This is a genomic window from Brevibacterium atlanticum (assembly GCF_011617245.1).
GTDB classification, from domain to species: Bacteria; Actinomycetota; Actinomycetes; order Actinomycetales; family Brevibacteriaceae; genus Brevibacterium; species Brevibacterium atlanticum.
This window is the reverse complement of the sequence record NZ_CP050152.1, coordinates 228,355-342,219: the sequence shown is the minus strand read 5'-3', so window position 1 is coordinate 342,219 and position 113,865 is coordinate 228,355. Positions and strand designations below refer to the sequence as shown.

The 113,865-nt window shown below is 64.8% G+C and carries 102 protein-coding genes (2 of these 102 cut by a window edge); 40 read left to right on the top strand and 62 right to left on the bottom strand.

Annotated features, from left to right (window positions below):
• The 3 genes from GUY23_RS01535 to GUY23_RS01530 form a co-directional block, all read left to right on the top strand.
• On the top strand, positions 1–361 hold the end of the coding sequence (locus GUY23_RS01535; protein ID WP_166969098.1) for a TRAP transporter large permease. The gene continues 926 nt to the left of window position 1, outside the view; only the last 361 of its 1,287 coding nucleotides appear in the window; its start codon lies off the left edge, out of view; it ends in the stop codon at positions 359–361.
• A 216-nt stretch (positions 362–577) separates the two neighbouring features.
• Positions 578–1,015 (top strand): MerR family transcriptional regulator, encoded by a 438-nt coding sequence (locus GUY23_RS18525; protein ID WP_228282652.1) that lies wholly within the window; start codon positions 578–580, stop codon positions 1,013–1,015.
• Complete coding sequence (locus tag GUY23_RS01530) at positions 993–2,015, top strand: aldo/keto reductase (protein ID WP_228282650.1); 1,023 nt, start codon at positions 993–995, stop codon at positions 2,013–2,015. The genes GUY23_RS18525 and GUY23_RS01530 overlap by 23 nt, the downstream gene beginning before the upstream one ends.
• On the opposite strand, the gene GUY23_RS01525 is transcribed toward GUY23_RS01530, so the two are convergent.
• Genes GUY23_RS01525 through GUY23_RS01515 form a run of 3 tightly spaced genes read right to left on the bottom strand, consistent with a single transcriptional unit; the run spans position 1,996 to position 6,573 of the window.
• The gene (locus tag GUY23_RS01525) at positions 1,996–3,756 is read right to left on the bottom strand and encodes an ABC transporter ATP-binding protein (protein ID WP_166969094.1); all 1,761 of its coding nucleotides are present in this window, start codon (positions 3,754–3,756) and stop codon (positions 1,996–1,998) included. The two genes, GUY23_RS01530 and GUY23_RS01525, sit on opposite strands and share 20 nt — an antisense overlap.
• Positions 3,753–5,573, bottom strand: a complete 1,821-nt coding sequence (locus GUY23_RS01520; RefSeq protein ID WP_208085433.1) for an ABC transporter transmembrane domain-containing protein — start codon at positions 5,571–5,573, stop codon at positions 3,753–3,755. The genes GUY23_RS01525 and GUY23_RS01520 overlap by 4 nt, the downstream gene beginning before the upstream one ends.
• A gap of 4 nt (positions 5,574–5,577) precedes the next feature.
• Positions 5,578–6,573, bottom strand: coding sequence for an ABC transporter substrate-binding protein (locus tag GUY23_RS01515; protein WP_166969092.1), 996 nt, complete (start codon positions 6,571–6,573; stop codon positions 5,578–5,580).
• A gap of 135 nt (positions 6,574–6,708) precedes the next feature.
• On the opposite strand from GUY23_RS01515, the gene GUY23_RS18800 reads away from it, so the two are divergent.
• Together GUY23_RS18800 and GUY23_RS01505 are read left to right on the top strand one after the other, a co-directional pair.
• On the top strand, positions 6,709–8,289 hold the full coding sequence (locus GUY23_RS18800; RefSeq protein WP_166969090.1) for a helix-turn-helix transcriptional regulator: 1,581 nt from the start codon (positions 6,709–6,711) through the stop codon (positions 8,287–8,289).
• 76 nt (positions 8,290–8,365) lie between these two features.
• Positions 8,366–8,863, top strand: a complete 498-nt coding sequence (locus GUY23_RS01505; RefSeq protein WP_228282648.1) for a GNAT family N-acetyltransferase — start codon at positions 8,366–8,368, stop codon at positions 8,861–8,863.
• Between the two features lie 29 nt (positions 8,864–8,892).
• Here GUY23_RS01505 and GUY23_RS01500 read toward each other — a convergent pair whose 3' ends face one another.
• Entirely contained in the window at positions 8,893–10,203 is a 1,311-nt protein-coding gene (locus GUY23_RS01500; protein WP_166969088.1) for an Nramp family divalent metal transporter, read from the bottom strand.
• A 529-nt stretch (positions 10,204–10,732) separates the two neighbouring features.
• Here GUY23_RS01500 and arr point away from each other — a divergent pair.
• Positions 10,733–11,164, top strand: a complete 432-nt coding sequence (gene arr / locus GUY23_RS01495; protein WP_166969086.1) for an NAD(+)--rifampin ADP-ribosyltransferase — start codon at positions 10,733–10,735, stop codon at positions 11,162–11,164.
• Positions 11,165–11,354: 190 nt separating this feature from the next.
• Here arr and GUY23_RS01490 read toward each other — a convergent pair whose 3' ends face one another.
• From GUY23_RS01490 to GUY23_RS01445, 10 genes are all read right to left on the bottom strand, one after another.
• A complete protein-coding gene (locus tag GUY23_RS01490) occupies positions 11,355–12,398 on the bottom strand; it encodes a pirin family protein (RefSeq protein ID WP_166969084.1) in 1,044 nt (347 codons plus the stop codon).
• Positions 12,399–12,459: 61 nt separating this feature from the next.
• Complete coding sequence (locus tag GUY23_RS01485) at positions 12,460–12,921, bottom strand: MarR family winged helix-turn-helix transcriptional regulator (RefSeq protein ID WP_166969082.1); 462 nt, start codon at positions 12,919–12,921, stop codon at positions 12,460–12,462.
• A gap of 311 nt (positions 12,922–13,232) precedes the next feature.
• Positions 13,233–13,838: a TetR/AcrR family transcriptional regulator gene (locus tag GUY23_RS01480; protein WP_166969079.1), complete on the bottom strand. Its 606-nt coding sequence runs from the start codon at positions 13,836–13,838 to the stop codon at positions 13,233–13,235.
• Positions 13,835–15,433, bottom strand: a complete 1,599-nt coding sequence (locus GUY23_RS01475; protein WP_208085432.1) for an AMP-binding protein — start codon at positions 15,431–15,433, stop codon at positions 13,835–13,837. The genes GUY23_RS01480 and GUY23_RS01475 overlap by 4 nt, the downstream gene beginning before the upstream one ends.
• Positions 15,434–15,458: 25 nt before the next feature.
• Positions 15,459–16,613 (bottom strand): acyl-CoA dehydrogenase family protein, encoded by a 1,155-nt coding sequence (locus GUY23_RS01470; RefSeq protein ID WP_166969075.1) that lies wholly within the window; start codon positions 16,611–16,613, stop codon positions 15,459–15,461.
• Between the two features lie 4 nt (positions 16,614–16,617).
• A complete protein-coding gene (locus GUY23_RS01465) occupies positions 16,618–18,396 on the bottom strand; it encodes an acyclic terpene utilization AtuA family protein (protein ID WP_166969073.1) in 1,779 nt (592 codons plus the stop codon).
• Positions 18,393–19,235 carry a TIGR03084 family metal-binding protein gene (locus GUY23_RS01460; RefSeq protein ID WP_166969071.1) on the bottom strand — a complete coding sequence of 281 codons (843 nt, stop codon included), beginning with the start codon at positions 19,233–19,235 and terminating at the stop codon, positions 18,393–18,395. The genes GUY23_RS01465 and GUY23_RS01460 overlap by 4 nt, the downstream gene beginning before the upstream one ends.
• The gene (locus GUY23_RS01455) at positions 19,232–20,026 is read right to left on the bottom strand and encodes an enoyl-CoA hydratase/isomerase family protein (protein ID WP_228282646.1); all 795 of its coding nucleotides are present in this window, start codon (positions 20,024–20,026) and stop codon (positions 19,232–19,234) included. Before GUY23_RS01455 ends, GUY23_RS01460 begins: the two co-directional genes overlap by 4 nt.
• Complete coding sequence (locus tag GUY23_RS01450; RefSeq protein ID WP_166969069.1) at positions 20,023–22,029, bottom strand: acetyl/propionyl/methylcrotonyl-CoA carboxylase subunit alpha; 2,007 nt, start codon at positions 22,027–22,029, stop codon at positions 20,023–20,025. The genes GUY23_RS01455 and GUY23_RS01450 overlap by 4 nt, the downstream gene beginning before the upstream one ends.
• An 8-nt stretch (positions 22,030–22,037) precedes the next feature.
• Positions 22,038–23,636 (bottom strand): acyl-CoA carboxylase subunit beta, encoded by a 1,599-nt coding sequence (locus tag GUY23_RS01445; RefSeq protein WP_166969067.1) that lies wholly within the window; start codon positions 23,634–23,636, stop codon positions 22,038–22,040.
• A gap of 173 nt (positions 23,637–23,809) precedes the next feature.
• Between GUY23_RS01445 and GUY23_RS01440 the strand changes: the two genes are divergently transcribed.
• On the top strand, positions 23,810–25,471 hold the full coding sequence (locus GUY23_RS01440) for an AMP-binding protein (protein WP_166969065.1): 1,662 nt from the start codon (positions 23,810–23,812) through the stop codon (positions 25,469–25,471).
• Positions 25,472–25,586: 115 nt separating this feature from the next.
• Here the strand turns inward: GUY23_RS01440 and GUY23_RS01435 are convergent, their stop codons facing one another.
• The gene (locus GUY23_RS01435) at positions 25,587–26,354 is read right to left on the bottom strand and encodes an enoyl-CoA hydratase-related protein (RefSeq protein ID WP_166969063.1); all 768 of its coding nucleotides are present in this window, start codon (positions 26,352–26,354) and stop codon (positions 25,587–25,589) included.
• A gap of 228 nt (positions 26,355–26,582) precedes the next feature.
• On the opposite strand from GUY23_RS01435, the gene GUY23_RS01430 reads away from it, so the two are divergent.
• Entirely contained in the window at positions 26,583–27,173 is a 591-nt protein-coding gene (locus GUY23_RS01430) for a sodium:solute symporter family transporter (RefSeq protein WP_166969061.1), read from the top strand.
• Positions 27,154–28,779 carry an AMP-binding protein gene (locus GUY23_RS01425; RefSeq protein WP_166969059.1) on the top strand — a complete coding sequence of 542 codons (1,626 nt, stop codon included), beginning with the start codon at positions 27,154–27,156 and terminating at the stop codon, positions 28,777–28,779. Before GUY23_RS01430 ends, GUY23_RS01425 begins: the two co-directional genes overlap by 20 nt.
• Positions 28,780–28,858: 79 nt before the next feature.
• Here GUY23_RS01425 and GUY23_RS01420 read toward each other — a convergent pair whose 3' ends face one another.
• A complete protein-coding gene (locus tag GUY23_RS01420) occupies positions 28,859–31,168 on the bottom strand; it encodes an MMPL family transporter (RefSeq protein WP_166969057.1) in 2,310 nt (769 codons plus the stop codon).
• Positions 31,169–31,228: 60 nt separating this feature from the next.
• Here GUY23_RS01420 and GUY23_RS01415 point away from each other — a divergent pair, with 60 nt between their 5' ends.
• Positions 31,229–32,302 (top strand): VanZ family protein, encoded by a 1,074-nt coding sequence (locus tag GUY23_RS01415; protein WP_166969055.1) that lies wholly within the window; start codon positions 31,229–31,231, stop codon positions 32,300–32,302.
• A gap of 112 nt (positions 32,303–32,414) precedes the next feature.
• Here the strand turns inward: GUY23_RS01415 and GUY23_RS01410 are convergent, their stop codons facing one another.
• On the bottom strand, positions 32,415–32,882 hold the full coding sequence (locus tag GUY23_RS01410; RefSeq protein ID WP_166969053.1) for an Lrp/AsnC family transcriptional regulator: 468 nt from the start codon (positions 32,880–32,882) through the stop codon (positions 32,415–32,417).
• Positions 32,883–33,001: 119 nt separating this feature from the next.
• Here GUY23_RS01410 and GUY23_RS01405 point away from each other — a divergent pair, with 119 nt between their 5' ends.
• Both GUY23_RS01405 and GUY23_RS01400 read left to right on the top strand, forming a co-directional pair.
• Positions 33,002–34,186 carry an amidohydrolase gene (locus GUY23_RS01405; protein ID WP_166969051.1) on the top strand — a complete coding sequence of 395 codons (1,185 nt, stop codon included), beginning with the start codon at positions 33,002–33,004 and terminating at the stop codon, positions 34,184–34,186.
• The gene (locus GUY23_RS01400) at positions 34,183–35,328 is read left to right on the top strand and encodes a pyridoxal-phosphate dependent enzyme (protein ID WP_166969049.1); all 1,146 of its coding nucleotides are present in this window, start codon (positions 34,183–34,185) and stop codon (positions 35,326–35,328) included. The genes GUY23_RS01405 and GUY23_RS01400 overlap by 4 nt, the downstream gene beginning before the upstream one ends.
• Before the next feature lie 47 nt (positions 35,329–35,375).
• On the opposite strand, the gene GUY23_RS01395 is transcribed toward GUY23_RS01400, so the two are convergent.
• The gene (locus GUY23_RS01395; RefSeq protein WP_166969047.1) at positions 35,376–36,341 is read right to left on the bottom strand and encodes a helix-turn-helix transcriptional regulator; all 966 of its coding nucleotides are present in this window, start codon (positions 36,339–36,341) and stop codon (positions 35,376–35,378) included.
• A 123-nt stretch (positions 36,342–36,464) separates the two neighbouring features.
• On the opposite strand from GUY23_RS01395, the gene GUY23_RS01390 reads away from it, so the two are divergent.
• Positions 36,465–36,860, top strand: coding sequence for a RidA family protein (locus GUY23_RS01390; RefSeq protein ID WP_166969045.1), 396 nt, complete (start codon positions 36,465–36,467; stop codon positions 36,858–36,860).
• 90 nt (positions 36,861–36,950) lie between these two features.
• On the opposite strand, the gene GUY23_RS01385 is transcribed toward GUY23_RS01390, so the two are convergent.
• The 4 genes from GUY23_RS01385 to GUY23_RS01370 all read right to left on the bottom strand — a co-directional run bounded on the left by GUY23_RS01385 (position 36,951) and on the right by GUY23_RS01370 (position 43,918).
• The gene (locus tag GUY23_RS01385) at positions 36,951–38,426 is read right to left on the bottom strand and encodes a PepSY-associated TM helix domain-containing protein (RefSeq protein ID WP_166969043.1); all 1,476 of its coding nucleotides are present in this window, start codon (positions 38,424–38,426) and stop codon (positions 36,951–36,953) included.
• Positions 38,427–38,562: 136 nt separating this feature from the next.
• A complete protein-coding gene (locus GUY23_RS01380; protein WP_208085535.1) occupies positions 38,563–39,249 on the bottom strand; it encodes a hypothetical protein in 687 nt (228 codons plus the stop codon).
• Between the two features lie 91 nt (positions 39,250–39,340).
• Complete coding sequence (locus GUY23_RS01375; protein ID WP_166969039.1) at positions 39,341–42,970, bottom strand: DEAD/DEAH box helicase; 3,630 nt, start codon at positions 42,968–42,970, stop codon at positions 39,341–39,343.
• An 84-nt stretch (positions 42,971–43,054) separates the two neighbouring features.
• The gene (locus GUY23_RS01370; RefSeq protein ID WP_166969037.1) at positions 43,055–43,918 is read right to left on the bottom strand and encodes an aldo/keto reductase; all 864 of its coding nucleotides are present in this window, start codon (positions 43,916–43,918) and stop codon (positions 43,055–43,057) included.
• Positions 43,919–44,081: 163 nt separating this feature from the next.
• On the opposite strand from GUY23_RS01370, the gene GUY23_RS01365 reads away from it, so the two are divergent.
• Entirely contained in the window at positions 44,082–44,885 is an 804-nt protein-coding gene (locus GUY23_RS01365; protein ID WP_166969035.1) for a hypothetical protein, read from the top strand.
• On the opposite strand, the gene GUY23_RS01360 is transcribed toward GUY23_RS01365, so the two are convergent.
• Positions 44,848–45,792: a phosphoglycerate dehydrogenase gene (locus tag GUY23_RS01360; RefSeq protein WP_166969033.1), complete on the bottom strand. Its 945-nt coding sequence runs from the start codon at positions 45,790–45,792 to the stop codon at positions 44,848–44,850. The genes GUY23_RS01365 and GUY23_RS01360 overlap by 38 nt on opposite strands.
• A gap of 100 nt (positions 45,793–45,892) precedes the next feature.
• Positions 45,893–46,288: an MmcQ/YjbR family DNA-binding protein gene (locus tag GUY23_RS01355; protein ID WP_228282643.1), complete on the bottom strand. Its 396-nt coding sequence runs from the start codon at positions 46,286–46,288 to the stop codon at positions 45,893–45,895.
• Positions 46,289–46,495: 207 nt separating this feature from the next.
• On the opposite strand from GUY23_RS01355, the gene GUY23_RS01350 reads away from it, so the two are divergent.
• Positions 46,496–46,903, top strand: coding sequence for an EVE domain-containing protein (locus GUY23_RS01350; protein ID WP_166969031.1), 408 nt, complete (start codon positions 46,496–46,498; stop codon positions 46,901–46,903).
• 74 nt (positions 46,904–46,977) lie between these two features.
• Here the strand turns inward: GUY23_RS01350 and GUY23_RS01345 are convergent, their stop codons facing one another.
• Complete coding sequence (locus GUY23_RS01345; RefSeq protein WP_166969029.1) at positions 46,978–47,742, bottom strand: GntR family transcriptional regulator; 765 nt, start codon at positions 47,740–47,742, stop codon at positions 46,978–46,980.
• 171 nt (positions 47,743–47,913) lie between these two features.
• On the opposite strand from GUY23_RS01345, the gene GUY23_RS01340 reads away from it, so the two are divergent.
• The 6 genes from GUY23_RS01340 to GUY23_RS01315 all read left to right on the top strand — a co-directional run bounded on the left by GUY23_RS01340 (position 47,914) and on the right by GUY23_RS01315 (position 54,672).
• Positions 47,914–49,029 carry a TIGR03364 family FAD-dependent oxidoreductase gene (locus tag GUY23_RS01340; protein ID WP_166969027.1) on the top strand — a complete coding sequence of 372 codons (1,116 nt, stop codon included), beginning with the start codon at positions 47,914–47,916 and terminating at the stop codon, positions 49,027–49,029.
• 189 nt (positions 49,030–49,218) lie between these two features.
• Entirely contained in the window at positions 49,219–50,166 is a 948-nt protein-coding gene (locus tag GUY23_RS01335) for a phosphate/phosphite/phosphonate ABC transporter substrate-binding protein (protein ID WP_166969025.1), read from the top strand.
• 11 nt (positions 50,167–50,177) lie between these two features.
• A complete protein-coding gene (gene phnC / locus GUY23_RS01330; RefSeq protein ID WP_166969023.1) occupies positions 50,178–51,065 on the top strand; it encodes a phosphonate ABC transporter ATP-binding protein in 888 nt (295 codons plus the stop codon).
• Positions 51,062–52,741 carry a phosphonate ABC transporter, permease protein PhnE gene (phnE, locus tag GUY23_RS01325; RefSeq protein ID WP_166969021.1) on the top strand — a complete coding sequence of 560 codons (1,680 nt, stop codon included), beginning with the start codon at positions 51,062–51,064 and terminating at the stop codon, positions 52,739–52,741. Before phnC ends, phnE begins: the two co-directional genes overlap by 4 nt.
• 171 nt (positions 52,742–52,912) lie before the next feature.
• Entirely contained in the window at positions 52,913–53,605 is a 693-nt protein-coding gene (locus GUY23_RS01320; RefSeq protein WP_166969019.1) for a phosphonatase-like hydrolase, read from the top strand.
• A gap of 11 nt (positions 53,606–53,616) precedes the next feature.
• Positions 53,617–54,672 carry a zinc-binding dehydrogenase gene (locus GUY23_RS01315; protein ID WP_166969017.1) on the top strand — a complete coding sequence of 352 codons (1,056 nt, stop codon included), beginning with the start codon at positions 53,617–53,619 and terminating at the stop codon, positions 54,670–54,672.
• Between the two features lie 72 nt (positions 54,673–54,744).
• Here GUY23_RS01315 and GUY23_RS01310 read toward each other — a convergent pair whose 3' ends face one another.
• From GUY23_RS01310 to GUY23_RS01300, 3 genes are read right to left on the bottom strand one after another with little or no spacing between them, the layout of a single operon-like run.
• On the bottom strand, positions 54,745–56,082 hold the full coding sequence (locus tag GUY23_RS01310) for an enolase C-terminal domain-like protein (protein ID WP_166969015.1): 1,338 nt from the start codon (positions 56,080–56,082) through the stop codon (positions 54,745–54,747).
• An 11-nt stretch (positions 56,083–56,093) separates the two neighbouring features.
• Positions 56,094–57,722 (bottom strand): aldehyde dehydrogenase (NADP(+)), encoded by a 1,629-nt coding sequence (locus GUY23_RS01305; RefSeq protein ID WP_166969013.1) that lies wholly within the window; start codon positions 57,720–57,722, stop codon positions 56,094–56,096.
• Between the two features lie 6 nt (positions 57,723–57,728).
• Positions 57,729–58,676 (bottom strand): 5-dehydro-4-deoxyglucarate dehydratase, encoded by a 948-nt coding sequence (locus GUY23_RS01300; protein WP_166969011.1) that lies wholly within the window; start codon positions 58,674–58,676, stop codon positions 57,729–57,731.
• Between the two features lie 217 nt (positions 58,677–58,893).
• Here GUY23_RS01300 and GUY23_RS01295 point away from each other — a divergent pair, with 217 nt between their 5' ends.
• The 3 genes from GUY23_RS01295 to GUY23_RS01285 are packed head-to-tail and all read left to right on the top strand — an operon-like array spanning position 58,894 to position 62,662.
• A complete protein-coding gene (locus GUY23_RS01295; RefSeq protein ID WP_166969009.1) occupies positions 58,894–60,018 on the top strand; it encodes an L-talarate/galactarate dehydratase in 1,125 nt (374 codons plus the stop codon).
• A gap of 12 nt (positions 60,019–60,030) precedes the next feature.
• The gene (locus GUY23_RS01290) at positions 60,031–61,311 is read left to right on the top strand and encodes a glucarate dehydratase family protein (protein WP_166969007.1); all 1,281 of its coding nucleotides are present in this window, start codon (positions 60,031–60,033) and stop codon (positions 61,309–61,311) included.
• A 31-nt stretch (positions 61,312–61,342) separates the two neighbouring features.
• Positions 61,343–62,662, top strand: a complete 1,320-nt coding sequence (locus GUY23_RS01285; protein ID WP_166969005.1) for an Nramp family divalent metal transporter — start codon at positions 61,343–61,345, stop codon at positions 62,660–62,662.
• Positions 62,663–63,136: 474 nt separating this feature from the next.
• On the opposite strand, the gene GUY23_RS01280 is transcribed toward GUY23_RS01285, so the two are convergent.
• The 4 genes from GUY23_RS01280 to GUY23_RS01265 are packed head-to-tail and all read right to left on the bottom strand — an operon-like array spanning position 63,137 to position 66,614.
• Entirely contained in the window at positions 63,137–63,532 is a 396-nt protein-coding gene (locus GUY23_RS01280; protein WP_166969003.1) for a universal stress protein, read from the bottom strand.
• A complete protein-coding gene (locus GUY23_RS01275) occupies positions 63,529–65,043 on the bottom strand; it encodes a tripartite tricarboxylate transporter permease (RefSeq protein WP_166969001.1) in 1,515 nt (504 codons plus the stop codon). The genes GUY23_RS01280 and GUY23_RS01275 overlap by 4 nt, the downstream gene beginning before the upstream one ends.
• Positions 65,044–65,056: 13 nt before the next feature.
• Positions 65,057–65,602 carry a tripartite tricarboxylate transporter TctB family protein gene (locus GUY23_RS01270; RefSeq protein ID WP_228282641.1) on the bottom strand — a complete coding sequence of 182 codons (546 nt, stop codon included), beginning with the start codon at positions 65,600–65,602 and terminating at the stop codon, positions 65,057–65,059.
• A gap of 10 nt (positions 65,603–65,612) precedes the next feature.
• Positions 65,613–66,614 (bottom strand): Bug family tripartite tricarboxylate transporter substrate binding protein, encoded by a 1,002-nt coding sequence (locus GUY23_RS01265; protein WP_166968999.1) that lies wholly within the window; start codon positions 66,612–66,614, stop codon positions 65,613–65,615.
• A gap of 117 nt (positions 66,615–66,731) precedes the next feature.
• Here GUY23_RS01265 and GUY23_RS01260 point away from each other — a divergent pair, with 117 nt between their 5' ends.
• Complete coding sequence (locus GUY23_RS01260) at positions 66,732–67,631, top strand: LysR family transcriptional regulator (RefSeq protein ID WP_323127144.1); 900 nt, start codon at positions 66,732–66,734, stop codon at positions 67,629–67,631.
• A 71-nt stretch (positions 67,632–67,702) separates the two neighbouring features.
• Here GUY23_RS01260 and GUY23_RS01255 read toward each other — a convergent pair whose 3' ends face one another.
• The 4 genes from GUY23_RS01255 to GUY23_RS01240 form a co-directional block, all read right to left on the bottom strand.
• Complete coding sequence (locus GUY23_RS01255) at positions 67,703–68,461, bottom strand: HpcH/HpaI aldolase family protein (protein ID WP_166968995.1); 759 nt, start codon at positions 68,459–68,461, stop codon at positions 67,703–67,705.
• A gap of 196 nt (positions 68,462–68,657) precedes the next feature.
• Positions 68,658–69,209 carry a dihydrofolate reductase family protein gene (locus GUY23_RS01250; protein ID WP_166968993.1) on the bottom strand — a complete coding sequence of 184 codons (552 nt, stop codon included), beginning with the start codon at positions 69,207–69,209 and terminating at the stop codon, positions 68,658–68,660.
• Positions 69,210–69,412: 203 nt separating this feature from the next.
• Positions 69,413–71,050 carry a GMC family oxidoreductase gene (locus GUY23_RS01245; protein WP_228282639.1) on the bottom strand — a complete coding sequence of 546 codons (1,638 nt, stop codon included), beginning with the start codon at positions 71,048–71,050 and terminating at the stop codon, positions 69,413–69,415.
• Positions 71,050–71,628, bottom strand: coding sequence for a hypothetical protein (locus tag GUY23_RS01240; protein WP_166968991.1), 579 nt, complete (start codon positions 71,626–71,628; stop codon positions 71,050–71,052). Before GUY23_RS01240 ends, GUY23_RS01245 begins: the two co-directional genes overlap by 1 nt.
• Before the next feature lie 157 nt (positions 71,629–71,785).
• On the opposite strand from GUY23_RS01240, the gene GUY23_RS01235 reads away from it, so the two are divergent.
• From GUY23_RS01235 to GUY23_RS01225, 3 genes are all read left to right on the top strand, one after another.
• The gene (locus tag GUY23_RS01235; RefSeq protein WP_166968989.1) at positions 71,786–72,571 is read left to right on the top strand and encodes an IclR family transcriptional regulator; all 786 of its coding nucleotides are present in this window, start codon (positions 71,786–71,788) and stop codon (positions 72,569–72,571) included.
• Between the two features lie 188 nt (positions 72,572–72,759).
• Positions 72,760–73,545 carry an SDR family NAD(P)-dependent oxidoreductase gene (locus GUY23_RS01230; protein WP_166968987.1) on the top strand — a complete coding sequence of 262 codons (786 nt, stop codon included), beginning with the start codon at positions 72,760–72,762 and terminating at the stop codon, positions 73,543–73,545.
• A gap of 105 nt (positions 73,546–73,650) precedes the next feature.
• Positions 73,651–73,980, top strand: coding sequence for a putative quinol monooxygenase (locus GUY23_RS01225; RefSeq protein WP_166968985.1), 330 nt, complete (start codon positions 73,651–73,653; stop codon positions 73,978–73,980).
• Positions 73,981–74,136: 156 nt separating this feature from the next.
• On the opposite strand, the gene GUY23_RS01220 is transcribed toward GUY23_RS01225, so the two are convergent.
• Both GUY23_RS01220 and GUY23_RS01215 read right to left on the bottom strand, forming a co-directional pair.
• Positions 74,137–74,640, bottom strand: coding sequence for an NADPH-dependent FMN reductase (locus GUY23_RS01220; protein WP_166968983.1), 504 nt, complete (start codon positions 74,638–74,640; stop codon positions 74,137–74,139).
• A gap of 132 nt (positions 74,641–74,772) precedes the next feature.
• Positions 74,773–75,390: a TetR/AcrR family transcriptional regulator gene (locus tag GUY23_RS01215; RefSeq protein ID WP_166968981.1), complete on the bottom strand. Its 618-nt coding sequence runs from the start codon at positions 75,388–75,390 to the stop codon at positions 74,773–74,775.
• 192 nt (positions 75,391–75,582) lie between these two features.
• Between GUY23_RS01215 and GUY23_RS01210 the strand changes: the two genes are divergently transcribed.
• Entirely contained in the window at positions 75,583–75,957 is a 375-nt protein-coding gene (locus tag GUY23_RS01210) for a DoxX family protein (protein ID WP_166968979.1), read from the top strand.
• Between the two features lie 42 nt (positions 75,958–75,999).
• Here the strand turns inward: GUY23_RS01210 and GUY23_RS01205 are convergent, their stop codons facing one another.
• The 3 genes from GUY23_RS01205 to GUY23_RS01195 all read right to left on the bottom strand — a co-directional run bounded on the left by GUY23_RS01205 (position 76,000) and on the right by GUY23_RS01195 (position 78,999).
• The gene (locus tag GUY23_RS01205; protein ID WP_166968977.1) at positions 76,000–76,944 is read right to left on the bottom strand and encodes a hydroxymethylglutaryl-CoA lyase; all 945 of its coding nucleotides are present in this window, start codon (positions 76,942–76,944) and stop codon (positions 76,000–76,002) included.
• 183 nt (positions 76,945–77,127) lie between these two features.
• The gene (locus GUY23_RS01200) at positions 77,128–77,676 is read right to left on the bottom strand and encodes a dihydrofolate reductase family protein (RefSeq protein WP_166968975.1); all 549 of its coding nucleotides are present in this window, start codon (positions 77,674–77,676) and stop codon (positions 77,128–77,130) included.
• Positions 77,677–77,715: 39 nt separating this feature from the next.
• A complete protein-coding gene (locus tag GUY23_RS01195) occupies positions 77,716–78,999 on the bottom strand; it encodes a CaiB/BaiF CoA transferase family protein (protein WP_166968973.1) in 1,284 nt (427 codons plus the stop codon).
• A gap of 212 nt (positions 79,000–79,211) precedes the next feature.
• Between GUY23_RS01195 and GUY23_RS01190 the strand changes: the two genes are divergently transcribed.
• Positions 79,212–80,987 (top strand): hypothetical protein, encoded by a 1,776-nt coding sequence (locus GUY23_RS01190; protein WP_166968971.1) that lies wholly within the window; start codon positions 79,212–79,214, stop codon positions 80,985–80,987.
• Positions 80,988–81,058: 71 nt separating this feature from the next.
• Here the strand turns inward: GUY23_RS01190 and GUY23_RS01185 are convergent, their stop codons facing one another.
• Positions 81,059–82,501, bottom strand: a complete 1,443-nt coding sequence (locus GUY23_RS01185) for a sodium:solute symporter family protein (protein WP_166968969.1) — start codon at positions 82,499–82,501, stop codon at positions 81,059–81,061.
• Position 82,502: 1 nt separating this feature from the next.
• Positions 82,503–82,850 carry a hypothetical protein gene (locus GUY23_RS01180; RefSeq protein ID WP_166968967.1) on the bottom strand — a complete coding sequence of 116 codons (348 nt, stop codon included), beginning with the start codon at positions 82,848–82,850 and terminating at the stop codon, positions 82,503–82,505.
• 307 nt (positions 82,851–83,157) lie between these two features.
• Here GUY23_RS01180 and GUY23_RS01175 point away from each other — a divergent pair, with 307 nt between their 5' ends.
• Positions 83,158–83,730, top strand: coding sequence for a hypothetical protein (locus GUY23_RS01175; RefSeq protein ID WP_166968965.1), 573 nt, complete (start codon positions 83,158–83,160; stop codon positions 83,728–83,730).
• 121 nt (positions 83,731–83,851) lie between these two features.
• Here the strand turns inward: GUY23_RS01175 and GUY23_RS01170 are convergent, their stop codons facing one another.
• The 4 genes from GUY23_RS01170 to GUY23_RS18460 all read right to left on the bottom strand — a co-directional run bounded on the left by GUY23_RS01170 (position 83,852) and on the right by GUY23_RS18460 (position 88,236).
• The gene (locus GUY23_RS01170) at positions 83,852–84,703 is read right to left on the bottom strand and encodes a fumarylacetoacetate hydrolase family protein (RefSeq protein WP_166968963.1); all 852 of its coding nucleotides are present in this window, start codon (positions 84,701–84,703) and stop codon (positions 83,852–83,854) included.
• Positions 84,704–85,060: 357 nt separating this feature from the next.
• Positions 85,061–85,978 (bottom strand): universal stress protein, encoded by a 918-nt coding sequence (locus GUY23_RS01165; RefSeq protein ID WP_166968961.1) that lies wholly within the window; start codon positions 85,976–85,978, stop codon positions 85,061–85,063.
• Entirely contained in the window at positions 85,975–87,468 is a 1,494-nt protein-coding gene (locus GUY23_RS01160; RefSeq protein WP_228282863.1) for an APC family permease, read from the bottom strand. Before GUY23_RS01160 ends, GUY23_RS01165 begins: the two co-directional genes overlap by 4 nt.
• Positions 87,469–87,687: 219 nt before the next feature.
• Entirely contained in the window at positions 87,688–88,236 is a 549-nt protein-coding gene (locus GUY23_RS18460) for a CGNR zinc finger domain-containing protein (RefSeq protein WP_208085430.1), read from the bottom strand.
• A gap of 85 nt (positions 88,237–88,321) precedes the next feature.
• Between GUY23_RS18460 and GUY23_RS01150 the strand changes: the two genes are divergently transcribed.
• The 3 genes from GUY23_RS01150 (at position 88,322) to GUY23_RS01140 (ending at position 90,602) form a co-directional block, all read left to right on the top strand.
• Positions 88,322–89,581, top strand: coding sequence for an MFS transporter (locus tag GUY23_RS01150; protein WP_166968959.1), 1,260 nt, complete (start codon positions 88,322–88,324; stop codon positions 89,579–89,581).
• A gap of 81 nt (positions 89,582–89,662) precedes the next feature.
• Positions 89,663–90,103, top strand: coding sequence for an ArsR/SmtB family transcription factor (locus GUY23_RS01145; protein ID WP_166968957.1), 441 nt, complete (start codon positions 89,663–89,665; stop codon positions 90,101–90,103).
• A 1-nt stretch (position 90,104) separates the two neighbouring features.
• Positions 90,105–90,602 (top strand): SRPBCC family protein, encoded by a 498-nt coding sequence (locus GUY23_RS01140; protein WP_166968955.1) that lies wholly within the window; start codon positions 90,105–90,107, stop codon positions 90,600–90,602.
• A gap of 51 nt (positions 90,603–90,653) precedes the next feature.
• On the opposite strand, the gene GUY23_RS01135 is transcribed toward GUY23_RS01140, so the two are convergent.
• The 6 genes from GUY23_RS01135 to GUY23_RS01110 are packed head-to-tail and all read right to left on the bottom strand — an operon-like array spanning position 90,654 to position 98,272.
• Positions 90,654–91,361: a GntR family transcriptional regulator gene (locus GUY23_RS01135; protein WP_166968953.1), complete on the bottom strand. Its 708-nt coding sequence runs from the start codon at positions 91,359–91,361 to the stop codon at positions 90,654–90,656.
• Positions 91,354–92,994 carry a dipeptide ABC transporter ATP-binding protein gene (locus GUY23_RS01130; protein ID WP_166968951.1) on the bottom strand — a complete coding sequence of 547 codons (1,641 nt, stop codon included), beginning with the start codon at positions 92,992–92,994 and terminating at the stop codon, positions 91,354–91,356. Before GUY23_RS01130 ends, GUY23_RS01135 begins: the two co-directional genes overlap by 8 nt.
• A gap of 5 nt (positions 92,995–92,999) precedes the next feature.
• A complete protein-coding gene (locus tag GUY23_RS01125; RefSeq protein WP_166968949.1) occupies positions 93,000–94,805 on the bottom strand; it encodes a gamma-glutamyltransferase family protein in 1,806 nt (601 codons plus the stop codon).
• A gap of 1 nt (position 94,806) precedes the next feature.
• A complete protein-coding gene (locus GUY23_RS01120) occupies positions 94,807–95,721 on the bottom strand; it encodes an ABC transporter permease (protein ID WP_166968947.1) in 915 nt (304 codons plus the stop codon).
• The gene (locus GUY23_RS01115; protein WP_166968945.1) at positions 95,718–96,674 is read right to left on the bottom strand and encodes an ABC transporter permease; all 957 of its coding nucleotides are present in this window, start codon (positions 96,672–96,674) and stop codon (positions 95,718–95,720) included. Before GUY23_RS01115 ends, GUY23_RS01120 begins: the two co-directional genes overlap by 4 nt.
• Positions 96,671–98,272, bottom strand: a complete 1,602-nt coding sequence (locus tag GUY23_RS01110) for an ABC transporter substrate-binding protein (RefSeq protein WP_166968943.1) — start codon at positions 98,270–98,272, stop codon at positions 96,671–96,673. The genes GUY23_RS01115 and GUY23_RS01110 overlap by 4 nt, the downstream gene beginning before the upstream one ends.
• A gap of 124 nt (positions 98,273–98,396) precedes the next feature.
• Here GUY23_RS01110 and GUY23_RS01105 point away from each other — a divergent pair, with 124 nt between their 5' ends.
• Complete coding sequence (locus tag GUY23_RS01105; RefSeq protein WP_166968941.1) at positions 98,397–99,095, top strand: YoaK family protein; 699 nt, start codon at positions 98,397–98,399, stop codon at positions 99,093–99,095.
• 2 nt (positions 99,096–99,097) lie between these two features.
• On the opposite strand, the gene GUY23_RS01100 is transcribed toward GUY23_RS01105, so the two are convergent.
• Positions 99,098–100,393, bottom strand: a complete 1,296-nt coding sequence (locus GUY23_RS01100) for an MFS transporter (RefSeq protein WP_166968939.1) — start codon at positions 100,391–100,393, stop codon at positions 99,098–99,100.
• Between the two features lie 85 nt (positions 100,394–100,478).
• The gene (locus GUY23_RS01095) at positions 100,479–101,942 is read right to left on the bottom strand and encodes a M20/M25/M40 family metallo-hydrolase (protein ID WP_166968937.1); all 1,464 of its coding nucleotides are present in this window, start codon (positions 101,940–101,942) and stop codon (positions 100,479–100,481) included.
• A 148-nt stretch (positions 101,943–102,090) separates the two neighbouring features.
• Here GUY23_RS01095 and GUY23_RS01090 point away from each other — a divergent pair, with 148 nt between their 5' ends.
• From GUY23_RS01090 to GUY23_RS01080, 3 genes are all read left to right on the top strand, one after another.
• Positions 102,091–102,990, top strand: coding sequence for a LysR family transcriptional regulator (locus GUY23_RS01090; protein WP_166968935.1), 900 nt, complete (start codon positions 102,091–102,093; stop codon positions 102,988–102,990).
• Between the two features lie 83 nt (positions 102,991–103,073).
• Entirely contained in the window at positions 103,074–104,024 is a 951-nt protein-coding gene (locus GUY23_RS01085) for a PCC domain-containing protein (RefSeq protein ID WP_166968933.1), read from the top strand.
• A gap of 99 nt (positions 104,025–104,123) precedes the next feature.
• Complete coding sequence (locus GUY23_RS01080) at positions 104,124–105,032, top strand: DUF2268 domain-containing protein (RefSeq protein ID WP_166968931.1); 909 nt, start codon at positions 104,124–104,126, stop codon at positions 105,030–105,032.
• 34 nt (positions 105,033–105,066) lie between these two features.
• Here GUY23_RS01080 and GUY23_RS01075 read toward each other — a convergent pair whose 3' ends face one another.
• From GUY23_RS01075 to GUY23_RS01045, 7 genes are all read right to left on the bottom strand, one after another.
• Positions 105,067–105,834, bottom strand: coding sequence for an SDR family NAD(P)-dependent oxidoreductase (locus GUY23_RS01075; RefSeq protein WP_166968929.1), 768 nt, complete (start codon positions 105,832–105,834; stop codon positions 105,067–105,069).
• Between the two features lie 104 nt (positions 105,835–105,938).
• Positions 105,939–107,372: a TRAP transporter large permease gene (locus tag GUY23_RS01070; protein WP_166968927.1), complete on the bottom strand. Its 1,434-nt coding sequence runs from the start codon at positions 107,370–107,372 to the stop codon at positions 105,939–105,941.
• The gene (locus tag GUY23_RS01065; protein ID WP_166968925.1) at positions 107,369–107,944 is read right to left on the bottom strand and encodes a TRAP transporter small permease; all 576 of its coding nucleotides are present in this window, start codon (positions 107,942–107,944) and stop codon (positions 107,369–107,371) included. Before GUY23_RS01065 ends, GUY23_RS01070 begins: the two co-directional genes overlap by 4 nt.
• Before the next feature lies 1 nt (position 107,945).
• Positions 107,946–108,986, bottom strand: a complete 1,041-nt coding sequence (locus tag GUY23_RS01060) for a DctP family TRAP transporter solute-binding subunit (RefSeq protein WP_228282637.1) — start codon at positions 108,984–108,986, stop codon at positions 107,946–107,948.
• A 155-nt stretch (positions 108,987–109,141) separates the two neighbouring features.
• Entirely contained in the window at positions 109,142–110,002 is an 861-nt protein-coding gene (locus GUY23_RS01055) for an SDR family NAD(P)-dependent oxidoreductase (protein ID WP_166968923.1), read from the bottom strand.
• 59 nt (positions 110,003–110,061) lie between these two features.
• Complete coding sequence (locus GUY23_RS01050; protein ID WP_166968921.1) at positions 110,062–111,774, bottom strand: AMP-binding protein; 1,713 nt, start codon at positions 111,772–111,774, stop codon at positions 110,062–110,064.
• Positions 111,774–112,937, bottom strand: a complete 1,164-nt coding sequence (locus tag GUY23_RS01045) for a thiolase domain-containing protein (protein ID WP_166968919.1) — start codon at positions 112,935–112,937, stop codon at positions 111,774–111,776. The genes GUY23_RS01050 and GUY23_RS01045 overlap by 1 nt, the downstream gene beginning before the upstream one ends.
• A 303-nt stretch (positions 112,938–113,240) precedes the next feature.
• Here GUY23_RS01045 and GUY23_RS01040 point away from each other — a divergent pair, with 303 nt between their 5' ends.
• Positions 113,241–113,624 (top strand): hypothetical protein, encoded by a 384-nt coding sequence (locus GUY23_RS01040; protein ID WP_166968917.1) that lies wholly within the window; start codon positions 113,241–113,243, stop codon positions 113,622–113,624.
• 8 nt (positions 113,625–113,632) lie between these two features.
• Positions 113,633–113,865, top strand: partial view of an NADP-dependent oxidoreductase gene (locus GUY23_RS01035; protein ID WP_166968915.1) — the 5' end (the start) only. The gene runs 802 nt beyond the window's last position; the window shows 233 of its 1,035 coding nt (coding positions 1–233); the start codon lies at positions 113,633–113,635; its stop codon lies beyond the right edge, outside the window.

The following is a 113,865-nucleotide window of genomic DNA, read 5'->3' as shown; positions in this document are numbered from 1 at the left end:
GATCACCGAATGGGACCTGCAGCCGTGGCAGTTCCTCATCCTCGTCAACATCCTGCTGTTGTTCGTCGGCTGTGTGATGGAAACGTCCTCGGCGATCCTCATCCTCGCCCCGATCCTGTTGCCGATCGCGGTGGAGCTGGGAATCGATCCGATCCACTTCGGCATCATCGTCGTGATGAACCTCGAGATCGGCATGATCACACCGCCGTTGGGACTCAACCTGTTCGTCGCGTCCGGCATGTCGGGCATGAGCGTCGTCGGTGTCGCGAAGGCCGCGATCCCGAGCGCGCTGGTGCTATTGGCGGCGCTCGCGTTGGTTACGTTCGTGCCGTTCTTCGCGACGGCGTTCATAGGTTCGTAGGGTCAAGATCGCTCAAGTTCGCTGACGGGGCCTTGGCTCCCCACATGGGTGCGCCAAGGCCCCGTAACGTTCTTCCCCTACATGCTCGTCTGTCAGCGGCCGACTGGCCGTCCAACTGGTGCAGTGCAGCACGTCAATTCTCAGACTGATTAATCGCCTGCGGATAGTCACCCGCCTCTTGACTTCGAGTGCACTCACAGTCGTAGGTTGTCTTCCATGGCACACGAAACCGCCGAGGCGTCACCGACGACCGGCCGAGACCTCACCATCGCCGAGGTCAGCGAACACCTCGGCATCACCGCCCACACCGCCCGCTACTACGAACGCGCGGGCCTCATCGACGTGCCCCGGTCGCAATCGGGACACCGAACCTTTGACCCGAAGAGCGTCGAACGACTCGACTTCCTCGTCCGCATGCGCTCATCGGGAATGGGCATCAGCCAACTCAGCCGCTATGTCGAACTGGTCCGCGCTGGTGAGACGACCACGTCCCAACGCCTGCAGATCATGGTCGACCAGCGCGAACGCATCCTCGCTCAGATCCAGCAACTCGAACTGGCTCTGGCCGCAAGTACAAGATCACCACATACGGCGGCTCACCGTCCGCCCACCAACCTCAAGGAGACCACTCTTGACCACGACCACGCTCGGTGACCTCGCCGTCTCCCCCATCGGCTTCGGCTGCATGGCACTGTCCCACGTCTACGGCGGCACGACCGACGAGTCAGCTCGCGCCACTCTCAACACAGTCGTCGACGCCGGCATCACCTTCCTCGACACGGCCGACGTCTACGGCGAACCCCGAGACGGCGCCACAGGCCCGGCCGGGACGAACGAGGAGATGCTCGCCCCGTTCCTCGCCGCCCGCCGCGACGAGATCCAGCTCGCCACGAAATTCGGCATCACCGCCGTTCGCACGGGAGCCGACGGAGCAGGAAAACGCACCGATGGGCGACCGGAGTACGCGCGCTCAGCGTGCGACGCATCGCTGGGCCGCCTCGGCGTGGAGTCGATCGATCTCTACTATCTCCACCGACCCGACCCCGACGTTCCCGTCGAGGAGACCGTCGGCGCGATGGCCGAACTCGTCGAGGCCGGCAAGGTCCGCTACATCGGGCTCTCCGAGGTCACCGCGAACGAACTCCGGCGAGCTCACGCTGTGCACCCGATCACCGCGGTCCAGTCCGAGTGGAGCCTGTGGTCGCGCGACGTCGAAGACCACGTCGTGCCCACCTGCGCCGAACTCGGCATCGGGTTCGTCCCCTACAGCCCGCTGGGCCGCGGATTCCTCACCGGAACGCTGACCAGGGACCAGGTCGCCGGCGATTTCCGCGGCGGCACCGAACGCATGGGTGAGGCCTGGGGGACGAACCAAAGAATCGTCGACATCATCGCCGAGGTGGCCCTGCGTCACGATGCCACCAACGCTCAGGTCGCACTGGCGTGGCTCCTCCATCGGGCGTCGCAGCTCGGTGTCACCGCCGTCCCGATCCCCGGGTCGCGCAAGCCTGAGCGCAGCCTCGAGAACCTCGGCGCCCTGGACCTCACCCTCGATGCCGAGGACATGGGCCGCCTCGATGCGATCCGCACCCTCGTCGAGGGGACCCGGAACATCGTGGACAACCCGCAGTGGATCAGCTCCGGTCGGGAGTGAGGCCTAGGCTCCACGCATTCCACAAGCGCTCGTAGACCCCACCCGCGATGGCGAGATCCTCATGCCGTCCGGACTCGACGACCTGTCCGTGCTCGAGGACGATTATCCGATCGCAGGAAGCTGCCTGTGAGAGCCGGTGGGCGATGACGAGCCCGGTTCTCCCATCGAGAGCCGCCGCGGCCGCACGGTCGAGCGTTTCGGCCTGGGCCGAACCAGCCTCGGCGGTCGCCTCGTCGAGGATCACAAGGTCCGGGTCGATGAGAATGACGCGAGCAAGAGCCACCTGCTGAGCCTGAGCGAAGGTCAGCTCCCGGCCCGCCTGGCCGACGGCGGACCCCAACCCGTCAGGCAGCAGTTCGAGCAGCCCACCGGCCCCGACGGCTCCGAGCGCAGCCCGGATCTGCGCATCCGTCGCAGTGGGCGCAGCCAGCGTGAGGTTCTGCCGCAGGGTTCCGGCGAAGATGTGCCCCTCCTGAGTGACCAGCGCCGTGTTCGCAGGTGCCCTCACCGTGCCGGATCCGGGCTCATGGATGCCCGCGATGAGGGCCGCCACAGTCGTCTTCCCCGCTCCCGAAGAACCGACGATCGCGACTCGCTCACCAGCACCGATCTGCAGATCGAGATCCTTGATGACCGCCTCGGCGCCGTCATAGCTGAAGCTCACCCCACCGAGGCGGACCTCCGCGGACTGCGACCGGTGCACATGCCCTCCGGCCGGCTCAGCTGTGATGACACCGACCATGCGGGCCAGGGAGGCGAATACGGACTGGAGGGTGTCGATGACGAGGAGAAGCTGATTGATCGGCCCGAGCAGCCGGAGGAACAGCAGCATCGCCGCAGTCGCCGCACCTACACTGGACAGTCCGGCACGATTGAGCAGAAAGCCGATCACGAGGATCGCCGCGAGCCCGAGAAACTCGGCGATGTTGAGCCGACCGAAGAACATGTTCTGCACCGTCCTCGCCCGCAGAGAGTGCTCAACGACAGCCCACGACGCACCCAGCACTGAAGCATGCCGACTCTCGCCGAGGCGCAGCCCCACAACCGTGGAATGCCCCCGCTGGGACTCATTGATCTGCTGAGCACGACCGCTCATCGCCGTCCGCTCCGCCCGGTACACCCGTGGTCCCGTACGCAGATACCAACGCATCGTGCACAGGTAGACCGGTACCACCGCGACGACGGTGAGCCCGTACCAAGGATCGAGCGCAGTCATCCCGGCAAAGGTGACGATGATCGTGAAGACCACGGTCGTGAATGCCGGAATGATCTGCGGTGCGGCATCGGCGATCTGGGAGACGTCGTCGCTCGACCGTGAGATCAGGTCACCCGTCCCGGCCCTTTCGACCATCCCCTGCGGCAGGGCGAGCGCCTGCTGGACGAGGTTCTCGCGCAGTTCGGCGAGCATCGCATGATAGGCCCGGGCCGCCAGCACGACGGTGATCGCGGCACCCAGGGCACCGAGGAAAGCAGCGAGGACCATGATCGCCAAGGCCCACGCCACCGAGGACAGATCCGCACTTCCGTCCTGCACACGATCGACGAGGCTGCCGATCACCGCCGGAGGGACGAGTCCTGCCGCCGCCGAGACGGTGCCGAGGAGTGCGACCGCGAGCAGTGTGAGACGCCGACCCCGGCTGAGGGCGATCACCGTCCGCCAGGTCGTGCGTCCGTCGGCGACTGGTAGTCCGTCAGTGACGGGCAGTCTGTCAGCGACGGGCGCTCCGTCGGATCCGCTCATACTGACACCGTCCGTTCATGCTGCGGGATTTCGAGGTCGACCACGCGATCGCAGACTCCGAGGAGAACCGGCGACGACGCGATGAGGATCGTCGTGCGACCACGCCGGATCTCTCGCAGACGAGCTGAGATCGCCTGCTCGGTCACGGAGTCGACCGCCGCCGTCGGATCGTGGAGGACGAGCACGGGCGCGTCCGTGGCATAGGCTCGGGCGAGGGCGAGTCTTTGGCGCTGTCCTCCCGAGAGCTGGTTGGCCATCTCACCGATCTGATGTGTCTCCGTTTCCTCTGCGGAGATGAAGTCATCGCAGGCCGCTGCGAGCAGGGCCGCTGTGCCGAGGTCGCGTCTGCCCGGTCCCTCGTCAACATCGGCATCGGGCGGTCTGATCGTCTCGGCCACGGATCCGCTGAACAGCGTGGCGTGGTGCGGGGAGACGATCACCATCTCGTGCCACCGGTGCTCGAAGTCAGGACTCGTGTGGTCGAGGCCGTCGATGGACAGGGACACGTCGTTACGCGCCCCGGGACGGAGGAACGCCTCGGCAATCTTCGCCGCGCACACCTCGTCGGCGCTGATCCCCACGGTCTCCCCTGCCTCGATGGCCACCGTCTCTCGCCGCCCGACCCTCAGGTCGATCCGGCCCGCGGCCCCATCAGCGGCCGGGATCCGACCGTCATCCCGGACCACCATCTCACCAGCAACTGAGTCCCGATCGTCCAGGATTGGTTCCTCGACATTTCCACGGCCCCCTGCCTCGGTGCTGGTGAGAGCATCGAGGATACGGGCGCCCGAGCCGTGCGCGGCCGCCCAGCCGGGCACGGCATTCATCGCGAGCATCCGCATCGGCGGCAGCAGTGCCTGGGAGAGGCCGACGGCGGCGATGAGGCCGCCCACGCTGATCTGCCCTTTGATGGCGAACCAGGCTGCCAACGCGGCGACTCCGGCGACGAACGCGCCGCTGACTGTCGTGCTGCCGACGAGGAACCGTCCCAGGTGGGCGACGTTGCGGAAGGCGCCGTCGAGGGTCTCCCGGCTGGTCTCACGGTAGCGTTCGGTTGCCTCGGCCTCGGCGCGGATGCCCTTGATCACGCGGTAGCCGGTGACCATGTCGGTTGCCCGTCCCACGGTCGTGGCCAGCAGCGTCTGGTAGACGCGGGAGTCGCGAGCCAGGCGGCCGCTGAGCACACCCATGAGCCAGACCGTCAGCGGTGCACCGACGAGCACGATCAGTCCCAGCAGCCAATGGATGAGCAGGAGCGCAACCGCAATGAAGACGACTCCAGAGAACTCGGCGACCGGGTAGACAGCCAGCCGCATGCCTGCGACGCGCATGATGTCGTTCGTCATCAGCGAGACCACGCCGGCATCAGGCGCCGACCCAGTTGAGCCGGACGTGTGGAGCAGCCTGCGCGACAGGGTGATCCGGAACCGGTGGGAGACGATCTCCGTGGCGAAGTCGGAGAGCTGAGCTGTGAACCGAAACGACAAGGAGATGACGATGAATACCACGGCGAGCACCCCGATCCACAGGAGGAGACGGGAGACGTCCCCCTCGGCGAGCGCCTCATCGATCGCCGCCCCCATCACCACGGGAACGACGGCCTCACCGGCCTGCCACAGCATCCCGAGCACCACTGCCGGCAGCGTGTATCGCTTGGCCGAGAACAGCACTCCGACAAGGAAGCGAGTCGGTCCCGTCCCCGGTCGTACCGTGATGGGTTCGACTGCCGGCGGTCGGTTCGGGGCCTGACCGAGGACAGGCATCCACCGAGTCAGCCAGTAGCGGCCCAGGCCCGCCGGGTCTTCGGTCCCGCTCACGGTGTCAGCTTCCCTGGTTGAGCGTGGAATCCTCGAGCTGAGGGACGAGTTTGCCCAGGATATAGGGAACGCTCGAGGGCCCGATCTGTGTGGGCATCGACAGATACGTCTCCGTGCCGCCGACGAGGACCATCGCGTCGTTCTCGACAGCAGGCAGGCGGTCGAATCGGGAGTCGTCCTCAACCTCCTTGCGAGCGTCGTCTTCTCCGCCGATGACGGCGACATCGGCATCGATGTCATCGAGCCGCTCGAGCGACAGGGTCTGCGTCTTGTCCTCGGTCGGCTGGGCCTTCGAGGGCTCGAGGCCGAGTTCACTGAAGAAATGGTTCGCACCCGATACCGAGTAGATCCCATCGGGGGATGTCACGCCTTGGAAGAAGGTCTTTCCCTCCAAACCGGAGAGCGTCTCACGTGCCTCGGCAAAGTCATCGTCGATGCCCTGGACGACCTTCTCGACCTGATCAGTCGTACCCGTGAGCGTGCCGAGTGCGTCGAGTTCGTCTTCGTGGGTCGGCAGCTGTGTATAGGCGTAGGTGGGTGCGATCTCGGTCAGTTGATCGAAGCCTGATTGGTCGAGAGGCGATCCGGCGCCGAAGTAGATGATGAGGTCCGGGTCCTGCTCGGCAACTGCTTCCGCCGACGGCTTGCTGTCAGCGATGAGGTCGGCGGCGTATTCATCGTAGAGTCCCTCGATCCACGGAGCTGTCTGCAGAGCCAAGTCTTCCGGTCCCCAACCTCCGTAGACGTCGGCAGGTTCACCGAGGGCATCGAGCATGTCGACGTCCAGTGGGGAACCGATCACGACGATCGTCTCTGGCTTCTCTTCGACAGTGACCTTGCCGAATTCGGTGTCGACGGAGGCGGGGAATCCGCCTGCAGCTTCGGTCGACTCTCCTTCGGCGGCCCCATCCGATCCGGAACCGCAGGCGCTCAAAGCGAGCACTGCGCCCAGGGCAGTGGCTGCGACGGCGCGGCGTCTCACGTGCGTGTCGATAGTCATGAGTGTCTCCTCATTGCTCTGGTCTCTCGCCTCTCCTTGTCCGGGGGCCGGGCGCCGCACCCAGGCGACACCGATCCCCAATATTAGGTATTGCTAACCTACGCAAGGGTGCGCAGAGTCTCATAGACTTCACTTATGAGGACAATCACCGAGGCGGCCGCGGCCTCGGGTGCCGATGCGTCGACCGTCCCGCGGATCCCGGCCAGCCGGATGAACTGTGCGTGGCTGCGCGACTTCGATCTCCTCCTGTGGGTGCGGACAGGCAGCGCGTTCGTCCATACGGCCGACGGCCCCGTGCATCATGTGTCAGCCGGAGGCGGCCTCTGGATGCCGAGCGGCGAATGGGAGATGATCACCACCGAGGCCGGCACCGTCGCCTTCCCTTACCTCGTCCCGCCGTCGGCCGCTGTCGAGAAGCCACAGGCACCGCTGACCTTCGCTGTACCTGCGCAGTGGCAGGACTGGCTCATCCTCCACTTCGTCCACGGATCCACCGGGCATGGGATCTTCGGCTACCGGCCAGAAGGACTTGCCGACCTCATCGGCACCGGCAGGGAAGGCTCGTTAGAACGCCCTACGGCACTACACCCGGGTGAGGAACCGCCTCTGCCACGGGCCTCGGCCGCGCGACGGGTGGCGCATGAGCTGCGGGAGAATCCGGCGTTCGATCACGGCATCGATCGGTGGGCGAAGGCGACCGCATCGAGTGTGTCGACGATCCGGCGCGGGTTCCTCGAGATCGGGTGGACATTCGACCGGTGGCGGACCGCGACCCGGCTTGCAACGGCCTGCGGTCTGCTCGCCTCGGGGTTCGCGGTTGAGACCGCGGCGATGCGGGTGGGTTTCTCCTCGCGTCACGGCTTCACTCGCGCCTTCGGCAAGCACTACGGGCTGAGCCCGAGCGATTACTCCGCTCGTATGTCCGTCCACTCCCCCGGCTCTCAATTGCGCACCGAGGCGGCGACAGGGACCGCGGTTCTGGCAGCCACGATCGCACGGCTGACGGAAACCGCGGTGGCCACCTCGGCGCCGGGACCGGTCCCGGCCACCCGCACCGCCTGGCATCACAACGATGTGCATGTCCTCGCCTGGCTCTTCAAGGGAACGGGTGATCTCAGCCTGGGGCCCGACCTTCGCTTTCGCAGGCAGGGCGATGCGATGTGGATCCCTGCCGGCGTCGACCATCAAGCAGGCAACGGCGAGGGGGCAGTCACTCTGCCCGTCTGCTACCTCTGGCCCGAGGAGGTTCATATCAGCGAACCGCTGCAGGTTCGCTTCTCCGACGAGTGGACGGACTTCCTGCTCCACCGGGCCGTCGCGACCCGAACCATGCTGCGCCCGGATGACTTCAACGCACGCGACATGCTCGACCTGTTCACAGCTCAGCTCACCGAGTATCGGGCACGCCGCGTCCCTATGCCCGTCGATGTGCGTGCGCGGGCTGTGGCGGACAGCTACCTCGCTCGAATGCAGCTCCCGCCCGACACGATCATCCCCACCGAGGTCCATCGGGTCTTTCGAGCAGAGACCGGCATGAGCCTTGCAAGCTGGCAGCTGCATGCTCGGATGGGGGTGGCCCGCGAGCTGCTCGACTCCGGGGCTCACCCCACCGATGTCGCTCGCCGGGTCGGCTACCTGAGAGCCAGGAGCTTCAGCCGTGCCTTCCGCAACCGGTACGGCCTGTCCCCGCGGGAGTACCGCGACCAGCGTCAATGAGGGTGAAGTTCGTGAGAGCGGAGTCCGCCTATGCGGCGGTGTGTTCGACCGACGTTCTGTCTGAGACACTGGCACGATGGAAACTGAGCTGCAGATCGTCGCCTACCAGACATCTCATCGCGAGGCACTGCTCGACCTGTCCATCCGAGCGTGGGAGCCGATCTTCCCTCTGCTCGAGACCGACGTTCCAAACTTCGTCTACGAATCCTTCTACCCTCAGGGTTGGCGGGAACGTCAGTTCCACGACCTCGCCAAGACGCTTGACGAGGAACCGCATCAGATCGACGTTGCCCTGGTTGCCGAAGCACCTGCGGGATGGGTGTGCACTCGGCTGCATTCGGAGGATCGCATGGGCGAGGTCTATGTGCTCGCAGTCGATCCGCGTTACCAACGGCAGGGCATCGGCAACGCGCTCCTCCGGCGCTCGTTCGACCGCATCCGCCGCGCAGGCATGAACATGGTCATGGTCGAGACCGGTGACGATCGCGGTCATGCTCCGGCTCGGTCGGCTTATGAGTCAATTGGTTTCGAACGTTGGCCTGTAGCCAGGTATTTCAAGAACCTGGATGAGTGACAAGCACTGGCCATTCGCGCCGGGGAATGTCACCCGATGAACCCCATCGCTGACTCTTTGACCTGAAGTGCGGCGAGGAATCCGAAGAGCACGAGGCACACGGTCAGCAGCGTGTTCGACCACCACGTGTTGCGCAGTCCGGTCGGCACGGAGCTGCGGTTGAGAATGACGAGCAGGGCCAGCGCGAGCACCGGCAGGATGAAGGCACTGATCGCTGCATAGACGAGGACGAGGGTGACGGGCTGGCCGAACCCCATGATCACCAGCGTCGCCACGGATAGGTAGACCAGCGCCCCACGGAACTCGATCGACTTCGCCGACATGTCGAAGCGCGCCTCGTCCTGGTGCGGGTACCGCCTGAGCACTCGCAGGCAGTCCGCGGTGACGTAGGCGATGCCGGAGAATCCGCCGAGCACGCTTGTGTACACCACGGCGAGGAAGCTGATGAGGAAGACCAGCCGCCCGACGTCACCGATGCGGCTGACCAGGCTGTCGGCGATCGCGAACAGCGAGTCGTTGTCTGCGATCGTGAAGCCCTGCCCGTAGAGGATGAAGGCACCGACGGCGCTCATCGCCACGGCGAAGACGAAGACGAGCCCGTAGCTGATGACGAGGTCCAGGCGGACGACGGGCTTCCAGTCCGGCGTGCGCCAGGCTTTTTCCCGGATCCAGAACGAGTACGCGAGGATGCCGGTCGCCCCGCCGACCCCGCCGATGAGCGACATCACCGTGATGATCGAGGCGTTCGGGAAGGTCGGGACTACGGTCTCGGTGGCGACTGCCTGGGCGCCGTCACCTTGGAAGACGGAGATCGCGAGGGCGATGATGCCGAAGAACATGATGATCCCGAAGCCCATCATCGCCTTTTCGACGATGCCGTAGCGGCCGATGCCCACCAGCACCGAGGCAGAGAGCAGGACGACGACGGCCGTCGGCCAGAACGGTAGCACCGGGAAGATCGCTTGGAGGATGTTCGTCGTCACCGCGATGACGCCGGCGCCGAAGAAGAGCCCGACGAGCAGTTCGGCGATGAGGAAGAGTACCGGGAACGTCCGCCCGCCGAAGCCGGTGAGGTGGGACAGCAGCGACCGGTCCCCGCTCATCTGCAGCCGAGAGACCGCCTCGGAGAGCACGAATTTGAGCACGATGCCCACTGTGAAGACCCAGATGAGCGCGAGTCCGTACTCGGCGCCGGAGTTCATCGTCGTGATCATGTCCGAAGCACCGACGCTGGCGAGCGCGAGCACGATGCCGGGTCCGATGAGCCGCAGGCGGCCGGTCAGGGATGACGGCGCCGAGGTGATGCCTGGGCTGGACTGCGGTGTCGTTTCGGCGGACATGAGTGGGGTGCGGCTCCTTCGCAGGTGTTCGTCGACGACAGCACCGGCGTCGTCCGCACACAAGTCTGCCCGAGACCCTCAGCTGTCACGCAGGGAGTCTCATCAGCTGAACCGTTCGGTGCCGTCGAGAAGGTCCGAGACCATCAGATCAGCCGCCCGGTTCAGGACGAATCCGCCGCCCGGTGATACGGCGAAGGCTCCTTCTCTCACGAGAAGAAGCCTTCGATGCGACGATCGCCGTCGCGTGGATCCGCAATCGGATCAGGCGAGGCCCAGAGCTCCGAGGATAGCGTTGAGGAGCTCGGTGAGGTCAAGGTTGATCATGATCTGCCTTTCGTTGGGTTCCTTCACATTTTTGTGAAGACACCTTGATTTAATCAGGGATGTTTCCCGAGGTCAAAGGCGGCGCGTTCTCGATCTGCCCAAGTCTCATCACACCGTTACCGCAGGATCTCATCATCCTCTCAAGACCCATTCCATTCGCCGATTCTGAAGCCGTTCCCCAGTCTTCGAGCGTATATTCGACGCCATGACCGAAGCACTCGATGAGGGCCCCTTCTTCCACGGCACCCGCGCAGCGCTCGAACCCGGGCAGCTGCTCACCGCTGGGTATGTCTCGAACTACCGACCCGAGGTGACGATGAATCACATCTACTTCACCTCCATCGTCGACGGCGCCGGGCTCGCCGCCGAGGTCGCCGCGCTCGGCCCCGACGCCGACAGTCCCCGGGGAGAACCGCACGTCTACGAGGTCGAACCGCTCGGTGAGTTCGTGGACGACCCGAACGTCACCGACAAGAAGTTCCCGGGCAACCCCACCCGCTCGTACCGGAGCGCCGAACCGCTGCGCATCATCCGCGAGGTCGAGGACTGGAAACGGCTGAGCCCGCAGGACCTGCAGATGTGGAGGGAGCGGCTCGCCGCGATCCGTGAGGACGACGACAAGCAGATCCTCAACTAGTCCTGCTGGACTCCGAACACCGGGTGGATCTTGTCGATGAAGGGACGACTCGCGTTGCTCATCGTCCCGCTCACGCCTGGCTTTTCACGATGTCGATGTCGGCGCCGGTGGCGTTGCGGTACTTGCCGCCCTGCGCGGCATAGTCATCACCGGTCTTGTCCTCGAATGCCTTCACCATGTCTGAATCTCCTTATTTCTGAACCCGAGGCGGCGGATTCTTCCGCGGTCTGATCGTGACGTCGGGCAGCCTCGGCGCGGGAAGCCTTCCCATGCCATCGGCATTGCGACCGGGCCCGCCCTTGCCGATGTAGCCGTCGACGACTCCGAAGCGGTCGCCTTCGGCCTGCCATTCCTCGCGGTAGGCCGCGATCTCCTCATGGGTGCGGCCCACGAAGTTCCACCACATGACGATCTCTTCGGGGAACGGTTCCCCGCCGAGGAGGATGAGCCGGGCGGGTTCGTCGCTGCGATTGGCGATGCGCAGCTCCTCGATGCCGGTGCCTGTGTAGCCGACCGCGGCGACGGGCAGGTCCACGTTCTCGAGCGCGATATCGCCGGAGTCGACGAGGAGGCCGTGCTCGAATCCCGGGTTCACGGGCAGATCGATGCTCGCCCCGGGTGCCAGGCGGATCTCGGCGCCGAGCAGAGGCGTATGCGTGTGCACAGGAGATTCCGTTCCCCAGAGCTTGCCAAGGAAGACGAGCATCTCGCCGCCGTCGAAGCGCACCGGGGTGGGTTCGAAGTGCTCGAATTCGCGTTCGGGCTGGTGGCGGGTGGCCTCGGGCAGGGCCAGCCAGAGCTGGACGCCGTGGAGGGTCGTGGTCTCCTCGGTCGAGACTTCGGAGTGGCAGATGCCCGCCCCGGCAGTCATGAGGTTGACCTCGCCGGGCAGGACGAGGCCGGCGTTGCCGCCGGAATCGATGTGCTGGATGGCGCCTTCGAACAGCCAACTCACGGTCTGCAGCCCGGTGTGCGGGTGCGGGGCGACGTCCATGCCGCCGGTGACCGAGACGTCGGCGGGACCGTAGTGGTCGACGAAGCACCAGGGCCCGATGAGCGAGCGCTGCCGCTGCGGCAGGGTGCGGCGCACGATCATCGCCCGCGGCCCGCCCAGCGGAACCTCACGGGAAGTGATGATCTCGACCGGAGAGCGTCCCTGCTGGTCACACGCCGAACCGGGCAGGCCCCCGGCCTTGCAGACGACTTGATCGGGGCGGGTGTCGACGTTGCTCATGGCCACATCGTAGCCCTCTTCGCAGTGGGCGGGGAGGGTCAGTGCCCCGGGGAGTACCCCCTTATTCGACCGGGCAGATCTTCGACACGAGTTCGAAGATCTCGTCGGCCTCGGGGTCGGTGAGCCCCGCGAATCCGGCGAGGATGATCTCCGCATTCGTTCCGGCCGCCTCGTCGCACAGCCGCCGCCCTTCTTCGGTCAGCGCCACGAGCACTCCGCGCTGATCCTCCGGGTCGGGCTCCTGGGTCACCAACCCCCGCTCCTCGAGCTTGCCGAGCAGCCGACTGAGCGCACTGCGGCTGATCACCAGGCTGCGCAGCAGGTCGCGGTGTCGCACCTGGGACTCGGGCCGGGCATTGATGAGAACATCGAACTCATTGACGGTCAGTCCGTGCCGGGTCCGGAACTCGTGTTCGAACCTCGTCAGGAAATCCTGGTACTTCTCCATCATCAGACGCCACGCCGCGATCTTGATCGGCCCATTCTGCCTGATCATGCTGCTCACCGGAGTCGTCTTATCCATCGGTCCGCCTTCGCTCGTCGATGTGTCCTGCCACACTTTTGTTGCATAGTCAACAAAACGGTAGTTCAATGGTATACCCGGCCTCTTTGCAGGGGCCCGTCGACCACCCCTCGACGTCAGTACCTGGTATATCCCCAACGTACCCCCGGCTGCGGAGATCAAGCAGAGTCGCCCACGACTCCGATCTCACTCCGGGGGTATCGTATTGCCGCTTCGGGCTCCCCCTGCCGTCGTTTCGACCTCGCCAGCAGGACCCTTTGTCACGACTGCCTACCCGACGTCGCATCCGATGACAGGGACGATGGGCGAATTCATGAGTTGAGAACGGCAATGGCAGCACGCCGCAGGACGTCTCGAAGCTGCTCCTCCGCTAAACCGACATTGTGGAAGAGCGTCGACTGGATCGCACCGATCGAGCAGTGCACCAAGGTTCGCGCGCTGGAGTCGTCCAGAGTCCGCCGCTGCTCCTGCAGAAGTTGGACCCACCCTTCCAGATAGATCCGCTGCTTGCGGCGCAGACGTCGGCGGTCAGAGTCGGGCAGATTATGGACCTCGTGGTGGTACACCAGGGCCACGGCACGATCACCCACGACGAAATCGATCTGCCCGTCGATGAGTCCTGCGAACGCGTCTGCTGGCTCCTGCCCGGAGTCCAGGATCTCCTTCTGATCGACCAGCAGCGAATCGATCACACGTTCAAAGACCTCGACGAGGATCGCGGACTTGCTTTCGAAGTGTCGGTAGACCCCGGAGCCGACGATCCCCGCCTCCGCACCGATCTCTGCCATCGAGACGTCGTGAAAGCCGTTCTCCGCGATGAGTGAGACCGAGGCGCGGATGATCTTCTCCTTTCGCCCCGGGTCTCGGGTGCGACCCGACCGAGTCACACGCAGATCATCGGTCTCGGTCGCCATCATTCTCCCGCATAGTGCCCTTCGAATTCGTGCCTGACAAGATGCTTCTGAATCTTACCCGTCGAAGTCTTCGGAAGGTGTTCGACGATGATCACAGACTTCGGTGCCTTGTACGGATCGATGACCGTCTTGACGGAAGCGATGAGAGCATCAGGATCGATCCGCTCACCTTCCATCGGGACCACGAAAGCAGTGATCGCCTCAGTCCAGTGTGCGTGAGGCAAGCCGACGACGACCACTTCGGCAACGGACGAATCGACTTCGAGGATCGCCTTCTCCACCTCGATCGACGCGACATTCTCTCCACCGGTCTTGATGACGTCCTTCTTCCGATCCGTGAACCACAGAAGTCCGTCGTCATCGAAGTGTCCGATGTCCCCGGAGTGGAACCATCCGTGTGCGAATGCCGCCTTCGTCGCTTCGGGATGGTCGAGGTACCCGGACATCGTATGGGGTCCCCGATAGACGATCTCGCCGCTCTGACCCGGCTGCAGGAGCGTTCCGCTCTCATCCATGATGGCCACCTGGACGTTGGCCACGGGCGTGCCCGCCGCACCGTTGTGAGACAGTTGGTGCTCCGGCCTGAACAGGGTGGCGGTAGGGCTCATCTCCGTCTGACCGAAGAGCAGGTAGAAATCGCAGTCGAAGATCTCGATGCAGCGTTCCAACTGATTCTGCGGCATGGGCGCCATAGCGTACAGTGCCCGCCGCAGGCTCGAGAGATCGGTGCCGGTGATGCGCGGATGCTCCAGGAGCTGTCGGAACATCATCGGCAGGGCGAACAGCTGAGTGATCCCCCGATGCTCGATGATCGAGAGCAGCTCGTCGGCGTCGAATCCGCGCATGATGTGGATCGCTGCTCCGACCATCAGTGCCGGAGTGCAGTGGCAGTTGAGCTGCGCGGTGTGGAACATCGGCATGATGGCAAGGAACTCATCGGTGTCGTCGAAACGGCCCTCGAGCGCCATCGACAGCGATTCCAGATAGATCGACGTGTGGCTGCCCATCACGCCCTTCGGCGCCGAGGTGGTCCCGCTTGTGTAGAGATAGGACAGGGAATCTCGATCGTCGACGAAGACCATCGGTTCGTCCTCGCAGTCAGACACGAAGTCCGCGAACGAGACGACCGCCCTCCCCTCGATACCCTGCCCGAGCCCGACCTCCGGCTGGGTACCGGGAGCGATGACGACATCGGAGACAGACTCGGCGCCCTCCACCGCGTCGCGCATGGCATCGATGAGTTGGGATTCGATGACGATGCCACGGGCAGAGGAATGGGTGAGCACGTGTTCGATCTCCGGCGAACGCCACCCCAGATTGATCGGTACGCACACGACCCCGATCTTCCCGCAGGCGTAGTAGGTTGCGAGGAACTCCGCGCTGTTGCCGGCCGCCAAGGCCAAGGAGTCGCCTCGGGCGTATCCGCGCGACAGCAGACCGTTGGCGACACGGTTCACCCAGAGGTTGAACTCCGTATAGGTGAACGTGCGGTCGCCATCGACCACGGCGGTCCTGGCCGGGTAGCGCGCGGCCGAGCGTGTGAGGCTGTCGCCCACATTCACCCGGTGGATGAGGTTGTTCTCGAGCTCTGACATCATCGTCATCCTTCGTCGTCGTGTTCGGTCAATACGAGCGGGGCAGGCCCAGCGAGTGCTGAGCGACATGGTTGAGAATCATATCGCGATTGATCGGAGCGATCCGCAGCAGTCGTGCCAGCGCCCAATAGGGAAGGAGCCCGTATTCGGTCGCGAGCCCATTGCCGCCGTGGATCTGGATCGCGGCATCCGTCGCGGCCAGGCCGGCTTCCGCCGCAGCGTACTTCGCCATGTTCGAGGCTTCCCCGGCCGGCAGATCGTGGTCGTGCAGCCACGCTGCCTTCGAAGTCATCAGGCTGGCCAGCTCGACCTCGATCTTCGCCTGTGCAAGAGCGTGGGAGACGCCCTGATGCGCGCCGATCGGCACATCCCAGACACGACGCTCACGGGCATAGTCCGACGCACGCTCGAGCGCGAGCCGACCGACTCCGACACAGATCGCTGCTCCGGTGATCCGTTCGGGGTTGAGCCCGTGGAACACCTGCTTGAGACCTTTTCCGATCTCGCCCACCAGGCTGCCCTGCCCGACCGACACCTCGTCGAAGAACAGGGTGAACTGCTTCTCGGGCAGTGCCACCGACACCGGGAGACGGTGGCGGACGAGACCAGGAGCGTCGGTCTCGACGATGAAGAGCGAGAGCTCGCCGCTGCCGGTCGCGTCGTCAGTATCAGTGCGCGCGACGACGAGCACCGCGTCGGCCTCATCGACACCGGAGATGAAGTGCTTCGTCCCCGACAGCGTCCATCCGCCCTCGACCTCACGAGCCGTCGTCGCGATGCGATGGGAGTTCGTTCCCGCATCGGGCTCGGTGATGGCGAAGACGACCTTCTTCGAGCCGTCGGCCATCCCGGGAAGCCACTTCTCCTTCTGTTCCTGCGTCCCGAAATTCGCAATCACCTCTCCCGAGATCGCGCTCGAGACGAGCAGCAGAAGCTGCGGAACTCCGGCCGCAGCGGATTCCTCACACACGATCGCCAGTTCGGTCAGTCCGGCCCCGCCGCCACCGTATTCCTCCGGCATGTTGATGCCGATGAACCCATGGTCGCCCAGGGCCTTCCACGCCTCGGTCGTCGGCTCGCCGGCTTCCGCCCGCTGGACGTAGTAGCTCTTGTCGAAGTCTCTGCAGACGGCGCGAATCGCCTCCCGCAGTGCCTCATGATCGTCGTTGGGAGCAAAATCCATGGGCTCATTCTCCTCTGTTCAGAAGTGATTTCGGGATGTCGGCAAAACGCGAACGGACGTATTCTCCGAGGGCTTTGGCCTGGGGGTCAGGACGTGTCGACGACGCAACGCCGTCGCCCAGCAGTCCTGTGACGACGAAGTTGACGGCGTACAGGTTCGGCAGCTCGTACCAGGCCACCGGAAGGTCGCCGATCTCGGGGACAACCGACCGGAAACGTTCGATCGTCATCCACTCGCGCAGCCACGAGTAGGCATGCGCGTCCCGCGTCCAGAGTCCGACGTTGACGTTTCCGCCCTTGTCGCCCGATCGGGCTCCGCAGATGAGCCCGAGTGCCGCGCGTTCGGTCGGGCCCTCGGGAACTGGAGGCAGCTGAACGTCAGGGACCTGGGTGTCACGCTGCTCGTCGGAGGATGCCCTGATCGGTGCAATCGTGCGGACCTGCCCGTCAGGCAGTGTGACGGTGTGTTCGACCTCCGCTGCCGGCACCAGGGTGGGCCAATACACTCCGAATGACGAGGCGTCCGATGGAGGAGTGAGCGTGTGGAAGCCCGCATAGCCACCCAGGTAGAGGCCCGTGGCCGCATTGGAGAACCGGCGTCCCACCTTCTCTTTGTCAGTGCTCTTGACCGTGACAGTCAGATGGGCGCCTGCGAGCTGTTCGGTCTCGGCATCGGTACGATCGAATCGGGCCAAATGCACGTCGACGTCGTCGAACTGATCGCGTCCGCCCAGATCCGCGAAAAGCTGCTCCTGAGCCCAGGCCGCCTTCTCCTCGATCGACTGCCCGGTCACCACCATGGTCACCGAGTTCCGGTATCCTCCTCGGCGATTGAGCGCCACCTTGAGCGAATCGGTCGGCGCCTCCCCGCGGACTCCTTCGATACGGACCCGGTCGGGGGCTTCCTGAGACAGTCGGGCGGTGTCGAAGCGCGCGATGACATCGGGATTGAGGTAGCCGGGTGGACCGATCTCGTACAGCAGTTGGGCGGTGACCGTGCCGACCGTCACCGTTCCGCCCGTGCCCTCGTGTTTCGTGATCACCGACGAACCGTCACCGGCTACCTCGGCGATGGGATATCCCGGCTGACGCCGGTCCTCGAGTTCGTCGAGCCAGGGATAGTTTCCGCCGCAGGCCTGCGGTCCGCATTCGATGACATGACCTGCCGCCACGGCTCCGGCGAGAGCATCGAAATCCGTGCGTTCCCATCCGTGCCACCAGGCGGCGGCACCGACCACCAGGGAAGCATCGGTGACGCGCGGACACACGACGATGTCGGCTCCCGCTCCCAGTGCCTCGGTGATGCCCCACCCGCCCAGGTACGCATTGGCCGTGACGGGGTCCCCGGTGGAATCGGCCAGCGGCGTCCCCGTGTCGAGGTGCGCAAGATCGATGCCCCGTGCCTGCAGCTCAGGGATGCGATCGAGGATGTCGTCGCCGTCGACGTAGGCGAGTCGGGGTGAGAGGCCGAGGCGCTCCGAGAGCTGCGAGAGCTTGGTGACGAGACCTTCGGGATTGAGCCCACCCGCATTGGCGACCACTTTGATGCCACGATCGAGGCAGGTGCCGAGGATCTCCTCCATCTGCAGGAGAAACGTCTTGGCAAAGCCGGCGTCCGGATCCTTCTGCTTGGCCTTCCACAGGATGAGCATGGTGAGTTCGGCGAGATAGTCGCCGGTGAGCACGTCGATGGGACCCTGTGTGACCATGTCCTGGGCTGCTGAGAGACGGTCACCGTAGAATCCGGCGTAGTTGCCGATGCGCAAGGGTCGCTGTGCGGTCATGATTGGCCTCCGTTTTCGTGGTCGGGAGTTGAGTGCGTAGGGGCGGCGAACTGGCCCGGCGCGCGTCCTGGCCCAGGAGGACCGGCGAATGCCTGCGCGATCTCCATCCATGTGGAAGCCGTCGAACCGTCGGTTTGCAGGGCAGTGTCGGCGACGTGCCGTCGTTGGGTGACGACGAGGCAGAAATCCTCAAGCGGCCCGGTCACCTTCTCCGCCGCGTGCTCGGGTCCCGCGCTCCACACCGTTCCGTCATCGGCATCGAGCTCGACTCGGACGGCGGCTGTCGGCACGTCCATGCCGCGGACCGCGAAGCTGTTGGGAAGGGCGAGTGCGCCTATCCTGGCGACGTGGACGAGATTGGGCGAGGACGAGGAGGTCACTCCCAGCGCGTCCCTGATGTCCTGACCGTGCGCCCAGGTCTCCATGATGCGTGCCGTGATCTTCGACGGCAGGCTCATCTGAGGACCGAACCAGGGAACTCGCCTCTCCGGGTCGGCCGTCGCGATCGCGTCGATGAGCTTCGACGACTCCTCGCTCCACCATCGCTGCATGTCCTCACCTGTCCGAGACAGGTTCGCCGGTCCGATGAGGTCGACATAGGTCTGCAGGTCGACCATCGTCTCGCGAACGGCGACGAAGCGGTCAGGCCGTGAGATCGCCAGGCGAGTGATGAAGTCGAAATGGGCGAGATGCGCGATCTGGTCGTGAATCGTCCAGTTCACTGCCGGCGTGGGCAATGTCCAGTCGGCTTCAGCGAGACCGACGAGTACTTCGCGCAGGCGATCTTGCTCCAGTACGAGGTCGCTGCACAGTTCTTCGACGATCTCCGTCTTGGTCATCGAGCCTGCCACATCGGTTTCCTCTTCTCCACGAACGCCTGCAGCCCCTCCTGGGCGTCCTCACTGAGATAGACATCGCGCCAAATGTCCTCGGCGGCATCGAAGGCCTCATCTCTCGTGTGATGAGCCGTCGCATAGACGGTCGCCTTGCCTGCTCGCACCGAGAGCGGAGCGTTCGCAGCGATCGTGGCCGCGAGTTCGGCGACCCGTTCCTGGAGTCGCTCGGCGGGCACCACATCATTGACGAGGCCGACCTCGTAGGCCCGGTCCGCTGCAAGGGGATCTCCGGTGACGAGCATCTCCATAGCGATCCGCGGCGGTATCAGCCATGCCAGTGGTGCCGCCCAGGGAGCCCCGCGACCGATCTTGATCTCGGTGACGCCGAACTTGGCGTTCTCCGCCGCCACGATGAGGTCAGCGGACTGTGCGAGCAGGAATCCGCCCGCCAGAGCGAGGCCGTTGACGGCCGCAATGATCGGTTTGCTGATGTCGAGGGTGCGATTCGGCTGAGGCACGTAATCGGGCGGGGGGATGGTCAATGACGCATCGGCCATCTCCTTGAGATCTCCGCCCGCGCAGAACGCCTTCTGACCGGCGCCCGTGAGCACGATGACGGCCACCTCGTCGTCGCCCTCGGCTGCGAGGAAGCATTCCCTGAGGCCTTCCCGAACCGCGGCATTGAGAGCATTGCGGGCCTGGGGACGGTTGATGGTGATCCACGCTGTCCGATCGATGACCTCGTAGAGAACCTGTTCTCCAGCGGTGTTCGTCTCCTCCGTCACTGTGTTCACTCTTTTCCTTCGGCTGCGTCGTCGGCGCTCGTCTCTTCGGTGTCCCCGGCGAGGACGACGAGCGTCTGACCGTTGTCGACCGGTGATCCGGCCGCGACCGGAACTTCGGTGACGGTGCCGCCTGTCGCGGCTTTCACCGAATGCTCCATCTTCATCGCCTCGAGGACGACGAGCGTATCGCCTTCGGCCACCACATCGCCCACGGACACGTTGAGGCGGACGACCGTTCCCGGCATCGGAGCGACGAGGGAACCGGGATCGATCTGATCGCTGGCATCGGGGAAGCGCGGTGCGCGGACGAAGGTCACGCTCCCGCGCGGCTCCGACACGATCACTGTCTCGTTCACGGAACTGATCGTGAAGCTGCGACGGACACCGTCGACGATGAGGACCACTGCCTCAGCCGTCGCGTTCTCCACGGTCACGTCGAGCTCTTCTCCGTCGACGCGGAAGAGGGGGGCGCGATTCAGACGGTATTCGACCCGGTGCTCTGTCTCTCCTCGGAGAAGAGTACGTTCCTGCAGTCCGACAGGACTGTTGCGGAACCCGGTGGGCACAGACGTCAGTGAGCGGGCACGTGAGCGGTTGAGGGCTTGATCCGCCAGTGCTGCTGCAAGCGCAAAGCAGCTCGCGTCACCGATGTCGCCGACCGCCTGGAGGTCCGAGATCGACACTCGGTCCAAGAAGTGCGTGTCCATGCGGCCGGATGCGAAGTCCTGGTCCTCGAGGACGCCGACGAGCAGCGTGCGGTTGGTCGTCACGCCCGCGACCTTCGTCTGTCTCAGCGTCTTGGCCAATCGGGCCAGCGCCTCCGTACGAGTGGCACCGTGGGCGATGACTTTGGCCAGCATCGGGTCGTAGTTCGTCGATACGACGCTGCCGGCGACCACTCCGCTGTCGAGCCGGACCCCCGGCAGCATCGGAATGTCGAACTCGTCGAGGGTTCCGGCAGCGGGCAGGAACCCCTGGTCGACGTCCTCGGCATACAGGCGGGCTTCGATCGCCCAGCCGCTGATACTCGGATTCGACAGATCGCTCGGCAGCGGACGTCCGTCGGCGACATCGATCTGCAGTCGGACCAGATCGAGCCCGGTGACGAGCTCCGTCACGGGGTGCTCGACCTGCAGACGAGTGTTGACCTCGAGGAAGTAGAAGCTGCCATCGGGTGCGAGGAGGAATTCGACGGTACCGGCGCCCACATAGCTCAGTGCTTTTCCTGCCTTTACTGCCGCATCGCCCATCGCAGCGCGCAGCTCTTGGTCGACCGCCGGCGACGGCGACTCTTCGAGGATCTTCTGGTGGCGACGTTGGATGGAGCACTCGCGCTCGTTCAGATGCACGACCGTGCCCGCCTCGTCACCGAAGATCTGCATCTCGACATGTCGCGGCTCGTCGACATAGTGCTCGAGGAAGACGGTGTCATTGCCGAAGGCCGAGCCCGCCTCCCGACGGGCCGATTCGATCGCCTCGGCGAGTTCTCCGCGGTCGCGGACGACTCGCATGCCGCGCCCGCCTCCACCGAACGACGCCTTCACGAGCACCGGCCAGCCGATCTCGTCGGCGTAGGAGGCGGCCGTATCCGCGTCGGTGCCTGTGAGGTCCTTTCCTGGAAGGACCGGGACTCCCGATCGTTCCATCAGCTCACGAGCGGCGAGCTTGGATCCCATCTTCGTGATCGCATCGGGGCTGGGCCCGATGAAGCGGATTCCCGCATCGGCGCATGACTGTGCGAACTCGGCGTTCTCCGAGAGGAAGCCGTAGCCGGGGTGGATAGCGTCGGCTCCGGTGAGCTTGGCAGCCGCGATGATCGCGTCGGCGCGCAGGTAGGATTCGGCAGGCGTCGACCCGCCCAACGGCACCGCTTCGTCAGCATCGCTGACGAAGGGTGCTTCCCGGTCGGGATCCGAATACACAGCGACGGTGGACAGCCCCATGCCAGCAGCAGTGCGGAAGACACGAGAGGCGATCTCCGCCCGGTTGGCGACAAGAATCTTTCTGATCATTCTCTTCCTCACATCCTGAATACGCCGAAGCCGCGGGTGCCGCTGATCTTCTGCGTGTGACACATGGACAGACCGATGCCGAGCACTGTGCGGGTGTCACGGGGGTCGATGATTCCGTCGTCGTAGCACTGACCACTCATATACAGGGCGAGCGACTCGCTTTCGACCTTCTCTTCCGTCTCGGCCCGACGGCGGGCGTCGGCCTCCTCGTCGAATTCTCGTCCTGACGCGGCGGCAGCCTGGCGCCCGACGATCGACATCACGCCGCCGAGCTGCTCTGGGCCCATGATCGCGGTCTTCGAATTCGGCCAGGTGAAGAGGAGACGAGGGTCGTAGGACCGGCCCGACATGCCGTAGTTGCCTGCTCCGTAGGAAGCAGCGAGGTTGATCGTCAGATGAGGCACACGGCTGTTCGTGACCGCATTGATGAGCTTCGATCCGTCCTTGATGATGCCGTTCTGCTCGTATTCGGTGCCGACCATGAAACCCGTGGTGTTCTGCAGGAAGATCAGCGGCGTGTCGGTCTGATTGCAGAGCATGATGAACTCAGCGCCCTTCTTCGCCTCCTGGTTGAACAGGATCCCGCGAGCGTTGGCGAGGATGCCGACCGGATAGCCGTGGATCGAAGCCCACCCGGTCACGAGCGCGGACCCGTAGAGCGGCTTGTACTCCTCGAAGCGGGAACCGTCGACGACGCGTGCCAGAACCTCTCGGGGGTCGAACGGCACCTTGAGATCGACCGATGCGATGTCGAGCAGCTCTTCGGGGTCGTAGATCGGTTCGTCTGCCGCCTCCGTGGGCCCTGGACCGAGCTTCCGCCACGCGAGGTGCTCGACGATCTGACGACCGATGGCGATGCATTCGCGTTCGTCCTGAGCGAGATAGTCGGCGAGACCGGACACTCGCGCATGCATGTCGCCGCCGCCCAAGCTCTCGTCGTCCGTGTCCTCCCCGGTCGCCATCTTCACCAGCGGAGGTCCGCCGAGGAACACCTTCGCCTGCTCGGCGACCATCACCGTGTAATCGCACATGCCAGGAACATAGGCGCCGCCGGCCGTCGAGTTGCCGAAGACGAGAGCAAGCGTGGGGACCCCGGAGGCCGACAGGGCAGTGAGGTCGTGGAACAGGCGTCCGGCAGGGACGAACAGCTCCGACTGCCGTTCGAGGTCTCCGCCTCCGGATTCGACGAGGTTGATGACGGGCAGGCGGTTCTCCTGCGCGATCGCCGTCGCCCGCAGCACCTTCTTCCACGTGTACGGGTTCGATGCCCCTCCCCTGACCGTGGGGTCATGGGCGATGATCATGCATTCGACATCGCTGACCACGCCGATGCCGGTGACTGCGCTGGCACCGACCTGGTAGTCAGTGCCCCAGGCGGCAACAGTCGAAAGCTCAAGGAACGGGGCGTCCTCGTCAAGCAGCAGTTCGACACGGTCGTGCACAGGCAGCTTCCCGCGGTCACGGTGGCGAAGAACGTACTTCTCCCCACCTCCGGCGGCAGCTTTGCGCTGCTCCTCCTCCAAAGCCGCGATGAGAGCGAGATTACCCTTGCGATTCTCCGCCGCGATATCGCTGTCGAAGTCGAATGTGCTTTTCAGAACCTGCATGGTGTCCTCCTCGCCACAGTGCGCCCAGGACTGATTCCCAAATCTTTTAAGTGACTCATGATTCACATCCTAAACCGAATTTTGTGGCAGTCAATGTCTTGAATAGTGAATTACAAGTCACTTATGCTTGAGTCGGCGACACAGTTGTCGACTACCACACGAGGAGCACCCACATGTCTCTAGATGTCACCTCTCTCTACAACCGGCGCGCGGACCAGCGGTGGAACCGCGTCTGCACAGCGGACCTCATCGAGCGGGTCACGTGGAGCACGCCGGAGCACGACGCCATCATCGGACTCGACGGCGCAACTTCGTCCGACCGCTATGCACGACTGACGTACCGAGAAGCAGACGAGCTCGCCAACCGCGTCGCCCACGCCCTCCTCGGCGCAGGGCTCGATCGGGGCGGTCGGATCGCGATGTTCGTGGAGAATTCCGTCGAAGCCTATGTCTTCCGCCTCGGCGCCGCGAAGATCGGAACAGTGGTCGCACCGATCAACCCTGCGCTGCGCTCGGATGTCATCGCGCATACGCTCGGAGTGCTCGACCCCGGATTCATCGCCGTCGACGCAGAACTCTTCGAGCGGGTCTCGCCCGGCCTCGACGAAGCCGGGCTGAAGGCGCACATGACGTTCGAGATCGGCGGATCGGCAGTTGCCGGCACTGTGTCGTTCGACGACTTCGTCGAGGGACAGCCCGATCGCGAGCCCTCAGGCACCGTCCACGGCGACGATATCGCCGAGATCCTGTTCACCTCTGGGACCACAGCCATGCCCAAGGGCGTCATGCTCTCTCACACGAGCGCGACATTGGCCGCGCATGGATTCGCCCTCAGCCTCACTCGAGGACTGAAGTTCGAAAGCGACCTCGTCCTGGTCACCTGCCTGCCGATGATGTACCACATCGGACACCACATCTTCGCACTTGCGACCATGGCTGTCGGGGGCACTTTCGTCATGGGGCGACGACCCGATCCCGCAGTGATCGCAGAGGCTCTGTCAGCAGAGCAGGCCACGGCCCTCTGGGGCGGCTCACCGGCGATGGTCGACGCCCTCACCTCGGAGCTCGAGGAGCAGGATATCTCCCTTCCGCACCTCACCACCGTCACCTACGGCTGGGCCGCACTGCCCCCATCCGTCCTCGACCGGCTGCGCGCGCGGGCACCACAGGTCCACCCCTTCGCGATCTTCGGACAGACGGAGTCGATCTCATGTCACCGATTCTGGCCGGACGGCGACGACGAGCTCTACCGACGGACTTCTCCCACCGAGAACTACGTCGGTTATCCGAGCCCGCTCCTCGCGTCTCGGATCGTCGATCCCCTGGGAGAGCCGATCGACGAAAACACGGATACGGTCGGAGAGGCCGTCTACCGATCTCCGGTCATGGTTGCCGGCTACTACAAGAATGAGAACGCTACCCGGGAAGCGTTTCGGGGTGGATGGTTCAGCTCCGGAGACTCATGTCGCTATGGGGAAGGCGGCCGTCGCATCATGGTCGACCGCCTCAAGGACATCGTCAAATCCGGTGGTGAGAATGTATCATCCCTACGCGTCGAATCAGTGCTCGTCCAACATCCCGCGGTCACCCAGGCCGCTGTCGTCGGGCTGCCCGACGAGAGGTGGGGTGAAGCGGTCACCGCGGTGATCGTGCCCCGAGGCCAGGCCCCCGACCCGGCAGAGATCATCGCGTATGCCCGTGAGCATCTGGCAGGCTTCGAGACACCCAAGCACGTGATCTACCGTGACGAACTGCCGTCGACCGTCGGCGGCAAGATCCTCAAGTACAAGCTGAGGCAGGGACTCACGATCGAATCACCGGCACCCGACGCATGAAAACACCGCAGACCGTCAAACCTTTCTCCATCGCCGGGCATCTCACCAAGAGTTCTCCGCGCAGGTGATCGACGCTCAGAGTTCGCATTCGGCGACCCCGCCAGGCTGCGCAAGGTCAGTAAACGGGCGGCCTCCGTTCGAAGAAGGCGTCAATGCCCTCACGGAAGTCGGCACCACCAAGCAGACCTATCAGTCCCTCGCGCTCCTGCGCGAACCCGACCGAAACGGAAGAATCGACACCCGCGTCAACAGCGAGCTTTGCAGCACGGACCGCCCTCGGACTGTTGTGGGCAATCTGCTCGGCGAGTTCAAATGCAGCAGGCAGGCAGTCGTCGCTCTCGGTGACAAAGTCAACGCCGCCCAGCGGCAACGCCGCGGAAGCTGCCATCGGTGCCGCCGAAAAGATGAGCCGTTTGGCAAACCCCGGCGTCGTCAGTCGGGCCAGACGCTGCGTTCCGCCTGCCCCGGGGAGCACGCCCCAATGTGTTTCAGGCAGACCGATCCGAGCGTTCGCTCCGGCAAAGCGCAGATCACATGCCAGTGACAGCTCGTACCCGCCACCGAGAGCACTTCCATTGATGGCCGCGATCGTCGGCATCGGCAGCTCAGCGACAGCACCCGTCAGCTGTTGCACCCGATGCGCGAACCGCTCAGTGCCACCGTGCTCAGCCATTCTTCGGAAATGGTCGAAGTCTCCGCCTGCACTGAAGATCAGAGGTCCGCCGGTGACCACCACACATCGCAGATCACTCAAGGCAACACTGGTTACGGATTCGATGAATTCATCAATGAAGGCAACACTCCAGGCATTGACAGGCGGGTGGGCCATCTCGATCAGTGCCACATTGCTATCGGTGGTTGAGACTTTAACAAGCTGTGGCATTTACGACTCCTTTGAGTTCACTCACGATTGTGATTTTTTATTCACTATGGCGGCATGATGCTCCCCGTACTGAGCTATTGACACGGCTCAACGAACGGTCGATACTCGATCTTAGTGAATCATCATACACTACTGTCATCCATTCACGACCTTCGGATCCCTGAGACTGAGTTCCTCAATGACGAGCGAATCGAACCGGATCCCCAGCCTCGAAAGCAGGATGTTCCATTGAGCGACCCAACAATCATCGTCTTTGTTGCCGTCACCTATCTCACGATGATGATCGTTGTCGGAACCTGGGCAAACCGACGAGCGAAATCATCAAGAGAATTCCTTGCAGCGGGCCAGTCGCTCGGATTCTTCGTCATGGCGATTGCGTCATTTTCGTCAGTCCAAAGCGGCTGGGGAATGGTCGGTGCCACCGGTGCTGCAGCAACATGGGGTCTTGGCGGCTTGGCGGTCGGAATCCTTGCCCCGTTGGGGTTCATCCTCACCTGGTTCCTTCTTGGCGGAAAGCTCAGAGCCCTGGCGCACCATTACGGTGCTTACAGCATTCCTGATCTCCTCAGCATCAGAGACGGCAAGAAATCGATGATGTTCTGGATGTCGATTGCTCTGACCATCGGAGCCATCGGTTACATGACAGCACAAGTCGTGGCTGCGGGCGTTCTCACATCCCTCTTGCTGGGGCCGCCGTTCGCTGCTTCATTGATCATCGGCTCAGGAGTGGTGATTGTCTACACAGTTGCCGGTTCGCTCGCATACGCCTATATCAACGGAACAACAGGAGGCAGAAATCATGAACCAGACGAGTCCTGATCAGAGACCACGATGCCGCACCAACCTCGACGAGACCGTTCACAATGTCCTCTCCCGGGCCGCCGACAGGTATCCCGATAAGACCGCCATCTCGTTCATCGGAGCAGCTGCCTACACAAATGCCGAACTTCTCCATCTCTCGCGATGCCTCGCAGAAGGATTCCGAAGGGCAGGTGTGGGATTCGGAGATCGTGTCGCCTTGCTGATCTCCAATCGGATCGAATTCGTCTCCACGTACTTCGCACTTTCCATGCTTGGAGCAGTCTCCGTCCCTCTGAACACATCTCTCAAGGGCGATGTTCTCACCCACATGCTCTCAACTGTCGCGCCGTGCCGCCTCGTCATCGAAGACGAATTCTTCAACGAGGCCATTCCTGCTGTAGAACAGTCCGAATCAGTCATCGGAATGTGGCACATTCCAGGCGTAGGAAGCGACGAAAGCAAACGTACGCCAGCATTCGAAGAGCTGGTCGCCGAAACACCTCTTCAGGACATGGCCGAGACCGACGGATCCACTCTTCACTCAATCCTTTTCACGTCAGGGACCACGGGTAAGTCGAAGGGCGTGATGTGGTCACACAGAATGGCTCTTGGTGCTGCCGACAACTCCACCTGGGTCATGGGCTATACAGATGACGATGTCATCTACACGTGCCTCCCGCTATTTCACATCAACGCTCTTTTCACAGCATTCATAGCAGGTCTGAAAGAAGGGGCTGAGACCGTCGTCTCTCGACGCTTCAGCGCTCGAAGATTTTGGAGCGAGTTCGCCGAAACTCGAGCGACGAAGACCAACATGCTCGGAGCTATGGGGGCAGTGCTGTGGAAGAACAGGCCGAGTCCACACGAAAGTCGGCATCAGCTTCAGTTAGCCATGGTCGTCCCGTTTCCCAAGTCGAACTACGTAGAATTCGAGTCGAGATTCGGCATTGAGATCACCGAACTCTATGGATCGACAGACACTGGAATTCCTATCGGAATACCCCACACCACACGCAGATCGGGGTCATGTGGGTCAACGGCTCCCGGATGGGAGGTCCAAATCGTTGATGCTCTCGATAACCCAGTTCCGCCGCGAGTACCCGGTGAACTTGTCACCCGACCTCTGACTCCCTTCATCGGACAACTTGGTTATTGGAGAGAGCCTGAGAAGACTTGGGATGCGCATCGCAACTGCTGGTTCCACACGGGCGATCAGGCGTTTCAGGATGAAGAGGGGTTCTTCTACTTCCTCGACCGGACGAAGGACGCTATGCGCGTCTCCGGCGAGAATGTCAGCTCGTTCGAAGTAGAGCAGGTCATAGTCTCGCATAACAAAGTCGCCGAGGTGGCTGTCGTCGCAATCGCAAGCGATCTCGGCGAAGACGACATCCTCGCTTACGTGGTGGTCGAGCCCGACGAGACGGTCTCTGCCGAGGAGATCGAAGATTTCTCGCAAACCAGGCTTCCCTATTTCGCTGTCCCTCGATACATCCACATTGTGAAGGAACTGCCCAAGACATCTACTCAGAAGGTCAAGAAGGCCGATCTCCGCGCGCATGGTGTCCCAACAGGCGCATATGACGGCGGTCAACGAAGGCGGAATCGATCCCGGTCATCAGACTGACGCGCGAATATACAGCACCAGAATTCACCACTGTGAGAAGCTCGCTCTCACTCGTTCAGATCAAGAATCTGATGCCTTATCAGTCCCGCGGGATCCGCTTCCGCCCTGGCCACCACACTCCGCGACCGATGTCGTGGACGAGGGCCGGGACGACGAGCGAGCGCACGAGGATCGCGTCGAGCAGCACGCCGAAGGTGACGATGAAGGCGAGCTGGACGAGGAACATGATCGGGATGACCCCGAGTGCCGCGAAGGTCGCCGCAAGCACCACTCCCGCCGAGGTGATCACCCCGCCGGTCGCCACGAGCCCCTTGAGCACGCCTGCCCGTGTGCCGACCCGCAGCGACTCCTCACGCACTCTCGACATGAGGAAGATGTTGTAGTCGATGCCGAGCGCGACGAGGAAGACGAAGGCATAGAGCGGCACCGAGGGGTCCGCCCCGGGGAAGCCGATGATGTGGTTGAACACGAGCGCCGAGACGCCCAACGCGGTGCCGAAGGACAGCACGGTCAGGGCCACGAGCAGCAGCGGAGCGAACAGGGACCGCAGCAGCAGGATGAGGATGACGGTGATGACGAGCAGGATGATCGGGATCGCCAGGGCTCGGTCCGCCTCGGCGGTGGTGTTCGTGTCGAGGTCGACCGCGGTCTCCCCGCCGACCAGCGCATCGGGGTCGATGCCGTGGACGGCGTCTCGGATGTCCGTCACCGTCGTCTCGGCGGCCAGGGAATCCGCGGCATCGGAGAGGGTGACCTCGAGCAGGACCTGATCGTCCACCTCGGTGGGTGTGATCGTCGCCGATCCGCCTGCACCATCGGGTGCACCACCCGAGCCGCCCTGTGAGGGCTGGAGCTCTCCGTCTTCGTCGATGCCGATGGTTCCGCTCGGGGAATCCTCGGCGGACACGGTCATCGATCCGACCCCGCCGAGGCGGCCGACCGCCTCGGCGGCTGTGCTCAGTTCGTCCGCGTCGACCACGACCTGGGTGGGGGTTCCGGACCCACCGGGGTAATGCTCGGCAAGGACGTCCTGGCCGTCGCGGGCCTGCGATTCGCCGAGGACGAATTCGCTCTGTGCCACCCCGGAGGCCTTGAACTGCGGGACCGCGATGAGCGGCAGGGCCAGCAGGACGACGAGGCCGATCCAGATCAGGCGCGGGCGGGCGGCGATCACCTCGGCGATGCGGGCCCACAGGCCCTTCTTCGGCCTCGCCGAGGCGGCCGCCACCTGGGGTCGGAACGGCCAGAACACGGCGCGACCGATGATGATGAGTGCGGCGGGCAGGAAGGTCAGTGCTGCGAGCATGGCGACGGCGATGCCGATGGCCGCGACCGGCCCGAGCGCACGCGTCGAGGCGAGGTCGGTGAGGAGGAGGACGAGGAGGCCGGCGATGACGGTGCCTCCGGAGGCGGCGATCGGTTCGGCCACGCCCTTGAGCGCGGCGAGCCCGGCGCGCACACGGTCGGACTCGGTCTGCAGGGCATCGCGGAAGCGGGCGACGACGAGGAGGGAATAGTCCGTGGTGGCGCCGACGACGAGGATGAAGAGGATGCCCTGGACCTGGCCGTTGATGAGGAGGATCCCAGCGTCGGCGAGGTGCCAGATGACGAAGATCGATGCGGACAGCGCGGCCACCGAGGTGAAGAGGACGATGACCGGCAGCAGCGGTGAGCGGTAGACGATGACGAGGATGACGAAGACCGCGATGAGGGCGACGAGCAGGAGGATCCCGTCGATGCCGGCGAAGGCCTCGGTGAGGTCGGCGGTGAAACCGGCGGGGCCGGTGACGTAGACATCGGCAACCGTGGCCGGGGTGGCGACGTTGCCGGACTCGTCCGGCGTCGCATCGGCGGCGTTGGCGGTCGGGAAGGTGTCGGCGATGACTGCGCGGATGCGTTCGACGTCGTCGCCGGTGGTGTCGGAGGAGACGGGGAGGATGAGTTGGAGGGCGTCGCCGTCCTCGGAGGGGATGGCCGGTGAGGCGTCGGCGGCGAGCAGACCGTCATCCTCGAGTTTCTTCGCCACATCGTCGAGGGCATCGGTGTCATCGTCGGTGATGCCGTCGGTGTTTTCGAGGACGACGATGGCGGGAACGTAGTCGTCATCGCTGAAGCGGTCGATGATCTCTTGGGCCCGGGTGGATTCGGCGGACTCGGGAAGGAACGAGGAACGATCGTTCGTGGCCACCTCGGAGATCTTGCCGAAGTAGGGCCCGCCGACTCCGGCGATGCCGACCCAGGCGACGAGCAGGATGGCGAAGAGGGTGATGAGGCTGCGGCGCGCGGGGACGGGGCCACGGTGGGCGCGGGCCTCTGCCGAGAGATCCGCGGCTCGATCGTCGTCGGGGCGAGGAGGCTGGGGAGTGCGGGTCAGCAGGAAGTGGGGCATGAGTTCACACTACGCGGCGGATCGGGGTTCGGGAGCCGTCCGGACTCGTAGGATTGCGACATGAGCTCCTTCGTCGTTCCCGCATTCGTGGCCGTCTTCGTCGGCTGCGGCATCGCCGTGCTCGCATTCGTGCCGTTCGTCGCGATCAGCTATCGCCGTCGAGGCGGTCTGACGTTCTGGCGAACACTGCTGTGGTTCGCCGCCGCCGTCTACGCGATGGCACTGTGGACGTACACGCTGCTGCCGGTTCCCTCAGCCGATGAGCTCACCTGTGCGGCGGTGCAGCTGAGTCCCTTCCAGTTCATCAGTGACATCCTCACCTTCGACACCGGCAGTGTGCGTGCCCTGATGACCAATCCGGCGGTCCTGCAGGCAGCACTCAACGTCATCCTCTTCGTCCCACTCGGCTGGTTCGTCCGGCAGCTCGCCGGGCGCGGAATCGTCGTGGCGACGCTGACAGGGCTGGCCGCCTCGGCGCTCATCGAACTCACCCAGCTCACCGGCATCTGGGGGCTCTACGACTGCGCCTACCGGGTCTTCGACGTCGATGACCTCGTCATGAACACCCTCGGCGCGATCGTCGGCTCCCTGGCAAGCCTGCTCCTCCTCCGCCGGCAGGAACGGCTGCAGGATGTCGACACCCCACGCCCGATCACGGTGACCCGTCGGCTGACCGGCATCGTCTGCGATCTGCTCATCTGGGGACTCTTCGGCTGGACCGTCGCCCTCGTCTATGGGGTTACGAAGGCAGTCCTCGGCGACGGCACGATCGCCGAACCGAACCAGACGGTGACCTTCATCGGATTCGCTCTGCCCTTCTCCGCCCAGCTGCTTTGCGTCCTCGGCCGCGGTGTCACTCTCGGCGAGCGCCTCGTCTTCATCGCGGCTATCCAGGTGCGACGCCCGGTTCCGGTCGGTCGAGTCCTGCGGTTCGTGTTCGGCATCGGCGGCTACATGCTGCTGTCGCAATGGACGTTCCCGCTGTCCGGGCTGCTCCTCTTCGTCCTCGTCGCGGTCTCGGCTGTCATGGTGTTCACAACTCACCACCACCGAGGACTGGCCTGCGTGGTGTCGGGAACCGAGATCGACGATGTCCGGGGAACTACTATGGCGGCCCATCCGAACGGCGGATGAACGCACTGGCAACTACCCCGCGGCAGCATCATTACGACTAACCGACGTCGGCTGTCTGCCCAATAGAACTCCGGCTAATTGCTCGAAAGAAGTTCGGTGACTGACGCTTCTATCACCCCAACGGGACCGTGAGACCGACCTTCGCGGCGTCCATGACGACCTGGGTGCTGAAGCGGCGGATATTGTCGTTGCCGAAGAACAGCTGCCGGGTCAGCTCCGTGTACTCGGCCATGTCCTTGACCAGGAGGATGAGCACGAAGTCCCACTCCCCCGCCACGTAGTAGCACTGCTGGATCTCCGGACGCTCGACCAATGAGGCCCGGACCTCGTCGAGCTTATCCATCTGCTCACTCTCGACGGCCAGCTGAGCGATGACCCGTACCGGGCGACCAAGGAGTTCCGGGGCCAGAGTCAGAGTGCTGCCGAGGATGATGCCGCCCTCGGTCAGCCGTTTGAGACGACGATTGACCGCCGCCGTCGAGAGGCCAACGCGTGCACCCAGAGCAGATTGCGGCAGGCGCGCATCGACCTGCAGCGCTTCGAGCAGTTTCAGGTCGATCTCGTCGAGAGGGGTGTCCACCCCCTCAGTCTCAGCGATCCGCCACCGCCACGCAATATTTTTGCGTGAGACCCTACCCAAATCGACCACTTTGTCAGTTCCAGTTGAATGACTTCACGCGTCTACAGGATTCTGAGGACATGACAGCAGAACACCACACCCTCGCCACGCAATGGCGCAGGCACCTCCACCAGATCCCGGGCACCGAATTCGACGTCGCCGAGGCCGCCGACTTCGTCGCCCGCACCTGCACCGACCTCGGTTGGGAGGTCACCACCGGGATCGGAGGCAGCGGCGTCGTCGCCTCCCTCACTCGCGGCTCAAGCCCGCGGACGATCGCCCTGCGCGCCGACATGGACGGGCTGCCCATCGAAGAGCGCACCGGCGTGCCTTACGCGTCGAAGAACCTCGGCACGATGCACGCCTGCGGGCACGACGGTCACATGGCGATGGTGCTCGGAGCCGCCTCGGCGCTGGCGAAGGACACCACCTTCGACGGCACCGTCCGCCTGTTCTTCCAGCCGGCGGAGGAGCCGGGAACCGGTGCCGAGGCGATGATCGCCGATGGACTCTTCGACCGTTTCCCCACCGATGAGGTCTACGGACTGCACAACATCCCGGGCCTGCCAGCCTGTGAGATCCACACGCGCCCCGGACCGCTCATGGCCGCCGAGGACAACTTCGAGATCCGCATCACCGGCCGCGGCGGGCATGCCTCGGCCCCGCAGCACGTCATCGATCCCATGGTCGTCGGCGCCGAAATCCTCCTGTCCCTGCAGACGATCGTCGCCCGCAGCGTCGACCCGCTCGACTCCGTCGTCGTCTCCTGCACGGAGCTGACCACCGACGGCGCCCGCAACGCCGTCCCTGACCAGGTGGTCATCCGCGGGGACGCGCGGACCTTCACCGACGCCGACAGTGCGCTCGTCGAGACCCGCATCCGGGACATCGCCGAGGGTGCCGCACTGGCCCATCGGGCCTCGAGCGAGGTCATCTACACTCACGTCTTCCGCCCGACGATCAACGACGCCGACTGCGTCGCCCATGCCGCCGCCGCAGCCGAGACAGCACTCGGTGCCGACAAGGTCGATGCCGCCTGCCGGCCGATCACCGCCAGCGAGGACTTCGCCGCCTATGCCCGCGCGGTCCCCGCTTGCTTCGCCTTCCTCGGTGCCGGCGAGATCACCGAACGCGGCGCAGCCGGCGGCGGCACGGCCCCGCTGCACAGCCGCGACTTCGACTTCAACGACGCGATCCTCGGTGCGGGGATCGACTTCTTTACCGCACTCGTCAGCTCACGCCTGCCCGAAGGGAACCGCTCATGACCACGACCGCCACCGCCTGGACCGCCAATGACCGAAACCGCTCTTGGTCGAGCCCCGACCAAGACGATGCGGCCCTGAACTTCCACCGCACGCTGACCGGCTACGAGCCCACCGCGCTCATCGAACTGCCGGAGCTCGCCCGCGAACTCGGGGTCGCCGCGGTCTTCGCCAAGGACGAGTCGACCAGGCTGGGCATGCCCGCGTTCAAGGCCCTCGGTGCCTCGTGGGCCGTTCACCGTGCCCTTGAGGAGGCGCAGGCGGACACCGACGCCGAGGTGGTCACCGCCACCGATGGCAACCATGGTCGCGCCGTGGCCAGGTTCGCCCGGGAGGCGGGACGTTCGGCCCGTATCTTCGTGCCGGCCGGCGACATCCACCCGAGCGCGGTCGCTGCGATCCGTGGTGAAGCTGCCGAAGTCGTCGAACTCGACGCGAACTACGATGCGACCGTTGCGGCTGCCGACGAGTATGCGGCCGCCAACAATGCCGTGCTCGTCCAGGACACCGCATGGGACGGCTACGAAGAGGTTCCCGGATGGATCGTCGACGGCTACTCGACTTTGTTCCGTGAGATCGATACACAGCTGAAAGAGGCCGGCCATCATGCCCCGGACCTCATCACCGTGCCGACCGGAGTCGGGTCTCTGCTCCAGGCCGCGCTCGCTCACTACCGGAGGGAGAGCGCCGGCGACGACGCTTCCGGAGCGGGAGAGGCCGGTGCCGTGGACACGGCGGTCGGGACTGCCGTGGACACGGCGGTCGTGTCCGTCGAAACGGAAGCGGCGGCGTGCATGGGGCCGAGCCTCGAGGCGTGCCACCCAGTGACCGTGGAGACCGGGAAGACGATCATGTCCGGCCTCAACTGCGGAACCCCCTCGTCGCTGGCGTGGCCTTTGGTCCGCGACGGCCTCGACGCCGCGGTGACGGTCAGCGATGCCGCAGCGATCGATGCCGCACACCGGCTCGCCGGTCTCGGGGTGGCCGCGGGACCCTGCGGGGCCGCCTCGTTGGCGGGGGTCCGGGAAGCACTCACCGGAGCGGAGGCGGAAGTCCGGCGTCGGCACTTGGGAGTGGGCTCAGGCAGCGTCATCGTCCTCACCGTCACCGAGGGCTCCGCAGCGAACCCGGTACCCGAAGCCTGAGGCTGGACAGAGATGAACTAACTGGGCACATTGACCCGGGCGGAAAATCAGGGTCGGTAACGGTTCGCCAGTGCCTCGGCTCGCGCAAAGATTGCATCCCGGACAGATACCGGCGAGAGGACGTCAGCATCCGTATCCAACTGCCACACTGTCCACACTGCGTGGCGTAGATCGTCGAAAGTCACTTCGATGCGGACCCAATCCTCCTGCTCTGGTTCCTCGGTTCGGACGGCCCGCGCATTCTCAAGCAGTTCCTCGCGTCGGGATCTCCTGATGCGAATGACAACCGGAATGTGGTTCTCCGATAAGAACTGAGCAGTTCGGTCGGCCCAGATCCGATCGAGATCGACCTGCGCGGAACGCTGCGCCGGTTCGGCGAGTGCTTCGGCGCTGAACATCCGGGACAGACGGTAGTTTCGGTCGTCTCCGGACTTCGTCGCGAGCAGGTAGGTGTTCCCACGGACGGTGACCAGTCCGATCGGGTCGACGGTGCGTCGACTCGGTTCCTCATGGGGTGATGCATAGTCGAATCGCAACCGACGACCGGTGAGCACCGCACTGCGGACCTCGGCCATGACCCCCTCGGCCAGGTTCTCCGTGGCGCCTCGGCGAGACAGCAGATCGGTCTCCGGCTCGACGAGGAACCGTTGGGCCGCATTGTTGAGGCCCATCCGGTGTCCTTCGGGCAGTGCGTCGACAATCTTGCGCATCGCTGAAGCCAGCGGTGCACTGAGGCCGAAGACCTTCTCGCCGCGGTCGGTCCCGGCGGTGAAGAGTGCGAGTGCTTCGTCGTGGTTGAGCCCGGTCAGTTCGGTGCGAAAGCCGGGAAGGAGTGAGTAGCCGCCGTGTCGACCACGATCGGCGTAAACAGGAACGCCTGCGGTTGAGAGCGCGTCGATGTCGCGCAGCACAGTGCGCGTGGAAACTTCGAGCTCACCGGCCAGCTCGTCCGCAGTCATTCGGCCTCGCTGACGTAACAGCAGCACCAGCGAGACCAGACGGTCTGCTCTCATGTATCCATCTTTACCAGAAATCACGACACAAGGTGTCGTGATTAGTCGGCAAGCTGTGAATGCGGAGTTGATACGGCGGCCACGGGGCGGCCGGGCGCCGCGGAACGGACGAATGGGGCAACAATGAAACGAACAGCAGTGAACCCGGTGACATGGTCGCAGGAGATGGGGTTCAACCAGGGAGAAGTCGTCTCGGGTGAGGCACAGACCCTGTACATCTCGGGGCAGACGGCTATGAACAAGGACGGTCGACCCGAGCACGAAGGAGACATCGCGGCCCAACTCGGGCTGGCCGTGGCAAACCTCGAGGCTGTGCTCGCCGATGCGAACATGTCGCTCGCGAATCTAGTTCGCCTCAACGTCTACACCACCGACGTGGACGCGTTGTTCCCCCACTACGGTGTGCTCGCAGGGAAGCTCGGAACGGCGGGAGTTGCTCCTACGACCACGATGCTCGGCGTCTCCCGCCTGGCGATCCCCGGCCAGATGGTCGAGCTCGAAGGAACCGCTGTCGCATAACGCTGACCTGCTTCACAACTGACCTCGGATGGCCAGCAGGGCGTTCCTGCTGGCCATCCTAAGAATTCGCCGTCAGTTAGCGTTCCAGGATCAGCAGGTCACTCGTTCTCGTCGTCTCGCCAAGACGCCGAGGACAACGTCGATGATGAGGAACACGACGAGGCTGATCCCCACCATCGGCAGGAGTATGCCGATGCCGAGCGTGACTAGGACTACCGCACCGATCCCCCACCACGGTGCGGCCCGCAATGCTCCGCGCGCTGGCATCACCCCGAAGCGTCTCGACGGGTCGTGCTTCGGGCGGCGTTGCCACCACATGACGTAGCCCCAGATCACCATGGCTGCGATGCCGATGGCGAGGCCGAAGAGCACGATTTGGTTGGCCAGTCCGAACAGCGATCCCATGTGCAGGTCGATGCCCCAGCGGGCCAGCTTCGCTGCCATGCCGTATTCGGCGAAGTCGACGCGATCGGTGACCTCCATCGTCGTCGGGTCGAAGGCGACGGCGTCGACCTTCGTCGGGTAGCTGCGCTGGATCTCCTGGACCACCCACGCCGAGTTGGCGTCCGCGGGCGGCAGAATTTCGACGGCTCCGGTGTCGATATCGACCCCGCGTGCCATGGACAGCATCATGTCGAAGTCGGTCGGGTCGACGTCGGAGGTATCGGATGTGGCCCCGTGTCCCGTGCCGCCCGTGTGACCTTCGTGGCCGGAGTGGTCTTCGTGGCCGGAATGGTCGTCGGCACTCCCGGCACCAGCCGAACCCGTAGCCGACTCCCCCGCGAGCTCTGTCGAAACCGCCGGGGTCTCCCAACTCAGCGCGGCGCGCAGCTTCGTGACGTTCTCGCCGCCGAGCTGGGACCAGGTGATCCCGGTGGCGGAGAGGAACAGCATCCCGATTGCCGCCCAGATGCCGACCGAGGCATGCCAGGAGAAGGTGCGTCGCAGGCCCGTGTGCTTTCGGCTCGGTCGCAGCATCATTGCGGGCTTCTTCGTCCTGCGAGTTCGGAGGATCCAGAGCACGATTCCCGCTGCCGCGACGATCCCCAACCATGAGGCCGCGAGCTCGCTGTAGAGGCGTCCGACGTCGCCGAGGTGGAGGCTGCGATGCATCTGGTCGATCCACGTACGCAACGGCAGGGCTCCCGAAGTTCCGTACACGGTGAGGTCACCGACCACCTCGGCGGTGGACGGGTCGACGAAGATCGCCCGGGATTCGCTCTCGCCGAGGTCGGGGTCGGAGTACATCACCCGGGTGGTATCTCCGGACTCGGGGGCAGGGCGCACCGCCGAGGGCTCGGCGCCGTCCCCGATCGTCGCGTTCGCCGCCTTGATCTGCGCGGCGAGCGGGAGTGGGTGGCCGGTCGGGGAAACGCTCAGCTGCTCGGCGTAGACGATCTTTTCCAGTGTCGGACTGATCGCATAGGCCGCCCCGCTGAGCGCGGCGACAAGAATGAACGGGCCGATCAGGATCCCCGCGTAGAAGTGAAGTCGTCGCAGGAGCGGACCGAACCATGGGGTGGAGTGCCTCCGGTTTTCGGGCATGGTTTCAGAGGGTGTTGTCATGATGACGCTTTCTGTCAGATCTGCGTTGAGGCACGCACAGTCGACCCGGAACAGGCATGGGCAGCCCTGGTCGACCTGGTGCGGTCAGCAGAGATCGCATCGGCTCAGTGGAGCCGATGTACGGATGTGATGGGTGTCAGAAAGCTGGCTGCGGTGGGCCCCGCCGCAGCACCGGGGACCGGAACACGCCGAGGCTGCACGGCACCACCGGTTCCACGCTGACCTGCGTGCGCGGTCCGGAGATGGGCATCCGCAGAAGGATGAGTCGCGGGATGATCGCCCCGATGATGAGGCGAGCGAATTCGCCGAGCATGACCGGCAGACGCTCGGCCCAGTAGATCATTGCGACGGTCACGATCCCGGCCGCACAGTGGGCCAGGAGCATGGCCGGCGAGTGGTGCGAGTGCATGGTCGAGGCCATGCTTGTGTCCAGCGCCGGCATTGTTGCGTGGGCGGCGTGCGCGGTCTGGGTTCCGGGCATCGCGTGCGCGCCGGACATTGCGTGACCGGCGGCAAGATGTGCCGAGTGCCCACCGAGGAGACCGCGCAGTCCGCTTCCCGACGCCGAGGCGGTCGGGACGAACAGTGAGAAGAGGAGGTGGAACAGCGCCTGGCTGACTCCGACGGAGACCGTGAGCCGCGGCAGTGAGAGACGCCGTCCGGCAAGGAGAACGCAGGCGAGGATCGACAGGGCCAGCGGCACGATGATGCCCAAGGCCGTCGGGAAAGCTCCCCCGCCGAGGAGGTGCGAGGTCAGTGCGACGAAGGTCGCCGCTGCCGCGGCCAGGATGCCGCGCAGTGTGCGCCGGTGCCTGACTCTCATCTCCACGGGTTCATTCTCACACAGTGCGTCGGGGGCACTCGCTTCTTCTGCCGTTCCGGCTGTGTTCTTCCCTCCGGATGTCGGACCCAGCTCACCCCTCCAGCAGACCCTTGATGTCCGCGGCCGAGATCACCTCGCTGAAGGCGTTGCCGTCGTCCATGAGCGCGGTGAAGAGTTCGGCCTTCTTCGTCTGCAGCGCCAGCACCTTCTCCTCGATCGTGTTCTCGGCGACGAGTCGGTAGACCATGACCCGGCGGGTCTGTCCGATCCGGTGAGTCCGGTCGACGGCTTGGTTCTCCGCGGCGGGATTCCACCACGGGTCGAGGAGGAACACGTAGTCCGCCTCGGTGAGGGTGAGCCCGAATCCGCCGGCCTTGAGACTGATGAGGAACACGGGAGCGTTGCCCTCGCGGAAGGCTTCGATGACCGTCGTCCGATCCTTCGTGGACCCGTCGAGGTAGACGTAGTCGATTCCGTTGTCCTCGAGTTCGGCCGCCACCGCGCGCAGATAGCTCGTGAACTGGCTGAACACGAGCGCCCGGTGGCCCTCGTCGCGGACCTCGCCGAGGTGACTCATGAGCACACCGAGTTTGCTCGAGGCGATCCCGGAATCGGCATACTCGGCGACGATCCCCGGGTCGAGCGCGAGCATCCGCAGCAGCGTCAGCGACCGGAAGATCGCGAACCGGTTCTTCTCGAACTCGCCGAGGAGGCCGAGCACCTGCTTGCGCTCGCGCTGCAGCACCGTGTCGTAGAGACGCCGGTGCGCCGGTTCGAGTTCGACACCGAGCACCTGCTCCTGCTTCTCCGGCAGGTCCGCGGCCACGAGATCCTTGGTCCGGCGCAGCATGAACGGCCGCAGCCGCGACCTCAGCCGATCCATCCGGTGCGGAGCCTCTCCCGATTCGATCGGGCGGACGTAGTCCTCCCTGAAGCGCTTCGCGTTCGGAAACAGTCCCGGCGAGGTGATCGCCGCCAGCGACCACACATCGGTGAGCGAATTCTCCATCGGCGTACCCGTGATCGCCAACCGGAACGGAGCCTCGAGTCGCCTCGCTGCGCGGTGCGTCTTCGCCTGATGGTTCTTCATGAACTGGGCTTCGTCGAAGATCACCCCCGCCCAGGTCAGCTCGGCGAATTCGTCGATGTCGAGTCGCATCACCGCGTACGAGGTAACGACGATATCGGCGTCGGCGACCGCCTCGGCGACGGGGCGCTTGCGCTTCTTCGCGGTCTCCCCGACCGCGGTCACTCTCAGGTGCGGGGTGAATTTCCGGGCTTCGAGTACCCAGTTCGCCACCACCGAGGTGGGGGCCACGACGAGGAACGGAGCTCGCGTTTCGGCCGTGGGCTCAGCCGCGGCGTTGCGTTCAGCCGCGGACTGGGTTGCGCCCAGAACCTCGCGCTCGGTCCGGTCGTGGTCGATGAGGGCGAGCGTCTGCAGGGTCTTGCCCAAGCCCATATCGTCTGCGAGGATCCCGCCGAGATGGTGCTGCCTAAGGAACGCCAACCATCGGAAGCCCTCCACCTGGTAGGGCCGCAGCTGCGCATTCACGGTCTCGGGCACGGCCACCTCGGCGATGGTGTCGATGCTTCTCAGCCCGTCCATGAGCTCGGACCAACGAGGGTCATCGGCGACGTCGTCGGCGAGGTCCTCGAGTTCGTCGTACAGGGCGGTCTGATAGCGGCTGATCTGCGGATTCTCGGGTGAGAAACCGTCGAGGGCGTTCGCCTCGGCGAGGAGTTCGCGCAGCCGGTCGAAGGCGGGGTTGTCCAGGGAGAAGAACGATCCATCGTCGAGGATGAGGTGGGACTGTTCCCGCGCGAGTGCGGTGAAGAGTTCGACGAAGGGGATCTCGTGACCGTCGACCGTGACATCGATGCCGAGGTCGAACCAATCGGAGTCATCGGTCGCCTGCGTACGGACGCTGACCTGCGGCGTCGCGTCGAGTTCGCGGAATTCGGGGGCGTTGTCGCTGTCGGCGAAGGTGACGGCGACGTCGTCGAGCTCCTGGATGCGGGGCAGGATCCGTGTGCTGTACGTGGCTGCATCGATGCCGGTCAGGGTGGTCGATTCTGTTCGGGCAGCGTCGGGGTCGATGGTGCGCAGTCGACGGAGCACAGCGTGTTCGAACTTCTGGTCGCGGCCGCGCACCTGGTCGGACAGTTCGCTGTGATGGGGCACCAAGGGGAACGTTCGCTGTGGGGAATAGTAGGTCCATGACCAGGTCAGATGCATCGTCGGGGTGGACGTGCCCTTTCCGTGGCCGCGCTTGCCAGACCCGCGTTTGCCGGGGTCGCGCCTGCCGGGATCACGGTCGGTGGAGCCGCGTTTGCCGGGGGCGTCGTAACTGATGTGGAGGTTAAGGTGCGGGGACTTCTCGACGGGCAGGTCGACGGATCCGTCGCTGCTGATGACTCGATCACCGGCGCCGCCATTCGCGACGCCGGCGCCGGACATCTTCCCGTTGCGGACTCCCCTCATCCTACCGCCCCTCTCGGGCGCCTTTCGCAGCAATGGGAGGACGCGGTCGACGAAATCATCGTGCCCTTGTTCGGGAATCCGTGTGGCCGCGGGGCCTTCCAGAAGACTGCGCTGTGCCTCGGTCATCGGCTCGGTCAGCGGCGCAAGTGTGACCACAGCCTTCGACTTGCCCACCATATTCAGGTGGTAGATGCCGCCGAGTCCGATGGGCCGGACTTCATGGGCCTGCACCGATTGGTCGTCGATGGCCACTTCGGACTTGAGCACGAGGTCGTCGTCGCTGCGTGTGACATCGAGCTGGAAATCGGCGCGCTGCGCCAGGCGGATTGCGATCTGTTTGTCGGCGCTGACGAGTGGAATGTCGAGGTCAGCGGCCTGACCGAGCAGCTCCCACAGGAAGGGTGAGCCGAAGTCGTCGAGTCGGATCGTTGCCGACGACTGTGCGTGGCCGAACCGGCCGAGGCCGTCGTCGAGGGTGACCAATCGATAGAACCATTCGAATTGGTCGGCGTCGAAGCGTGAGGCGTTGAGTCGTGAGGTGAACCAGTGCCATCCCGCCTGTCCCTTGATCCAGTTGTTCTTCGCTCCAGGGATCAGTGGGCGGATGTGCAGCTGCGGTTCCGCTTCATCCGGGATCTCGGCGGCCTTAAGCCGCGATGGCGCCCTATTGAAGTAGCTGCGCTGTGGGGCGCTGTGGAGTTCGAAGCCGAGTGCCACGGTCTCGGGCTGTGGGCTCGACCGACGCGAGACCTCGATGATGCGGTCGAGTCGCTGTCGCCACTCCGGCACCCGAACCTGCCTGGCCGGTGGCCGCCCGCCATCGATGATCGCTCCGAAGTCGGAAGGATCGACTCCCCAGACTGGTTCAGTTTCGTCTTCTTCGGGCGCATGACCGTGGTATGCGTCCATGATCGCGGAGGTCCGCTGGTCGAGCATCTGCTGATTGTTGACGAGAAGTACGGCGACGCAGTGTTTGCAGTCGTCACCGACCGGGCAGGTGCAGGCGGTGTCGACGATGTCGCCGGGTCCGCCGTCGTCGAAATCGTCGAAGGTGATCGTGGTTTCGTAGAGTCCGGTGGAGCCGGCGACATCGGCCACGAGCTGCCGGTCGGATTCGTGCCAGACGATCCGCAGTACCTGACCTTTGCGCGCATAGTCACTGCCGCGCGCGAAGGTTCCAGGGTCAGCGAAGGCCTTTATCTCGTCTCTCGGGACGACGGTCATGGCTCGATCCATGCCACCAGTCTTCCATCTGCTGCTGACACGCTTTCCCATGCCCAACTGACACGCAAGGTCAGCCGGCAGCAATGAGGCCCGGCCTCACATCTCTTCGTGTGTCAGCGGGTCCCGGTCCTTCATCCGACCGCGCTCGAGTGCGGAGATCGCGGCCACCTCGGCGGGGGTGAGGGCGAAGTCGAAGACGTCGGCGTTGGACCGCTGACGTTCGGGGTTCGCCGACTTCGGGATCGGGATCGACCCGACTTCGATGTGCCAGCGCAGGACCACCTGGGCCGGGGTGACATCGTGGGCGGCGGCCGCCTCGGCGATGGGGGTTTCGTCGAAGAGCCCCTGGTCACGGTAGAGCGGGGACCAGCTCTCGGTCTGCACGCCGATGGAGCGGTGGAAGGCGATGAGCTCGGCCTGCGGGAAGTACGGGTGGAGCTCGACCTGGTTGACGGCGGGCGTGACCCCGGTTGCGTCGATGAGCTCGGTGAGCATGGCCTCGGTGAAGTTCGAGACGCCGATGGACTCCACGAGCCCGCGCTCGCGCAGTTCGATGAGCCCGCGCCAGGTGTCGACGTACTTACCGACGCTGGGATTGGGCCAGTGGATGAGGTGGAGGTCGAGGTAGTCGAGGCCGAGCCGGGCCAGGGATTCCTCGGTGCTCGCGATCGCCTCGTCGAAGCCGTGGTGACGGCCGGGGATCTTCGAGGTGACGAAGAGGTCCTCACGTGGGGTTTCGGTGTTCGCGACGGCCTGACCGACCTCGCGCTCGTTCTCGTAGTTCACCGCGGTGTCGAGGAGTCGGTAGCCCGCGTTGTCGACGGCGTTCACGATCGCGTCGACGCCCTCCTCGCCCTTCATCGCGTAGATGCCGAGCCCGAGCTGCGGGATCGCGCGCCCGTCATTGAGGTCAAGGGTGGGAATGATGGCTGGGGTGGTGTCGTCAAAGGAGTTGGCCATGGTTCCACCCTATGTCCGCCGAGGTGGCGCTGGCCAGGGGTGGGGCGGTGGGTTGGGTTGCGGTGCTGGGTCGGGTGGCGCGTGGGTGAACTTCCCCTGTGAGGAATCCTGACGCATCGCTGGCGCCTGCTTTGCACAACGCATCTTGGGCTAACGTGTGAGCATGGAGACGAAAGCGCGAGCTATGGTGCAGGCACCTCTCCGCTTCGCCCGTCGGCTTTCGCGCTGGCAGGTGGCGTTTCTGCTGCCGTTGACTAGCCTTGCCCTCGCTCTCATTCTCCACGCTGCTCAGTGGGTGACGTCGTGGATTTCGACGTCGCTGGCTCACTCACGCGGTGTCGCCGAAGCCTGCTCTGACCTGGTCAACGACTTCGGCGCCGATCCGGACGCGGTGGAACTCGTCGATCGCGCTCCATTCGGATATACCTGTCTGGCTGAGATCAACGACGGCAGCTCAACGATGCTCGAATACTCCGGAGTCACCTCGGCGATGTTCGTCGTTTCGGCCGCGCTCGCGGCATTAGGATTCGCCGCCTTCTGCGGTGTGCTGCTCGCGTTCACGGTATCCCGGTTGGTCTCGTTGCACCGTTCTCCTCTTGCAGAAAACCGAGGAGATCGCTGGCCTCTTCTCCTGATCGGATTCGGGGTCTTCGCACTTCCGCTGATGCTGCTCGGCCAGTATCTGCAGTGGTACGGCGCCTCGAAGTCCGGGGGATCCGGGATCTGCCCGGATGTCGTCGGCGGTGAAGAGGTTCTTGGCTTCTCGGTTACCGCCAACTACCTGCCGCCGAGCCTGACCTGCTCAGGCGACACCGTCGCCGGTCAGGATTTCTCCGTGACGGAACACGGGTTCCCCTTCTACGGTTTCCTCGCCGGACTAGTGCTGGTGGCGGTGGGGGTAGTTGTGCTCTTTGTGGTGAAGCCGCTCCTCACACGACGATCCCGCGTGGCTCCCGCCCTTCGATGACGTCGATGACGGCTTGAGCAGCGGCGATGCCGGCGCGTTCGCGCGCTTCCACGGTCTGACCGGCGAGGTGGGAGGTGATGACGACGGAGTCCATAGTGCGCAGAGGGTTGTCCTCGGTGATGGGTTCGCGTTCGAGAACGTCGAGTCCGGCACCGGCGATCTGCCCCGAGCGCAGGGCTGCGACCAGTGCGGATTCGTCGACGAGTGAACCACGTGCGGTGTTGATGAGGACGGCCGTGTCCTTCATGGCCGCCAGCGCTTCGGCACCGATGATCGGGTCGCCCTTGCCGGCGCGGGAGTGGAGAGTGAGGTAGTCGGCGCTCCTCACTGTCGTGTCGAAGTCGGCGAATTCGATGCCGGGTGCGGGGTCGGCGTCCGGGTGACCCGTCGAGACCTTCACATGCATGCCGAGGGCCGCGCCGAGTGCGGCGATCGCTCGGCCGCTGGGGCCATAGCCGATGACTCCGAGCGTCTTTCCTCGCAGTTCGGTCCCGGCTTCCCGCGGCCAGCCGCCGGCGGTGACTCCGCTCAGCACGGTCGCGAGGCGACGGGCGCAGGCGAGCATGAGAGCGAGTGCCATTTCGGCGACAGCGTGATGGTTGACCTCGGGGGTGTTGCAGACGCGGATGCCGAGTTCGGTCGCGGCGTCGAGGTCGACGTTGTCGTAGCCGACTCCGGCGCGGGCGAGGACTGTGAGGTCGGTGGCCGCGGTGAGCATCTCGCGGGTGATCGGCTCACTGGCCGCGATCGCTCCGACGGCTCCAGTGAAGAGGGTCTGTCTCTCTTCGTCGGTGCGGCCGCGTCCGGCCGGTGAGTAGACCGGTTCGAGTCCGTGCTCGCGCAACATCGTGTCAACGGTGTCGCCCGGGTGGAGGTAGTCGGTGGTGATAACGATGCGTGCGCTCATGCCATTGACACTACTGGTCAGCGGGCCGGCATGCGGGCGACGTTCCGCATCGTGGTGTGGGACTTGGGTCGGCGCGCGTCAGTGCCCCGGGCCCCGGATCTCACTCCCCCGCGGGCAGCCTCCGGACCAAGGTCGCCGAGGCGGTATTCCGATACGAATCGACGAGCAGCTCCCGCAGCTCATCATCACTCAGCTCCTCGACCTCGAGGCCGATCCAACCCGAGGGACCCAGGTACATGGGTACGAAGGAATCCTGTCGCTCGAGCACCACCTCGGCGTCCATGGGATCGAGAAGGACGAGAACGGAATGCGGATGCTGTTCGATCTCACCGGTCACGTGCTTGGCCGCCCCGCCGTAATAGGCGAAGACCTTCGTGGTGTAGAAGGTTGGCCGACCGTGCGAGACCTTCTCCTGCGCCTCCGGCAGGGCGAGCGCAATTGTCCGGACCCGCTCGAGCACCGGATCGTCATCGTCGAACATCTGCGGATGCGCCATGTTCCTACGATAGTTCCCGACGCCGAGGTGGTCATCAGTTTTGCGGTCGCCTCGGCTGGCATGGGGCAGAGTCGTGCGGTTGCGGGCAGGGCCGTCGGGTTGAGGCCAGAATCGTCGGTGAGCCTGCCTGTGACGCTCTCTGCGTCAGTGGCGAGCGGCATACTGAGTGTGTGGAGGCGGCGTGAGTGGGTGGAAAGAGACGGTCGGATGAGTGCATGGCTGGCAGTGGTGGCGGCGGATCATGTCCGGCGTGGCCGTGACCTGGGCATCGTCCAGATCAATCACGGTCAGCGGGCACCGCTGGTGCGGATGGAGCCGGGCGATGTCGTCATCTACTATTCGCCGACGGTGCATCGCGGTGACAAACAGCCGTTGCGTGCGTTCACGGCGTTCGCGACGGTCGGTGAGGGAGACGTATGGCAGGCCGATGAGGGCGACTTCAAGCCGTATCGCCGGCAGGCCGCCTATGCCCCGACTCGCGACGTCGCACTGTCCGAGATCAATGACTCACTCAGCCTGACGACCCAGCCGAACTGGGGCTACCAGCTGCGCCGCGGCATCATCCCCCTCGACGACCACGACGTCGAAACGCTCAGAAAAGCCATGCACACCTGACCCTTCTTGCTACCTGACGGCGGCCCAGCAACCTGGCGCGAGGTATCTGGGCCGCCGTCAGGTAGCAAGAAGGGTCAGTCGCCGGAGATGAGGGACATCGAGCTCGGGTTGCCGCGGGTCGAGTTCATCGTGAAGCTCGCCTTCCACGGCAGGTAGCGGTCGTCGGAGGATTCGATGACGTCACCGGTCGTGGTGAAGGCCCGCCTGCGCACCCGCAACAGCGGAGTGCCGACGGGGACCTCGAGGAGTGCCGCATCGTCGTCGTTCGCGCCCACCGCGTCGATGATGCGAGAGGCTCGATTGATGTCGACGCCCCGATCGATGAGCTCCTGATAGATCGACCCGGAGTCGGTGTCGAAGGCCAACACGTGACGGCCGAATTCGAGGGGATAGTTCAATCGTTCCACCATCGCCGGAGCATCGTCCATGAGCCGCAGTCGGAACACCGAGACGACAGGATCGCCGTCAGAGATCCGCAGGCTCGCCGCAAGCGATTTCTCGGCCGGTTCCCGCACCACCCTCTGAGTGATCTGACCAGGAACGATGTCCGAGGCATGGCACCACTGTGAGAACGAGATGACGTCGTCGAAGGACTGTGTGAGCACGTTGTCGAGCACAACCGTCCGCCGCCCCCGTCCCGAGGAGATCAGCCCTTCTCCGCGCAGCGCCGACATCGCCTGCCGCACCGGGCCGCGGGAGCTGGAGAACTTGCGGGTCAGCTCGGCTTCGGAGGGCAGCTCATCGCCCGGCTGGAACGATCCCTCACGGATCGCGGTCCGCAGATAATGTGCGATCTCATCATGCTGCTGGCGCGTGTGGGACCTCGGGTCTGTGGTCATGAGCGGTCGTCTCCTTCGAGGGGGCGCAGTGGTCGAGGCGGTCACAGTGATCGCGTTCTCGGTGAACTCGATATGGCTGCTCGGAGCCGGAATGTCACATTCAGGTGAACAGACACAAAACTTGTACATACATATCTTCATCCTAGCCGACAACCGCACGAATATGGGGGAATGCCGACACACGATCTCATCATCACCGGCGCAGGAATCCTGGGCCTCGCCACCGCATTCCTCGCCCACCGACAGGGCCGCAGAGTCCACGTCATCGACCGCTCCGACCGCCCGGTCGGCTCCTCGATCCAGAACTTCGGCCACGCCTGCTTCACCGGCCAATCCGATGCCGCACAGCCACTCGCCGCACGGTCACGAGAAGGCTGGCTCGACGCAGCGGCCGCCACGGACCTCTGGGCGGCGGAATCCGGCACCGTCATTCCCGCAATGACCGCGGCCGAGCTCACCGTCTTGGAGGAGTTCGCTGCCCATCGTGGCACCGAGCAGGTCCACCTCCTCACCGCCGACGAAATCGCCGAGGCGGTGCGCAACCCCGATCTCGATGCCCTCGGGGGTGCACATCTGCCGCTCGACATGCGCGTCGACCCTCGGCAGGCAGCCCCGCGGATCGCCGACTGGCTGGCCGAGAACGGCGTGGAGTTCACCTGGAACACCCACGTCACCGAGGCGGCCGGCGGCACCGTATCGACCAGCCGCGGCGAATTCCACGCCGATGAGGTCGTCGTCTGCCCGGGCTATCAGCTGACCAGCCTCTTCCCCGAAATCGCCGAGGCCCACGAACTGCGCATCTGTTCGCTGGTGATGACGCTCATCGCCGCCCCCGAGCATGCCCCGACCGGCTTCGCGATGCTCACCGGAACCTCGCTGGCCCGCTACGACGGCTTCGCGGCCATGCCCGGCGCCGAGACTCTGCGGCGCGATCTCGACGAGCGGGAGCCGGAGCTGCGCGACTGCATCGCCAACCTCATGGTCACCGACATTCCGCAGGGCCTGCTCATCGGCGACTCACACGCCTACTCCCTCAGCCCCGAGCCGTTCATCGACGAGGGGATCGCCGATCTCCTCCTTGATCGCGCCACCTCGGTGCTCGGAATCGACAGCCCCATGGTGCGGCAGCGCTGGCTGGGCATGTACGCCGACAGCCCGACTACGAACCTCATCCTTGAACGCCCCGACGCCTCCACGACCGTCGCCATCGTCGCTTCGGGCATCGGCATGACCCTGTCGTTCGGCGTCGCCGACCTCATCCTCTCCGGCGGCACCGCCGATCTCTGAGTCGTCAATCGACACCCGAGGCTTCGACCGGCACCCCTTCACCGCCAGCCCAATCGCGCATGAAGTTGTCATGTCCAATTGGTGAACTACCATGACTTGTATAGACATTTTTGAGCGGGCTCGGCAGGATGAGGACGAACGACCACTTCGACCTCTCCCGCAGACCTCTCTCCGAAAGGCCCCTCCGCCATGACCGCAGCCTCCCTCCTCCGCTCCCGCGCAGCCCGAACGCTCACCGCTGGCCTCCTCGCCCTGCCCCTGCTCGCCGCCTGCGGCAGCTCCGGGGGCTCGGGCGGTGAGGACACGATCACCTTCGCCGCCGTTCCCGCCGAATCCTCCTCAACACTCGAGTCCTCCTTCGACAACGTCACGAAGCTCCTCGAGAAGGAGACCGGCAAGAAGGTCGAGTTCCAGAACGCCTCGGACTACGCCGCGGTCGTCGAAGGCATGCGCGCCGGCCAGATCGACGCCGCCTCGTTCGGCCCCTTCGCCTACGTCATCGCCAAGGACTCCGGCGTCAACATCGAACCGGCAGCCTCACCGACGAACGACGCGGACAAGGCCCCCGCATACACGTCCCTGGCCTATGTGAAGAAGGGCTCGGACATCAAGGACCTCAGCGATCTCAAGGGCAAGAAGGTCTGCTTCGTCGATGCTGCCTCGACCTCGGGCTACCTCGTGCCGATGAAGGGGCTGCAGGATGAGGGCATCGATATGGACACCGACCTCGAGGCGATCATGTCCGGCGGCCACGACGCCTCGCTGCTGTCGCTGAATTCCGGCGACTGCGACGCGGCGTTCGCCCACGACGCGATGCTCAAGACCCTCGAGAAGTCCGGTCAGATCGACAAGGGCAGCCTGACGAGCATCTGGGAATCGGACCCGATCACCGAGGATCCCATCGCCGTGAACAAGGACTCCCTCGACGCGGACACAGCGGCCAAGGTCACGACCGCTCTGCGTGAGAAGGCCAATGTCTTCGCCATGGTCAAGGACGGCATCTGCAGCTCCAAGGACGACTGCGTGCTGCCCGAGGAGATCACCTACGGATACAAGGAAGTCTCCGATTCGGACTTCGACTCGATCCGCGACATCTGCGACGCCACCAAGGCCGACGCCTGCAAGAACATCGGCTGAAAGGGACCATCATGATCACACATACCAAGCACCCCGCGACCCCCGGCCTCCAGAAGGAGATCGACACCCTCTACTCCGTCCAGCTCGACCACGTGACGAAGGATTTCGGCGGCGGGGTCCTAGGCCTCGACGACGTCAACCTCGTCTTCAAGAACGGCGGCATCTCCGTCCTCCTCGGCCTCTCCGGATCGGGCAAGTCCACCCTGCTGCGCCACATCAACGGTCTCCACGCCCCCACCTCGGGCAGTGTCCGGGTCCTCGGCCGTGACATGGGACGACAGACCACATCCGGACTCAAGGCGATCCGCCGCGACATCGGCGTCATCTTCCAGTCCTTCAACCTCATCGGTCCGATGTCCGTGCTCGAGAACGTCTGCGCCGGAGCCCTCGGCTCACTGCGCGGGCCGCGCATCACCCTGATGATGTATCCGAAATCCATCCGTCGGGAAGCGCTCGAGAAGCTCGACCGGGTCGGCCTGGCCGACCGCGCCTACCAGCGCGCGGACACCCTCTCCGGCGGTCAGCAGCAGCGCGTGGCCATCGCCCGCGCGCTCATGCAGCACCCGAAGGTGCTGCTCGCCGATGAGCCGGTCGCCTCCCTCGACCCGGTCTCCGCTCGCGACGTCATCGACCTCCTGCGGCAGATCTCCGCCGAAGATGAGCTCACCGTCATCGCCTCCCTGCACCAGGTGCAGCTGGCCATCGACTTCGCCGACCGGATCATCGGCCTGCGCACCGGCCAGGTCGTCCTCGACCGGGCGACCGCGGGGCTCAGCGCCGAGGAGGCCTCACAGATCTACTCGAGCGTGTCCGGAATGGCGTCCGCGACCGGCCCCCACGATGGACAGACCGCGACCACCCGCGCCGAGGAGGCCGCCGGGGTGGGTGCGCGCCGATGAGTCTCGTCCTCGATCATGCGGCTCATGCCGTCACCGAACCCCGACGACCGCGCCCGGCGGGCAAGTCGGTCCTCGCCGCCATCGCCCTCATCGGTCTCGCCGCCGCCGGCGCCTGGTCGGTGTGGTCGATCGGCATCGATCCGGGCACGATCGCCTCATCGTTCGACAATGCGGTCGGGTTCTTCTCCCGCATCGTTCCCCTCGACTTCCCTGCGTTCGGCGAGACCGTCTCGCTCGTCGTCGAAACGCTGGCGATCGTGTTCCTCGCGACCCTGCTCTCGGTCGTCCTCTCCGTGCCCGTGGCTCTGGCCGCAGCTCACCCGACCCGAACGGGCCGAGGCTCGCAGTGGACGGCGCGGACGCTCATCGTCCTCGCCCGCGCGATCCCCGACCTCGTGCTCGCCATCGTCTTCCTGCGGATGTTCGGCCTCGGGGCCACCGCGGGTATCATCGCCATGGGCATCCACTCGGTGGGCATGATCGGCAAGCTCTATGCCGATGCCATCGAGGAGCTCGACGACGGTCCGCGCGAATCGATCGAAGCGCTCGGCGGCAGCCGGTCCCAGCAGATCCTCACCGCGATCCCGCAGAAGCTCATGCCGCAGCTCATCGCCACGGCCCTGCACCGCTTCGACATCAACCTGCGCACCTCGGTGCTGCTCGGCTATGTCGGCGTCGGCGGCATCGGACTGGCGATCGCCGACTCGCTGCGGACCCTGGACTATCAGCGGGGGATGGCCCTCGCGGTGATCGTCCTTGGCCTGTGCATCCTCATCGAACTCGTCTCCGGGTCCATCCGTGCCGCGCTCATGGCCTCCACTGGAGCCACGATCACCGGCGGCACCTGGGTCGACAGGATGTTCAACCGGGGTCGAAAGACCGGGGCGGGCGATCTCGTGCTCACCCCACCGTGGACCGTGGCACGGTTCCGTCGCTTCGCCTCGGCGGCGGTGCTAATCGTCCTCACGATCGCGGCGCTGTGGAGAGTGGACATCTCCGGGTCCGCCCTGGTCGCGGGCCTGTTCGACCTGCCGCACACGCTGTCATTGTTCTTCCCGCCGGCGACCGGCGGAACGCTGTCCGACCTGCTCGGGCAGCTGCTCGTCACCGTACAGATCGCCTTGGCCGCGACGTTCATCGGTGCGATCATCGCCGTGCCTATCGGCATCCTCGCCGCGCACAACGTCGTGGCCAATCGAGCCGTGCACCAGGCGTTTCGAATCCTCATCGTCATCGTCCGCGGCATTCCCGAGCTCATCCTCGCGATCATCTTCGTCGTCATCTCCGGGCTCGGCGCGGTGGCCGGGACCCTGGCCCTGTCCATCGGGGCGATCGGACTGCTCTCGAAGCTCATCGCCGACTCGCTCGAAGAGACCGACGTGGATGTCCAGGAGGCGGTGCGCGCCACCGGAGCCAGCGAAACCCAGGTGTTCTTCTCAGCGACCCTGCGACAGGCGGCACCGGCATTCGTCGCCCACATCATGTACCTGCTCGACACGAACATCCGCTCGGCCACGCTGCTCGGCGTCGTCGGCGCCGGAGGCATCGGATTCCTGTTGCTCAACGCCTCGCGGGTCAACCAGTTCGACGTCGTGACCACGGTGCTCATCCTCATGGTCGCCGTCGTCCTCGTCGTCGAAGCCCTGTCCATGTGGCTGCGCCGAGCCGTGCGCTGACCAGGAAGAGAACACATCCATCGAACTCGTCCGCTCGCATGACTTCCGCGGGCGGGCACCACGCCCGACGCCTGGGCTCATTGTCCGGGCGGGACTGAGCGCCCGTCATCCGGGCGGCACTACGCCATCCCCCGCTCAGGCGGGGACCACCGCAGGAGAAGGAGAATCACCATGACCGAACTCGCCGTCTTCGACATGGCCGGAACCACCATCGACGAACGTGACGAGGTCTACCGCGTGCTGCGCGAGGCCACCGAGCGGGAAGGCGCTGACTACTCCGATGAGGTCTTCCAGAAATGGATGGGCACGGAGAAGCACTGGGCGATCGAGAATCTGCTCCGCCTCGGCGGGATCGAGGTCACCGAGGAGGTCCACGAACGCGCCTGGCAGTGGTTCCGCGCAGAACTCCGCGAGACCTACACGCAGAATCCGCCGCGCCCGCTGCCCGGCATCGAAGAGGCCCTGGCGACACTGCGCGCAGGCGGGATCAAGGTGGGTCTGACCACGGGGTTCTCCCGTGAGATCGCCGACCTCATCTTCACCACCATGGGATGGGTCCAGGGGGAGACATTCGACGTCTCGGTCACCGGGGACGAAGTGCCCGCCGGGCGCCCGGCACCGGACCTCATCAACGCGGTGATGGAAGCCCTCGGGGTCACCGACCGCGCGGAGGTCGTCAGCGTCGGAGACACCTCGGCGGATGTGGAATCGGCACTCAACGCCGAGGTCACGGCCGTCGGCGTCCTCACCGGGCACCTCAGCCGGGAGGACTTCGCCGCCGAGGGCGCACACCTCGTCCTCGACTCCGTGGCGGACCTGCCGGCCGTCCTCGCCGACCGCGACTCCGCGGTGGCCGCGAGGTGAGCGGGACGATCATGACGTCACCCGATCCTGCAGCCGCCTCCCCGGACGGAAACGACCGGCGGCCCCAGGCGCAGGTGTGGACCGGCGGCTCGGACTTCGAAGTCCGCGAGTTCGCACCACCGACGCTGGGCCCCGGGGAGAGCCTCATCCGGCTCACCGCCGCGACGGTGTGCGGTTCGGATCGGCACACGGTCAGCGGGCGGCGCCCGGGGGCGTGCCCCTCGGTGCTCGGACACGAGGGCGTCGGCATCGTTGAGGAGACCCGCGGGGATGTTCCCGTGGGCACGCGTGTGGTCTTCTCGGTCACCTCGGTGTGTGGGGACTGCCGGAGCTGCCGACGGGGACTGAGCGCGAAATGCACCTCGGTGCGCAAGGTCGGCCACGAGGCGGTCGAGTCCGGGTGGCCGCTGTCGGGCACGTATGCCAGTCACATCCACCTGCCCGCCGGCGTCGCGATCGTGCCCGTGCCCGATACCCTGCCCGACGGTGTGGCAGCGACTGCCGGATGCGCGGTGGCCACGGTCATGGCGATGTGTGAAGCCGCCGGTGACCTGCGTGGACGCAGGGTCTTCGTCAACGGGATCGGGATGCTCGGACTCGCCGCAGTGGGGGCCGCGCTTTCACGCGGAGCCGCCGAGGTGGTCGCGGCCGACCCGCATCCTGACCGTCGCCGCCTGGCCGAGCGGGCGGGTGCAGCGACGATCGAGCCGGGAGAGCAGGTGAGCGAGATCGATGTCGCACTCGAACTCTCCGGCGCCGAGTCGGGGGTGCGGGCGTGCCTGGATGCCGTGGGCATCGGGGGAACGACGGTGCTCGCGGGCAGTGTGACCCCGGGTCCGGAGGTCGCGATCGATCCCGAGCAGATCGTGCGCGGGTGGCGGACGATCACCGGCGTGCACAACTTCGAACCGCACCACCTGGCCGAGGCCGTGGACTACCTCGCCGCCGATGGGACCGGGCTGCCGTGGGAGGACATTCTCGCGGGACCGATCCCACTGGCCGACCTGCCGGACGAATTCGCCGACCCGAGCGAGGGCCTGCGCACAGTAGTCACCATCACCCCTTAGTTACTACCTGACGGCGGCCCAGCAACCTCGCGCGAGGTTGCTGGGCCGCCGTCGGGTAGCAGTTGGGAGGGGTCAGCGGAGGAGGCAGGGTTTCTTCGCGTCGAAGGACCAGCCCGGGACCAGGTACTGCATGGCCACCGCGTCATCGCGCGAACCCAGGCCGTGCTCGACGTAGAGTTCGTGCGCTGCTGCCAGCTTGTCCTCATCGATCGTCACGCCGAGACCCGGGGCCTGCGGCACGGCGATCTCACCGCCGACGATCTTCAGCGGATCGGTCGTCAGCTCCTGTCCGTCCTGCCAGATCCAGTGGGTGTCGAGCGCGGTGATCTCACCGGGGGCTGCGGCTCCGACGTGGGTGAACATCGCCAGGGAGATGTCGAAGTGGTTGTTCGAGTGCGAACCCCAGGTCAGGCCGAAGTCGTGACACATCTGCGAGACGCGATGCGAACCGGACATCGTCCAGAAATGCGGGTCGGCCAGCGGAATGTCGACGGCGTTCATCCGGATGGCATGCGCCATCTCTCGCCAGTCCGTGGCGATCATGTTCGTCGCTGTCCGCAAACCCGTCGCCCGACGGAATTCGGCCATCGTCTCGCGACCGGAGAATCTGCCTTCGGCACCGACGGGATCCTCGGCATAGGCGACGACTCCGTTCATCGCCTTGCCATATTCGATCGCCTCCTCGAGCAGCCATCCGCCATTCGGGTCGAGCGTGATCCTCGCGTCCGGGAACGCCTCGGCGAGCGCCGTGACGGTTTCGACTTCTCGGTCCCCGGCGAGCACGCCGCCCTTGAGCTTGAAGTCCTTGAACCCGTATTTGGCCGACGCAGCCTCGGCGAGAGCGACGATCGCCTCCGGAGTCAACGCCTCCTCCCGACGCAGCCGGTCCCACCCGGAGGCTTCCGGTTCCCGCAGGTAGTCAAGATCCGTGGCATCGGGATCGCCGACATAGAAGAGGTACCCGAGCATCGGCACAGAGTCGCGCTGCTGACCAGCCGCAAGCAGATCGGCGACGGGCAGCCCGAGGAACTGACCGTGCAGGTCGAGCAGACCCGACTCGATCGCGGCAGTCGCATGGACACCGACGCGCAGGTCGAAGGTCTGGTTGCCCCGCCCACCGGCATCGACGGCCGCGAACCGCTGGTGCAGTTCGGACACGATGCGATTGACCTGGGCGACGCGACGACCGGTGATATCCCGCCCGACGTCTTCGATGGCCGCCTTGATGTTCTCACCGCCGGGCACTTCACCGAGGCCGGTCCGGCCGGCACTGTCGGTGATGAGGACGATGTTGCGAGTGAAGTACGGGCCGTGAGCGCCCGACAGATTGAGCAGCATCGAATCGCGACCGGCCACGGGTACGACGCGCACGGATTCGATCGTCGGCGTGGTCACCGCTGTATGGGTCATCGCCGTTCCCTTCATGATGCGCTGGCGCCTGCTCCGCTGAGAGTCGAGGCCTCCGCCGGAGTCGTCACCACACCGTCGATCGTCTGCACGACCGACCAGGGATTGTCATCAGCGATGGGTTCCGGCAGCAGCGCAGCAGGCACCGCCTGGTAGCTGACCGGACGGAGGAAGCGGTCGATGGCGAGGGTCCCCACCGATGTGGTCGCCGGCGCCGAGGTTGCCGGGAACGGTCCGCCATGGACCATGGCATGTCCGACCTCGACCCCGGTGGGCCAGCCGTTGAAAAGGATCCGACCGCACAGATCTTCGAGGACGGGCAACAGCTGTCCCGCCACCGCGATGTCGGCCTCGGTGGCATGGATCGTCGACGTGAGCTGTCCTTCGATCCCGGCGAGGGTGGCAATGAGATCGTCGGCATCGGTATAGCGGACGATCAACGAGGCGGCTCCGAAGATCTCCTCGCTCAGTGCGTCGTTCTCCCGCAGAGATGCGGACGATGCAGTGAAGACGACCGGGGCCGGGGCATTGGCTCCCGCGCCGGCCGTCCCTGTCCCCAAGGTCGATACGTCATCCTGCGCGGCGAGCTCGGCCACGCCACGGTCGAACGCCTCGGCGATGGAAGGGGTGAGCATGGTCTGCCCGGTCTGCTGGCTGATGAGCTCGCCAACCGCCTCGGCGAAGGCGTCACCGGCGCTGCCGTTCGGCACCAAGACCAGGCCGGGAGCGGTGCACAGCTGACCGCTCGAGCCGGTCAGAGAGGTGATGAACTGCTCGGCGAGACCACGTGCGCCGTCTCCGCCCAGGGCACCGTCGAGGAGAATCACCGGGTTGATCGAGCTCATCTCGGCGTAGACGGGGGCGGGCACCTTCCGGGCTTGGGCGGTGGCCTGCAGGGCCAGGCCTCCGGAACGGGAACCGGTGAACCCGACCGCAGCGATCCGCGAGTCTGCGACGAGCTGCTGTCCGACGGAGGCACCGGAGCCGAAGACGAGGGAGAACACTCCTGGGTTGAGTCCGTTGGAGGCGACCGCGTCGGTGATGGCTTGCCCGACGATCTCCCCGGTTCCGGGGTGGGCGTTGTGGGCCTTGACGATGACGGGACAGCCCGCTGCGAGCGCCGAGGCGGTGTCGCCACCGGCCACGGAGAACGCTAGGGGGAAGTTGCTGGCACCGAAGACGACAACCGGCCCGACAGGGACGCGGCGCTGTCGGATGTCGAGACGCGGCAGCGGGGTGCGGTCGGGTTGAGCCGGGTCGATGCTGGAACCGTGGAAGTTCCCGGTCCGGACCACCTCGGCGAACAGTCGCAGCTGCCCGACGGTGCGACCGACTTCTCCGTTGAGGCGAGCCGAGGGCAACCCGGTCTCAGCCATGGCGCGCTCGACGAGCGGTTCACGAACGGCCTCGATGTTCGCGGCGATCGTCTCGAGGAAGGCAGCGCGCTCTTCCGGGGTGGTCGCGCGGTAGGTGGCGAAGGCCCGCTTCGCGGCATCCACGGCCTGCTCGACCTGAGTCTCGTCGAGGAAAGTGTAGTCCGGTGTCAGAGTCTCCCCGGTGCTCGGATCGATGGCGTTCGTCGTGGCACCATTGCCGGTGACCGGGTTTCCGGCGATGAGCGAGAGTCCAGTGAGTGCGGTCATGGGTGGTCAGGCTCCGATCTTCACGTCGGTCTGGGGCTGGATGTTCGCGGTCGAGATGAGGTCGGCGAGGTCGGCGACATCTTTCTCGCTGAGGTCGTGCAGCGGCGGGCGCACGGGGCCTGCGTCGCGGCCGATGGCCTTGAGTCCGCCTTTGACGATGGAGACGCCGTAGCCCTTTCCGCGGTCGCGGATGTCGAGGTAGGGCAGGACGAAGCGATTGAGTCGCTCAGTCACGGCCTCGCGGTTCTGGGCGCGGACGTCGGCGTAGAAGTCGAGCGCGAACTCAGGCACGAAGTTGAACATCGCTGAGGAGTATGTGCTCATGCCCAGCTGCAGCAGCGGCAGAGCGAACGTCTCCGCTGTGGGCAGTCCGCCGAGGTAGAAGAGGCGGTCGCCGTTCTTCGCGTACACCTTCGTCAGGTGCTCGATGTCACCGATAGCGTCCTTGAAGCCGATGAAGTTCGAGTGGTTGTCGGCCAGGCGCGCCACGGTCTCGGCCGAGTAGATGGCGTTGGCCCGGTTGTAGACGATGACGCCGATGCTCGTGGCCTCGCAGATGGCGGAGACGTGCCGGTAGAGGCCGTCCTGATCGCATTCAGTGAGGTAAGGAGGGAGAACGAGGACACCCTCGGCACCGGCGGCTTCGGCATCGCGGACATTGCGTACGGCCTGGACTGTCGGGCCGCTCGCCGACGCGAGGACCGGTACCTCGGGACGAGACGAGGCGACGGCGAGTTCGACGACGCGGGCAGCTTCGTCGGGGCTGAGGCTGAAGCCTTCACCGGTTCCGCCGGCGGCGAAGAGTCCTGCGACGTCATAACTGGACTGCCATTCGATGTGACGCCGGTAGCCTCCTTCATTGACGCTGAGGTCGGCGTTGAAAGCTGTCGCGGGGAACGAGAGCAATCCGTTCTTCAGATGATCTGCCAGGTCCTGAGGAGAGAAATGGGCCATTGTGGTTCCTTTGCTGACTGCTTTGATGGAGTGATTCGAAAGCGACTCTAGGCCGCCCAATGATGCCTGTCTAAGGCACATACGATATCGACTCATGCACTAAAGGTATTGGCCACCAAGCGCGATCACCGATGGTATTGACTCGACACTCACCTCGCCTGAACCCAGCCGATGAGCAGGTGAGACACAACCGAATCGGCACGATCAAGGAGTATCAATGGCGTACACCCCCGACGCGATCAAGACCATCACACTGTCATCGATTCGATTGCCGTTGGAGGTGCCGATCTCTGATGCGAAGGTCTTCACGGGCCGACAGAAGCCGATGACCGAGGTGGCAATGCTCTTCGCCGAGATCACCACGACCGAAGGTCACGCGGGGGTCGGGTTCAGCTACTCGAAGCGCGGCGGAGGTCCTGCTCAGTACGCACATGCGAAGGAGATCGCCGAGGCGGCCGTCGGCGAGGATCCCAATGACATCGCGAAACTCTACACCAAACTGCTGTGGGCGGGCGCTTCAGTCGGACGGTCCGGTCTGGCCACTCAGGCGCTGGCCGCCATCGACATCGCACTCTACGACCTCAAAGCGAAGCGAGCAGACCTGCCTTTGGCAAAGTTCCTCGGCAGCCACCGTGATTCGGTGCGCACGTACAACACCTCCGGCGGCTTCCTCAACGCTTCGATCGAGGAAGTCAAGGACCGCGCGTCGAAGTCTCTGGAGGACGGCATCGGCGGTATCAAGATCAAGGTCGGCCTGCCCGACAGCGCCGAGGATCTTCGCCGGGTCTCTGCTGTCCGTGACCACATCGGCGATGCACCGCTGATGGTCGATGCGAACCAGCAGTGGGACCGGGCGACCGCCCTGCGAATGGGGCGCATCCTCGACGAGCTCAACCTGGTCTGGATCGAAGAGCCCCTCGACGCTTACGACGTCGAGGGCCATGCCCGTCTGACACGGACCCTCGACACTCCGATCGCCACCGGCGAGATGCTCAGTTCGGTCGCGGAGCACAAGGATCTCATCGACGCCCGCGCCTGCGACATCGTCCAGCCCGACGCTCCCCGAGTCGGCGGCATCACCCAGTTCATGCGGCTGCTCACCCTTGCCGATGAGGCCGCCCTCGACATCGCTCCTCACTTCGCCATGGAGATCCACCTGCACTTGGCCGCCTGCTACCCGCGGGAGACGTGGGTCGAGCACTTCGACTGGCTCGATCCGCTGTTCAACGAACGCCTCGAGACGAAGAACGGACGCATGATCGTTCCCGACCGTCCCGGCCTGGGCATCACGCTCAGCGACCAGGCACGCGCCTGGACCACCGACACCGTGACATTCGGGTGAGGGGATCCGTAGATGACTGCCCAGAACAGCACCCGCATCGTCGACATCTCTCTCACGCCGGTCGCCTTTGCCGATCCACCGCTGCTCAACGCCGTGGGAGTGCACGAGCCTTTCGCCATCCGCACGATCATCGAGATCGTCACCGACTCGGGACTCTACGGACTGGGCGAAACCTACGGCGATGAGGCGCATCAGAAGCGCCTTCAGCTTGCCGCAGATGCGCTCATCGGCACCGATATCTTCGACATCAACCATGCACGCGAAGCAGTCGATGCCGAGTTAGCGGCCGACACCACCGCCGGCGGACACGGGATGAGTGGGATGATCACCGACTCGTCGACACTCGACCGGGTGTTCTCCCCGTTTGAGGTCGCGATGCTCGACGTGCAGGGGAAGATTCTCGGGCTCCCAGTCTCGGACCTCCTCGGCGGTCGCGTCCGTGACCGTGTCGACTTCAGCGGCTATCTCTTCTATAAGTGGGCAGGGCACCCCGGTTCGCCCGATGACAGGTGGGGTGAGGCACTGACGCCCGACGGCATCGTCAGACAAGCCGAGAAGATGGTCGACGAATACGGCTTCTCAGCTCTCAAGCTCAAAGGCGGCGTCTTCCCTCCCGACGACGAGGCCGCCGCCATTGAGGCCCTGGCCGCGCGATTCCCCGATGTCCCTCTGCGCATCGACCCGAACGCCGCATGGACCGTCGACACGTCGATCCGGATCGCGGAACGCCTGGATTCCACGCTTGAGTACCTCGAAGACCCGACCCCGGGGATCGTCGGTATGGCAAAGGTCCGCGCGGCGGCCAACATGCCGCTGGCGACGAACATGTGCGTCGTCGCGTTCGCACAGCTGCCCGAGGCGGTGGCTGCGGGCAGCATCGACGTCATCCTCTCTGACCACCATTTCTGGGGCGGACTGCGCCGGTCCACTATGTTGGCGGGCGTCGCCGAGACTTTCGGAATGTCACTGTCCATGCACTCGAACTCCCACCTGGGAATCAGTCTCGCAGCGATGCTCCATCTGGCAGGGGCGACGAAGAACATCGATTACGCGTGCGATACGCACTGGCCGTGGAAGAACCCCGAAGACGATGTCATCGTCGGCGACCCGTTCCACTTCGAAGGCGGCAGCCTCAAGGTGCCCATTCGCCCAGGACTCGGAGTCGAGCTGGATCGCGAACGTCTCGCGACCCTGCACCAGCGCTACCTCGACTGCGGAATCCGAAACCGCGATGACACCGGGTACATGCAGAAATTCGACCCCGACTACCAGGCCGTGGCACCTCGCTGGTGACCACGGATCCGCTGAAAGGACACACTTCACAATGAGTGCGAATAGCAACGACGCTGCCAGCACAGTCAGCTCAGACAACTCGACCGCAAAGGGACCGAGACGACGCGGAATCCTTGGAAGCCTACGCGAATTCGGGCCCGGTATCATCGCCGTTCTCGCCATGATGGGCGCCGGAGATCTGGTCACCGCCTCGGTGTCGGGGTCGAACTACGGATACAACCTCATGTGGCTGCTCGCAGCCTCTCTGCTCATACGATTCGTCATCGTCAACATCATGGGCCGCTACCAGGTCCTCAACATCAAGAATCAGACGATCATCGAAGGCTACCGCGATGTCGCCCGGTGGTATCCATGGGCGATCGGAATCGCCGCCCTCATCAGCGGACACCTGCTCAATGGTTACATGGTCCGCGGAGCCGGCGAAGCACTGGCAAAGATCTTCACCATCGGAGATCCGTTCCTCTGGTCATGCATCCTCGTGGTGGCAAGCATCTTCGTCATCGGCAAGAACGTCTACAAGACGATCGAAAGCATCATGAAACTGCTGCTGGCCATGATGACTGTCGTCTTCCTCGGCCTCGCGATCTACAGCGTCCCCGACATCGGCGAAATCGTCCGCGGCACGGTCGGATTCGGCATTCCGGATAACACGGGAGCGATCGGCGTCTTCGCCGTCGCGCTTTCCCTTATCGGTGCAGTTGCCGGTTCGATGGCGAACTTCCTTTACCCCTACTATGTCCGCGACAAGGGATGGCGCGGCGTCGGTTTCAAGAAGCTGCAGCGCAACGACATTCTCTTCGGCATCTCCTCGGCGATCGTCATCAGCCTCTCGATCTGGGTTGTCGGCGCCGAGATTCTTCGCCCGAACGGTATCGAGGTGACTAACCTCGACGACATCTCGCAGGCACTGTCGATCCACCTCGGTACGGTCGGTGGAGTAATCTTCTATCTCGGTGCGTTCGGAATCCTCTACAGCAGCGTCGTCGGATTCGCCAACGGATTCCCGAAGATCATCGTCGACTGCCTCCACATCATTCGACCTGCTCGCAGGGAACGCTACGGCGATCACTTCGAAGACGATCCGACATTCAAATGGTTCAGTCTCTTCATCCTCATCTCGCCGATCATCTGGGCTTTCCCCGGCATGCCCGGGTTCGTCACCATGGCGGTCTTCGTCACCGGGCTCCAGGCGGTGGTCGTCCCGCTCGTCGCGATCGGTCTGCTCATCCTGGCGAACAAGAAGAGTAACTTCGGGGAGCACAAAGCGAACCTCTTCGAGAACATCATCCTCGTGCTCACCACTCTGCTGACGATCTGGGTGACCGTTCAGGTCGTCATCGGCTGGTTCTAGCGCCGACCTCATATCGTCACTGGACCTCGGCATCGTTTCGACGATGCCGAGGTCCTTTTCATTGGAGTTCTGCGGCGCTGTCGGGATAATCTTCATCGCCATCCGGGTCAGCGATGCAGAGGGCGCGGCTGGGGACGAACCGGGAACACATTCAGCAGCCACATTTCGGTCCGCCTCCTGCCTTTTTGAGCTCGTCTTCCTGAAGTTCGTCCGAAAGAAGTGCAGCGATGGTTCTCTTCGACGATCACTGCGTATCCGTCAGGCTTGCCGCCCTTCGGCCCGTCGGCGCAAGAAGGTCGTACCTTGCCCATTGTCTGCACCGGGTCACCTGCCGAGGTTGTTCCGTCAGCGGGAGTGCCCCTCATAAGGCTGCTCAGCTTCGTAGACTGCGGGACTGCCTTCGCCTGAACCCACACATGTGCACAGACTTTGGGCCGGCACCAGCATGGCTGGTACCGGCCCGAAGAGGAATGCTCAGTTAGCGACCTTGACCGCCATGACCGGCATCTCCGCCTGCAACAGGATCCGCTGAGCAGAAGAGCCCATGATGAACTTTCCGACCTGTGAGCGCTTGCGCATTCCGATGACAATGAGGTCGACGGACCAGGCGTCGGCCGCCTCCAGCAGCGAGTCGACGACATCATCCTCGTGAGCGAGAGTGAAGACCTCGGCGTCGACTCCGGCATCGTCGGCGCGCTTCTTCGCGGCTGCGAGGTCAGCGTCCTCGGCCACCGTACCTTCGACCAGTGGGCCTCGTTTGCGCGAGTTCGCAATGCGCAGCTTCACTCCCCGCCAGCGGGCCTCTTTGATGGCCGCATCGACAGCGGCTTCTCCCGTCGGGGTGGGGACGTATCCGACCAGAATGCTCATGACACGAGCTCCTTGCTCTTTGACTTGGCTTTGGCGCTGCCGAGCATCTTCTGAATGATCGGCAGAAAAATGACGACCAGGAAAACGAACAGCAGTGTGACGGTGATCGGACGGGTGAACACCCCGCCGAGGTCGCCTTCGAAGAGAATGAGCGACCGACGCACGCTCGATTCAAGAAGCTCGGCCAGGACGAATGCAAGCACAAGCGGCCCCGGTTCGAATCCGGCCTTCTTCATGAGGTACCCGATCACGCCGAAGAGCACGACGAGTCCGACATCGAAGACGGAGTTCTTGATCGTATAGGCACCGATCAGTGTGATGAGAACGGTGATCGGTGCGAGAATCGCCGGCCGGACGCTGAGGATCTTGACGAAGACACCGATCAGCGGGATCGCCATGATGAGCAGCAGAATGTTACCGATATACATCGAATTGACGACGCCCCAGAACAGTTCGGGTTCGTCAGAGACCAGGAGCGGCCCAGGGGTGATTCCTTGGATGAGGAGTGCCCCGAACATCAGCGCCATCGTGGCATTGGCTGGAATTCCGAGACTGAGCAGTGGGATGAACGACGAGGTCGCTGCCGCATTGTTCGCCGATTCCGGTCCAGCAACACCTTCGATAGCGCCCTTACCGAACCGAGATGGGTCCTTGGCAACTTTCTTCTCTACGCCATAGGCGGCCAGCGACGAGATTGTGGCGCCTCCTCCGGGAAGGATTCCCAGCAGAAAGCCGAGAATCGATCCCCGGCCGATCGCCGGGGCTGACTGTCTGAGTTCTCCTCGCGTCGGCCAGACTCGCTTCGGCTTGTCGGGGGCCGCCATGGCCTTGTGCCGTTCCTCGAGGTTGTAGAGAATCTCACCGAGTCCGAAGAGACCCATGGCCACGGTCACGAAGTCAATGCCGTCGCTGAGACTGAGGTTGTCGAAAGTGAAACGCTCCGTGCCTGTGAATACGTCTCGACCCACCATAGCGAGGAACACTCCGACGGCTGCGGCGATCAGCGCTTTGACCTTGTTACCCGAGCTGATGGTGGCGACCAGGGTGACTCCAAGGAGGGACAGCGCCGCGTATTCGGGCGGACCGAAGTCGAGGGCGAAGCCGGCGATCAATGGCGCCAGGAAGGTGAGTCCGAGAATCGAAGCGGTTCCACCGATGAATGAACCCACTGCGGCTACACCGAGTGCCGCTCCCGCTCGGCCTTGCTTGGCCATCTGGAAGCCGTCGAAGACTGTGACGACCGAACTTGCTTCACCGGGAAGGCGAAGCAGCACCGAGGTGATCGTGCCGCCGTACTGTGCTCCGTAGAAGATGCCGGCGAGCATGATGATCGCGGTGACCGGTTCGATTCCGAAGGTCATCGGCAGCAGGATCGCCATCGTCGCGGCGGGCCCGAGACCTGGCAGCACACCGATGAGCATGCCGACGAGGACACCGATGAAGCAGTACAGAAGATTGCTGGGTTCGAGGACGGTGCCGAACCCTTCGATGACTGGACCGAAGATGTCCATGTGTTCGTCCTCCTCAGAAGAGATGCGGGAGCTGCGTCCGCAGCGCCACTACAAAGATGAGATAGAAGGCTGCGACGGTCAGAACCGAATAGAGGCCTGCAGAGCGCCAGGACTCGCCGCCCAGCCACTTCATCCAGACGAAGGCCAGGAGCAGGGCGGGAATCTCGAATCCGATCAGCGGCAGTGCTGTGACGAAGACCAGGAGGCTGATGACTCCCCACACGACCGTGACCGAGTAGCGGTTGAACTTCTCTCCGTCGCCGCCCCGGCGGCCCAGAACGATCTGGGCCGCCGAAAGGACTGCGGTGATCAGCGAGACGACGAACGGGAAGAAACCTGGAGCCGGGTCTGTCAGACTGCCGAGGGAGAGATTCCACGACAGCACCATTCCCACGATTCCGAAGACCAGAGTGAAGGCGCAGGCCACGAGGTTGGCGATGCCGCCACCAGGCTCGGGAGCTTCCTCCTCCCACAGAGCAAGAAGCTCTTCGGGAGTCTCTGCGTCATCGCCGATGGCCTGAACCTCAAGCGGATCGTCGCTGTCTTCGAGATTGTTCACAGCTTTCCGTTCAGTCTGAGAGATCGATGTCATACTCATCAACCAGCTTCTTGTAGCGATCCGCCAGGTCCGACCATTCGGCTGCGATCTCATCGCCGGGGATCTCTGTCGGAGTCAGCAGGTTCTTCTCGTTGAACTCCTTGTAGGCGTCAGTCTCGAAGGTCGCCTTGAAGGACTTGTCGAGCTTCTCGACGACAGTATCGGGCGTGCCCTTCGGTGCGACGACGGCTCGGTACTGGGAGACCGGAATGTCATAGCCTTCTTCGGTCGCCGTGGGAACATCCTTGAGGAACTTGTTCCGCTCTTCGGAGAAGACCATGATCGGCACGAGTTTGCCGGCATCGATATGCGGCTTCGCTTCGCCCAGCTGCACTGTCGAGATGTTCACCTGATTGCCGAGAGTCGCGGTCACTGCGGGTGCACCCGAGTCGAAGGGGACCTCTTTGAAATCAGTATCGATCTGAGCCAGGAGAAGACTCTGCGCCAGCTGCGAACCGGTGCCGACGCCCGCCGTACCGAAGGAGAGCTTCTTGTCGCTCTTCTTGATATCATCGACGGTCTTCACACCGGCATCCGGATTGGCCACCATCACGTAGTCGTCCTGCGATACCCCGGTGATGACTTCGAAATCGTCGATGCTCACCGCTTCGTCTTCGCCCACAGCCAGAGGAGTGATCGTGATGAGTGAAGCGTTGAGAGTCGCGAGGTTATATCCATCGGCTTTAGCCGACTGGACTTCTTTGGCCGCCAGAGTCCCGTTGGCGCCGGGCTTGTTGATCACAGGCATGGCCTGACCGAGGTCTGACGAGGCACCATCGGCCAATGCGCGTGCGATGAGGTCGGTGGACCCTCCTGCAGCGGCACCAACGGTGATGGAGACTTCCTTCGTCGGAAAATCTTCGTCACCCCCGCCGCCACCTGCTGCGACGTTGCCTCCACAGCCGGACAGTGCGAGGGCCACGACGGACCCGAGGGCCAGTGGCCCGACAACTCGTTTGGAGAAGTTCTGCATTTTCTGGTCCATTCCTTGCTCAGGCTCGGTCGGCACCCCTGCGTACCTGTTGAGCGCTTTCGGATTGAGCCTAGGAAGCACCGATAATATTGTCTATGTTGATATCTGCATGAAGTAATGCCCGAAAGGTATTGTCGTTCCGTGTACACATTGGACCAGGTTCGGTGCTTCGTCGCAGTCGCTGAGCACCTTCATTTCGGCAAAGCCGCCGAAGCTCTCTCAATGACTCAGCCGCCGTTGAGTCGGCAGATCCAGAAGCTCGAGAAGTTCGTCGGGGTGGATCTTCTCGACAGGGACAACAAGCGCGTAGTACTCACAGCAGCAGGCGAAGCCTTCCTCGACAATGCCCAGGTGCTACTGGCAATGGCCGACCGCGCTCCGCAGGATGCTCGACGCATTGCCTCGGGGCAATGGGGGCGTTTGAGCATTGGTTTCACCGCTGCCAGCGGGTTCGGCATTCTCGGCAGTTTGGTGACGGCAATCGAAGAGAACTTCCCAGGGATCGACCTCGACCTGCACGAAATGGTCACCGGAGAGCAGCTCGAGAACCTCGCAGAAGGTCGCATCGACCTCGGCCTGGGTCGTTCCGACACCACCCCGAGCTTCATCGACTCGGAACTGCTCCTGGCTGAACGCCTGCTCTTAGCCATCCCCGACGGGCATCGTCTGCTCGATCTCGACCGCCCTTTGCAGAAGGACGATGTGACCGGGGAGCCGCTGATCATGCATTCGGCGACAAAGGCGACGTCCTTCTACGACCTCATCATCCGCCACTTCCCCATCGACCATCACATGGTCAAACACTCGATTAGCCAAGTGCTCACCATGATCAACCTCGTCGCCGACAATCATGGACTCGCGTTCGTTCCTGAGTCGGCATCCTTGGTCCGCGTCCCCGGGGTCCACTTCAAACCATTCGCCGACCTGCCCGAGGAGATCGTCGAGCTCAAGGCCATGTGGAACGTCCAGTCGAAGAACCCGGCGTTACGGCAGGTCGTCTCCCTCCTCAAAACCTAACCCCTGCTACCTGACGGCGGCCCAGCAACTTCGCGCGAGGTTGCTGGGCCGCCGTCGGGTAGCAATAGAAGTCAGCTCCGGGCGGTGGCAAGGTCCTCGCGGAAGGCCCGGCCGGCCGCTCCGAGGTCGCCGCATGAGGTGATGAAGCGGAAGCCCTGCTCCTTGCGCAGCTTGGCCTCCGCGCCATCGCCGGTGTGGATTCCGGGGACGATTCCCGCAGCGTCGGCGGCGGTACGGATCCGCACGAGCGCCTCGGCGTGGGCGTCATTGTGCTGACCCGGCAGCGCACCGACGGCGAACGCGAGGTCCGACGGGCCGACGTAGACGCCGTCGATGCCGGGCACAGCGCAGATGTCCTCGACGTTGGCAAGGCCGGCCTCGTTCTCGATCATGACAAACAGCAAAGGGCGCTCGGCCGTGGTGTCCTGTACCGCATTGTGCATGATCTCTGCGGTCGGTCCCCACGAGCGGTCCCCGCCCCGTGAGGGGTAGTCGAGGGCACGCACTGCGGCTTCCGCCTCGGCGACGGAGGACACGAGCGGGACGATGATCGCTTCGACACCAGCGTCGGCGAGCGCCCCGATCTCGGTGAAGCGGTTCGCCGCGACCCGAGCAGTCACGAGCGCGTCCCCGCTGGCGCGCACAGCATCGGTCAGCCGCAGCACATCAGTGGGCCGGATCAGCCCGTGCTGCAGATCAATGCAGACATAGTCGAACCCGGACGACGATCCGACCTTCGCGAGCTCCGAGCTCGTCGACATCATCCACAGTCCGTTGTAGGTCTCCCCCGCGCGCAGGCGCGCCCGATGATTCTCAATCGCAGCAGTCATGTCTGCATCGAATCACGGAAACTCCCGCACCACCAGGGGTGCCCGATATCCGGATGACCTTCGCCGAGGTGGCCCCATCGTCCACGCGAAGCCGGGCCCCACCTCGGCGTAGGGCTTGCTCACCCAGGCGATGAGCTGACTCCCGCACGAAGCGAGGGCCCCACCTCGGTGCGGGGAATCATTTCGCCGAGGTGGCTCAGCCGTCTTCGAGCAGCGGGCCGATCACCCGGTGGCGGGCGATGACGAAGGGATCGCTGTGCCCGACCTCGAGGAGTTCGAGGTCGAGGCGGCGCGGCAGCAGGGGACGGCCCTTGCCGAGGACGACGGGGGCGGTGAAGGTGATGATCTCGTCGAGGAATCCCTCGTCGGCGAACTGACCGGCGAGGTCGCCTCCTCCCATCACCCACAGGTCGTGGTCGCCGGTGGCCGTGCACATCTCGAAGTAGTGGTCGGCGATCGCGCCCTGCGCGAAACGAATGTCGGGTGTCTTTCCGTCCGTGCCCGCCTCGGGCAGTGCGAGTTTGCGGTGCGTCATCACCCACGCAGGCACGCTGTAGGGCCAGGGTCCGTCGAGATTGCGCAGCACCCACTCGTACGTCGTGGCGCCCATGACAAGCGCGCCGACGCCGTCGATGAAACCGTCGTCCGGCGGCTCTTCGGTCTGCCTCAGCAGCCATTCGAGGGAGTCGTTCGGGTCAGCGATGAACCCGTCGAGCGTGGTCGCGGTGTAGTAGACGGTGCGTGGCACAGGCGGCCTCTCCTCCCGAGCCTGCGGCGGTCGTGGTGAGGGTTCTGCCCGCCGAGGCTGCGTCGATGTCGGTCTCTGGCATCCTACTTGCCGTCACCTGGCTTGCGAGGGCGCAGTTCACATCACCGGCTTGGTGAAACTGCAGCAGCTCGGCCCCTGGACCAAGCTGCTGCAGTTTCACCAAGCTGAAGGCCGATCGTGCTTCAGACCTCCCCGGTCCGCAGCTGTTCGGCGATGTACTCGGCCTGGCGGATGGCGAGCGCGACGATGGTCAGCGTCGGGTTCGCCGCCGCCCCTGTCGTGAACACCGAGCCGTCGGAGATGAAGAGGTTCTTCACATCGTGCGTGCGACCCCACTTGTCGACGACTCCGTCCTCGGGGCGTTCGCTCATCCGCGCGGTGCCGAGGTTGTGCGTCGACGGGTACGGCGGGGTGTGGTGCGAAGTCTGCGCCCCGACCGCCTCGTAGACGCTCTGACCCGCGGCGTAGGCGTGCTCACGCATCGCCAGATCATTGGCGTGGTCGTCGTAGTGGACGTTGGGCACCGGCAGTCCGTGCTGATCCTTCACCGTCGTATTCAGCGTGACCCGGTTCGACTCCTGCGGCATGTCCTCGCCGACGATCCACATGCCAGCAGTGTTGAGGTACCGGTCGAGCAGCGCCGCGAAGTCCGGACCCCAACCGCCGGGCTCGACGAACGAGGCCATGAATGCCGGTCCCAGCGAGATCGTCTCCATGTAATACCCGCCCGAGAACCCGCGATCCGGGTCGTGGATCGACTCATCGGCGATGACCCCGGCCATCGTCTCTCCGCGGTACATCCGCACGGGCTTGTCGAAGTGACCCCACACCGTTCCGGTCAGATGCCGCATGTAGTTCCTGCCCACCTGTCCTGACGAGTTCGCCAGCCCATCGGGGAAGGACGGGGTCCCGGAGAGGAGGAGCAGCCTCGGCGTCTCGATCGAATTGCCGGCCACGCACACGAGCTTCGCGGCCTGCCGGTGGAGGTTGCCGTCCTTGTCCAGGTAGAGCACAGCATCGGCCCGGCCGTTCGCATCGTGGGTGATCTGCACGGCCTGCGACTCCGGGCGCAGGTCGAGCAGGCCGGTGTCTGCGGCCCTCGGCAGCTCTCTGACCAGGGTCGACCACTTGGACTTGTTCTTATCACCCTGGAAGTTGAAGCCGTCCTGGATCGAGGCCGGTCGGCCGTCGTACTCTTCGGCGTTCGTCGCATACGGGCCGGTGGCGTAGAACTTGTAGCCGACCTCCTTCGCACCGCCTGCGAAGACCTTGTAGTTGTTGTTCGCCGGCAGCGGTGGACGACCGTGGACGTGGGTCGAGCCCATCGACTTCTCGGCACGGTCGTAGTAGGGCGCCATCTCCTCGAGCGTGATCGGCCAGTCGAGGAGGTTCGCCCCGTCGATGCGACCGTAGGTGGATCGCGCTTTGAACTCGTGGTTCTTGAACCGCGGGGTCGCGCCCGACCAGTGGGTCGTCGTCCCGCCGACGGCCTTGACGATCCAGGCCGGCAGGTTCGGGAAGTCGCGGGCGATCCGCCAGGACCCGGTCGTCGTCCTCGGGTCGAGCCAGGCCATCTGGTTGAAGGCCTCCCACTCGTTGTTGACGTAGTCTTCGTTGCGCAGGTACGGCCCTGCCTCAAGCACGACGACGGGGATGCCCTTGGCGGTGAGCTCGTAGGCGAGTGTGCCGCCGCCGGCGCCGGAGCCGACGATGACGACGGCCTCCTCGTCGGGGTCGATGTTGAATCCGGTCACGCTGGCTCCTGCCTGGGGTCCTGCGGCACCTGTTCCTGCGGTTCCTGCATTCTGCTGAGCGGTCATCACTTCTTCACCTCACCCATGTCGGCGGTCTGCGGGGACGGCTGGTTGGTCGATCGGTCGCCGGCCGTGCCCCCGGCCGTGGCGCCTGCTTTCGCTCCTTCGCCGAGTTCGGGCAGCGGCTCGTCTTCGGGGTAGAGAATGCTCGGTTCGGGCAGCCAGTCGAGGTCGTCGAAGCCGCGGTTGATGTAGCCGCCTTTATCGAACGAGGGGCCTTCGTAGCCGAGGGTCTCCCACACCTCGGCGTCGTCGTAGAGGTTGAGTACGGCGGTGCGGCGGACGAAGCCGAAGAACTCGGTGGACTCGACGCGGCGGAGCACCTTCAGTGCTGACTCGTCGTCGAGTCCGCAGAAGTCGCCGTCGGAGAGCTGGTCGAGGGAGAGCAGCCCCTGGATGAGGGCGACGCGGAACCAGGTCTCCTCATCGGCGGCGGTGATGAGGGTGTCCGCGGTGCGCTCGTAGGGACCGTCGGGGAAATCGGCGTGTGGGAATGCCACACGCAGAACTCGGATGAGGGTCTGGCGGGCCTCATCGGTCATCTCCATCGCGTTGAGCGACGGATATTTGGCGGGGAATGCCATCGGATGCTCCTTTGCTCCTGCTCGTGCGCCCTGTCGACCGGACTCGTCGAGTCGGTCCGACCAGGCGCCATTGCCGTTTCGGTCATAAGAAACTTATGTGAACCAGAGCACATGCGACTATCCTCATTCTCACGTCGTGAAAAAGTCAGGAGGCCCAGTGTCGAACAGTGCCGTGATCCAGCGAGTCTTCTCTGTCCTCGAGGCAGTCGCCGCCACCGGGAGCGCCTCGGCGAAGACCGTCTCCGACCGTTTGGAGATCCCGCTGCCCACCGTCTACCGGCTCCTCCACGAGCTCGAGACCGGCGGCTACCTCGTCTATCTCAAGGATCCGAAGCGCTTCGAACTCGGGCCGAAGTGCTTCGAGCTCGGCCTGTCCTTCCAGCAGCGCCTCGTCGCCCCCTTCCCGATCCGCCAGATCACCGACCAGCTCCACCGCACGCTCGGGACCGCGGCGTACTTCGCGATCTACCGCGGCTCCGACATCATCCTCACCTACTGCTCGGACTGCGAGAAGCATCCGCGGCTGCGACCGCTGCGCTTCGGTTTCCACGAGGCCGCCCACGCGACGGCCTTCGGCAAGATCCTCCTGGCCGCCATGCCCGCGACCCAGCGCACCGATTACCTCGAGGCTCGGGGGATGACGGTGCTCACCCCGCAGACGATCATCAACCGCGATCACCTCGACGATCACCTCACCGAGGTGGCCCTGCGCGGCATCGCGTGGGAGCACGACGAGTTCCTCCCGCGCCAGACCTGTGCCGCGGTCCCGGTGCGCAACGGCACGGGCGTGCAGGTCGGGGCGATCGCAGTGAGCACCCCGTCGACGAAGGCGCACGGGCGGATGAAGGAGATCGAGTCGACGCTGCGCGAACACGCGGGACTGGCCTCGAGCTATCTGCGCGGCGGGGCCGAACTCATCCCGACCGCAGCACCCGAGCGGTAGGGCCGCCGTCCGAACGTCGACGGCGGCACCTGAACGGTGGCGACGGAATCTGAGCGTTGACGGGCGGGCGGGACCACCTCGGCGGGGATTCCGGAATTCTCACCACACGAGAACGATCATGTCCCCGGCCGGCACGACGTGGAAAGAATGAGCGTGCTCACTCAAGGACGAGACATCAAGGAGTAGATATGAGCACGAGCACCAGCGTCGCCGTGGTCACGGGATCCGGACGCGGCATCGGACAAGGCATCGCGACCCGACTCGGCGCGGACGGCCATCACGTCATCGTCGCCGACCTGCCGACCATGCAGGACGGAGTCGCCGAGACCGTCGACACGATCGAAAAGGCAGGCGGGAAGGCCACCGGCGCCGAGGTGGACGTCACCGACGAGGAATCGCTGAGCCGCCTCGTCGAGGTGGCCGTGGAGGCGGGCGGCAAACTCGACGTCTTCGTCGCGAACGCCGGAATCGCTCAGGTGGAGCCACTCATCGAGTATTCGAAGGCTGACTTCGAGAAGATCGTCGACGTCAACCTCACCGGCGTCTTCCTGTCCTATCAGGCGGCGGCGAAGCAGATGATCAAGCAGGGCAACGGCGGGAAGATCATCGGCGCGGCCTCGATCGTGGCGTTCCGCCCCTTCGCCCTCCTCTCCCCGTACTCGGCGACGAAATGGGCCGTCCGCGGCCTCACCCAGGGCGCGGCGATGGAGTGGGCCAAGCACGGCATCACCGTCAACGCCTACGGCCCGGGCATCGTCGGGACCGCGATGTGGGACCTCATCGACGAGAAGCTCGCCGCCGAGGAGGGGCTGGCCAAGGGTGAGGCGATCAAGAAATACGCCGGCGACATCCTCATGGGCCGGGTGTCCGTACCCGAGGACGTGGCCAACCTCGTGTCGTTCCTCGCCGGGGAGGACTCCGACTACATCACCGGACAGACCATGCTCGTCGACGGCGGCATGCAGTTCTCCTAGGCTGGACCTGTACCGGCTGCACAGACCATCCGGGACTGACCACCTGAAACCGACCCCCAAGATCGACCACTCAAGATCGACCACCTGAGAAAGAAGGAAGAAGCCATGATCTTCATCGTCGTGAAGTTCCCCGTCAAGCCCGAGCTGGCCGAGCAGTGGCCCGAGATCACCCGCGAGTTCACCGAGGCGACCCGCGCCGAACCCGGCAACAAGTGGTTCGACTGGTCGCGCAGCCTCGATGACCCGAATGAGTACGTCCTTGTCGAAGCGTTCGACGACGACGCCGCCGAGGCGCATGTGAAGTCCGACCACTTCCAGGCTGCGACCGCCGACGGCGGTCCGATGCACAGTGCGCTCACCGCGACGCCGAAGATCATCTCCCGGCAGATCGACGGCGATGACTGGGACGCCATGGGAGAGCTGCAGGTCGGCTGAGACTCGACCGCCGCTCCCCTGCCACGCGGGCCCGCTGATCGAATCAGCGGGCCCGCGCTGCGTTCAGCGCGCCCCTCCACGCAACAGCTTGGTCAACCTGCACCAGCTTGGTGCATGGACCGAGCTGGTGCAGGTTCACCAAGCTGAAAGGTTCGGTCAGCGGGCCCGCGTCAGGTAGGTGCCCTGCGTTTCGACCCACTCGTCGAGGATGGCCTCGCGCTCGTCGAACTTCGCGGTCGGGAACGCCAGCCCCTTCGTCGGCACGCTCGCACCGAGTTCGACGAGGAGAGGTCGCAGCGTCGTCTCCACGGCCAGGGTGTGAGCGGGTGAGCCGATGGTGAACACCGGGACCGCGATCAGACCGTGGAGGCCTCCTGCGTCATAGCGGTCGAGGAAGGCCTTGAGCAGTCCGGTGTAGCTCGCCTTGTACGTCGGAGTCGCGATGACTGCGTAATCGGCGGTGGCCAGGCGATCGGTGAGTGTGTCGAGCCGATCGGACTTCCAATCGAAGACCTCGCCGGTCACCTCGGCGAGTTCGATGGTCTCGTCGACCTCGGAACCGGTGATGTCGGCGATGCGGGCGGCGAGATCCTCGGCCACCTGTCGGGTGCGCGACTTCGGACTCGGGTTGCCGACGACGACGGCGATGCGTGTGGTCATATGGTCCTCCTTGGACTGAGGTGCCGGTCTGATGATCAGACTATTCTCGCGCCAGTGATTTGTGACCATTCGGTGCCATGGAACGTCATCGATTGCCCGAGCCTGCAGGGGCTGGCCCGCCTGCTGTGCCGATCAGCGCTCACCACCATGATCCTCAGCTCCCTCCTCCGGGACGCCGTATGCTCGCATGAACATCCCGATGAGGGCATCGATGATGTCCTCCCCGACGGGCCGATCCGAGAGAAGCCAGCGATAGTACAGCGATCCGACGAGGACTTCGATGACGCCCTCGGCGTCGGCGCCGTCCTTGAGTTCTCCCTGGCTCTGCGCCTGCCGGATCCGCTCGGTGGTGCTCTGCTCGACTGTACTGAGGAACCACTCATGGAACGTCTTGCGCAAGCCCGGATCCGACTGGGCGTCGGCGATGACCGCACGATAGATCGGGCCCAGGGGCGGGCTGGACAGGGTCGAGGAGGACCGGATGAACTGCTCTCGCAGGTCGTCTCGGATGCGCCCCGTGGTCCGGTAGTCCAGCTCACTCGACCACACGTGGCTGAGCGCATCGAACAGGAGCTCGGAAAGGGACGACCAGCGTCGGTAGATCGTGTGCTTGCCGACTCCGGCGCGACGGGCGATCGCTTCGATCGTCAGGCCGCGATAACCAAGCTCAGAAGCCTGATCAAGTGTCACCTGGAGCAGCTCGCGAGTTCTCTCTGCTCCGCGACGTCGAGGCGAGGGCGAAGACGACATGGCCCTACGGTAACACTATCGGCACGAACCGTGCCGTTGACATCGTATCCGTCAAACACTAGCGTCGACCAGAACGGCACTGACCGTGCCGATAAGTTCGAGAAGGCGAACGACACGACGATGTGTCAGCACCGCCGAACCCGCTCCCCTCTCGATCCGAAGCATCATCGGACACACAGAGAGTCGATCATCATGAACATCGCACTGTGGATCGTCGCCGGCGTCTTCGCCGCCGGATTCATCGTCGGCGGCATCATCAAACTCGCCTGGTCCTACGAGAGGTACACAGCGGCCACCGGCTGGCCGGAAGACTTCGCGCCCGGCAACGTGAAGTTCATGGGTATCCTCGAAATCCTCGGAGGTCTGGGGCTCTTCCTGCCTGGCCTGGTCGGCATCGCACCCGTGCTGGTGCCAGTGGCCGCCTCGGGGATGGCACTCTACACGGCAGGTGCCGCGACCGAGCGCATCCGCCGTGCAGAACACCGGCTCCTGCTCGGCGATCTGCTCTTCCTCGCCGGCATGCTCTTCGTCGCATGGGGACGGTTCGCGATCAGCCCACTCGGCTGATCCCACACCGCTCCTGCAGCCTCGCCCTGCCGGGGCGGCTGCTCACTTCGTCGCTCTTCGAGCGAAGCGGCTGTCGAAAGCCGCCGGGGTCGCCGGGATGTCGGACAGGCTCGAGGTCAGGCCGTGGCCGACTGCCTCGATGAGAGGTGCGCGCACCTCGGTGAGGGCCTCGACGTCGACCCCGGTGGCCACGCCTTCGCGGTGGAGGAGGTGGACGAGGTCATCGGTGCCGATGTTGCCGGCCGCTCCCGGTGCGAACGGGCAGCCGCCGAGCCCGCCCATCGCCGCATCGAAGTGAGCGATGCCGAGGTCAAGGGCGGCTGCGACATTGGCCATGCCGAAGTTGTACGTGTCGTGGAGGTGGAGGTTGACCGGTTTCCCTGGAAAGGCTTCGAGGACCGCCGAGGTGTTCCGACGGACGAGCGAGGGACTGGCGTTTCCGATGGTGTCGGCCACCCCGATGCCGTGCGCGCCGGCATCGACGAAGGGGCGGAGGACCTCGACGAGGTGACCGGCCTCGGTGATGCCGTCGAAGGGGCAGATGAAGCTGACGGCGGTCGTGATGTCGAAGCGCAGCCCCTGGTCACAGGCGAAGTGCGCGGCGTCCATGAGGCGGTCGGATGCCTCGGCGATGGAGGCATCCGAGTTCGCCTTCGAGTGCCCTTCGGAGGCCGAGAGGACGAGCTTGATGTTCTTCGCTCCCGCATCGACGGCGCGTTGAGCGCCCTTGAGGTTGAAGACGAGGGTGTAGAACTCGACCCCGTCGGCTTCGTGGGGAGACAGGCGGCGGAGGAGCTCGTCGGTGTCGGCCATCTGCGGCACCTTCTTCGGATTGACGAAGGATCCGACTTCGATCTGGGTCAGTCCCGCCGCGATGAGCTTCTCGGCGAGCGCGACCTTGACCTCAGTGGGCACGATCGCCTTCTCGATCTGCAGACCGTCGCGCAGAGTGGTGTCGAGGATGTCGACGTGGGTGGGCCTGGCCATGGGACTCCTTCTCGAGTCTTCCCGATGATCGGGACGAGTCTTTCGCCGTGCGACGATGCGCGGCTGTTCCCATTGTTACTACAGGTCGGAGGACGTGCGGTAGGCAACCTGCCCGGTATGTGAGAACACAAGCAGTATTGGGTGTTGCTGTTCCCGACTATCGGGACTCGACGGTCGCGCAGTCTAGCTCTTCGGCCGGAACCACAGGACGGCGTGCCCGGAGGCCAGCTCGCTGCGGCCATCGGGCACGAGGTCGACGACCTCGGTGAGCCCCGCGAAGACATAGGGGCCGTGCCCGGCGATCATGGGGTGGACCACGAATTCGACAACATCGATGAGTCCGAGTTCGGCGAGTCCGCGCGGCAGCGTCACTCCCCCAACGATGAGCCCGGTCTCGGACTCGTCTTTGAGCCGGCGGACTGCCGAGTCGAGGTCGCCGCGGATGATCTCGGTGTTCCATTGCGCGGTCTCCCGAGTGGAGGAGACGAGATATTTTCGTGCCGGATCGATGGCGGCGACGAAAGGGTCGAGGTCTTCCGCGGGAGTAATCGATTCAGGCGGCTGTCGCCACGCGTCTTCCATCATCTCGTAGGTGGTGCGCCCGAAGATCAGCCCGTCGGCACGGGCGAGGTTGTCCGCGTGGTGCCGGTGCAGCTCTTCGCTGATGAGTCCGACACGGTGGTCGCAGCAGCCGTCGACGGTGACGTTGATCGAGTACATGAGCTCGCCCATGAGCTCAAGGGTAGACCTGTTCGACTGCCGCCGACAGGGTCAGTCGCGTCGACCGCCGCGGTCGACACCGTCACCATCACCCTGAGCGGCCGACTTCAGCCCCAGCCACCCCAGCACTTCCTCGGTGTGTTCGCCGAGGTCAGGCCCGAGGTGGTCGATGGCAATGGATTCTCCGCCGATGACCGGGGTGATGCCGGGGAAGGCGACGTCGTCGAGCATCTCCTCGCCGGTGGACACGTCGTGGTGCTGGATCATCCCGCGCGCGGCCAGTTGCTCGTCGGCGACGAGATCCTCCGCAGTGTAGATCGGGCCGGCCGGAACCCCGGCCTCCTCCAAGACCGCCACCACGTCCTCAACCGAGCGTTCGGCACACCAGGCCCCAATCGCTTCGTCGAGTTCCTCACGCCGCTCCCAACGTCCGGCATTCGTCTGCAGATCGGCATCCTCGGCGAGGTCATTCCGACCGATCGCGGCCATCAGCCGGCCGAAGATTCCATCGCCGTTACCGGCGATGACCACGGATTTCCCACCTGCGCAGAGGTAGCCGTTCGAGGGCGCGATGCCCTCCATCCGACCCCCGGTGCGGGTGCGGATCTCTCCGAACGCGGAATAGTCGGGGACGAGGGATTCCATCACGGAGAACATCGCCTCGTTGAGTGCGACGTCCACGGTCCGCTCCGACAGCGGGCCCTCCCCTTCGAATCCGTGCGCGGACCCGACGACCGCCTCGGCGGCCCCGGCGATCTTCTGTCGCTGTCGGTCGAAGAGCATCATCACGGCACCGAACGCGGCCTGCATTCCGGCGATCGAATCGCCGATCGAGATGCCCACGCGCACGGGTGGGCGGTCGGGGTCGCCGACGAGCTCACGGAACCCGGAGTATCCCTCGGCCACGGCCGCGAATCCCGGGCGGGCGGACATCGGGCCGGTCTGCCCGAATGCGGAGATCCGCACGAGCACGAGGTCGGGGTTCGCGGCTTCGAGGACGTCCGGGCCGAGCCCCCACTTCTCGAGGGTGCCGGGACGGAAGTTCTCCAGCAGGATGTCCGAGCGGCGGACGAGTTCGAGCACGGCCTCTCGCCCTTCGTCGCTGCGCAGGTCGAGCACCACGGACTTCTTGTTGCGGTTGATCGTGCGGTAGAGCATCGAGGTGTCGCCGGCTTTGAGTCGCCAATTGCGCAGCTCATCGCCGGTGCCGGGACGTTCGACCTTGATCACCTCGGCGCCGAAATCGGCGAGCATCCGCCCGGCGGTGGGCGCGGCGATGTAATTGCCGAGTTCGAGGACTCGCACACCGTCAAGGGGAAGTCGGCGCGTGCTCATAACGATGCTCCTAGTCGTGCGTGGATCGCTGTTAAACGTGCGTGGATCGCTGTGGCGGGCAGGTCGGTCCTCCTATGGTGCCAGGTGCGGGCCACCTCGGCGCACATATCCGCATCCCCCACCCCAATCGGGAGCGTTCCGTCTTTCGCCGAGACGGCCGTCGGCAGACCTGCGACTGTTCTCCAATGATCAGTCCCAGTAGCGTAGAGCCTATGACTCCGCCTCCCGGTCCATTCGATTCCTCCGGCCCCGACCAGCTACTCGATCTGCTTGACGATGCCGTACGCAGCGAGAGTCCGCTCATGCTGCTCGACATTGCGAGCAACATGCTGGCGTCCTTCGATGCTCCAGATGCAGATGACGAGGATGGGCCGGAGACTCCGCCTGTTCGGGAACTCGCCATGCAGATGCTCGAGGCAACCCCTGAGGAGACCGAACCGCTGGTGAGAATCTGGGTGCAGATGCTCGATGACGAGCTCTTCGGCCGTCGTATCGCCAAGATGCTCCCGACTCCGACCACCAAGCGCCTGCCGGAATGGATCCGCCGCGCCGATGAGATCAAGCCCTTCCGCGCCGCCGCGCTCGTCTCGCCGGTGAAGGTCGAGGAGACGATCCTGCTCGAGATCTCCACGGCCGGCCGGTCGGCCACTCTGGCTGTAGGCGTGGATCGCAGTGGTTCACCGTATCTCGAAGACGCCTACCTCGCCGATGGGCCCCTGTCGAACATCGTCGAGTTCAGCCACTCCGACCTTCCGACACCCGTCGACGTGGTCACCCTCAGCCTCGCCGATGCCGGTGCCAGGCTGAGCGAGGCGCTCGAGATGAGCACACACATGTTTCCCCCGATCGAGACCGAAAGCTGGCCGGGCACTCGCCCGCTCCTCGAATGGCTGCTGCGGAAGCTTCCCGACGGCGGAACCGGCTACGAGATCAGGATGTGGGAGCCGGAGGAGATCGAGGAACTCGTCACGGACTTCCGCGCCTCCCCCTTCGCTGAAGGGCTGACCGAGGAGGAGATCAGTCATGCCCATCTGCTCTTCGAGTTCCAAGCCAACTACGGCAACAACGATCCACTGAGGTGGTCGGGTACCTTCGTCGAACGCCTCATGTGCGATCTCTACCCGCGCAAGGTCATGACCTCCGAGGACGATCTGCTCCTCATGCCGACCACCCTGGCCGCGCTCGTCCGCTATGCCAATGATCGCAGCGGAGTCGATCCCTTCTTCACGCAGAATGCTCTTGGCGCAATCGAAGACAACCGGGAAGAATACACGGCCCGAATCCGCGGCGACAGCCCCGGCGTTGAGAGTACCGCGGACCTCTTCGCACGGCTCCTCACCGGCGTCGATGATGACGACGACTCAATGTTCTCGTCGGATTTCGACAGACCCGCCGATGAGGCCTTCTTCGGCGATCAGGCTTCGATTCTGGCCGAGATATTCATCGGCAGCGGCGCCGAGGCGGCCGGAGGCATCGATGCACTGCAGGCACTGACCGGTGAACCTCTGCCCGCCGAAGACCTCGACACCACGGGCGTGGCCGAAGATGTCATCGACCGGCTCACCTCGCTGGTCCCCGAGATCCGCCGAGTCGCTGTCGAGGTCTTCGAAGAGCCGGAGCTCGCGACGGTCGCTTTGCGCCTCTTAGCGGAGATCGGGCGAGGTGATCCTGCGATCTTCCGCCGTCGTATTGCCGATCGGACTCTGCTCGCAGCACTGTTCTGGATCGTCGGGAAGAACAACAATCTCTTCACCGGCCAATGGGGCACAGATGGCGAGCTGACGATCGGGGAACTGCAGAGCAACCTCGGCGTTTCGACATCACCGAAACCGACTGCCGAGAAGTTGCTGCATGCCGCCGGTCACGAACTCCACTACGCCGAGGTCATCCTCGGCGATCCGCGTTACCTCATCTCGGGATATCGGCAGCGCATCATTGCGAACCGGGACCGGTACTGGGACGATCTGCCGGAGGACTGGGAACCCTGAGCCCCGATCGGCAGGACTGACTCGCGTTGCAGGGTTCCCAGCCGGGAGCCCTCGCCGAGGCGGGGCCGGCTTCAGGCAGGCACCGTGGCGTCGGTGCGGCTTCCGCGCCGTCCTCGCAGAGGTCGGAGCAGGGCCTCGCAGATCGCGACGACCACGATGTTGACGCCGAGGCCGATGATGCCTTCGCTGATCGCCCAGGGCAGGGGCAGCCAGAACGTGTAGGCGATGACGACGATGAGTCCCGCGGCGAGGCCCGCGATGATCGAGTTGACGCTGAGACGGCCGCGGAAGAAGAGTGCTGCGGCGATCGCCGGTGCCAGCTGGTCGAGGCCGGAGAACGTCAGCAGCAGCAGATTCGCGAGCAGATCAGGCATGACGATCGCCAGCAGCAGGGACAGTCCGGTGGCGACGACGACGATGATCTGAGTGGCCGTGAACTGGTGGCGTTCGGACTTGATCCGGAAGACGTTGCGCGAGGCCAGCGTCGAGATGCCGATGAGCAGTGCGGCCGAGGGCACCATGGCGGTGGTGATGCCGGCGACGGCGAGGATGCCGATCACCCAGTCGGGGAACATCTTCGAGGCGAGGTGGAGCAGCGCGGAGTCGGCGTCGGTGTTGCGTCCGAGGATGACGACGGCGACGTAGCCGACGATGAGCGGCAGGACGATGAAGGTGTTGTAGATCGGCAGCCACAGGTAGTTCTGCCGCAGCACTGCGGAGCTGCGGGCCGCGAGGATCGGCGGCCACATGTGCGGCAGGGTCACGAAGGCGACGCCGATCGCGCTGATCGCCATGTTCGAGATGTACCAGGGGATGCCGTATTCCTCGGTGCCGTGGACTGAGAGCAGGTCGGGCATGGTCGCGGCGACGGTGTCGAAGACGGTGGTGAATCCGCCGGTGAAGTGGATGGGGATCGAGATGCAGACGACGAAGAGCATGATCAGCATGAGTGCGTCTTTGAAGTACGCGGTCGTGGCGACTCCGCGCAGTCCTGACCACAGGACGAAGGCGACGACGAGGATGAAGGCGATGACCATCGACCACACTCCGGTGGTGCGGTTGCCGGTGACGAGTTGGACGATGAGTCCGAGCCCGGTGATCTGCAGCTGCAGGTAGGGCAGCAGGAAGACGACACCGCAGACACCGGCGATGACGCCGAGGGTGCGTGAGGAGTAGCTGTGTTCGAGGAAGTCGGCCTGTGTCAGGTGTCCGCGGGCCTTGGCCATGCGCCAGATCTTCGGGCCGATGAAGTAGAGGACGAGGTAGCCCAGCGGGACGTAGGGCATCGAGTAGAAGGCGGCGGCGCCTCCGGAGACGACGAGTCCCGCAGTGCCGAGGAAGGTGAAGGTCGTGAAGGTCTCGCCGGCTTGGAGCAGCCAGGTGGTGGCCACGCCGAAGCGTCGGCCGCCGACGGTCCATTCGGAGAGGTCGGCGTTCGGCTTCTTGCGGCCGATGAAGCCGAGGATGGCGACGAGGACGATGCCTGCGAGGGTGACGATTTCGACGGTGCTCATCTCAGGCGTCTCCCCCGTTGCCGCCGTGCTTTCGGGTGGGGGCAGTCACGTCGGTCTCGGTCGTGTCGAATTGCTCGGCCTCTTCGAGAGCGAGATCGTCGAGGTGGCCCTGTCGTTCGAGGTCGGGACGGGTCTTCTCGATGATGAGGAGGATTCCCGTGACGAGGAGACTGCCGGGGATGCAGGTCCACCACAGGATGGCCGGCAGACCGAGGAACAGGTGGGGGCCATTGAGGATCGGCAGCCACTGGAGGACGAAGGCGGCGATCACCGGGATGAGGCAGAGTACCACCCACGTCGTGACGCGACCCTTCGTGACTCGTTGTGTGTCGGATTCGGGTGTGCTCATTGCGTCTCCCGCACTCGTTCGGCCGGTCGGCTGGGCCGGCTTTCGCTCAGCCGGACGGCTAGGCCGGCGGTCCGTCCACCGTGGTTCAGACCACGTCCATCTTCTCTCCGCGACCGCGCCGAGGCGGTCGCGAAATGCCGCTGGATGCAAAGTCGCGTTGAGAAGATGGATAGTTGAACAGCAGCTGTGAATTGAACGAATTTCGCGCAACATTCCTTGAACTCCATTGTCAGCCGTTCTTCGCGTAGCCAAGACTGGCAAACAAGTCGCAGACAGCGATGATTCGTCACCGAACAAGGAGTTGAAAATGGGATCGAACGATTTCGCAGGCAACAACCAGAACGGTCAGAACGATTTCGACAACCAGCAGGGCGGACAGCCGGGCGGTCAGCAGGACCAGCAGGGCCAGCAGGGCCAGCAGGGCCAGCAGGGTGGCTTCGGCGACGCTGATCGCGGCCAGGATCAGGGTGGATTCGGCGGCGGAGACCGCGGCCAGCAGGATCAGGGCGCTCCGGGCCAGGGTGGACAGCAGTCACAGGGTGGATTCGGCGGCAACGACCGCGACGCGCAGGCTCAGGGTGGACAGCAGAACCAGGGCAGCCAGCAGTCCGAAGGCGGCTTCGGCGACAATGATCGCGAACAGGGAGACCAGCCCGGTGCCGGCCAGCAGAACCAGCCTGGTCTGCAGGACCAGGGCGGCCAGCAGGACCAGGGCGGACAGCAGTCCGGCGGATTCGGCGACGACCGAGGTCAGGGCGGCCAGTCCGGCGCCGGTCAGCAGGATCAGCGCCAGGATGGACAGCCCGGAGGTCAGAACGACGGCGGCTTCGGCGGTCAGGACCAGGGCGGACAGCAGGGCGGATTCGACCAGAACCGCTGACCCACATCGGCACCATGATTTGACGTCATCACGCTGACGTTGATCGTACACACGAGCGGCGCACCACCTCGGTGCGCCGCTCGTCGCATTCATCGCCCACGATCACGGGCGGGGCGGCCTTTTACTCCGTGACGGTGACAACCTGACGGTGCCGCCCGAGCCCCTCGATCTCGAGCTCGACGACATCGCCGTCGGCCAGGTACGGGTGCTTTCCGGACATCGCCACACCCTGCGGGGTGCCGGTGAGAATGACGTCACCGGGCTCGAACGCCATCGCCTGGCTGAGCTGATGGATGATCTCTCCGACGGAGAAGATCAGATCGCTCGTCGATGAATCCTGCCTGACCTCACCGTTGACCCAACTGCGCAGGCGCAGATCACCGGGGTCCACCTCGGCGACGGGGCTGATCCACGGCCCCAACGGGGTGAATCCCGGCAGATTCTTGCCCTTCGACCACTGCCCGCCGGATTCCTCGATCTGGAGTCGACGTTCGGACAGATCGTTGGCCAGGACGTAGCCGGCAACGTGGTCGAGTCCCTCCTCCGACGAGGCGACTCTGTAGGCCCGGGCGCCGATGACCACTCCCAGCTCAACCTCCCAATCGGCCTTAGTCGCGTACGGTGGCAGCTCGATCGCGTCGGTGGGCCCGGAGATCGTCGAGGGCATCTTGAAGAAGATGACGGGACGTTCAGGCGGTTCGGAGCCTGCTTCTCTGGCGTGCGCGGCGTAATTCATGCCCACGCACACGATCGCAGACGGCCTGGTCAGCGGTGCGCCGATGCGCATTTCGGCTGCTCCGTCGAGTTCCGCGAGATCGCCGGCCTCGAGCGCGGCCCGCACTCGCGCGATGCCTCCGGTGGCGAAGAATGTCGGGTCGATGTCCGTGGTCAAGGGGCGTAGGTCGAAGCAGACCCCGTTGTCGCGGACCACTGGAATCTCGTGTTCGGGCGTCCCCAAGCGCAGCAGTTCCATACGGTTCCTCTCTCCTGTTGATCGGCCACCTCGTTGTGACCACTGACCACGGTAGCGACTGGCGAGGACTTTATTTGGAACTGTTCAAGTGATGGACAACTGGCGCAGCCGCGCTACCCGACGACACCACGCTCTCAGTCACCTTCAGCCACGAATTCCGGCAGTCAGCGGCGGGCCATCCCTCACCGCTGCCGCCACATCACCGCGGTGCAACACGTGGTTTTGCCGCTGACGGTGTGGGATGAGTGAGTACAGGTAGGTCATGCGCGCTACGGTGAGCGCAGCCTCTGCCGGTGAGGGATGCGTTGCGGACTGTAGGACATGTCGGCAGCGGTCTGGCGCGCTATCGGCTGCGGATCACACGGTCTCCCGACGGGTGTAGTCGGCCTTCGCGCGCCGGGGCACGACAACGACCGGCACCCGGGAATGCTGGAGGATCCGCATCGCATGGCTGCCCAGCGACACCCGCCTGAGCGCGCCGAGCCCCGAGGAGCCGAGCATCATCACTTCCGGATGCTCCCATTCGACGGCGGTGAGTGCCGAGGCCCAGTTCGCGCCGGTGCCCACGACGACATCGGTCTCACCAGGCTTGATGTGCAGCTGCTCGATCGAGCACAGGATCTTGTCGGTGTCGCGCTGGATGACCTGCGTCCATTCGTCGATGACGCTCGACTCCATGTCGAAGGGCACGTTCGCGGACGCGACCACCCGAGAGCGCGGGGCGAACGACGCGATGCGGAACGGCACATCCGACTGCGCCGAGACCATGGCCGCACCGAGGATGAGATCCGCCGAGGTGGACGACCCCGAATACGCGGCCGTGATCCGCTTCAGCCGCGCCCCCTCTGAAGCAGTGAAACCGGCCGGGGCCAGCGCCACGGGCAGGCGTGCACTGTGGAGCAGCCCGTTCGAGACTGATCCGAGAGCGATCCGGCCTTCACCGTCGTCGGCGGCGGGACCGACGACGAGGCGATAGGCCCCGGCCTTCTCGCACATCTCGAGCAGCCCGCGGCGCGATGAACGCGATTCGTGCAGCACGATCTCGGACTCGATGTCTGCGGGAATGAGCGTGCGCACCTCGCCAAGGGCCGCCTCGGCGACCGTGCGGAATCTCTTCGCGTACTGCCCTTCGAAGTGCACGGGAGCCATTGGGAAGGCGGAGGAGTCGACGGCGGTCGCGACGAGCCGGCGTTCGTAGGTGCGGGCGAGGACGACGCCGAGTTCGATAGCCGCCCGGTTGTCCTGACCTGGCGCGATGCCGACGACGATGCTCATTTCTCTCCTCCTGTGGAGTCGGTATCGGTGGAACCGGAACGGGGCGCCTGAGCGGAATCGCCGCTGCCCGCCTCGCTGCGCCCCGCCTCGGCGAGCTGCCTGCCGAGGACGGAGGACTTGCGGCCGAAGACGAGGTACAGGCCGAGGATGAAGGCGGTCCAGATGAGGAAGACGACGATCGTGATGAGCTGCAGGCTCGAGATGATCCAGAAGCAGCCGATGATCGACAGGACTGGCAGGACGGGATAGAAGGGAACCTTGAAGCCGCGCTCGAGGTTGGGTTCGCGCACGCGGAGGATGATCACGGCCAGGGACACGACGACGAACGCGACGAGGGTGCCGATCGAGGTCATCTCGGCGAGGAAATTCAGCGGGATGAACCCGGCGAGGATCGCGACGACGAGGCTGACGGCGATCGTGCCCTTGACCGGGGTGAGCGTGCGCGGATTGACCTCGCGGAAGAGCTTGGGCATCATCCCGTCGCCGGCCATCGTGAATAGGATGCGCGATTGGCCGTAGATGGAGACCAGCGTGACGGAGAAGATCGAGATCACGGCGCCGGCGGCGACGATCGTGCCGGGCCACTGGGAGCCGACGATGCTCTCGAGGATGGCGGACAGGCCGGCCGTCTGACCTTCGAACTTCTCCCACGGCTGGGCCGACAGTGCGGCGACGGCGACGAGGACGTAGACGGAGGTGACGATGATGAGGGCGGCGATGAGGGCTCTGGGCATCGTCTTCTTCGGGTTCTTCGTCTCATCACCGGCGGTGGCCACAGCGTCCATCCCGACGTAGCTGAAGAAGATCAGGCCGGAGCCCGCGACGACGCCGGAGATGCCGAAAGGCGCGAAGTCGGCGAAGTTGTTCGAGTCCCAGCCGGTCACGCCCACGCAGATGAAGAAGATGAGGACGCCGATCTTCAGGCACACCATGATCGCGTTGACGACGATGGATTCGCCGGTGCCGCGGACCAGCAGGAAGCAGCACATCGCGAGCAGAAGGATCGCCGGGAGGTTGACGATGCCGCCTTCTTCGGGTGCGTAGGCCAAGGCGTGCGGGATCTGGAAGCCGAAGAGGTTGAACAGCAGCTGGTTGACGTACTGCGACCAGCCGACGGCGACAGCGGCGCCGGCGACGCCGTACTCGAGGAGGAGGCAGGCAGCCACGCCCATCGCCGGCAGTTCGCCGAGAGTCGCATAGGCGTAGGAGTAGGAGGAGCCGGAGACGGGGACGGACCCGGCGAGCTCGGCATAGCAGATGACCGCGAGACCGGCGACGAGACCGGCGATGATGAACGACCAGATCACGGCGGGCCCGGCCACGGGCACGGACTCGGAGAGGATGAAGAAGATGCCGGTGCCGATCGTCGATCCGACGCCGACCATCGTCAGCGAGAAGACACCGATCGTGCGTTTGAGGTCGGTCTCGACGTCTTCCTTCTGCCGCGGCACCGGTTTGATCCGGAACAGCTGCTGTCGCAGGGTGGGCATCATCGTCTCCAGACTTCGTCGTCGGGCGCTGTGGGTCCGCGCAGGACAGGTGGTTCTCATCGGCGGCGAGCGCCGAGGCGGCACCCGCTATGAGCGACCTTACGTCGATTCCGGCGAGGTTGCGCCTGAGCCGGAAAGATTCTGTCGCAGATTTCGGGCATCCGTGCCGTCATCCGCGGCATTTCAGCCCCTTCGCCGAGGTCGGTCGACTATGCGCAGTCAGGCTCGGGTGCGGCGATAGTGACGCAGCGCCTTGTCGCGTCCCCCACACGTCTGCATCGAACACCAGCGCCGACTGCGGTTGCGCGACATGTCGAAGAAGAGCCAGTGGCAGCCGGGGCACAGCTTCAGGCGGTCCAGGCGACTGCCGGTCAGTTCGGTGATCGCCGAGTCGGCGAAGAGCGCGATCAGCGATTCCCCGTCCCACCGCCGAGGCCAGTCTCTCTCGACCATTCCGTCTCTGCTCGTGTAGCCATGGCGACCAAGACCCGCGGCATGCTCTGCCGAGATCACCCCTAAGGACCGTTCGCTCACCTCTGTCAGCGCGGACAGGGCGGCAAAGGTCTCGAAGACGGATTCGCGCAGGCGCTTCAGTCGATCAAGCTCTTCCGATCCGAGAGCCTCCGCCAGTTGGAGGTTCAGCGATTGCACCCAGTCCTTGGCGCCGTCGGGCGTGCGGAGCCAGTCACGTTCGCTCGACTCCCTTCTGTCGGGGACCGAATTGCTCAGCTCGAGGCAGAGCGCGTTGGCGACATGCTCGAATTCCATACACACACTTTACCACTGTCTGCTTTTTTACTGGTAAAGTCTCGCTGACAGGACTTGACCAGTCAGACATAGTTAGGTGGTTACAATGAATGCCCGATTCCGCTGGCTGTGGGCCAGTGCCGGCCTGGCCAACCTCGGTGACGGAATCACCATCACTGCCCTGCCGCTCATCGCGCTCGCAGCGGGAGCGCAACCCGGAGAGGTCGCCATGGTCACCGCGTCCGCCACCATCGCATGGCCGCTGTTCGGCCTCCATGCGGGATGGGTCGTCGACAGGCTCTCGCCGCACCTCCTGCTGGCCGTGGTCAATGGGGCTAGAGCAGCCTCACTCGTCGCGCTCACGGTCGCCATCAGCCTCGACAACTCAGTGTTCGCCATGACGCTAGCTACAGCCTTCATCTTCGGCACAGCCGAGACTCTGGTCGACACCGCCCTCATCGCCGGCATACCGCGCACCGTGGATCGCCGCGAACTCACCGCCGCCAATGCCAGAATCGAAGCGACGATCAACGTCAACAACCAACTCGCCGGGCCGCCGCTGGCAGGCCTGCTCATCGGAACCACCGGAATTCTCGCCGCCACCTCGGGCGGCGGCCTCTACGCCCTCGCAGCACTGGCCGCCATCGGGCTCATGTGCACTGCCCAACGATCAGTACCAGCACCTACGAGGGCCTCGCGGCGCCCACAGCACACCCCCATGAAAGTGCGCGAAGGCATCCGCTACCTCTGGAACCACCGACTGCAGCGCGAACTCACACTGCTGACAGCAGGAATGAGCATCGTCTGGGGAGCCTGGTCGGCGACCTTCGTCCTCCACGCCGTATCGCCCGGTCCGCTGGGACTCGACACAGCAGCGTACGGGATGCTCCTCACTGGAATGGCCGCGGGCGGGATACTCGCCTCGATCTTCACCGAACGCCTTCAGGCCCGACTCTCCTCGAACTGGCTGCTCTTCATCGACACCATCGGAACTCTCGGCCTTGCTCTCCCCGCCGCCCTCAACGCACCGCTGGCGGTGATCGCGATCGGGATCATTGTCGCGGGGGCCGGATCGACCGTGTGGCGAATCATCGTCGCGGTCATCCGCCAACAGGCGACCCCGCTGCACCTCATCGGACGGGTGTACTCCGCTTCGCGAGTCATCAGCTGGGGAGCACTCCCCCTAGGTGCCTCGCTGGGTGCCGTGGGAGTCCAGACGCTTGGGCTGCCCCCACTGTTCTGGATCGAGAGTCTCGTGGCGCTGGGCATCTGCGCATGGTTTGCCATCAGAATGCCGGCAATCAGGACGCGCATCGACCGGGCAGCGGACGGAACACCCTCAGAACTTATTCAACCGAATGGTTGACATGCTTGCGGTTTCCAGAGTACGTTTTCTTTAACCAATTGGTTGAATAACTGTTTCGATGAGTGTGCGCGGGAGGCCTCGGTGTCCGATCAGCTGTCCAAGGTCTTCGCGGCCCTGTCCGATCCGACCAGGCGGGACATGGTGGCTCGGCTGAGCGTCGCGGATGCGACGGTGAACGAGCTCGCCGAACCCTACGAGGTGAGCCTGCAGGCCGTGTCGAAACATCTCAAGGTGCTCGAGGACTCCGGACTGGTCTCCCGCACCCGCGACGCCCAACGCAGACCGGTCCACCTCGAAGACAATGTGTTCGATCTGATGACGAAATGGATCGAAAGGTATCAACAGCTGGCCGAGCAGCGCTATCAGCGGCTCGACGACGTCCTCGCACAGATGGACGCGGACGAGGCACTGGCCGGCGCGGACGAAGCAACTGACGATTCGGGCCCGGGAGCCGCCTCGGCGAACGGATCCGATGCCACTTCGCCCCACTCAACCAACAGAAGATCACGCAAGGGAGCATGACATGACCACCACCGACACCACAGCCGACTACTCGACGCTCAAGCTCGACGTCCCAGAGGGCGTGCAGACAGTGACGATCACCCGCGACTTCGCGGCGACCCCGGACAAGGTGTTCCGGGCTCACATCGACCCCGAACTCTTCGTCAGATGGTGCGGGCCGGACTCGATCACGAACACGATCCGCGAATGGAATGCGACCACCGGCGGGAACTGGAGCTATGTCTCGACGGACGATCGCGGCGAGTACGCCTTCTTCGGTTCGTTCCACGAGGTGCGGAAGAACGAGCGCATCGTCCAGACCTTCACCTTCGAGGGATTCCCGGACGCGGTCAACCTCGAGATCCTCACGCTCACCGACCTCGGCGACGGACGGACGAGACTGCAGTCGACGTCGGTCTTCGACTCACTCGAATCCCGCGACGGCATGGTCGCCTCGGGCATGGAGCACGGCATCGTCGAAGGCTACAACAAGCTCGACCACCTCCTCACCACCCAGTAATTGCTGCCTGACGGCGGCCCAGCAACCTCGCGCGAGGTTGCTGGGCCGCCGTCAGGTAGTTCTGGGGGGTTCGGCGGACATCATGGCGAAGTAGGAGTCGCGGCTGCGGCGCACGTGCTGGGCCATGACTTCAGCGGCCTTCACCTCCTGGCCGGCATCGATGGCCGCGATGATCTCGCGGTGCTCGGGCCAGGCTTGGGGACCGCGGCGGGTGACATTGAGCGAGTACAGCCACTCGATCTTGCCGGAGATCTGCCGGAGCAGGCTGATGAATGACACGCTGCCGCTGAGTTCGGCGACGGCGAAATGGAAGCGCATGTTGAGCACCGCAAGGTCTTCGAAGCGCTCCTGTCCGATGACGACGTCTCCGGCGTCGAGGATGTCACTGATCTCCTTGCGAAGTTCCCGCCACTTCAGGTCAGGGATGTCGCCGGCGTTGAGCGCGGACGCACGCCTGGCCGCGCGTTTCGCGGTCGCCGACTCGAGCACAATGCGGATCTCGAAGAGGTCCTCGGCATCCTCGATGGGCGAGGGCGCGACGATCGAGCCGCTGTATTTCCTCGACTCAACGAGCCCTTCGGCCTCGAGCGATCGCAGCGCCTCGCGGATCGGAATGCGCGAGACCGCGTACTGTTCGGCCAGTGCGACCTCCCGCAGCTTCGCACCGGGCGCATGGACACCGGTGATGATGTCGGCACGGATCCGCGCACCGACGTCCCCGCTGCTCCCAGGGCTCGAAGGCGGGGCAGGCTCAGACATCGAGGAGACCGGAACCGGGCACGGCCGCCAAGAGCTTCTGGGTGTAGTCGGCTTTCGGGTGGTCGATGACCTCCCTGGTCGTGCCGGCTTCGACGATCTCTCCGCTCTTCATCACTACAACATCGTCGGCCAAGTTCGCCACGACTGCAAGATCGTGAGTGATGAACAGGCAGCTCACGCCCAGATCGGACTGCAGGGTCCGCAGCAGGTCGAGGATCTGCTCCTGGACAAGAACATCGAGCGCAGAGACAGCTTCGTCGCAGATGAGGAGCTCAGGCTCACTGATGAGCGCCCGGGCGATCGCTATCCTCTGTCGCTGCCCACCGGAGAGATCAGCGGGGCGGCGGTCGCTCATCGACGTGGGCATCGCCACGTGGTCGAGCACCTCGGCGACCTTCTTCGTCCGTTCGGCGCGGGTGCCGATCTTGAAGACGTCGAGCGGTTCGCGGACGATCCTCTCGATGCTCCACATCGGATTGAGCGAGGAGAAAGGGTCCTGGAAGACCGGCTGGCTGAAGCGCCGCAGAATGCTGCGCTCCGACCTCGAGGTCGCATCGACGTTGCGTCCGCCCGCGAGGACGGTGCCGCTGGTCGCCTTCTCCAACCCGAGGACGATCTTCGCGATCGTCGACTTGCCCGATCCGGACTCACCGATGATCGCGGTCGTCTTCCCCCGCTGCGCGGTGAGGCTGACTCCCTTGAGCGCGTGCACCTCCCGCCCCCGTCCGCGCAGCCGGTACACCTTGTGGAGATCGTCGATCTCGAGCACATTCGCCGAGGCGGCCGCACCGTCGGACTCGCCAGCACTGTCCGACACCCCGCCACCGTCGGACTCCCGATCTCCGTCGCGATCGACGACGATGCTCGGTGCGGCCCTGACCAGCGCCTGCGTGTATTCGTCCTGCGGATCGCCGAGCACCTGCTCGGGCTCCCCGCGCTCGACGACGCGTCCCTCATTCATCACGAGGACGGTGTCGGTCCGCTCCCCCGCCACCCCGAGGTCATGGGTGACGAACAGCAGAGAGGTGCCGCGTTCGGTCACGAGCTCCTGGAGATGGTCGAGGATCTGCTTCTGCACCGTGACGTCGAGCGCAGATGTCGGTTCGTCGGCGATGATGAGGTCGGGATCCCCGGAGAGGGCGATGGCGATGAGCACGCGCTGCCGCATTCCGCCGGAGAACTCGTGCGGATAGGACCGACGTCGCGTCTCCGCGTCGGGTATGCCTGCTTCGGTCATCAGCCGCACCACGGTTCGAGTCACCTCGCGGGAATCCGACATTCCGTAGGTGCGCAGAGCGTCGGCGATCTGCTCGCCCACACGCATGCTCGGGTTGAGGCTGGCCATCGGATCCTGGGGCACGAGCGCGATCGACCGACCGCGCAGGGTCTGCAGGCGGGCACGGTCGGCATCGACGAGTTCTTCTCCGCGATAGCGCACCGATCCGGCGCTGACTCTGCCGGAGCCCGGCAGCAGACCGAGGATCGCGCCGATGGTCGTCGACTTCCCGGAACCGGACTGCCCGACGAGGGCCAGCCTCTCCCCCGGTGCAAGCGTGAAGTTCACATCGTGGAGGACAGGAGCCCCATAGGAGACTTCGAGGCCGGAGACCTCGAGCACGAATTCCTCGCTCATCGCTCTCACCTTCCTGCCGCGTACCCTTGGGACCCGCGGGGGTTCGCTCCGGCCGTCAGCCGACCGGTGTCGGGATCCCGGGTGACACAGGAGAGTCGACCGAGGTCCCAGGATCCGGCGCGGGTCACCGCATGCCCGCGGGCGATGAGGCCGTCGATGACATCGTCGCCGAGGCGGTCCTCGACGACCGCTCCACCGGGCACCCAAGTGCGCGGCCAGAACGATCCGGCCAGGGCCGTCGTGTGCAGCGCGGGAGCATCGATGGCCTGCTGAGCGGTGTAGCCGCCGACGAGGAGGCGGAGGATGAGCAGTAGCTGCCACTGCTCCTGCTGGTCCCCGCCGGGCGAACCGAGGGCGATGACGGGGCTCCCGTCCTTCGAGATCAGCGTCGGTGTCAGCGTCGTCCGCGGGCGCTTGCCGGGAGTCAGCGCCGACGGTGAGGTCTCATCGAGCCACATCATCTGCAGCCGGGTGCCGAGGCAGAATCCGAGTTCCGGGACGGTCGGAGAGGACTGCAGCCACCCGCCCGACGGGGTCGCGGAGATGATGTTGCCCCACCGGTCGACGACGTCGATGTGGCAGGTGTCGCCGTTGTTCGTGCCGTTCGTCTGCACGGTCGGTTCGCCGATCCCGGCTTTGATGAGTGCGTCCTTGTCCGCGCCTTCTGGGACGAGCGGCGGCTGGAAGACCGGCTCGGTGCCGTCGCGACCGGCACCTGGGCGGAAGTCGTGCGAGGCGGCGTCGGTGATGAGTGCGCGACGGCTTGCGGCGTAGTCGTCGCTGAGCAGCCAGTCGAGGTCGACGTCTCCGTCACCGTAGTAGGTGTCGCGGTCGGCCATGGCGAGTTTGAGTGCTTCGAGGATCGTGTGTGCGCCGATTTCGCTCGAGGGGTCGAGCCGTTCGTCGTCGAATCCCTCGAGGATCTTCAATGTCTGCAGCAGCGCGGGCCCCTGACCCCAAGCGCCGATCTTCGCGATCTGGCATCCGCGGAAGTCGATCGTCACGGGTGTCTCGAAGTGGGCGTCGAATCCGGCGATGTCGGCCTGCGTCATGACACCGGAGTGGTCGCCTCCGGTGGCGTGGCGGTGAGGGGTGGCGATGAAGCGGGCGATCGCCTCGGCGACGAATCCTGACTTCCACTCCTGGCGCGCGGCCTGGATGCGGCCTTCGCGGGTCTCGGCTCCGTCGCCGGCGGCGATGAGCCGACGCAGCACCTCGGCGTAGGGACGGTTGAACACGAGGTCTCCGGCCTGAGGAATCTCTCCCTCGGGCATCCACTGCTTCGCCGAGCTCGGCCAGTGGTCGGTGAAGAGTTCGCGGACGCGCTCGATCGTCCCGACCACGCGGCTGAGCACCGGGTGTCCGTTCTCGGCGTAGTCGATGGCGAAGTCGAGCACGTCGGCGAGTTCCCAGGTGCCGTGATGTTCGAGCAGGTTGAGCCAGGAGTCGACCGCGCCGGGAACGGCGGCGGCGAGCGCTCCGGATCCGGGGACCATGTCGAGTCCTTCACCGCGGTAGTGCTCGATCGTCGCGGCCGCGGGCGCAGGGCCCTGCCCCATCATCACCTGCGGATGCGCCGGGTCCTCAGCGGTCGCGAAGATGCCGGTCATGTCACCGCCCGGGCCGTTGAGGTGGGGTTCGACGACATGGAGGAGGAACGCACCGGCGACCGCCGCGTCGAAGGCGTTGCCGCCGCGCTCGAGGACCGCCTGGGAGGCCGCGGTGGCCAGCCAGTGCGTCGACGTGGCCATCCCGAAGTGCCCTTCCAGTGTGGGGCGGGTGGTGAAGACGGCGGGTGGGGTGTACGACACGTCAGTGTCCTTTCGTGGAGTTCGGATCGAGGGCGTCGCGCAGAGCGTCGCCGAAGAGATTGAAGGCCAGGCAGATGAAGAGGATGGCCAAGCCGGGGAACAGTGCTGTCGAGGGCGCACGGAAGATGTACTGCTGGGCGTCGGAGAGCATGATCCCGAGACTCGGCGAGGGCGGCTGGATGCCGAGTCCGAGGAAGGAGAGCATCGATTCTCCGATCACTGCGGTCGGCAGGATCACCGTGGCCTGGACGATGACCGCCGAGGCGGCGTTGGGCAGGATGTGCATGCCCAGGATACGAGCCTTCGAGGCATCGGTGGCGATTGCGGCCTTGACGAAGTCAGCGGACTTCAGCCTCATCGTCTCACCTCTGACCACCCGGATCATCGTGGGCACCTGCGAGATGCCCAAGGCGATCGCGGCATTGCTCAGGCTGGGCCCCGAGATCGCTGCCAGACCGACGGCGATGATGAGGAACGGAAATGCCAGAGTCACATCGGTCAGCCGCGAGATGACAGAGTCGAGTCCTCGGAAATAGCCGGCCAGCAGGCCAAGAGGTGTGCCGACGACGACGGCGAGGGCCACGGCCAGCAGTCCCACCTGCAGGGAGGCGCGGACACCGAAGGCGAGCCGCGAGAGGATGTCGCGGCCCAGGTCATCGGTGCCGAAGACATAGCCGATCGTCCCCGGAACCTGGAACGGCACCTCGAAGTTCGTCTGGGCGAAGCCGTAGGGAGCGATGAGCGGAGCGAAGAGGCCGATGATGAGGACGAGGACGACCATGACCGAGCCGATGATCCCCATCGGGGTCGACAGGATCGAGCGCAGCAGCCACAGTGTCCGATTGCTCGAAGCGTGGAACTCGGGGTCGAGTCCTTGGGTGTTCTTGTCCGTGTTGGTGACGATGGGTGTGCTCATGAGGCATCCTCGCTGACGCGGATCTGGGGGTTGATGACCGAGTAGAGGATGTCGACGGCCAGATTGATGAGAATGTAGGAGGCGGTGATGACGAGGACGACGGCCTGGATGACCGGATAGTCACGGGAGAAGACCGCGTCGAGGGTGAGTTTGCCGATGCCCGGCAGAGCGAAGATCCGCTCGGTGACGACCGCGCCGGAGATCAGTCCGCCCAGCTGCAGGCCGACGATGGTGACGAGGACGATGAGCGAATTGCGCAGTCCGTAGCGGAAGAGCACCCGTGGGCGCGAGAGCCCTTTGGCTCGGGCCATCCGCACGTAGTCGGTCCCCATGGTCTCGATCATCGAGGCTCTCGTCTGTCGGGTGATGACTGCGGCGAGGCTGGTGCCGAGGATCACCGCCGGCAGGGTGAGGTAGTAGATGCCGCGGATCGGATCGGAGAGGACATCGACATAACCCGAGGCGGGGAACCAGCCCAGGCTCACCGCCAGGGCGAGGATCGCGAGGAGCCCGAGCCAGAAGTTCGGCACGGAGAGTCCGAGCAGGGCGATGAAGTTGCTGCCGATCTCCGGCCATTTCCCCCGGTAGCGTTCGGCGAGCATGCCCAACGCGATGCCGACGACCACGGCGACGACGATGGCATAGAGCGCCAGCCAGAGAGTCACCGGCAGCGTGGTCGCGATCATCGAGGTGACCGGCAGTCCCGTGCGGGTGGAATCGCCGAGGTCGCCGGTGACGATCGACCCGAGGAATTTGAGGAACTGGACGAGGAGCGGCTGGTCGAGGCCCAGGTCCGCGCGGATCGCGTCGAGCCGTTCAGGGGTCGCCTCTTCGCCGGCCATGGCCAGAGCGGGATCGCCGGGAAGGAGACGCACGCCGAAGAAGATGACGATACCCGAGAGGACGAAGGTGATGATCGCGTGCAGGATCTTGGTGAGCACGAACCGGGTCATCGCTGACCTCCGTTCTTGAGGAAGCCTGCTCCCGAGAGGTGCACGACTCCGTCGGAGAAGACGTCGATTCCGGCGACGTTCTCGGTGTAGGCGGTGAGGTTCTTCTGCCGGTAGAGGTAGATGATCGAGTTGATCTCACCGATCCGCTGAGAAGCCTTGCCGTAGAGTTCGGCGCGTTCGCTTTCGTCGGTGGCTTCGCTGGCCCGGGTGAGCAGGTCGCTGAGCTTGTCATCGTCGACGCCGGTGACGTTGTTGGCAGCGCCCGGGTAGTGGAAGGTGTAGAGGTTGCCGTGCGGGTCGACGCGGCCGGACCACCCGAGCTGGAGCAGTTCGTAGTCGCCGCGGTCCTGGGCATCGAGGAGAGCGGTGTACTCCATCGGCTGGACCTTGATGTCGAAGCCGGCCTCCTTGGTGGCCGCCTGCACTGCTTGGGCGAATCGAAGGGTGTCCTGGGTGTTTGCGACCTTCATGTTCACTTTCAGCGGCAGCTTGACCCCGGCATCCCTGAGGAGTTTCTTCGCACCTTCGGGGTCGTAGTCGACGCAGTCGTTGCTCGCCTCGGTGGCGAAGGGACTGTCGGGGGCGATGCCGGAACAGGCCGGTGAGAACCATCCGTTGAAGACGGTGTTGACGAGTGCCTTGCGATCAATGGCCATTGACAGGGCCCGTCGTACCTTCGGGTCCTGACCCAGCGGCGTCTCGAAGTTCTCGGGGTTGTCACCGAATCCCATGTTCACGGTCAGGCCCTGGTACCCGAGCGAATTCGACTGCAGGAGGCCGATGCCGGTCTCCTCGTCGAGGGCGTCGACGTCCTGCGGGGAGATCGTGTCGGCGACCTGGACGTCACCGGATCGGATGTTCGCGGCACGGATGTTCGCGTCCGTCATGATCTGGTAGGTGATCGAGTCGAGGTGGATCTTGTCGGCATCGTAGTAGTTGGGGTCTCGGACCACCTTGATCGATGTCTGCGCGATGCGCTTCTCGAACTTGAACGGCCCGACGCAGACAGGATTGTCGCCGAAGTCATCGCCCTCGTCCTTCAGTGCTTTCGGCGACATGATCATTCCGGCACGGTCGGCGAGCGCCGCGGTGAAGGGGGCGAAAGGCTTCTCGAAGGTGACTTCGAGAGTGTGGTCGCCCACTGCGGTGACGTCGTCGATGGGTCCGAGTTCGGCGGCGCGGGAAGACTCTTCGAGATTGAGTCCGCGTTCGATGGTCGTCCTGACCGCCTCGGCGTCGAAGTCGGTCCCGTCGGCGAACTTCACCCCGTCCTTGAGCGGAATCCGCACGGTCTTGCCGTCCTTGGAGATCTCCGGGAGCGCTGTCGCGAGCATCGGGGTGATCTCACCGTTCTCGTCGATGTCGTAGAGCTTCTGGCACATCGTCTGCATGACGTACCGGGTGTAGAGCGACGACGAGGTCGTCGGGTCGAGGCGATCCGGCTCAGAGGACAGGGCCATGACGAGGTCACCGCCCTGCCTGAAATCCCCCGACTCCGCACCCACTGACTTCACGTCGGTGCGATCGGGCGGATCCTCCAAGGGTTGGACCGGCACGCAGCCGGCCAGCAGAACGGCAGAGGCAAGCGCTGCAACCATCCGTATTTTCACACGCACTCCCATGAGGGCAACACAGCAAACTGAAATATTTGCATACAATCTATACGCTGTTTAGAGTTTTGTATACAAGTACTGTGAAATTTCTGCATGATGGGATACTTCCATGACCCGCCGACTCGACCTGGCCATGCTGTTGCTGCTGACGTTCTCGACCGGGATGGTCGATGCGATCGGCTACCTCGGCTTCGACAAGGTCTTCACCGGGAACATGACCGGCAACGTGGTCATCCTCGGCATGGGTCTGACCGGCGCCGAGGGTATTCCCGTCCTCCGCCCCGCCCTTGCCCTGGTCTTCTTCATGGTCGGCGCGGCACTCTCGGGCCGCATCCTCGGCGATGTCGGCGAGGCCTGGCATCACCGGACGACCGTGATCTTCGGCATCGTCGCCGCCGGCTGCGCGGCACTGTCCCTCTATGTGGCGCTCGTGCCCGATCCCGAGATCGGGCTGGCCGGCACGATCTTCACCTCGGCACTCTCGGCCCTCATGGGCGCGCAGGCGGCTGCCGCCAGAAAGATGAAGATCGCCGATGTCACCACCGTGGTCGTGACCTCGACGATCGTCGGCCTCGCTTCGGATTCCCGCTTGGCCGGCGGCGACAGCGTCCGCTGGGTTCGCCGCCTGCTCGCCGTCGTCCTCATCCTCATCGGCGCGCTGGCAGGGGCTGCGACGCTCCTGCTCAATCAGTGGATCGGCATCGCCCTCGTTGCCGTCATGATCGCGGCCGCTGCCGCCATCGGCCACCTCGGTGAGAAGAAGCGGACCCTCGCCGAGGCGGCCGGAACCGTTGCGTCGAACGCCTGAGTTCACCGCACGCCGAGCTTCTTCCACACCACGAGGATCGCGGCCACGCTCAGTGCGCCGGCGAGCAGCACCCAGTAGGCCGGCGCCTTCGCATCGCCGGTGACGCCGATGAGCCAGGCAGCGACCAGCGGAGTCAGTCCGCCGAAGACGGCGACGCCGACGTTGTAGCCCAGAGACAGTCCGGTTCCGCGCACCTCGGTCGGGAAGATGTCGCCCATGACGCTGGCCAGAGGGCCGTAGTACGCGGCCTTGAGCAGCGAGAAGATCACGACCGCGATGATGAGCACGGCCAGCGCATTGGCTGCGACGACCCAGGTGAACAGCACCCAGGTGAGCACCATGACGGCCAGCGCCGCGGGGATCATGAAGGTCAGGCGTCCGACCTTGTCGCAGAAGTAGCCCGCGACCGGGGTGAACAGAAGCAAGACGAGTCCGGACACGAGCGTCGCCCAGAACCCTGCCGAATTCGTCATGCCCAGGTTGTCGACGGCATAGGTCGGGACATAGGTGATGAAGTAGTTGAGGCAGGTCGAGACCGCGATTGCACCGATCGCCAACACCACGGCCAGCTTGTGATGGCGCAGCACTCCTCCGATGGCCGCGGCTTCCTTCGGCTTCTCTGCCTGTGCGGCCGCGAACTCCGGGGACTCCGGGACATGCCTGCGGATGTAGAGGCCGACCGGGCCGACGAGGAGTCCGACGATGAACGGCAGGCGGAAGCCCCAGGTCTCGAGCTGTTCCTGCGTCAGCGTCGTCGTCACTGCCACCCCGATGACGGAGGCGAGGATCGTCGACATGGCCTGCGAGGTGAACTGCCAGCTCGCGGCGAAACCTCGGCGATCGGGCAGGTGTTCGACCATGAGCGAGGTCGCCGAACCGAATTCCCCACCGGCGGCGAAGCCCTGGATGAGCCTGGCCAGCAGAATGAGCAGCGGCGCGGCCAGTCCGATGACATGCGCCGGAGGCATGAGCACGATCATCAGCGTGCCTGCGAACATGAGCCAGATCGTCAGCGTCAGCGCGGGTTTGCGGCCCCTGCGGTCGGCGAAGCTGCCGAGCACGATCGCTCCCACCGGGCGGATGAAGAACGAGAGTGCGAATGAGCCCAACGCCAACATCACCGACACAGCGTGGCTCTCGGAGGGGAAGAACGCCACCGAGATGTAGACGGAGAAGTAGGCGTAGATGGAGATGTCGTACCACTCGAGGGCGTTGCCGATCGAGGCCGCGGTGATGACCTTCCACGATTTCACCGGCGGCTTCTCTGTCGTGTTCTGCGCGGACTGCTGTTCTGTCATGGCTGGGCTCCTTTGCCTGCAGTGTTGTGAACAGTGATGGTGTCTGAAGAGCTCGAATGTGCGCTCACGTCGAGGTGAGTCATTGTCACTTCGAGGTGAACCAGTTCTCCGGGTGCGACCGCATGTCCCAGAACATCCCCGTCATGATCTCCGCGCCCTGCTTGAGCACCGAGAGCAATGCGTGTTCGTCCGGTGCATGCTGGTGACAGCCCGGGTAGGAATGCGGCACCCACACGGTCGGCAGTCCGAGCACCTCGGCGAAGACGTCGTTCGGAATCGTGCCCCCGAGGTTGGGCTCGACCGCGGCCTCGAGCCCGGTGGTCCGTCGGATCGATTCCGCCGCGGCGGTCACGACCCGAGAGTCGGGGTCGAGCCGGGTCGCCGGCATGCAGTGCTCAAGTTCGACGTCGACTCCCCTGATTCCCTGTTCTTCGAGGTAGGTTCGGACCCGGTTCTCGAAATCGCTGACATCGGTGCCGACGACGTACCGCAGCTGCATGCTCGCCGAGGCGGCTCCCGGGATCGCGTTGACCACCTGAGCCGGGTCGCCCGCGTCGAGGGCGAGGACCTCGAGGACGTTGAAGGCGAAGACCCGTTCGGCGGGGCTCAGTCCCGGTTCACCCCAGCTCGGGTCGGTCTCGGGCGCACCGTCCTCGACGACCTCGGGCAGTTTTGCGACTGCCGCGAGCACCGAGGCGGGAGGATCGGTCGGGCGCAGCGCCGGAATCCGGATGACGCCGTTGCCGTCGACGAGGGCGTTGATCGCTGCGGCGATGACGGTGGCCGGGTTGCGCAGGCGGCCGCCCCAGTTCCCCGAATGGTGGCTGTCGTCGCGTTCATGGGCGACGAGGCGGAAGTTCAGTGCCCCGCGGGAGCCGAGGAAGAGGGTGGGCACCTCGGCGGCGATCCGGGGACCGTCGGAGGCGAGGAAGAGGTCGGCGGCGAGTTCGGCGGCGTGGGCCGCCGCGAATGATCGCAGTCCTTTCGACCCGGCCTCCTCGGCGGTCTCCATGAGGATCCTCACGTTGTACCCGAGCCTCGCCGAGGCGGCATCATCCCTGGTCCCGAGGCCATCGAGGACGGTGCGCAGAGCCACGGTGTTGACGCTGTGCTGGCCCTTGTTGTCGGCGGTTCCGCGTCCGTACAGACGGTCGCCGTCGCGGGTGAGCACCCAGGGGTCGAGGCCTTCGGCCCACTGGTCGTCGTGCGCGAACTGCACATCGCCGTGCCCGTAGAGGAGGACCGTGGGCAGCTCGGGATCCTCGATGCGGGAGGCGATGAGCAGCGGGTGTTCGTCGGATTCCGGGTTGTCACAGATGGTCGAGTCGAAGCCGAGCTCATCGAGTTCGGGGATGATCTCTTCGGAGAGATACGCCGAGGCGGCCGACCCGTTGCCCGGCGCCTGGCTTTCGGTGCGGCGTGCGACCCTCAGGGAGAGACGGTCGATGAAGGGCGCACTGTCGACGAATTCCCCGGCCCGTCGGACCAGGTCGCCGCGGATCGTGGTGGTATCTGCCGCGTCATCGCGGTCGGTGGTGTCATCGCTCATGTCTGCCAGCATCGCGGAGTTACCGGCAACGGGACAGACGATTCTGTCCAGGCCCGGGTGCGATTCCCGCACCGAGGTGGTGCATTTCCTGCACCATCGACGTAGCCTGTTCTCGCGACGGCAGTGACCCCGACCGAAGGACACCACCATGACCGATCTCCGGAGCCTCAAGACGCTGCTCGCCGTCGTCGAGTACGGGTCGATCCACCTCGCCGCACGGTCGATCTTCATCTCCCACTCCACAGCGAGCCGCCAGATCAGAGCACTGGAGGAGCACTACGACACGACTCTGTTCGAGAGGTCGAGCTCCGGCGTCTTCCCTACGCCTCAGTGCCTCGCCGTCGCCGACTTCGCTCGTCGGACCATCGCCGAATCCGAACTGCTCGCCGATTCCTTCGGGGAGTACTCCGGCTCGATCGAGACGGTCTCGATCGTGACAAGCACCGGTCTGGGTCAGACGGTGGTCGCCGATGCGATCAACCGCCTGATGCGTACGACCGATCGGGTGCAGATCAGCATCATCGACCGGGGCTCGGTCGAAGCTCTGCAGGTGCTGCGCAATCGGCAGGCCGATGTCTGTGTGAACTTCTCGATGTCGAATCATGAACTCGGCACCTTGCCGGGAGTGCGCAAGGTCGCCGAGGTGGAGGCGGCGAACTTCGCGATTCTCGCCGACGAGCATCCGCTGGCCGACCGGCCCAGCCTCTTCATCAGCGATATGACCGATTTTCCCGTCGGCGCTCTGCCTGCCGGGAACACCGCGAGGATGCGCATCGAACAGGCGGTGCGGGCGCAGGGTCAGGTCTTCTCCCCCACCCTGGAGGCGACCTGCCCGGTTCTCATGGTGCGCTCCCTCGTCGGCACGTCGATGATCGCGATGATGGCCGGTCGCACTATTCCGACGAATCTCAACGCGATCGGCTGCAAGGCGATCCCGATCATCGATCAGGACATCGAATCACGTTTCATCCAGATCCTCGAGGCCGACCCGCGCCGCGAATCCCACGGTCTCGATCTCGTCATCGAGGCTCTGCAGAGCAGCCTCTGATCGGACCGCGTGTGGCGCTGTCCGATGTTCCACATGATGGGTCTGCAACGGCAGTGAGCATTCGGGCCGACGATAATCGGGACATGAGCAATGGAGCCGAGACCACAGAGCTGCCTGGACCGACCTTTCCCCTCAAGAATCCGGGAACAGCGGTCGTGCACGCTGGGCTGCGCCAGGACCCGCGCATCGTATCCGTGCCGACTCGCTGCACCGAGCACACTATCGACCTCTCCGAGGGTACCGACGTGTTCGCCGCGCTCGAGACTGCGCTAGGCACCTTCAGCGTTTCTGGCATCATGGCGGAGTTCGTCTCCGGTCAGTTCGAGCACATCGAATACGTTCATCCCGCCTACGGCCCCGATGCCGAGCACCCGATGTCCTTCACTCACACGTTCGCATTCGACCAGCCCACTCAGCTGCGTCACGCCTCGGCCACCGTCGGGTTCCGGGACGATGTCCCGTTCTGCCACATCCATGCTTCGTGGACCGATGCCGATGGTGTGATCAAGGGCGGGCATCTGCTGCCTGGCACGCTGGCCGGACCCTCGGGTCTGAGGGTCCGCCTGTTCGTTCTCGCCGATTCCAGGCTTGTCAGCGACGTCGATCCCGAGACCGGGTTCTCCGCCTTCGCACCGCATCTGTTCGAGCCGGAATCGGCCGGCACAGAGGCGCGAGCGTCAGCGCCCTCCAACACAACTGTTCCCGACGCCGTCATCTCCCGTGTCCGTCCCGGCGAGCTCCTCGACGAGGCGGTCCTCACCGTCACCCGGAACGCCGGTTTCACCTCCGCCGAGGTGGTCGCGAGCCTCGGCAGCACGACCGGTGCCGTGTTCACAGGCGGCACAGCCCCGTGGCCGGCTGTCGAGTTCACCTACCTGGCAGGCACCGTCACCGACGCTCAATCCCAGGGCCCCCGGGTCAGTCTCATCGGCGAAGTCATCGACGTCGCCGGTGAGGTCAGCTCCGGCTCGCTGGCACCGGTGTCGAATCCCGTTGCCGTGACCTTCGAACTCTTCGTCCGACGGATCACATGAGCAGAGCGGTCCGCCAGGCAGTCCCTCGTCTCTGCCGTCCCATCCGCGGCGACACAAGGGCTTGACCCTGCCGTTGCGTCAAGGTCTAACCTCGACATCATGACAGTCACAGTGATCGACAGCGCGTCCGGCATGCAGCGCGTGCTCAGCGCACCGGCCGATGAGAGAGCCGACCGGCTCCGCAAGATGTGGGAGCCGATGACAGGCATGTACTTCTTCGTGCCTGACGTCGACATGGAGCGAGTCCATGCACAGAGCTTCGGATTTCCGATACAGACAACGGACAGCACACAAACCATGCTCGCCGGCGCCCTCGACAGGTTGCGCAGCGCAGATGCCTGGGACCGCATCCGGAACGCTCTCGAGGACGGCATCGCTGAGATCAGGACAGCAGACCCGACGCTCGACGTACCGGATCTCCGCGTGCTCATCGTCCTCGGCGACCCGAACAACCCGCATTTTATGGACGAAGTTGCCGGCCTCTCCGGCTTTGGAGGGATCAGCGGCTTCATCGCCATCACTCTCTGGCCGAGTCCCGTGGTCCTCAATCGGCTGGAAGCCATCGCGGTCCACGAACTCCACCACAATCTCCGCTATTCTCCCGGCGGCATCGTCTGGGATCCGGCGACCGTGACCGTCGGCGAGCATGTCGTCTCGGAGGGCTTGGCCGATGTCTTCGCCGCAGAACTCTACGGCGAGCGCGGATACACGCACTTCGTCAGCGACGAGATCCGGAACGATCGGCCCGTGCTGGAGAAGGTGGCATCTGGCTTCGACATCCGTGGGATGGCCGACTTCGCCCCGTGGGTGCTCGGCGATGCCACTGCCGAGTTGTTCGGTGCGACGCCGGTCGGACTTCCCACCGGTGCCGGATATGCAGCCGGCGCGCAGATCGTCCGCACCTATCTCGAGGTGACCGGCGGCAGCGCAGCAAGCAACCTGCGGACTCCTTCTGCCGACATCCTCGACGTCGCGCTCCCCGGACTCGGCCTGAGGGCAGAGCGGTAGATCGACCGACCCGCCCTCTCGCGACATTACGAGGTCACGACATCACCGCACCGCCGTCGACGCGGAGGATCTGTCCCGTCGTGAACGCCGCACCGTCACCGGCGAGGTAGGCGACCGCCTCGGCGATCTCCTCCGGCTGACCCATCCGATCAAGCGCCTGACCGGATGTGTCGTAGGTCTGGCCGACGGTGAGGGCGGACTCGACCGGTCCTGGGGCCACCGAATTGCAGCGGATGCCCTGACGTCCGTACTCCTTGGCCACCCATTTCGTCAGCGCGATGATCCCGCCCTTGCTCGCGGCGTACGCCGGCCCCGACCGAGTTCCGGCCTCACCATCGGAGACCGCTCCGCCGTTGATGCCCGAGATCGAAGAGATGTTGATGATCGACCCGGCTCCCGCCTCGCTCATGTGCGGGTGGACGGAGGCCTTGATGAAGTTGAACGTCCCACCGAGGTTGGTCTCGATGTCACGTTGCCACTGCTCGGCAGTGATCCCATCGATGCCGATGCGCGCAGCCGTGCCCGCATTGTTGACGAGGATATCGAGACTCCCGAAGCTCGACACGAACGATCCGACCGCAGCGGTCACTTCTTCGGCATCGCGGACGTCGAGTGAGAAAGCGGCGAACCGCTGATCCGGGAACTGTTCGGCCAGGGCCGCGGCGGCATCCTCGGCACCCTTGAGGTCGACGATGCCGACTGAGGCGCCACGCCGGGCCAACGCGGTGGCGATCGCCAGACCGATGCCCTGCGCAGCACCGGTGACCAGGGCAGTCTTGTTCGTGAGCAGATAGGGTTCCATGGTTCTCCTTGAGATAGTGAGAGTGAAGCGTCGGCCGATCCCACCGGACCCGGCCGGCAGGACCCGCGAGGCGCGGGCCGGCCGAGCCGGGCACGGTCACCCGCCTACCCGACCCCGAGCAGGTCGGGCAGCCAGTTCGAGATCGCCGGGATGTAGGTGATGAGCAGGAGCGCGACGATCGCGCAGATGAGGAATGGCATGATCCCGCGCACCACTTCTTCGAGCCGCGCCTTGCCGATGCCGGCACCGACGTAGAGGTTGAGGCCGACCGGCGGAGTGAACAGCCCGATCGCGAGGTTGACCGTCATGAACACGCCGATCGTCGTCATATCCACACCGACGCCGAGGAGGATCGGCACGAGGATCGGAATGAACAGATAGAACGCGCTGATCGCGTCGACGAATGCGCCGACGATGAGCAGGATGATCGTGATCACCGCGAGGATGAGGTACTTGTTGTCCGTCACCGACAGCACCGCCGTCGAGATCCTCTCCGCGATGCCCTCCACGGTGATGACATAGGAGAAGAGGCTCGCCACCCCGACGATGAACATGATCACCGCGGTCGAGACACCGGACTCGAGGAACACCTTCGGCAGGTCCTTCCATCCGAGCTCCCGGTAGACGAACACCCCGACAACCAGCGCATAGACGCTGGCCATAGCTCCCGCCTCGGTGGGGGTGAAGATTCCGCCGTAGATCCCGCCGAGGATGATCACCGGAATGAGGAGACCGGGGATGGCCTTGACAAGCGCAGTGAGGATCTCCCCGAAGCCGCCCTCCGGTTTGACCGTGGCTGTCGGATCCGCGGGCGCGACGGCCCCGGACCCGTCCGACCCGGCGTCATTCGACCCGGCGCGGTTCGACGGGGCACCGTTCGACGATGAGCCGGCGGCCACCTCGACGCCGGCCCTCACCGGCAGTCCTGCCATCTCACGGACCCGCGGAACGAAGAGGGCTGCGATGAAGAACGCGACGGCCATGATGATGCCGGGCACGATGCCGGCGATGAAGAGCCGGGAGATCGAGATCGACCCGAACTCGGCGGCGACGACGGCGAAGATGATGAACGCGATCGACGGTGGGACGACGATGCCCATCGAGCCGGAGGCCGCGACGAGGGAGATCGCGTGCTTCTTCGCGTACCCGTTGCGGATGAGCGCGGGGATGAGAATGGCACCGATCGCAGCCACCGTGGCCGGTCCCGACCCCGAGATCGCGGAGAAGAAGAACGCGGAGATGATCGTCACCGCGGCCAGTCCATGGCTGAAGCGGCCGAAGATGAGGAAGGCGAGATCGACCAGCCGCTGCGAGATGCCCGTGTACTGCATGACGATGCCGGCCAGGACGAAGAACGGGATCGCCAGCAGCGTGCCCGAACTCATCGACGGGAACATCACCGAGGGCACCACATCCAGCACCTGCACACCATCGGTGGTGACCAGGGTGACGACAGCGGACAGACCGAGCGCGAAGGCGACGGGAACACCGAGTCCGAGGAAGAGGAAGAAGCTGCCGAAAAGCAGGAGCGTGATCATTTCCGACCTCCATTGAGTTCGCTGGAATCGGAGGTGGGTTCGGATGAGAACTCGGCACTGTCGACGACCGGGGCGGCTTCGCTCGCGAGCCGCCGGGTGACCGCCTCGGCGGAGGTGTCCTCATGCAGCGAGGTCCGCAGGGCCTGGATGCTGCGCAGGATCCCGAGCAGACCGGCCAGCGGGATGGACAGGGTGAACAGCCATTGCGGGACCCCCAGCGAGGGGGTTGAGCGGCCGCGCAGGCCTTGCGCGATCGTCATCTCGCCACCCCAGATGAGGAGGACGGCGAGGAAGATGACGATGAGCACGGTGCCGGTGATGAGCAGGATCCGACGGACCTGGCCTTTCGCGTTCTCGACGAGATACGTGAACCCGAGGTGCGCGCCGAGGCGGATGCCGACGACGGCTCCCATCATCGTCATGACGACGAGGAAGTTGATGGTCAGCTCCTCGGAGAACGCCAGCGAGGCCTTGAAGATGTAGCGGGAGAGGACGTTGACGAAGGTGACGATCACGATCATCGCGAACGATCCGATGACGACCCAGTCCTCGAAGAATCTGATGGCTCTCATCTCACAGTCCTTTCGGGATGAATGCTGAGGACATGTCGGGGCCCCAGACCTTGCGGTACTTCGCGTAGATCGGTTCGAGCTTCGTGCGAAAGGCGTCCTTCTCTTCGTCGCTGAGCTCGTTGACCTTCATGCCGGAGTCCTTGAGTTCGGCGATGAGCTTCTGCTCGCCGTCGCGGTTCTTCTTGATCTGGAAGTCGTTCGTCTGCCTAGCCAGACGAGTCACGAGTTCCTGGTCCTCCTTCGTCAGCGAATCGAAGAGGTCCTTGTTGACGCCGAGGACAAGAGGGTCGTAGGAGTAGTTCCACAGCGTCAGGTACGGCTGGACCTCTTGGAGGTTCGAGGAGTAGATGACGTCGATCGGGTTCTCCTGCCCGTCGATCGCTCCCTGTTGGAGTGCGGTGAACACCTCACCGAAAGGCATCGTCGTGGGGTTCGCACCGAGCCCGCGGTAGAGGTCGGTGTACATGCCGAAGCCGGGGATGCGGAACTTCATGCCCTTCATGTCCTCAGGCGTGTGGATCGCCCGGTGCGTGTTCGTCAGCTGCCGCATCCCGGATTCGCCGAAACCGAGCAGGTGGACACCGCGTTCGGCGAGATAGTCGGAGTAGACGTCCCCGCCCTTGCCCGCGAGCGCCTTCTGCCCGTCCGCGACGGAGTCGAAGACGAAGGGCGCGGTGACGGCGCCGAAGCGCGGGTCGACACCGGCGTAGATGATCGGCGAGTTGTAGGAGAAGTCCTTCGCCCCGTCCATGAGCTGTTCGACCCCTGCTGTCGCCTCCCCGGCGGAAAGCCGTTCGTTGGCGAAGACCTTCATCGTGATCCGCCCGTCGGTCTCCTTGTCCAGGTCTTTTGCGAACTTCTCCGCTGCAAGGTACCACGTGCTCGTCGAGCCCGTGGTCACCGTCATCTTCCACCGGTAGCGCTGCTTGCCGTCGTCGGTGGTGCCGAAGTTCGTTCCGCACCCCGCCAACAGCAGGGCGCACACCATGAGCACCGCCAACCAGGCGAGCGTCGCCCTCTTCGTCTGCATTGTCGGCACCATTGCCTCCTTGTTGTCGTTATTTCGCTGGCGTATCCGTGGCCGGCAGGGTCATCTCCGCGCTGAGGTGGCCCGCAGGTCCGCATGCGAGCGTCCGTCCGCGCCGGCCGGGTCCTCCCCCGCCGAGGCGGCCGCCTCCATCCGTTCGAACCGTGCCCTCATCGTTTCGGCATCCCCGCGTAATGGGTCAGTCCCCCATCCACCGGGATGAGCGTGGAGTTGATGTAGGCCGATTCGGTCGAGGCGAGGAACACCGCGAGGTCCGCAACGTCTTCGGGTCGCCCCATTTTCCCTGTCGGGGACTGGGCATGCCGGGCGGCGAGCATGTCCTCGACAGAGTCGTAGTGGCCGGAGATCGACCGGTGGATGAGCGGGGTCTCGATGAGCCCGGGGGCGATCGAGTTCGCGCGGATCCCCTCGGAGGCGTACTGCGCGCCGACGACCTTCGTCAGTTCGATCAGCCCGGCCTTCGAGGCGGCGTACGCGGGGTAGTCATAGCCCAGGTAGCGCATTCCGCCGACGGAGGACACAGTGATGATCGAGCCTGTGCCGGCCGCGCGCATATGCGGCAGGGCGTGCTTGATCGCGGAGAAGGCGCCGGTGAGGTTGATGTCGAGCGCTCGCCGAAAACCCCCGGTGTCGAGAGTATCGACTCCTCCGTTGACGACGATGCCGACGTTGTAGTGAAGAACCGTCGGGCCGCCGAGCGTGTCCGCGCAGTGGGCGAAGGCATCGGCCAGAGAGTGCTCGTCGCCGACGTCGGCGACGACCGTGGTCAGCTGAGCGTCGAGATCAACCTGGGCATCGAGAGCGAACCCGCCGAGGCGGCCCCGCCCAGCCCAGGCCGCACCGTCCGCTCCGGCCTGGGCAGCCGCCTCGGCGAGGGCGCGCGTCGCTTCGTCAAGCGCCTTCGGGTCACGGTCGACGATGCAGACCTTCGCTCCCTCGCGCAGGAATCCGATCGCCGCGGCGAAGCCGTTATTCACCTCCCTGTCCGGAGTGCCGCAGCCGATGGCCATGATCGTCGTGCCGACTAACCTACCGGTCGGCACTGACACGGTTGCCGTCTCTGTCGTGTTCATCGTGCGCTGCCCCGTCCTTGGGAGTATTCGGCCTTGAGTTCCTTGCGCGCGAGTTTGCCGTAGGCGGTGACCGGCATGGTCTCGACGAAGTGGATCTCCTTGGGCACCTTGTATTTCGCCAGCCCCGACTTGCACAGCGCGGTCAGCCGCTCGGCCAGGTCGTCGGCATCGGCGCCACCGGCACCTCCGTCGCCGATACCTTCGACCCCGGTCGACGGCGCGCGTTCGATGACGGCCACGCCGATCTCTCCCCACTGCGGGTCGGGCACGCCCACGACGACGGCCTGGGCCACCTCGGTGTCGGTGAGGAGGAGCTCCTCGATCTCGCGGGGGTACACGTTCGAACCGCCGGAGATGTACATATCGGACTTCCGGCCGGTGAGGAACAGGTACCCGCGTTCGTTGAGGTAGCCGACATCGCCGGTGTGGAAGAGTCCGCCGGCGAAGGATTCGGCGTTCGCATCGGGGCGACCGAGATAGCCGGCGCAGACGGTCGGTCCGGCCACGCAGACTTCGCCCTGTTCACCGGCGGGCAGCTGCCTGCCGGTCTCGTCGACGATGACGATCTCGACTCCGGTGCGAGCTCGGCCGCAGGTGCCGATGCCGGCGTCGTCGACGGGGATGGCTCCGTGGTCCTCGGGGCGGAGGATCGTGATCGCTCCGGTCACCTCGGCGAGTCCGAAGTACTGGACGAGGCAGGGTCCCAGCCTCTCGAGTGCGCGGGCCTGATCGGCGGCGAGCATCGGGGCACCCGCGTAGATGACGCGCTCCAAGGTGTGATCGTCGGGGCCGCGGCCCTCTGGGTAGCCGGCGGCGATGCGGTTGAGGATGGTCGGGACGGTGAAGGCGTTCGTGATGCCGTACGCGTCGATGGCAGGCCACAGGGACTCCACGCTGGGCTTGCCGCCTGGGTGGATGATCGACGGAGTGCCGCCGAAGACCTGCCCGAGCATATGGATGCCCGCTCCGTGGGACAGAGGCGCGAGAACGAGGGACGCCCCGGTCTCGTCCTCGTTGGGGAAGAGGTCGCAGCGATGGTTCATGAGCACCGCGCCGAGGTGGCGGTGCGTGAACGTCGCGGCCTTGGGTCGCCCGGTCGACCCGGAGGTGAAGAAGTACCAGCAGGGGTCGTCCTCCTCGACTGCCGAGTCGACGCCCACAACCGCTGAGACCGCCCCTGCACGACCAGACGACCCCGTGCCGGGGGTGGTTTCGGCGCTGTGGGGTCCGCTCGGTGATGCGCCGATGGTGGGCAGCTCGCCGATCCACAGCACGGGCCCGGTGAACCCCTCGGCCTGCAGAGCTGCGACGAACTCCGCGTGGGCGCGGTCGGCGATGACGGCGGCGGGTGCCACCTCGGCGCTGATTCCGAGCAGCTCCTCGGTCGACAAAGCCGCATTGGGCGGCGCGATGACACCGCCGGAGCGGAGGATTCCCCAGAAGGACTGGATCACCTCGGCATGGTTGGCCGAGACGAGGAGGACGGTGTCGCGTCGGCCCACGCCTCCGGACTGGAGGGCGGCGGCGAGCGCTTCGGCGCGGGCGTCGAGTTCGGCCCACGTCCAACGTTGCCCACGGTCGTCGTCGACGACGGCGAGGCGGTCGGGAATGCGGCGGGCAGTCTGGGTGAGGAAGTGGGAGACGTTGACCCCGCGCCGAGGTGTGGGGGTGAAGTCCTTGGCCGGTGAAGTCGGCGAGATCGCGCGCATCAGCGTACGCGCTCGAGGACGGAGGCGAAGTTCGACACGGCGGCGCCGCCCATGTTGAAGACTCCAGCGAGCTCCGGGCTTTCGATCTGGAGGCCGGGTGATCGGCCGGTCAGCTGGGCCGCGGCCAGGGCATGCATGGATACGCCTGTCGCGCCGATCGGGTGCCCCTTGGCTTTGAGTCCTCCGGAGGGGTTGACCGGCAGACGTCCGTCGACGGTGGTGGCACCGTCGTCGACGAGGGTGTGGCCCTGTCCGGGGGCGGCGAGTCCGAAGGCTTCGTATTCGAGGAGTTCGGCGATTGTGAAACAGTCGTGGGTCTCGAGCAGGTCGAGATCGTCGATGCCGATGCCTGCGGCCCTCAGTGCTTGGGTCATGGCGGCGCGGGCGCCTGCCATCTCGAGCGGGTCGCGCCTCGACAGCGGCATGATGTCGTTGGCGTTGCCCATACCTCTCCAGGTCACGGCCTGCGGGGCGGAGGCGGCGACGTCTTCGGCGGCCATGACGAGGGCGACGGCGCCGTCGGAGACCATCGAGCAGTCGGTGCGGCGGAGAGGCTCGGCAACGTAGGGGTTCTTCTCGGACACGGTGTTGCAGAAGTCGAAGCCGAGGTCTTTCCGCATGTGGGCGAGCGGGTTGTGGGAGCCGTTGGCGTGGTTCTTCGCAGCGATCTTCGCGAGGGTCTCGGAGTGGTCGCCGTAGCGGTCGAAGTATTGGCGGGCGATCTCGCCGAAGACTCCGGCGAAGGATTTGAAGTGCTCTTCCTCTTCCCGGTAGCTGGCACTGAGCAGCACTTCGTTGACGTCGTGCCCCGAGGCCTGGGTCATGCGTTCGGCACCGATGACCAGCGCGGTCCGGTGGCGGCCGGCGGCGATGGAGTCGTGGGCGGCGAAGACGGCGGTGGAGCCGGTGGCGCAGGCGTTCTCGTGTCGGTGAGCCGGGGTAAGGGCGAGTTCGTCGAACACGGTGCCGGGCAGGGCTGCTTCGAAGCCCTGGCGGGAGAGTCCGTTGTTGTAGACGCCGACGTGGATGACGTCGATGTCGGCCGGTTCCAGACCTGCGTCGGCGATGGCATCGCGGGCGACGTCGCCCATCATCTGCGGCAGCGGGGACTCGGATCGGCCGAACTTGCTGTGGGACCAGCCGATGATCGCAGGCGAGGACATGGACACTCCTTCGGGTTCACCTCTGCAGCTGGGTTCCGACCTCCTCGCCGAGGTGGGGAGGCCGGAATTGCTCTGTCCTCGCCATACTTTCGTCGTCCCATCAAATGATCAACAAAAATCCACCATATGGAACATCGGTGTCATGTTCGGGTGCATACCGCAGCCCAAGCCGCCCGCACCGTTCAGCACCGAGCGGCCGCTGCAGGAGCTTCACTGGCCGCATCGGACTTCTCACCCAGGTATCTGAGGTGTCCTCGTCGAGCTGCGCTATTGATCAGGATGGCTCCCCCGAGGACGCCAGCAATGAGACTGATGGCGGCGCGAGAATGTTCAGATACTCTGCTGTATTCGAATGCTGAATGGTATCGTGAAAGAGTGTTGTCGAGGTTGAACCGCGCCGAACGCGAGCCGGAGCGTATGAAGGCACTGATCGCGATCGCTGCGCACCGTACGGTCTTCGACGGCCACAGCTACGAGATGGTGGCAGAACGCTCGCTCGATGACCTGATTGAGGACTTCGTACAAGGGCAGGCCGCAGGCGAGATGTGGGAAGTCGATTCAAAGTTGATGGCCCGGGTTCTTCGGCGTTCCCTTGACGCCGAGGCGCCGCGGATTGCCGCAGGCGCTCCGTGCGGGCCGACCGCCGAGGAGCTCGTCACGAGTTTCTCACGCGCTGAGTCCCAGTAGGAGGAATTGTGAATCTCCCAGGTAAGAACCGCCAGATCGTCGTGCAGGAGCGACCGGCGGACCGGATCACGGAGGACACCTTCGTGCTGAGAGAGCTGCCAATTGCTCCGCTCGCCGAGGGCGAGGCGCTGGTAGAGGTCGAGTGGCTGGGAATCGATGCGACCCAGCGTACGTGGCTCAACGCGGATTCGACGTACGTCGATCCTGTGGACGTCGGCGAAGTGATGCGCGGCAGTGGTGT

Bases quoted from the DNA above. Each gene is read 5' to 3' on its own strand.
- GUY23_RS18525 (WP_228282652.1), top strand. From the start codon at position 578: ATGGCACACGAAACCGCCGAGGCGTCACCGACGACCGGCCGAGACCTC.
- GUY23_RS01525 (WP_166969094.1), bottom strand. From the start codon at position 3,756: ATGAGCGGATCCGACGGAGCGCCCGTCGCTGACAGACTGCCCGTCACT.
- GUY23_RS01515 (WP_166969092.1), bottom strand. From the start codon at position 6,573: ATGACTATCGACACGCACGTGAGACGCCGCGCCGTCGCAGCCACTGCC.
- GUY23_RS18800 (WP_166969090.1), top strand. From the start codon at position 6,709: ATGAGGACAATCACCGAGGCGGCCGCGGCCTCGGGTGCCGATGCGTCG.
- GUY23_RS01505 (WP_228282648.1), top strand. From the start codon at position 8,366: ATGGAAACTGAGCTGCAGATCGTCGCCTACCAGACATCTCATCGCGAG.
- GUY23_RS01500 (WP_166969088.1), bottom strand. From the start codon at position 10,203: ATGTCCGCCGAAACGACACCGCAGTCCAGCCCAGGCATCACCTCGGCG.
- arr (WP_166969086.1), top strand. From the start codon at position 10,733: ATGACCGAAGCACTCGATGAGGGCCCCTTCTTCCACGGCACCCGCGCA.
- GUY23_RS01490 (WP_166969084.1), bottom strand. From the start codon at position 12,398: ATGAGCAACGTCGACACCCGCCCCGATCAAGTCGTCTGCAAGGCCGGG.
- GUY23_RS01485 (WP_166969082.1), bottom strand. From the start codon at position 12,921: ATGGATAAGACGACTCCGGTGAGCAGCATGATCAGGCAGAATGGGCCG.
- GUY23_RS01480 (WP_166969079.1), bottom strand. From the start codon at position 13,838: ATGATGGCGACCGAGACCGATGATCTGCGTGTGACTCGGTCGGGTCGC.
- GUY23_RS01475 (WP_208085432.1), bottom strand. From the start codon at position 15,433: ATGATGTCAGAGCTCGAGAACAACCTCATCCACCGGGTGAATGTGGGC.
- GUY23_RS01470 (WP_166969075.1), bottom strand. From the start codon at position 16,613: ATGGATTTTGCTCCCAACGACGATCATGAGGCACTGCGGGAGGCGATT.
- GUY23_RS01465 (WP_166969073.1), bottom strand. From the start codon at position 18,396: ATGACCGCACAGCGACCCTTGCGCATCGGCAACTACGCCGGATTCTAC.
- GUY23_RS01460 (WP_166969071.1), bottom strand. From the start codon at position 19,235: ATGACCAAGACGGAGATCGTCGAAGAACTGTGCAGCGACCTCGTACTG.
- GUY23_RS01450 (WP_166969069.1), bottom strand. From the start codon at position 22,029: ATGATCAGAAAGATTCTTGTCGCCAACCGGGCGGAGATCGCCTCTCGT.
- GUY23_RS01445 (WP_166969067.1), bottom strand. From the start codon at position 23,636: ATGCAGGTTCTGAAAAGCACATTCGACTTCGACAGCGATATCGCGGCG.
- GUY23_RS01440 (WP_166969065.1), top strand. From the start codon at position 23,810: ATGTCTCTAGATGTCACCTCTCTCTACAACCGGCGCGCGGACCAGCGG.
- GUY23_RS01435 (WP_166969063.1), bottom strand. From the start codon at position 26,354: ATGCCACAGCTTGTTAAAGTCTCAACCACCGATAGCAATGTGGCACTG.
- GUY23_RS01425 (WP_166969059.1), top strand. From the start codon at position 27,154: ATGAACCAGACGAGTCCTGATCAGAGACCACGATGCCGCACCAACCTC.
- GUY23_RS01420 (WP_166969057.1), bottom strand. From the start codon at position 31,168: ATGCCCCACTTCCTGCTGACCCGCACTCCCCAGCCTCCTCGCCCCGAC.
- GUY23_RS01415 (WP_166969055.1), top strand. From the start codon at position 31,229: ATGAGCTCCTTCGTCGTTCCCGCATTCGTGGCCGTCTTCGTCGGCTGC.
- GUY23_RS01405 (WP_166969051.1), top strand. From the start codon at position 33,002: ATGACAGCAGAACACCACACCCTCGCCACGCAATGGCGCAGGCACCTC.
- GUY23_RS01400 (WP_166969049.1), top strand. From the start codon at position 34,183: ATGACCACGACCGCCACCGCCTGGACCGCCAATGACCGAAACCGCTCT.
- GUY23_RS01395 (WP_166969047.1), bottom strand. From the start codon at position 36,341: ATGAGAGCAGACCGTCTGGTCTCGCTGGTGCTGCTGTTACGTCAGCGA.
- GUY23_RS01390 (WP_166969045.1), top strand. From the start codon at position 36,465: ATGAAACGAACAGCAGTGAACCCGGTGACATGGTCGCAGGAGATGGGG.
- GUY23_RS01385 (WP_166969043.1), bottom strand. From the start codon at position 38,426: ATGACAACACCCTCTGAAACCATGCCCGAAAACCGGAGGCACTCCACC.
- GUY23_RS01380 (WP_208085535.1), bottom strand. From the start codon at position 39,249: ATGAGAGTCAGGCACCGGCGCACACTGCGCGGCATCCTGGCCGCGGCA.
- GUY23_RS01375 (WP_166969039.1), bottom strand. From the start codon at position 42,970: ATGGATCGAGCCATGACCGTCGTCCCGAGAGACGAGATAAAGGCCTTC.
- GUY23_RS01370 (WP_166969037.1), bottom strand. From the start codon at position 43,918: ATGGCCAACTCCTTTGACGACACCACCCCAGCCATCATTCCCACCCTT.
- GUY23_RS01365 (WP_166969035.1), top strand. From the start codon at position 44,082: ATGGAGACGAAAGCGCGAGCTATGGTGCAGGCACCTCTCCGCTTCGCC.
- GUY23_RS01360 (WP_166969033.1), bottom strand. From the start codon at position 45,792: ATGAGCGCACGCATCGTTATCACCACCGACTACCTCCACCCGGGCGAC.
- GUY23_RS01355 (WP_228282643.1), bottom strand. From the start codon at position 46,288: ATGGCGCATCCGCAGATGTTCGACGATGACGATCCGGTGCTCGAGCGG.
- GUY23_RS01350 (WP_166969031.1), top strand. From the start codon at position 46,496: ATGAGTGCATGGCTGGCAGTGGTGGCGGCGGATCATGTCCGGCGTGGC.
- GUY23_RS01345 (WP_166969029.1), bottom strand. From the start codon at position 47,742: ATGACCACAGACCCGAGGTCCCACACGCGCCAGCAGCATGATGAGATC.
- GUY23_RS01340 (WP_166969027.1), top strand. From the start codon at position 47,914: ATGCCGACACACGATCTCATCATCACCGGCGCAGGAATCCTGGGCCTC.
- GUY23_RS01335 (WP_166969025.1), top strand. From the start codon at position 49,219: ATGACCGCAGCCTCCCTCCTCCGCTCCCGCGCAGCCCGAACGCTCACC.
- phnC (WP_166969023.1), top strand. From the start codon at position 50,178: ATGATCACACATACCAAGCACCCCGCGACCCCCGGCCTCCAGAAGGAG.
- phnE (WP_166969021.1), top strand. From the start codon at position 51,062: ATGAGTCTCGTCCTCGATCATGCGGCTCATGCCGTCACCGAACCCCGA.
- GUY23_RS01320 (WP_166969019.1), top strand. From the start codon at position 52,913: ATGACCGAACTCGCCGTCTTCGACATGGCCGGAACCACCATCGACGAA.
- GUY23_RS01315 (WP_166969017.1), top strand. From the start codon at position 53,617: ATGACGTCACCCGATCCTGCAGCCGCCTCCCCGGACGGAAACGACCGG.
- GUY23_RS01310 (WP_166969015.1), bottom strand. From the start codon at position 56,082: ATGACCCATACAGCGGTGACCACGCCGACGATCGAATCCGTGCGCGTC.
- GUY23_RS01305 (WP_166969013.1), bottom strand. From the start codon at position 57,722: ATGACCGCACTCACTGGACTCTCGCTCATCGCCGGAAACCCGGTCACC.
- GUY23_RS01300 (WP_166969011.1), bottom strand. From the start codon at position 58,676: ATGGCCCATTTCTCTCCTCAGGACCTGGCAGATCATCTGAAGAACGGA.
- GUY23_RS01295 (WP_166969009.1), top strand. From the start codon at position 58,894: ATGGCGTACACCCCCGACGCGATCAAGACCATCACACTGTCATCGATT.
- GUY23_RS01290 (WP_166969007.1), top strand. From the start codon at position 60,031: ATGACTGCCCAGAACAGCACCCGCATCGTCGACATCTCTCTCACGCCG.
- GUY23_RS01285 (WP_166969005.1), top strand. From the start codon at position 61,343: ATGAGTGCGAATAGCAACGACGCTGCCAGCACAGTCAGCTCAGACAAC.
- GUY23_RS01280 (WP_166969003.1), bottom strand. From the start codon at position 63,532: ATGAGCATTCTGGTCGGATACGTCCCCACCCCGACGGGAGAAGCCGCT.
- GUY23_RS01275 (WP_166969001.1), bottom strand. From the start codon at position 65,043: ATGGACATCTTCGGTCCAGTCATCGAAGGGTTCGGCACCGTCCTCGAA.
- GUY23_RS01265 (WP_166968999.1), bottom strand. From the start codon at position 66,614: ATGCAGAACTTCTCCAAACGAGTTGTCGGGCCACTGGCCCTCGGGTCC.
- GUY23_RS01260 (WP_323127144.1), top strand. From the start codon at position 66,732: ATGCCCGAAAGGTATTGTCGTTCCGTGTACACATTGGACCAGGTTCGG.
- GUY23_RS01255 (WP_166968995.1), bottom strand. From the start codon at position 68,461: ATGACTGCTGCGATTGAGAATCATCGGGCGCGCCTGCGCGCGGGGGAG.
- GUY23_RS01245 (WP_228282639.1), bottom strand. From the start codon at position 71,050: ATGACCGCTCAGCAGAATGCAGGAACCGCAGGAACAGGTGCCGCAGGA.
- GUY23_RS01240 (WP_166968991.1), bottom strand. From the start codon at position 71,628: ATGGCATTCCCCGCCAAATATCCGTCGCTCAACGCGATGGAGATGACC.
- GUY23_RS01230 (WP_166968987.1), top strand. From the start codon at position 72,760: ATGAGCACGAGCACCAGCGTCGCCGTGGTCACGGGATCCGGACGCGGC.
- GUY23_RS01225 (WP_166968985.1), top strand. From the start codon at position 73,651: ATGATCTTCATCGTCGTGAAGTTCCCCGTCAAGCCCGAGCTGGCCGAG.
- GUY23_RS01220 (WP_166968983.1), bottom strand. From the start codon at position 74,640: ATGACCACACGCATCGCCGTCGTCGTCGGCAACCCGAGTCCGAAGTCG.
- GUY23_RS01215 (WP_166968981.1), bottom strand. From the start codon at position 75,390: ATGTCGTCTTCGCCCTCGCCTCGACGTCGCGGAGCAGAGAGAACTCGC.
- GUY23_RS01210 (WP_166968979.1), top strand. From the start codon at position 75,583: ATGAACATCGCACTGTGGATCGTCGCCGGCGTCTTCGCCGCCGGATTC.
- GUY23_RS01205 (WP_166968977.1), bottom strand. From the start codon at position 76,944: ATGGCCAGGCCCACCCACGTCGACATCCTCGACACCACTCTGCGCGAC.
- GUY23_RS01200 (WP_166968975.1), bottom strand. From the start codon at position 77,676: ATGGGCGAGCTCATGTACTCGATCAACGTCACCGTCGACGGCTGCTGC.
- GUY23_RS01195 (WP_166968973.1), bottom strand. From the start codon at position 78,999: ATGAGCACGCGCCGACTTCCCCTTGACGGTGTGCGAGTCCTCGAACTC.
- GUY23_RS01190 (WP_166968971.1), top strand. From the start codon at position 79,212: ATGACTCCGCCTCCCGGTCCATTCGATTCCTCCGGCCCCGACCAGCTA.
- GUY23_RS01185 (WP_166968969.1), bottom strand. From the start codon at position 82,501: ATGAGCACCGTCGAAATCGTCACCCTCGCAGGCATCGTCCTCGTCGCC.
- GUY23_RS01180 (WP_166968967.1), bottom strand. From the start codon at position 82,850: ATGAGCACACCCGAATCCGACACACAACGAGTCACGAAGGGTCGCGTC.
- GUY23_RS01175 (WP_166968965.1), top strand. From the start codon at position 83,158: ATGGGATCGAACGATTTCGCAGGCAACAACCAGAACGGTCAGAACGAT.
- GUY23_RS01170 (WP_166968963.1), bottom strand. From the start codon at position 84,703: ATGGAACTGCTGCGCTTGGGGACGCCCGAACACGAGATTCCAGTGGTC.
- GUY23_RS01165 (WP_166968961.1), bottom strand. From the start codon at position 85,978: ATGAGCATCGTCGTCGGCATCGCGCCAGGTCAGGACAACCGGGCGGCT.
- GUY23_RS01160 (WP_228282863.1), bottom strand. From the start codon at position 87,468: ATGCCCACCCTGCGACAGCAGCTGTTCCGGATCAAACCGGTGCCGCGG.
- GUY23_RS18460 (WP_208085430.1), bottom strand. From the start codon at position 88,236: ATGGAATTCGAGCATGTCGCCAACGCGCTCTGCCTCGAGCTGAGCAAT.
- GUY23_RS01150 (WP_166968959.1), top strand. From the start codon at position 88,322: ATGAATGCCCGATTCCGCTGGCTGTGGGCCAGTGCCGGCCTGGCCAAC.
- GUY23_RS01140 (WP_166968955.1), top strand. From the start codon at position 90,105: ATGACCACCACCGACACCACAGCCGACTACTCGACGCTCAAGCTCGAC.
- GUY23_RS01135 (WP_166968953.1), bottom strand. From the start codon at position 91,361: ATGTCTGAGCCTGCCCCGCCTTCGAGCCCTGGGAGCAGCGGGGACGTC.
- GUY23_RS01130 (WP_166968951.1), bottom strand. From the start codon at position 92,994: ATGAGCGAGGAATTCGTGCTCGAGGTCTCCGGCCTCGAAGTCTCCTAT.
- GUY23_RS01120 (WP_166968947.1), bottom strand. From the start codon at position 95,721: ATGAGCACACCCATCGTCACCAACACGGACAAGAACACCCAAGGACTC.
- GUY23_RS01115 (WP_166968945.1), bottom strand. From the start codon at position 96,674: ATGACCCGGTTCGTGCTCACCAAGATCCTGCACGCGATCATCACCTTC.
- GUY23_RS01110 (WP_166968943.1), bottom strand. From the start codon at position 98,272: ATGGTTGCAGCGCTTGCCTCTGCCGTTCTGCTGGCCGGCTGCGTGCCG.
- GUY23_RS01105 (WP_166968941.1), top strand. From the start codon at position 98,397: ATGACCCGCCGACTCGACCTGGCCATGCTGTTGCTGCTGACGTTCTCG.
- GUY23_RS01100 (WP_166968939.1), bottom strand. From the start codon at position 100,393: ATGACAGAACAGCAGTCCGCGCAGAACACGACAGAGAAGCCGCCGGTG.
- GUY23_RS01095 (WP_166968937.1), bottom strand. From the start codon at position 101,942: ATGAGCGATGACACCACCGACCGCGATGACGCGGCAGATACCACCACG.
- GUY23_RS01090 (WP_166968935.1), top strand. From the start codon at position 102,091: ATGACCGATCTCCGGAGCCTCAAGACGCTGCTCGCCGTCGTCGAGTAC.
- GUY23_RS01085 (WP_166968933.1), top strand. From the start codon at position 103,074: ATGAGCAATGGAGCCGAGACCACAGAGCTGCCTGGACCGACCTTTCCC.
- GUY23_RS01080 (WP_166968931.1), top strand. From the start codon at position 104,124: ATGACAGTCACAGTGATCGACAGCGCGTCCGGCATGCAGCGCGTGCTC.
- GUY23_RS01075 (WP_166968929.1), bottom strand. From the start codon at position 105,834: ATGGAACCCTATCTGCTCACGAACAAGACTGCCCTGGTCACCGGTGCT.
- GUY23_RS01070 (WP_166968927.1), bottom strand. From the start codon at position 107,372: ATGATCACGCTCCTGCTTTTCGGCAGCTTCTTCCTCTTCCTCGGACTC.
- GUY23_RS01065 (WP_166968925.1), bottom strand. From the start codon at position 107,944: ATGAGAGCCATCAGATTCTTCGAGGACTGGGTCGTCATCGGATCGTTC.
- GUY23_RS01060 (WP_228282637.1), bottom strand. From the start codon at position 108,986: ATGGTGCCGACAATGCAGACGAAGAGGGCGACGCTCGCCTGGTTGGCG.
- GUY23_RS01055 (WP_166968923.1), bottom strand. From the start codon at position 110,002: ATGGCCATCGGCTGCGGCACTCCGGACAGGGAGGTGAATAACGGCTTC.
- GUY23_RS01050 (WP_166968921.1), bottom strand. From the start codon at position 111,774: ATGCGCGCGATCTCGCCGACTTCACCGGCCAAGGACTTCACCCCCACA.
- GUY23_RS01045 (WP_166968919.1), bottom strand. From the start codon at position 112,937: ATGTCCTCGCCTGCGATCATCGGCTGGTCCCACAGCAAGTTCGGCCGA.
- GUY23_RS01040 (WP_166968917.1), top strand. From the start codon at position 113,241: ATGAGACTGATGGCGGCGCGAGAATGTTCAGATACTCTGCTGTATTCG.